At 40.0% G+C, this 115343-nt stretch carries 119 protein-coding genes and 1 riboswitch; of the genes, 78 read left to right on the forward strand and 41 right to left on the reverse strand.

The window, feature by feature from the left end; genetic code table 11:
* From tuf to HII17_RS08635, 3 genes are all read left to right on the forward strand, one after another.
* Positions 1-1149: elongation factor Tu (gene tuf / locus HII17_RS08625; protein WP_169074975.1), on the forward strand; the 1149-nt coding region annotated here is incomplete at its 5' end.
* Positions 1150-1269: 120 nt separating this feature from the next.
* On the forward strand, positions 1270-2274 hold the full coding sequence (locus HII17_RS08630; protein WP_169074976.1) for an energy transducer TonB: 1005 nt from the start codon (positions 1270-1272) through the stop codon (positions 2272-2274).
* Positions 2275-2347: 73 nt separating this feature from the next.
* Complete coding sequence (locus HII17_RS08635; RefSeq protein WP_169074977.1) at positions 2348-2821, forward strand: Crp/Fnr family transcriptional regulator; 474 nt, start codon at positions 2348-2350, stop codon at positions 2819-2821.
* Between the two features lie 62 nt (positions 2822-2883).
* Here HII17_RS08635 and HII17_RS08640 read toward each other — a convergent pair whose 3' ends face one another.
* Complete coding sequence (locus HII17_RS08640) at positions 2884-4695, reverse strand: acyl-CoA dehydrogenase C-terminal domain-containing protein (RefSeq protein ID WP_169074978.1); 1812 nt, start codon at positions 4693-4695, stop codon at positions 2884-2886.
* Between the two features lie 320 nt (positions 4696-5015).
* Positions 5016-7103: an elongation factor G gene (fusA, locus tag HII17_RS08645; RefSeq protein ID WP_169074979.1), complete on the reverse strand. Its 2088-nt coding sequence runs from the start codon at positions 7101-7103 to the stop codon at positions 5016-5018.
* A 434-nt stretch (positions 7104-7537) separates the two neighbouring features.
* On the opposite strand from fusA, the gene rpsJ reads away from it, so the two are divergent.
* Genes rpsJ through rpsQ form a run of 11 tightly spaced genes read left to right on the forward strand, consistent with a single transcriptional unit; the run spans position 7538 to position 12481 of the window.
* A complete protein-coding gene (gene rpsJ / locus HII17_RS08650; protein WP_057179762.1) occupies positions 7538-7849 on the forward strand; it encodes a 30S ribosomal protein S10 in 312 nt (103 codons plus the stop codon).
* 14 nt (positions 7850-7863) lie between these two features.
* Positions 7864-8502, forward strand: a complete 639-nt coding sequence (gene rplC / locus HII17_RS08655) for a 50S ribosomal protein L3 (RefSeq protein WP_169074980.1) — start codon at positions 7864-7866, stop codon at positions 8500-8502.
* Between the two features lie 18 nt (positions 8503-8520).
* Positions 8521-9126 (forward strand): 50S ribosomal protein L4, encoded by a 606-nt coding sequence (rplD, locus tag HII17_RS08660; protein WP_169074981.1) that lies wholly within the window; start codon positions 8521-8523, stop codon positions 9124-9126.
* Positions 9123-9425, forward strand: a complete 303-nt coding sequence (gene rplW / locus HII17_RS08665) for a 50S ribosomal protein L23 (RefSeq protein WP_169074982.1) — start codon at positions 9123-9125, stop codon at positions 9423-9425. Before rplD ends, rplW begins: the two co-directional genes overlap by 4 nt.
* 11 nt (positions 9426-9436) lie before the next feature.
* Entirely contained in the window at positions 9437-10261 is an 825-nt protein-coding gene (rplB, locus tag HII17_RS08670; RefSeq protein ID WP_169074983.1) for a 50S ribosomal protein L2, read from the forward strand.
* A gap of 30 nt (positions 10262-10291) precedes the next feature.
* Positions 10292-10567, forward strand: coding sequence for a 30S ribosomal protein S19 (rpsS, locus tag HII17_RS08675; protein ID WP_068545009.1), 276 nt, complete (start codon positions 10292-10294; stop codon positions 10565-10567).
* Between the two features lie 11 nt (positions 10568-10578).
* Positions 10579-10911 carry a 50S ribosomal protein L22 gene (rplV, locus tag HII17_RS08680; RefSeq protein ID WP_169074984.1) on the forward strand — a complete coding sequence of 111 codons (333 nt, stop codon included), beginning with the start codon at positions 10579-10581 and terminating at the stop codon, positions 10909-10911.
* Positions 10912-10922: 11 nt separating this feature from the next.
* On the forward strand, positions 10923-11618 hold the full coding sequence (gene rpsC, locus HII17_RS08685) for a 30S ribosomal protein S3 (RefSeq protein WP_169074985.1): 696 nt from the start codon (positions 10923-10925) through the stop codon (positions 11616-11618).
* 10 nt (positions 11619-11628) lie between these two features.
* On the forward strand, positions 11629-12042 hold the full coding sequence (rplP, locus tag HII17_RS08690; RefSeq protein ID WP_169074986.1) for a 50S ribosomal protein L16: 414 nt from the start codon (positions 11629-11631) through the stop codon (positions 12040-12042).
* Positions 12042-12233: a 50S ribosomal protein L29 gene (gene rpmC / locus HII17_RS08695; protein WP_169074987.1), complete on the forward strand. Its 192-nt coding sequence runs from the start codon at positions 12042-12044 to the stop codon at positions 12231-12233. The genes rplP and rpmC overlap by 1 nt, the downstream gene beginning before the upstream one ends.
* Positions 12233-12481 carry a 30S ribosomal protein S17 gene (rpsQ, locus tag HII17_RS08700; protein WP_169074988.1) on the forward strand — a complete coding sequence of 83 codons (249 nt, stop codon included), beginning with the start codon at positions 12233-12235 and terminating at the stop codon, positions 12479-12481. Before rpmC ends, rpsQ begins: the two co-directional genes overlap by 1 nt.
* Here the strand turns inward: rpsQ and HII17_RS08705 are convergent.
* On the reverse strand, positions 12478-12639 hold the full coding sequence (locus HII17_RS08705; protein WP_169074989.1) for a hypothetical protein: 162 nt from the start codon (positions 12637-12639) through the stop codon (positions 12478-12480). The genes rpsQ and HII17_RS08705 overlap by 4 nt on opposite strands.
* A gap of 121 nt (positions 12640-12760) precedes the next feature.
* On the opposite strand from HII17_RS08705, the gene HII17_RS08710 reads away from it, so the two are divergent.
* Together HII17_RS08710 and HII17_RS08715 are read left to right on the forward strand one after the other, a co-directional pair.
* The gene (locus HII17_RS08710; protein WP_169074990.1) at positions 12761-13111 is read left to right on the forward strand and encodes a DUF3302 domain-containing protein; all 351 of its coding nucleotides are present in this window, start codon (positions 12761-12763) and stop codon (positions 13109-13111) included.
* Positions 13112-13113: 2 nt separating this feature from the next.
* Positions 13114-14262 carry an HlyD family secretion protein gene (locus HII17_RS08715; protein WP_169074991.1) on the forward strand — a complete coding sequence of 383 codons (1149 nt, stop codon included), beginning with the start codon at positions 13114-13116 and terminating at the stop codon, positions 14260-14262.
* A gap of 67 nt (positions 14263-14329) precedes the next feature.
* Here HII17_RS08715 and HII17_RS08720 read toward each other — a convergent pair whose 3' ends face one another.
* Positions 14330-16525, reverse strand: a complete 2196-nt coding sequence (locus HII17_RS08720) for an OsmC domain/YcaO domain-containing protein (RefSeq protein WP_169074992.1) — start codon at positions 16523-16525, stop codon at positions 14330-14332.
* Positions 16526-16981: 456 nt separating this feature from the next.
* Between HII17_RS08720 and nosR the strand changes: the two genes are divergently transcribed.
* The 25 genes from nosR to HII17_RS08845 all read left to right on the forward strand — a co-directional run bounded on the left by nosR (position 16982) and on the right by HII17_RS08845 (position 35836).
* Positions 16982-19078 (forward strand): transcriptional regulator NosR, encoded by a 2097-nt coding sequence (gene nosR, locus HII17_RS08725; protein WP_169074993.1) that lies wholly within the window; start codon positions 16982-16984, stop codon positions 19076-19078.
* 65 nt (positions 19079-19143) lie between these two features.
* On the forward strand, positions 19144-21027 hold the full coding sequence (nosZ, locus tag HII17_RS08730) for a TAT-dependent nitrous-oxide reductase (RefSeq protein ID WP_169074994.1): 1884 nt from the start codon (positions 19144-19146) through the stop codon (positions 21025-21027).
* A 97-nt stretch (positions 21028-21124) separates the two neighbouring features.
* The gene (locus HII17_RS08735; RefSeq protein ID WP_169074995.1) at positions 21125-22471 is read left to right on the forward strand and encodes a nitrous oxide reductase family maturation protein NosD; all 1347 of its coding nucleotides are present in this window, start codon (positions 21125-21127) and stop codon (positions 22469-22471) included.
* 6 nt (positions 22472-22477) lie between these two features.
* Positions 22478-23422, forward strand: coding sequence for an ABC transporter ATP-binding protein (locus HII17_RS08740; RefSeq protein WP_169074996.1), 945 nt, complete (start codon positions 22478-22480; stop codon positions 23420-23422).
* Complete coding sequence (locus HII17_RS08745) at positions 23415-24233, forward strand: ABC transporter permease (protein ID WP_169074997.1); 819 nt, start codon at positions 23415-23417, stop codon at positions 24231-24233. The genes HII17_RS08740 and HII17_RS08745 overlap by 8 nt, the downstream gene beginning before the upstream one ends.
* Complete coding sequence (locus HII17_RS08750) at positions 24233-24739, forward strand: nitrous oxide reductase accessory protein NosL (RefSeq protein ID WP_169074998.1); 507 nt, start codon at positions 24233-24235, stop codon at positions 24737-24739. The genes HII17_RS08745 and HII17_RS08750 overlap by 1 nt, the downstream gene beginning before the upstream one ends.
* A 275-nt stretch (positions 24740-25014) precedes the next feature.
* The gene (gene rplN / locus HII17_RS08755; RefSeq protein ID WP_169074999.1) at positions 25015-25383 is read left to right on the forward strand and encodes a 50S ribosomal protein L14; all 369 of its coding nucleotides are present in this window, start codon (positions 25015-25017) and stop codon (positions 25381-25383) included.
* A 12-nt stretch (positions 25384-25395) separates the two neighbouring features.
* Complete coding sequence (gene rplX, locus HII17_RS08760; RefSeq protein ID WP_169075000.1) at positions 25396-25710, forward strand: 50S ribosomal protein L24; 315 nt, start codon at positions 25396-25398, stop codon at positions 25708-25710.
* Positions 25711-25725: 15 nt separating this feature from the next.
* Positions 25726-26265 (forward strand): 50S ribosomal protein L5, encoded by a 540-nt coding sequence (gene rplE, locus HII17_RS08765; protein ID WP_169075001.1) that lies wholly within the window; start codon positions 25726-25728, stop codon positions 26263-26265.
* Positions 26266-26276: 11 nt separating this feature from the next.
* A complete protein-coding gene (gene rpsN / locus HII17_RS08770) occupies positions 26277-26582 on the forward strand; it encodes a 30S ribosomal protein S14 (RefSeq protein WP_169075002.1) in 306 nt (101 codons plus the stop codon).
* 13 nt (positions 26583-26595) lie between these two features.
* Complete coding sequence (gene rpsH, locus HII17_RS08775) at positions 26596-26988, forward strand: 30S ribosomal protein S8 (RefSeq protein WP_169075582.1); 393 nt, start codon at positions 26596-26598, stop codon at positions 26986-26988.
* 11 nt (positions 26989-26999) lie between these two features.
* A complete protein-coding gene (rplF, locus tag HII17_RS08780) occupies positions 27000-27533 on the forward strand; it encodes a 50S ribosomal protein L6 (RefSeq protein ID WP_169075003.1) in 534 nt (177 codons plus the stop codon).
* 9 nt (positions 27534-27542) lie between these two features.
* Positions 27543-27896, forward strand: coding sequence for a 50S ribosomal protein L18 (gene rplR, locus HII17_RS08785; RefSeq protein WP_169075004.1), 354 nt, complete (start codon positions 27543-27545; stop codon positions 27894-27896).
* Positions 27897-27905: 9 nt separating this feature from the next.
* On the forward strand, positions 27906-28412 hold the full coding sequence (rpsE, locus tag HII17_RS08790; protein WP_169075005.1) for a 30S ribosomal protein S5: 507 nt from the start codon (positions 27906-27908) through the stop codon (positions 28410-28412).
* Positions 28413-28418: 6 nt separating this feature from the next.
* Positions 28419-28598 (forward strand): 50S ribosomal protein L30, encoded by a 180-nt coding sequence (gene rpmD, locus HII17_RS08795; protein WP_169075006.1) that lies wholly within the window; start codon positions 28419-28421, stop codon positions 28596-28598.
* A gap of 2 nt (positions 28599-28600) precedes the next feature.
* Complete coding sequence (rplO, locus tag HII17_RS08800; RefSeq protein WP_169075007.1) at positions 28601-29035, forward strand: 50S ribosomal protein L15; 435 nt, start codon at positions 28601-28603, stop codon at positions 29033-29035.
* A gap of 8 nt (positions 29036-29043) precedes the next feature.
* Positions 29044-30366, forward strand: coding sequence for a preprotein translocase subunit SecY (gene secY / locus HII17_RS08805; RefSeq protein ID WP_169075008.1), 1323 nt, complete (start codon positions 29044-29046; stop codon positions 30364-30366).
* 19 nt (positions 30367-30385) lie between these two features.
* Positions 30386-30502 carry a 50S ribosomal protein L36 gene (gene rpmJ, locus HII17_RS08810; RefSeq protein WP_074496180.1) on the forward strand — a complete coding sequence of 39 codons (117 nt, stop codon included), beginning with the start codon at positions 30386-30388 and terminating at the stop codon, positions 30500-30502.
* Positions 30503-30654: 152 nt separating this feature from the next.
* The gene (rpsM, locus tag HII17_RS08815; protein WP_169075009.1) at positions 30655-31011 is read left to right on the forward strand and encodes a 30S ribosomal protein S13; all 357 of its coding nucleotides are present in this window, start codon (positions 30655-30657) and stop codon (positions 31009-31011) included.
* Between the two features lie 14 nt (positions 31012-31025).
* Positions 31026-31415, forward strand: a complete 390-nt coding sequence (rpsK, locus tag HII17_RS08820) for a 30S ribosomal protein S11 (protein ID WP_076420861.1) — start codon at positions 31026-31028, stop codon at positions 31413-31415.
* A gap of 21 nt (positions 31416-31436) precedes the next feature.
* Complete coding sequence (gene rpsD / locus HII17_RS08825) at positions 31437-32057, forward strand: 30S ribosomal protein S4 (protein WP_169075010.1); 621 nt, start codon at positions 31437-31439, stop codon at positions 32055-32057.
* A gap of 24 nt (positions 32058-32081) precedes the next feature.
* Entirely contained in the window at positions 32082-33071 is a 990-nt protein-coding gene (locus HII17_RS08830) for a DNA-directed RNA polymerase subunit alpha (protein ID WP_169075011.1), read from the forward strand.
* 38 nt (positions 33072-33109) lie between these two features.
* Complete coding sequence (gene rplQ, locus HII17_RS08835; protein ID WP_169075012.1) at positions 33110-33517, forward strand: 50S ribosomal protein L17; 408 nt, start codon at positions 33110-33112, stop codon at positions 33515-33517.
* Positions 33518-33682: 165 nt separating this feature from the next.
* Complete coding sequence (locus tag HII17_RS08840) at positions 33683-34582, forward strand: phosphoribulokinase (RefSeq protein ID WP_169075013.1); 900 nt, start codon at positions 33683-33685, stop codon at positions 34580-34582.
* Positions 34583-35836: a hypothetical protein gene (locus HII17_RS08845; RefSeq protein ID WP_169075014.1), complete on the forward strand. Its 1254-nt coding sequence runs from the start codon at positions 34583-34585 to the stop codon at positions 35834-35836.
* Between the two features lie 26 nt (positions 35837-35862).
* On the opposite strand, the gene HII17_RS08850 is transcribed toward HII17_RS08845, so the two are convergent.
* The 17 genes from HII17_RS08850 to HII17_RS08930 form a co-directional block, all read right to left on the reverse strand.
* The gene (locus HII17_RS08850; RefSeq protein WP_169075015.1) at positions 35863-36267 is read right to left on the reverse strand and encodes an OsmC family protein; all 405 of its coding nucleotides are present in this window, start codon (positions 36265-36267) and stop codon (positions 35863-35865) included.
* Positions 36268-36356: 89 nt separating this feature from the next.
* Positions 36357-36704, reverse strand: a complete 348-nt coding sequence (locus tag HII17_RS08855) for a DUF3802 family protein (protein ID WP_169075016.1) — start codon at positions 36702-36704, stop codon at positions 36357-36359.
* 128 nt (positions 36705-36832) lie between these two features.
* Positions 36833-37633: a DUF1338 domain-containing protein gene (locus HII17_RS08860; RefSeq protein ID WP_169075017.1), complete on the reverse strand. Its 801-nt coding sequence runs from the start codon at positions 37631-37633 to the stop codon at positions 36833-36835.
* A 265-nt stretch (positions 37634-37898) separates the two neighbouring features.
* Positions 37899-39368: a succinylglutamate-semialdehyde dehydrogenase gene (gene astD, locus HII17_RS08865; protein ID WP_169075018.1), complete on the reverse strand. Its 1470-nt coding sequence runs from the start codon at positions 39366-39368 to the stop codon at positions 37899-37901.
* Between the two features lie 18 nt (positions 39369-39386).
* Entirely contained in the window at positions 39387-40403 is a 1017-nt protein-coding gene (astA, locus tag HII17_RS08870; protein ID WP_169075019.1) for an arginine N-succinyltransferase, read from the reverse strand.
* Positions 40404-40472: 69 nt separating this feature from the next.
* The gene (locus HII17_RS08875) at positions 40473-41687 is read right to left on the reverse strand and encodes an aspartate aminotransferase family protein (protein WP_169075020.1); all 1215 of its coding nucleotides are present in this window, start codon (positions 41685-41687) and stop codon (positions 40473-40475) included.
* Between the two features lie 304 nt (positions 41688-41991).
* Positions 41992-43137 (reverse strand): HDOD domain-containing protein, encoded by a 1146-nt coding sequence (locus HII17_RS08880; RefSeq protein WP_169075021.1) that lies wholly within the window; start codon positions 43135-43137, stop codon positions 41992-41994.
* Positions 43138-43211: 74 nt separating this feature from the next.
* Positions 43212-43799: an anthranilate synthase component II gene (locus tag HII17_RS08885; RefSeq protein ID WP_169075022.1), complete on the reverse strand. Its 588-nt coding sequence runs from the start codon at positions 43797-43799 to the stop codon at positions 43212-43214.
* A gap of 90 nt (positions 43800-43889) precedes the next feature.
* A complete protein-coding gene (locus HII17_RS08890; RefSeq protein ID WP_169075023.1) occupies positions 43890-44891 on the reverse strand; it encodes a 5-oxoprolinase subunit C family protein in 1002 nt (333 codons plus the stop codon).
* Entirely contained in the window at positions 44878-45603 is a 726-nt protein-coding gene (gene pxpB / locus HII17_RS08895) for a 5-oxoprolinase subunit PxpB (RefSeq protein WP_169075024.1), read from the reverse strand. The genes HII17_RS08890 and pxpB overlap by 14 nt, the downstream gene beginning before the upstream one ends.
* Positions 45603-46325: a 5-oxoprolinase subunit PxpA gene (locus tag HII17_RS08900; protein WP_169075025.1), complete on the reverse strand. Its 723-nt coding sequence runs from the start codon at positions 46323-46325 to the stop codon at positions 45603-45605. The genes pxpB and HII17_RS08900 overlap by 1 nt, the downstream gene beginning before the upstream one ends.
* 51 nt (positions 46326-46376) lie before the next feature.
* Positions 46377-46841, reverse strand: coding sequence for a Cys-tRNA(Pro) deacylase (gene ybaK, locus HII17_RS08905; protein ID WP_169075026.1), 465 nt, complete (start codon positions 46839-46841; stop codon positions 46377-46379).
* A gap of 127 nt (positions 46842-46968) precedes the next feature.
* On the reverse strand, positions 46969-47298 hold the full coding sequence (locus tag HII17_RS08910; protein ID WP_169075027.1) for a DUF5056 domain-containing protein: 330 nt from the start codon (positions 47296-47298) through the stop codon (positions 46969-46971).
* A gap of 12 nt (positions 47299-47310) precedes the next feature.
* Entirely contained in the window at positions 47311-47874 is a 564-nt protein-coding gene (locus HII17_RS08915) for an RNA polymerase sigma factor (protein ID WP_169075028.1), read from the reverse strand.
* Between the two features lie 8 nt (positions 47875-47882).
* On the reverse strand, positions 47883-48245 hold the full coding sequence (locus HII17_RS08920) for a DUF6249 domain-containing protein (protein WP_169075029.1): 363 nt from the start codon (positions 48243-48245) through the stop codon (positions 47883-47885).
* A 93-nt stretch (positions 48246-48338) separates the two neighbouring features.
* Positions 48339-50201 carry a hybrid-cluster NAD(P)-dependent oxidoreductase gene (locus HII17_RS08925; RefSeq protein ID WP_169075030.1) on the reverse strand — a complete coding sequence of 621 codons (1863 nt, stop codon included), beginning with the start codon at positions 50199-50201 and terminating at the stop codon, positions 48339-48341.
* 94 nt (positions 50202-50295) lie between these two features.
* Positions 50296-50709 (reverse strand): hypothetical protein, encoded by a 414-nt coding sequence (locus tag HII17_RS08930; protein WP_169075031.1) that lies wholly within the window; start codon positions 50707-50709, stop codon positions 50296-50298.
* Positions 50710-50835: 126 nt separating this feature from the next.
* Here HII17_RS08930 and mpl point away from each other — a divergent pair, with 126 nt between their 5' ends.
* The 3 genes from mpl (at position 50836) to HII17_RS08945 (ending at position 56236) form a co-directional block, all read left to right on the forward strand.
* A complete protein-coding gene (gene mpl, locus HII17_RS08935; RefSeq protein ID WP_169075032.1) occupies positions 50836-52227 on the forward strand; it encodes a UDP-N-acetylmuramate:L-alanyl-gamma-D-glutamyl-meso-diaminopimelate ligase in 1392 nt (463 codons plus the stop codon).
* Positions 52228-52230: 3 nt separating this feature from the next.
* On the forward strand, positions 52231-52875 hold the full coding sequence (locus tag HII17_RS08940; RefSeq protein WP_169075033.1) for a flavin prenyltransferase UbiX: 645 nt from the start codon (positions 52231-52233) through the stop codon (positions 52873-52875).
* Positions 52876-53038: 163 nt separating this feature from the next.
* The gene (locus HII17_RS08945) at positions 53039-56236 is read left to right on the forward strand and encodes an amidohydrolase family protein (protein ID WP_169075034.1); all 3198 of its coding nucleotides are present in this window, start codon (positions 53039-53041) and stop codon (positions 56234-56236) included.
* A 49-nt stretch (positions 56237-56285) separates the two neighbouring features.
* On the opposite strand, the gene HII17_RS08950 is transcribed toward HII17_RS08945, so the two are convergent.
* Both HII17_RS08950 and HII17_RS08955 read right to left on the reverse strand, forming a co-directional pair.
* On the reverse strand, positions 56286-56594 hold the full coding sequence (locus HII17_RS08950; RefSeq protein WP_169075035.1) for a hypothetical protein: 309 nt from the start codon (positions 56592-56594) through the stop codon (positions 56286-56288).
* A gap of 153 nt (positions 56595-56747) precedes the next feature.
* The gene (locus HII17_RS08955; RefSeq protein ID WP_169075036.1) at positions 56748-56960 is read right to left on the reverse strand and encodes a hypothetical protein; all 213 of its coding nucleotides are present in this window, start codon (positions 56958-56960) and stop codon (positions 56748-56750) included.
* Positions 56961-57259: 299 nt separating this feature from the next.
* On the opposite strand from HII17_RS08955, the gene HII17_RS08960 reads away from it, so the two are divergent.
* From HII17_RS08960 to HII17_RS08970, 3 genes are read left to right on the forward strand one after another with little or no spacing between them, the layout of a single operon-like run.
* Positions 57260-59092 carry a metallophosphoesterase family protein gene (locus tag HII17_RS08960; RefSeq protein WP_328824506.1) on the forward strand — a complete coding sequence of 611 codons (1833 nt, stop codon included), beginning with the start codon at positions 57260-57262 and terminating at the stop codon, positions 59090-59092.
* Positions 59092-59523, forward strand: coding sequence for a PaaI family thioesterase (locus HII17_RS08965; RefSeq protein ID WP_169075038.1), 432 nt, complete (start codon positions 59092-59094; stop codon positions 59521-59523). The genes HII17_RS08960 and HII17_RS08965 overlap by 1 nt, the downstream gene beginning before the upstream one ends.
* Entirely contained in the window at positions 59520-60500 is a 981-nt protein-coding gene (locus HII17_RS08970) for an MBL fold metallo-hydrolase (protein WP_169075039.1), read from the forward strand. Before HII17_RS08965 ends, HII17_RS08970 begins: the two co-directional genes overlap by 4 nt.
* A 65-nt stretch (positions 60501-60565) precedes the next feature.
* Here HII17_RS08970 and HII17_RS08975 read toward each other — a convergent pair whose 3' ends face one another.
* From HII17_RS08975 to HII17_RS08985, 3 genes are all read right to left on the reverse strand, one after another.
* Positions 60566-60775, reverse strand: coding sequence for a hypothetical protein (locus tag HII17_RS08975; RefSeq protein WP_169075040.1), 210 nt, complete (start codon positions 60773-60775; stop codon positions 60566-60568).
* Between the two features lie 84 nt (positions 60776-60859).
* Positions 60860-61297, reverse strand: a complete 438-nt coding sequence (locus HII17_RS08980; protein WP_169075041.1) for a hypothetical protein — start codon at positions 61295-61297, stop codon at positions 60860-60862.
* A 135-nt stretch (positions 61298-61432) separates the two neighbouring features.
* The gene (locus HII17_RS08985) at positions 61433-63364 is read right to left on the reverse strand and encodes a fused MFS/spermidine synthase (protein ID WP_211185319.1); all 1932 of its coding nucleotides are present in this window, start codon (positions 63362-63364) and stop codon (positions 61433-61435) included.
* A 399-nt stretch (positions 63365-63763) separates the two neighbouring features.
* Between HII17_RS08985 and HII17_RS08990 the strand changes: the two genes are divergently transcribed.
* Complete coding sequence (locus HII17_RS08990; protein WP_169075043.1) at positions 63764-64450, forward strand: substrate-binding periplasmic protein; 687 nt, start codon at positions 63764-63766, stop codon at positions 64448-64450.
* A 199-nt stretch (positions 64451-64649) separates the two neighbouring features.
* On the opposite strand, the gene HII17_RS08995 is transcribed toward HII17_RS08990, so the two are convergent.
* The 4 genes from HII17_RS08995 to HII17_RS09010 form a co-directional block, all read right to left on the reverse strand.
* Positions 64650-66641, reverse strand: a complete 1992-nt coding sequence (locus tag HII17_RS08995; RefSeq protein WP_169075044.1) for a flavohemoglobin expression-modulating QEGLA motif protein — start codon at positions 66639-66641, stop codon at positions 64650-64652.
* The gene (gene gshB, locus HII17_RS09000) at positions 66625-67671 is read right to left on the reverse strand and encodes a glutathione synthase (protein WP_169075045.1); all 1047 of its coding nucleotides are present in this window, start codon (positions 67669-67671) and stop codon (positions 66625-66627) included. Before gshB ends, HII17_RS08995 begins: the two co-directional genes overlap by 17 nt.
* Positions 67672-67828: 157 nt before the next feature.
* A complete protein-coding gene (gene maoP, locus HII17_RS09005; protein WP_169075046.1) occupies positions 67829-68170 on the reverse strand; it encodes a DUF413 domain-containing protein in 342 nt (113 codons plus the stop codon).
* A gap of 2 nt (positions 68171-68172) precedes the next feature.
* A complete protein-coding gene (locus tag HII17_RS09010) occupies positions 68173-68442 on the reverse strand; it encodes a hypothetical protein (RefSeq protein ID WP_169075047.1) in 270 nt (89 codons plus the stop codon).
* A gap of 127 nt (positions 68443-68569) precedes the next feature.
* Here HII17_RS09010 and HII17_RS09015 point away from each other — a divergent pair, with 127 nt between their 5' ends.
* Positions 68570-69400: a LysR family transcriptional regulator gene (locus HII17_RS09015; RefSeq protein WP_169075048.1), complete on the forward strand. Its 831-nt coding sequence runs from the start codon at positions 68570-68572 to the stop codon at positions 69398-69400.
* Positions 69401-69492: 92 nt separating this feature from the next.
* Here HII17_RS09015 and HII17_RS09020 read toward each other — a convergent pair whose 3' ends face one another.
* Positions 69493-69741 (reverse strand): hypothetical protein, encoded by a 249-nt coding sequence (locus HII17_RS09020; RefSeq protein ID WP_169075049.1) that lies wholly within the window; start codon positions 69739-69741, stop codon positions 69493-69495.
* A gap of 798 nt (positions 69742-70539) precedes the next feature.
* Here HII17_RS09020 and HII17_RS09025 point away from each other — a divergent pair.
* From HII17_RS09025 to HII17_RS09040, 4 genes are all read left to right on the forward strand, one after another.
* Positions 70540-72369 carry an assimilatory sulfite reductase (NADPH) flavoprotein subunit gene (locus HII17_RS09025; RefSeq protein WP_169075050.1) on the forward strand — a complete coding sequence of 610 codons (1830 nt, stop codon included), beginning with the start codon at positions 70540-70542 and terminating at the stop codon, positions 72367-72369.
* Positions 72369-74135, forward strand: coding sequence for an assimilatory sulfite reductase (NADPH) hemoprotein subunit (gene cysI, locus HII17_RS09030; protein WP_169075051.1), 1767 nt, complete (start codon positions 72369-72371; stop codon positions 74133-74135). The genes HII17_RS09025 and cysI overlap by 1 nt, the downstream gene beginning before the upstream one ends.
* Positions 74128-74889, forward strand: coding sequence for a phosphoadenylyl-sulfate reductase (locus tag HII17_RS09035; protein WP_169075052.1), 762 nt, complete (start codon positions 74128-74130; stop codon positions 74887-74889). Before cysI ends, HII17_RS09035 begins: the two co-directional genes overlap by 8 nt.
* Positions 74890-74992: 103 nt before the next feature.
* A complete protein-coding gene (locus HII17_RS09040) occupies positions 74993-75415 on the forward strand; it encodes an SRPBCC family protein (RefSeq protein ID WP_169075053.1) in 423 nt (140 codons plus the stop codon).
* A 2-nt stretch (positions 75416-75417) separates the two neighbouring features.
* Here the strand turns inward: HII17_RS09040 and HII17_RS09045 are convergent, their stop codons facing one another.
* The gene (locus HII17_RS09045; RefSeq protein ID WP_169075054.1) at positions 75418-76323 is read right to left on the reverse strand and encodes a TIGR03899 family protein; all 906 of its coding nucleotides are present in this window, start codon (positions 76321-76323) and stop codon (positions 75418-75420) included.
* 295 nt (positions 76324-76618) lie between these two features.
* On the opposite strand from HII17_RS09045, the gene HII17_RS09050 reads away from it, so the two are divergent.
* On the forward strand, positions 76619-78841 hold the full coding sequence (locus tag HII17_RS09050) for a bifunctional diguanylate cyclase/phosphodiesterase (protein ID WP_169075055.1): 2223 nt from the start codon (positions 76619-76621) through the stop codon (positions 78839-78841).
* 32 nt (positions 78842-78873) lie between these two features.
* Here the strand turns inward: HII17_RS09050 and HII17_RS09055 are convergent, their stop codons facing one another.
* Positions 78874-80064 carry an MFS transporter gene (locus HII17_RS09055; RefSeq protein WP_169075056.1) on the reverse strand — a complete coding sequence of 397 codons (1191 nt, stop codon included), beginning with the start codon at positions 80062-80064 and terminating at the stop codon, positions 78874-78876.
* Between the two features lie 217 nt (positions 80065-80281).
* On the reverse strand, positions 80282-81661 hold the full coding sequence (locus HII17_RS09060; protein ID WP_169075057.1) for an FG-GAP repeat domain-containing protein: 1380 nt from the start codon (positions 81659-81661) through the stop codon (positions 80282-80284).
* Between the two features lie 130 nt (positions 81662-81791).
* Here HII17_RS09060 and HII17_RS09065 point away from each other — a divergent pair, with 130 nt between their 5' ends.
* The 3 genes from HII17_RS09065 to fadA all read left to right on the forward strand — a co-directional run bounded on the left by HII17_RS09065 (position 81792) and on the right by fadA (position 87325).
* Complete coding sequence (locus tag HII17_RS09065) at positions 81792-83828, forward strand: winged helix-turn-helix domain-containing protein (RefSeq protein WP_169075058.1); 2037 nt, start codon at positions 81792-81794, stop codon at positions 83826-83828.
* A gap of 155 nt (positions 83829-83983) precedes the next feature.
* On the forward strand, positions 83984-86146 hold the full coding sequence (fadB, locus tag HII17_RS09070) for a fatty acid oxidation complex subunit alpha FadB (protein ID WP_169075059.1): 2163 nt from the start codon (positions 83984-83986) through the stop codon (positions 86144-86146).
* Between the two features lie 15 nt (positions 86147-86161).
* Positions 86162-87325: an acetyl-CoA C-acyltransferase FadA gene (fadA, locus tag HII17_RS09075; protein WP_169075060.1), complete on the forward strand. Its 1164-nt coding sequence runs from the start codon at positions 86162-86164 to the stop codon at positions 87323-87325.
* A 154-nt stretch (positions 87326-87479) separates the two neighbouring features.
* Here the strand turns inward: fadA and HII17_RS09080 are convergent, their stop codons facing one another.
* Complete coding sequence (locus HII17_RS09080; RefSeq protein ID WP_169075061.1) at positions 87480-88460, reverse strand: YeiH family protein; 981 nt, start codon at positions 88458-88460, stop codon at positions 87480-87482.
* A 69-nt stretch (positions 88461-88529) separates the two neighbouring features.
* A complete protein-coding gene (locus HII17_RS09085; protein WP_169075062.1) occupies positions 88530-89375 on the reverse strand; it encodes an enoyl-CoA hydratase/isomerase family protein in 846 nt (281 codons plus the stop codon).
* 760 nt (positions 89376-90135) lie between these two features.
* Here HII17_RS09085 and HII17_RS09095 point away from each other — a divergent pair.
* From HII17_RS09095 to HII17_RS09115, 5 genes are all read left to right on the forward strand, one after another.
* Positions 90136-90477 carry a hypothetical protein gene (locus HII17_RS09095; protein WP_169075064.1) on the forward strand — a complete coding sequence of 114 codons (342 nt, stop codon included), beginning with the start codon at positions 90136-90138 and terminating at the stop codon, positions 90475-90477.
* 121 nt (positions 90478-90598) lie between these two features.
* A complete protein-coding gene (locus tag HII17_RS09100) occupies positions 90599-90985 on the forward strand; it encodes a VOC family protein (RefSeq protein ID WP_169075065.1) in 387 nt (128 codons plus the stop codon).
* 137 nt (positions 90986-91122) lie between these two features.
* The gene (locus tag HII17_RS09105) at positions 91123-91428 is read left to right on the forward strand and encodes a contact-dependent growth inhibition system immunity protein (protein WP_169075066.1); all 306 of its coding nucleotides are present in this window, start codon (positions 91123-91125) and stop codon (positions 91426-91428) included.
* 102 nt (positions 91429-91530) lie between these two features.
* Positions 91531-91824, forward strand: coding sequence for a hypothetical protein (locus tag HII17_RS09110; protein ID WP_169075067.1), 294 nt, complete (start codon positions 91531-91533; stop codon positions 91822-91824).
* Between the two features lie 216 nt (positions 91825-92040).
* Positions 92041-92688 (forward strand): hypothetical protein, encoded by a 648-nt coding sequence (locus HII17_RS09115; protein WP_169075068.1) that lies wholly within the window; start codon positions 92041-92043, stop codon positions 92686-92688.
* 313 nt (positions 92689-93001) lie between these two features.
* On the opposite strand, the gene HII17_RS09120 is transcribed toward HII17_RS09115, so the two are convergent.
* Together HII17_RS09120 and cysK are read right to left on the reverse strand one after the other, a co-directional pair.
* On the reverse strand, positions 93002-93895 hold the full coding sequence (locus HII17_RS09120) for a hypothetical protein (RefSeq protein WP_169075069.1): 894 nt from the start codon (positions 93893-93895) through the stop codon (positions 93002-93004).
* A 393-nt stretch (positions 93896-94288) separates the two neighbouring features.
* Positions 94289-95275 (reverse strand): cysteine synthase A, encoded by a 987-nt coding sequence (gene cysK, locus HII17_RS09125; protein ID WP_169075070.1) that lies wholly within the window; start codon positions 95273-95275, stop codon positions 94289-94291.
* A gap of 130 nt (positions 95276-95405) precedes the next feature.
* Here cysK and HII17_RS09130 point away from each other — a divergent pair, with 130 nt between their 5' ends.
* Complete coding sequence (locus HII17_RS09130) at positions 95406-95858, forward strand: Lrp/AsnC family transcriptional regulator (protein ID WP_169075071.1); 453 nt, start codon at positions 95406-95408, stop codon at positions 95856-95858.
* A 6-nt stretch (positions 95859-95864) separates the two neighbouring features.
* On the opposite strand, the gene HII17_RS09135 is transcribed toward HII17_RS09130, so the two are convergent.
* Positions 95865-96533, reverse strand: a complete 669-nt coding sequence (locus HII17_RS09135) for a substrate-binding periplasmic protein (RefSeq protein ID WP_169075072.1) — start codon at positions 96531-96533, stop codon at positions 95865-95867.
* Between the two features lie 273 nt (positions 96534-96806).
* Between HII17_RS09135 and acuI the strand changes: the two genes are divergently transcribed.
* Positions 96807-97790, forward strand: a complete 984-nt coding sequence (gene acuI / locus HII17_RS09140; RefSeq protein WP_169075073.1) for an acrylyl-CoA reductase (NADPH) — start codon at positions 96807-96809, stop codon at positions 97788-97790.
* On the opposite strand, the gene HII17_RS09145 is transcribed toward acuI, so the two are convergent.
* Together HII17_RS09145 and HII17_RS09150 are read right to left on the reverse strand one after the other, a co-directional pair.
* The gene (locus tag HII17_RS09145) at positions 97787-98725 is read right to left on the reverse strand and encodes an SdiA-regulated/phytase-like domain-containing protein (RefSeq protein ID WP_211185320.1); all 939 of its coding nucleotides are present in this window, start codon (positions 98723-98725) and stop codon (positions 97787-97789) included. The two genes, acuI and HII17_RS09145, sit on opposite strands and share 4 nt — an antisense overlap.
* Before the next feature lie 58 nt (positions 98726-98783).
* Positions 98784-100697, reverse strand: coding sequence for a DNA topoisomerase III (locus HII17_RS09150; RefSeq protein WP_169075074.1), 1914 nt, complete (start codon positions 100695-100697; stop codon positions 98784-98786).
* A 146-nt stretch (positions 100698-100843) separates the two neighbouring features.
* Here HII17_RS09150 and HII17_RS09155 point away from each other — a divergent pair, with 146 nt between their 5' ends.
* From HII17_RS09155 to folM, 14 genes are all read left to right on the forward strand, one after another.
* The gene (locus tag HII17_RS09155) at positions 100844-101515 is read left to right on the forward strand and encodes a substrate-binding periplasmic protein (protein ID WP_169075075.1); all 672 of its coding nucleotides are present in this window, start codon (positions 100844-100846) and stop codon (positions 101513-101515) included.
* Positions 101516-101609: 94 nt separating this feature from the next.
* Positions 101610-102623 carry a hypothetical protein gene (locus tag HII17_RS09160; RefSeq protein WP_235938698.1) on the forward strand — a complete coding sequence of 338 codons (1014 nt, stop codon included), beginning with the start codon at positions 101610-101612 and terminating at the stop codon, positions 102621-102623.
* A gap of 83 nt (positions 102624-102706) precedes the next feature.
* Positions 102707-103681, forward strand: coding sequence for a hypothetical protein (locus HII17_RS09165; RefSeq protein WP_169075077.1), 975 nt, complete (start codon positions 102707-102709; stop codon positions 103679-103681).
* Positions 103678-105507, forward strand: coding sequence for a M14 family zinc carboxypeptidase (locus HII17_RS09170; protein WP_169075078.1), 1830 nt, complete (start codon positions 103678-103680; stop codon positions 105505-105507). The genes HII17_RS09165 and HII17_RS09170 overlap by 4 nt, the downstream gene beginning before the upstream one ends.
* Before the next feature lie 57 nt (positions 105508-105564).
* Positions 105565-105756: riboswitch (cobalamin riboswitch) on the forward strand.
* Positions 105757-105867: 111 nt separating this feature from the next.
* Positions 105868-106716 carry an ABC transporter ATP-binding protein gene (locus HII17_RS09175; RefSeq protein ID WP_169075079.1) on the forward strand — a complete coding sequence of 283 codons (849 nt, stop codon included), beginning with the start codon at positions 105868-105870 and terminating at the stop codon, positions 106714-106716.
* Complete coding sequence (locus HII17_RS09180) at positions 106709-107725, forward strand: FecCD family ABC transporter permease (RefSeq protein ID WP_169075080.1); 1017 nt, start codon at positions 106709-106711, stop codon at positions 107723-107725. Before HII17_RS09175 ends, HII17_RS09180 begins: the two co-directional genes overlap by 8 nt.
* 9 nt (positions 107726-107734) lie before the next feature.
* Positions 107735-109231, forward strand: coding sequence for a cobyric acid synthase (locus HII17_RS09185; RefSeq protein WP_169075081.1), 1497 nt, complete (start codon positions 107735-107737; stop codon positions 109229-109231).
* Positions 109221-109820, forward strand: coding sequence for a cob(I)yrinic acid a,c-diamide adenosyltransferase (cobO, locus tag HII17_RS09190; protein ID WP_169075082.1), 600 nt, complete (start codon positions 109221-109223; stop codon positions 109818-109820). The genes HII17_RS09185 and cobO overlap by 11 nt, the downstream gene beginning before the upstream one ends.
* Positions 109820-110665, forward strand: a complete 846-nt coding sequence (locus tag HII17_RS09195) for a cobalamin-binding protein (protein ID WP_235938699.1) — start codon at positions 109820-109822, stop codon at positions 110663-110665. The genes cobO and HII17_RS09195 overlap by 1 nt, the downstream gene beginning before the upstream one ends.
* Positions 110666-110885: 220 nt before the next feature.
* Positions 110886-112769: a TonB-dependent receptor domain-containing protein gene (locus HII17_RS09200; RefSeq protein ID WP_169075084.1), complete on the forward strand. Its 1884-nt coding sequence runs from the start codon at positions 110886-110888 to the stop codon at positions 112767-112769.
* 145 nt (positions 112770-112914) lie between these two features.
* Entirely contained in the window at positions 112915-113403 is a 489-nt protein-coding gene (folK, locus tag HII17_RS09205) for a 2-amino-4-hydroxy-6-hydroxymethyldihydropteridine diphosphokinase (RefSeq protein ID WP_169075085.1), read from the forward strand.
* Positions 113404-113527: 124 nt separating this feature from the next.
* On the forward strand, positions 113528-113905 hold the full coding sequence (folX, locus tag HII17_RS09210) for a dihydroneopterin triphosphate 2'-epimerase (RefSeq protein ID WP_169075086.1): 378 nt from the start codon (positions 113528-113530) through the stop codon (positions 113903-113905).
* Positions 113902-114540 carry a GTP cyclohydrolase I FolE gene (gene folE / locus HII17_RS09215; protein WP_169075087.1) on the forward strand — a complete coding sequence of 213 codons (639 nt, stop codon included), beginning with the start codon at positions 113902-113904 and terminating at the stop codon, positions 114538-114540. Before folX ends, folE begins: the two co-directional genes overlap by 4 nt.
* On the forward strand, positions 114537-115265 hold the full coding sequence (gene folM / locus HII17_RS09220) for a dihydromonapterin reductase (protein WP_169075088.1): 729 nt from the start codon (positions 114537-114539) through the stop codon (positions 115263-115265). The genes folE and folM overlap by 4 nt, the downstream gene beginning before the upstream one ends.
* Positions 115266-115343: the final 78 nt, after the last annotated feature.

The raw sequence follows: 115343 nt of genomic DNA on the forward strand, positions 1-115343 counted from the left end.
GTTAACGTTGGTACTATCGGACACGTTGACCACGGTAAAACTACTTTAACAGCTGCTATCTCTGCAGTATTAACGAAAGCTTTCGGTGGTGATGTTCGTGACTTCGCACAAATCGATAATGCTCCAGAAGAGCGTGAGCGTGGTATTACAATCAATACATCTCACATCGAATACGATACAGAGACTCGTCACTACGCACACGTAGACTGTCCAGGTCACGCGGATTATGTTAAAAACATGATCACAGGTGCTGCACAAATGGACGGCGCGATCTTAGTAGTAGCTGCTACAGATGGCCCAATGCCACAAACACGTGAGCACATCTTATTATCACGTCAGGTTGGTGTACCTTACATCATCGTATTCATGAACAAATGTGACATGGTAGATGACGAAGAGTTATTAGAATTAGTAGAGATGGAAGTACGTGAACTTCTTTCAGAATACGATTTCCCAGGTGATGACTTACCAGTAATCCAAGGTTCAGCATTAGGCGCACTTAACGGTGAAGCACAATGGGAAGAGAAAGTATTAGAACTTGCTAAAGAGTTAGATACTTACATTCCAGAGCCAGAGCGTGCAATCGATGGTGACTTCATCTTACCAATCGAAGATGTATTCTCAATCCAAGGTCGTGGTACGGTTGTAACTGGTCGTGTAGAGCGCGGTATCATCACAGTAGGTGACGAAGTAGAAATCGTAGGTATCAAAGAAACTACAACAACTACTTGTACTGGTGTAGAGATGTTCCGTAAGCTTCTTGACGAAGGTCGTGCAGGTGAGAACTGTGGTGTATTATTACGTGGTACTAAGCGTGAAGAAGTTCAACGTGGTCAAGTATTATGTAAGCCTGGTTCAATCAACCCACACACTAAGTTCGAGTCAGAAGTATACGTACTAACGAAAGATGAAGGTGGTCGTCATACACCATTCTTCAAAGGTTACCGTCCACAGTTCTACTTCCGTACAACTGACATCACAGGTGCAGTAGAGCTTCCTGAAGGTGTAGAAATGGTAATGCCAGGCGACAACTTAAAGTTTGTTGTTGAGCTAATCAACCCAATCGCGATGGACGAAGGTTTACGCTTCGCAATCCGTGAAGGTGGCCGCACAGTAGGTGCTGGTGTTGTATCTAAAGTTATCGACTAATATCGATAAACACTAGAATACACAGAAAAAGGTCGCGTAAGCGGCCTTTTTTGTGCTTACCTTTTAGTTTGTTATCATCAACCACCATATGCTTGGTGTGCTAATTTTCAAGGAAGAGTTATGCAAAATATTTATCTCATTTTTTTATTATTGCCTTTTTTAACGTTTGCCAACGAGTTCACTCAGCCTGCGGTAATAGAGAATTTAAACCAGAAATACCAACAAACACCTGCCAAAACTCGAACAGAGTCTTTTGCATACATGAGCTATATTATCGACAAACAGGGCTTAGCTAAGGATATTGTTATTGTAAATGATAGCGAATTCTCAAATATGTCTGTTAAAGCAAGGCAATATGTTGAAGGATTACGATACCAACCAGCGAAGAATGGTAATAACATTGTAGAGGTCGAAGAAACACTGTTTTGGCGTTACGATAAAAGCTTTTATCGCAATAGTAACGATGGGATTTCTCCGTCTTATCAGAAGATTTACTCTCAAATTCAAAAATTATTGGCGAGTGATAAGACAGCAGCAAAGGAGAAATTAATTGTTTTGCGTAACAAAACAAAGAATTTAACTGAACAAGCTTACTACGCTTGGATTAGCTCAGTTTATTTCGCGCAGACTGGTGAATGGGGTGAATATAATAAGCAAGTGTTTAATGCATGGGTACTAAGGCAGCATTTAGATAATAACTCAGCACATATAGCGACAGAGAACCTCTTCGAAAGTGCAATGTATTTAAAGGACTTTCGCTTAGCGCTAGAGGTAGCTTCTTCACTTAGACGTTTAAGAGGTAAAAAACTGACAGACAAAGCTTATGAAGGCTATATTACTGCCATCAAAAAGGCACTTGATGAATCTACAATATTATCTAAACAATACTTATTAGATTCAGCAAATCATGTTTATCATAAGTTAGCTAGACAAGAGATTGAGATTACAACAACATCTCAGGCAGCTTTAGATACGCAATTGCGTTGTGCTAACCACATAGCCTACTTAAAAAATACCCGGGAGTTAATGTTATCTGATACATGGAAGAATTGTCGACTATTGATAAAAAGTGATTCAGATTCGGGGGTTTCGATAACGGAAACTGGTAATCAACATTTGCTTTAGGACAATTTATAAGACTTCTCTGTAATGTTAAATAGTGATAAAAATAAGCTCTCTCTTTATTATGTGATTAATTATGCTTCCACTTAACAACATATCTAAACTTAAGTTGCTGGAAATAATCGGGCGCATTACCTTCTTCAAAGCGTTTACGATAAATGAACGAGAAAAGTTGCTTAACAGCACCAAAGTCTATAAATGTATAAAAGACCAAAACGTACAGTCAGAATTAGATCACAATAGTCATTTTTATATTGTTCTTACGGGTGAGGTTGAAATCACACGACAAGGGGGCAAACAACCGCTTGGCAAAATATCTGCGGGTCAATTTATAGGTGAAGGCAGCTTCATTAAAAAGAGGCCAAAAAGCGCTAGCGCTAAGGCGGTTTCTGATTCTCTTGTCCTATGTATGGATCAAGATACATTACATGGACTGCCATCGACACTGAAAGATAAATTTAAAGATGCAGTAATTGAAGGTATGGCACAACGAATACATTATTTAAGTGACGAAATTCAACAATTTCATGATAAATTTTCACCCAAATAATGATAGATAAAAATGGACACCCCATAACGTTGCATTAGTTGGGGCATCCATATAAAAGTTAGTTAAAACTGATCGATTTCAATCTTCATTAATGAATTAGCATCGCTCATCATAGTATTTGTTAACGTTTTAACTCGAGGGAAAATACGGTCAAAATAAAACTCTGCTGTTCTTACTTTAGCCTTATTAAAGTTTTTGTCACCTTTGCCAGCCGTCAAATTTTCATTCGCTGATTGAGCCATCATTGCCCACATGTAAGCCATAAATATATAGCCAGAATACATCAAGTAGTCTACCGAACACGATCCAACAAAGTCTCGGTCTTTACGTGCTTTCAACATCAGAGATACTGTGTGTCGTTGCCAATTAGCAACTTCTTTACTTAGTTGCCAAATAAACTTATGCATGCGTTTTTTCTGTGGGTTACCTGAAATCATGCTGTGATCTTTACAAAAAGCGAGTATTTCAATACTGAATGCTTTGAATAGCTGAGCGCGGTCTAACAATATTTTACGACCAACTAAATCTAACGCTTGAATACCTGTTGTGCCTTCGTAAAGACTAGAGATTCTCACATCACGAGCGTTTTGCTCTAAGCCCCACTCTTTAATGTATCCGTGACCACCAAATACTTGAATTGCATGACTTGCAGATTCATTACCTAATTCTGTTAAAAAGGCTTTAAGAATTGGTGTTAAAAACCCTAACTTGTTATCTGCTGCTTCTTTTTGCTCAGGGCAGGATGCTTGATCCATTTCATCGGCTATTTTCGCAGCGTAATAGGTCATTGCTCTTCCACCTTCGACAATCGCTTTTTGCGTTAGCAACATGCGGCGAACATCTGGGTGATGGATAATAGGGTCTGCTATTTGGTCAGGTGCCTTCTTACCGCTAAGTGAGCGCATCGACATGCGGTCTTTGGCATATGCTAAACTTGTTTGATAACCAAGCTCTGAAGCAGCAACACCTTGAATAGCCGTACCTATACGTGCGGTATTCATAAAAGTGAACATACACTCAAGCCCTTTGTTTTCTGGGCCAATTAAGTAACCTTTAGCACCATCAAAATTTAGTACTGCTGTTGCAGAAGCTTTTATACCCATTTTGTCTTCTATCGAACCACAAACAACAGGGTTACGCTCACCAATACTGTTATCTTCATTAATTAAAAACTTTGGTACGATAAAAAGTGAAATACCACGTGTACCTTTTGGAGCATTAGGTAATCTAGCAAGTACAATATGGATGATATTTTCTGTTAAATCATGCTCACCCGCTGAAATGAAGATTTTACTTCCTGTTATAGAGTAGCTTCCATCATCGTTTGGCTCAGCTTTGGTTCGTATTTGACCTAAATCAGTACCACACTGTGCTTCTGTTAAACACATGGTGCCACTCCATGTGCCCTCGGTTAGTTTAGGCATGTAAATGTTTTTCTGTTCATCACTACCATGCTCTAAAATAGTATTCATTGCGCCAAGGCTTAGACCTGGGTACATGCCGAACGACCAGTTTGCTGTACCAACAAGTTCACTTTTAATTAAACCTAGAGAAACAGGAAGGCCTTGTCCGCCGTATTCTGTAGGATGTGCCAACCCTTGCCATCCGGCCTCTATATATTGTTGGTAGGCATCTTTAAAGCCGCTAGGTGTCGTTACTTCACCGTTATCAAAACTACATCCTTCCTTGTCGCCAGAATGATTAAGCGGTGCAAGCTCATTTTCACAAAATTTTGCACACTCTTCGACAATCGCGTCGACTAAGTCAGGGGTAGCTTCTTCATAAGCTGGAAAAGTTTTGTAATGCTGTTCGAATTTGAATACATCATTAACCAAAAAATTAATGTCTGATACTGGGGCTTTAAAGTCTGTCATGATTAGCTCTCTATAATTCCTATTATTGAGATGTAGAGGGAAATCATCTCAACTGGTCTGATGAGTTTAGTCCGAAATGACGAAAGGATCAATAGCGCACACCTGTAAGTTGAAAATTACCTACTAGTAAACAAGTGTAGCCTGAATTTTAGGAATTAGTGGAGTGTGGCTGTCAATGATTGCGAGAATGAAACAATTACCATCTAGTAAATTTTTAGATAACCGACATCGTTGACCGTAGGGCATTGTAGCAATGTAAATTAGAAGCAATAAAAAAGGCCGCAAAAGCGACCTTTTAAATCAATTACGTAAAAAGTAAATTACTTCTTCTCGTTACGCTCTTTAACTTCAGCGATAACTTCTTCAGCAACATTTTGAGGTGCTGCAGCGTAGTGGCTGAATTCCATAGAGAATTGTCCACGACCTGAAGTGATAGTACGTAAGTGACCGATGTATCCAAACATCTCTGAAAGAGGTACGTCAGCTTTGATACGAACACCCGTAGTACCAGCTTCTTGGTCTTTGATCATGCCACGACGACGGTTAAGGTCACCAATTACATCACCAACGTGATCTTCTGGAGTGAATACATCAACTTTCATGATTGGTTCAAGAAGTTGTGCACCTGCTTTTGGAATTGATTGACGGAATGCGCCTTTAGCAGCGATTTCGAAAGCAACAGCAGATGAATCAACTGCGTGGAAGCCACCATCGAATAATTCAATCTCAACGTCAAGTACAGGGAATCCAGCTAGAACACCTTCGTCCATCATGCCTTTGAAGCCTTTCTCGATTGCTGGGAAGAATTCCTTAGGAACGTTACCACCAACAACTGTAGACTTAAATGTGAAACCAGAGTTTGGTTCACCTGGCTTGATGCGGTAATCGATCTTACCGAATTGACCAGAACCACCAGATTGTTTCTTATGCGTGTAAGAATCTTCAATTTCTTGAGTGATAGTTTCACGGTAAGCAACTTGTGGTTTACCTACTTGAAGTTCAACACCGTAAGTACGCTTAAGGATGTCTACTTTGATATCTAAGTGAAGCTCACCCATACCTTTAAGGATGGTTTCACCTGAATCTTCGTCAGTTTCAACTTGGAAAGTTGGATCTTCAGCAACCATTTTACCGATCGCGATACCCATCTTCTCAGCACCGCCTTTCTCTTTAGGAGATACAGCAATTGAGATTACAGGTTCTGGGAATACCATCGCTTCAAGAGTACAAGGCTGTTTAACGTCACATAGTGTGTGACCAGTTTGAACATTCTTCATACCTACGATAGCTAAGATGTCACCAGCTTGTGCTTCTGTAAGCTCAGTACGGTCTTCAGCTTGCATTTCTACCATACGGCCAACGCGTTCTGTTTTACCAGTAAACGAGTTAAGGATGGTGTCACCTTTCTTAATCTTACCTGAGTAGATACGTACGAAAGTAAGTGCACCGAAACGGTCATCCATAATTTTGAATGCTAGGGCACGGAACGGCTCTTCTGCATCAACGATTGCGAATTCACCAGTTGGTTCACCTTCTTCGTCAGTTAACGGTTGAGGTGGAACTTCTGTTGGAGACGGTAAATAGTCAACAACAGCATCAAGAAGAAGCTGCATACCTTTGTTCTTGAATGCTGAACCACAGTATGTTGGGAAGAACATTAATTCGTTAGTACCTTTACGGATACATGCTTTGATTTGCTCTTCAGTAGGTGTCATTTCACCTTCTAAATATTCCATTAGCATGTCTTCGTCTGCTTCTAAAGCAGTTTCGATCATTTCTTCACGGTAAGCTGCAGCATCATCAACCATATCAGCTGGAATGTCTTCAACTTTGTAGTTTTCTGGTTGACCTGAATCATCCCAGATGTATGCTTTTTGAGATAAAACGTCTACAACACCAACGAAGTTATCTTCTTCACCAATTGGTAAAGTCATAACTAATGGACGTGCACCAAGTACGTTTTGTACTTGATCTTTAACACGGTAGAAGTTTGCACCTAAACGGTCTAACTTGTTAACGAAGATTAGACGTGCAACTTTAGATTCGTTAGCGTAGCGCCAGTTAGTTTCTGATTGTGGCTCAACACCACCAGAACCACAGAATACACCGATACCACCATCAAGAACTTTTAATGAACGGTAAACTTCTACAGTGAAGTCAACGTGACCCGGAGTATCGATTACGTTAAAACGGTGCTTTTTCCACTCACAAGTTACAGCAGCAGACTGGATAGTAATACCACGCTCAGCTTCCTGTTCCATGAAGTCAGTTGTTGATTCACCATCGTGAACCTCACCAATCTTATGGATCATACCTGTAAGTTTCAAAATTCGTTCAGTTGTGGTGGTTTTACCAGCATCAACGTGAGCGAAAATACCAATATTTCTGTATTTGCTTAAATCTGCCATTGTATTGCTCTATTAATCTAAAATTAGGTTAGTGAATAAAAACCGCGCGAGTATACCAGAACTAAACAGAAACAAACACCAAAAAGTAAAATAATTCGCATATACGAATGACTAATTATTGTTCTATTTAAAACTAAGCTTGCTTTTTAATTGTGCAACTCGCTCTGCTTTATATATAGGTAGAATTATTTTGGCTTAAAATCCCAGAAACGCAAATAACTGTTGCACTTTTGGTCAGTTTGAGTATAATGCGCGTCCACGTTGAGCTATGCTCTCGTGAGTAAAGCAGGTTTGGACGGTTATTTACCTATAAATTTGCTTAATTACAGCAGCTCCGATTTGGAGTTGAATGATTTAATCGGTACACCCCCCTTTATCTAAAATAAAGGAGATGGGTCGTACTTTGTTCGTTCTTTTTAAAGGGGATTTGATTCATGTCAAATCAAAGAATTCGCATTCGTTTGAAAGCGTTTGATCATCGTTTGATTGATCAATCTACAGCAGAAATCGTTGACACTGCAAAGCGTACTGGCGCACAGGTTCGTGGTCCAATTCCACTTCCTACTCGCAAAGAGCGTTTTACAATTTTGATTTCTCCACACGTTAACAAAGATGCGCGTGACCAGTACGAAATTCGTACACACAAGCGTTTAATTGATATCGTAGAACCAACTGAGAAGACTGTTGATGCATTAATGCGTTTAGACTTAGCAGCTGGCGTCGACGTTCAAATTAGCTTGGGTTAATAGGGGGTTTTAACATGACTATAGGTCTAGTTGGACGTAAAGTTGGTATGACTCGTATCTTCTCTGAAGATGGCGTTTCTACTCCAGTAACAGTCCTAGAAGTTGAAGCGAACCGTGTTGCTCAGGTAAAAACTGTAGACAACGATGGTTACTCAGCGATTCAAGTTACTACTGGCTCTAAGAAAGCTAACCGCGTAAACAAGCCGACAGCAGGTCACTTTGCGAAAGCAGGTATCGAAGCAGGTCGTGGTTTATGGGAATTCCGTTTGAATAACGGTGAAGGTGCTGATTTAGCAACTGGTAGCGAAATCACTGTTGAATTATTCAACGAAACAAAATTAGTAGACGTAACCGGTACATCGAAAGGTAAAGGTTTCCAAGGTGGTATTAAGCGTTGGAACTTCCGTATGCAAGATGCTACTCACGGTAACTCTATTTCTCACCGTTCAAACGGTTCGATCGGCCAGTGTCAAACACCAGGTCGTGTATTTAAAGGCAAAAAAATGTCTGGTCATATGGGTGCTGTGAAGACTACTACACAAAACCTTGAATTAGTTCGCGTAGATGCTGAACGTAACTTGCTTCTTATTAAAGGTGCAGTTCCGGGTCACGTAAACGCTGACGTAATCATCAAACCAGCTGTTAAAGCCTAACGTCTGAGGAGAATTTTGATGGAATTAGCATTAAAAGACGCATCAGGCGCTGTTGAAGTTTCTGAAGCAACGTTCGGACTTGAGTTCAACGAAGCACTAGTACACCAAGTAGTTGTTGCATACGCAGCAGGTGCTCGCCAAGGTACAGTGAAGCAAAAGAACCGTTCAGAAGTTAGCGGCGGTGGCAAGAAGCCATGGCGTCAAAAAGGTACTGGCCGTGCACGTGCTGGTACAACTCGTGGTCCAATCTGGAGAACTGGTGGCGTAACATTCGCTGCACGTCCTCAAGACCACAGCCAAAAAGTAAACCGTAAAATGTATCGTGGTGCGATCAAAAGCATCTTATCTGAATTAGTTCGTCAAGACCGTTTAGTGGTTGTAAACGACTTCGCAGTAGATACACCTAAAACTAAAGACTTAGTTTCTAAGTTAAAAGGTTTAGAGCTTAAAGATGTATTAATCGTTACACCAGAAGTAGATGAGAACTTATTCTTATCAGCTCGTAACTTATACAAAGTTGACGTTGTTGACGTACAAGCTATTGACCCAGTTTCTTTAGTTGGTTTCGAAAAAGTTTTAGTAACTGCTGAAGCGGTTAAGCAAATTGAGGAGATGTTAGCATGATGAACGAAGAACGTTTATTGAAGGTGCTTTTAGCGCCAAACATTTCTGAAAAAGCAACGTTAGCTGCTGAAGCAAACAACACTGTTGTTTTCAAAGTTGCTACTACTGCTACAAAAGCTGAAATCAAAGCTGCTGTTGAACAACTTTTCGAAGTTAAAGTTGACGGTGTTCGTACTTTGAATGTTAAGGGTAAAACAAAGCGTACAGGTGCTCGTTTTGGTCGTCGTAGCGACTGGAAAAAAGCGTACGTTACTCTTGCTGAAGGTAGCGACATCGACTTCGTTGGCGCAGAAGCATAGGAGAAGTACAAATGGCTGTTGTTAAATGTAAACCAACTTCTCCGGGTCGTCGCCACGTAGTTAAAGTGGTTAACCCGGACTTATACAAAGGTAAGCCTTACGCACCATTATTAGAGAAAAACTCTAAGTCTGGTGGTCGTAACAATACTGGTCGTATTACAGTTCGTCACGTTGGTGGTGGTCACAAGCATCACTATCGCGTAATTGACTTTAAACGTACTAAAGACGGTATCCCTGCGAAAGTAGAGCGTTTGGAATATGATCCAAACCGTAGCGCAAACATCGCTTTAGTTTTATATGCAGACGGTGAACGTCGTTACATCCTAGCACCTAAAGGTGTTAGTGCTGGCGATTCAATCCAGTCTGGTGTTGATGCACCAATCAAAGCAGGTAACACGTTGCCACTTCGCAACATGCCTCTTGGTAGTGTAATTCACGCAATCGAATTGAAGCCTGGTAAAGGTGCTCAAATCGCGCGTGCTGCTGGTACTTATGCACAATTAGTTGCTAAAGACGGCGCTTATGTAACTCTACGTCTTCGCTCAGGCGAAATGCGTAAGGTTGAAGCGGATTGTCGTGCAACTTTAGGTGAAATCGGTAACGCAGAACACATGTTACGTTCTCTTGGTAAAGCTGGTGCTTCGCGCTGGCGTGGTGTTCGTCCTACCGTACGTGGTGTGGCGATGAACCCGGTTGATCACCCACACGGTGGTGGTGAAGGTAAAACATCTGGTGGTCGTCACCCTGTTTCACCTTGGGGTGTACCTACGAAGGGTTACAAGACTCGTAAGAACAAGCGTACTGATAAGTTTATCGTACGTCGTCGTACTAAATAATAGTACTAGTTAATTTAAAGAGGAAATACCATGCCACGTTCTCTCAAGAAAGGTCCTTTTATTGACCTACACTTGTTGACGAAGGTAGAGAAAGCTTTGGAAAGCGGGAACAAGAAACCTATTAAGACTTGGTCTCGTCGCTCAATGATCATCCCTAACATGATCGGATTGACCATCGCTGTCCATAATGGCCGTCAACACGTACCTGTGTTTGTAACTGATGAAATGATCGGACACAAACTAGGTGAATTTGCACCAACTCGCACTTACCGTGGTCACGCTGCGGATAAGAAAGCGAAAAGATAAGGGGAAGTTAAATGGAAGCTATTGCTAAACATAAATTTGCCCGTGGTTCTGCTCAAAAAGCACGTTTAGTTGTAGACCAGATTCGTGGTTTACACGTTGAAAAAGCGTTAGAAATCTTAGAGTACAGCAACAAATCAGCTGCTGACTTAGTTAAGAAAGTTCTAAACTCAGCGATTGCTAATGCGGAGCACAACGAAGGTGCAGACATCGATGAATTATTCGTTAAAACTATTATGGTTGACGATGGTCCAACGATGAAACGTATTAAGCCTCGTGCGAAAGGTCGCGCGGATCGTATCCTGAAGCGCACAAGTCACATTACTGTGATTGTGGCAGATAGCTAGGAGATATTAGTATGGGTCAAAAAGTTCATCCTACCGGTATTCGCTTAGGTATCACAAAGCCTTTCGCGTCTACATGGTTCGCAAGCACAAAAGAGTTTGCAGATAACATTCACGGCGATCACTTAGTTCGTCAATACTTATCTGAAAAATTGAAGCGTGCTTCATTATCAAAAATCGTAATTGAGCGTCCAGCTAAATCAATCCGCGTAACAATTCACACGGCTCGTCCAGGTGTTGTTATCGGTAAGAAAGGCGAAGATGTAGAAAAATTACGTTTACATGTATCTAAACTTGCTGGTGTACCTGCGCAAATTAATATTGCTGAAGTACGTAAGCCTGAAATGGATGCACAGCTAGTTGCTGATAGCATTGGTAGCCAATTAGAGCGTCGTGTAATGTTCCGTCGTGCTATGAAGCGTGCTGTACAAAACGCTATGCGTTTAGGTGCTAAAGGTATCAAAGTTGAAGTTAGCGGTCGTTTAGGCGGCGCGGACATCGCTCGTTCAGAATGGTATCGTGAAGGTCGTGTACCTTTACATACGTTACGTGCTGACATCGATTACGCGACTGCACGTGGTGAAACGACGTACGGTACTATCGGTATCAAAGTGTGGATTTTCAAAGGTGAAGTAATTGGTGGCATGCCTGCACAGGTAGAAGCTCCAGCTCCTAAGCCTAAGAAAAGAAACAACCGCAAGAGCAAGTAGGAGTTAAGTAATGTTACAACCAAAACGTACTAAATTCCGTAAGCAAATGAAACTGCGTAACCGTGGTCTTGCACACACTGGTAGCTCAGTTAGCTTCGGTACTTACGGTTTGAAATCTGTTGAGCGTGGTCGTATGACTGCTCGTCAAATCGAAGCAGCTCGTCGTGCGATGACACGTCACGTTAAGCGTCAAGGTAAAATTTGGATCCGTGTATTCCCAGACAAGCCAATTACCAAGAAACCTCTTGAGGTTCGTATGGGTAAAGGTAAAGGTTCTGTAGAATATTGGGTATGTCAAATTCTGCCAGGTCGTGTTCTTTATGAAATGGAAGGTGTATCTGAAGAATTAGCACGCGAAGCTTTCGAGCTTGCAGCAGCTAAACTTCCGTTCAAAACAACCTTCGTAACTAGAACGGTGATGTAATGAAAGCTAGCGAACTTAAAGAAAAAAGCATTGAAGAGTTAAATGCTGAACTACTTAACTTATTACGTGAGCAATTTAACTTACGTATGCAAGCAAGTACTGGTCAGTTAGCTCAAACACACATGCTACGTACAGTGCGTCGCAACATTGCGCGCGTTAAGACAATCATCACTGAGAAGGCAGGTGCGTAATGACTGATAAAATCCGTACATTACAAGGTCGCGTAGTTAGCGACAAAATGGACAAGTCGATCACAGTTATGATTGAGCGTCGTGTTAAGCACCCTATCTACGGTAAATTCATTACGCGTTCAACTAAGTTGAAAGCACATGATGAAGAAAACGTATGTAACATGGGCGACTTAGTAACTATTCGTGAATGTGCACCAATTTCTAAGTCTAAAGCTTGGACATTGGTAGACGTATTAGAGAAAGCTTAATTAGCATTTTCTAACTCACAATAGATACTGTCAGAAAGCTCTGCTGCTTTACCAATTAGGTACAAGTTAGCAGGGCTTTTTTTATGGGTAATATAATACCAAAGCCTGTTTATTTTAATCGTTTCTCTATCTTTACCCTTACCCTTATCTCGTGCCATTTGTTGACGCAATAAATAAAACCTAATCAATAATACTAATTAAAATAAGCTTAATAAAACTGACAATTAGTCGTTCTTTACTATATTAAGTAGGTACAATTTAATTTGTTGAGGTTTATAAATGCTGGATTATTTAGCTCTTTTTTTAGTCTTCTTTGTCCCAATTGTTATTTTTTATGGAGTAATTGTCATACATGACATTCCTTATGAAATAGCTGTACATAGAAATCACCCACATCAAGATGCAATTCACGTAGCAGGTTGGATAAGTCTACTTTTTCTTGGAATTATTTGGCCATTTTTATGGATATGGGCAACTCTATATAAACCAGGAGTTGGTTGGGGTATGCAAAGCCATATTTCAAAGGGAGAAGTAAGCGACACAGAGCTTTCAAATTTGAAAATAGCTGTGGCTGACATGAAGTCACGTATTACTCAGTTAGAAAAAATGCAAGCGAATATGGAGGAGTAACTATGGATTTGCTTATTATTCTAACTTACACGGCATTTTGTATCTCCATATTTAAAATATTTAAAATTCCTTTAAATAAGTGGTCAATACCAACAGCTGTATTGGGTGGGGTGGTGCTTCTTTCATCCATCATGATAATGATGAACTACCTTCATCCATATGCTAAATATGGCAAGGAAGTTTTTGCTTCTATTCCTATAACTCCACTAATTGGGGGTAACATCCAAACTATCGATGTTGAACCAAATCAAGAAGTAGCTCAAGGCGACGTACTCTTTACCTTATACAATGATGAACAGAAATTAAACCTAACTAAAGCAGAGGCTGCGTTAGAGCAGGCTAAGAACCAGGTTTTACAAGAAGATGAATCACTCAATACGGCTATTGGTCAAGTTGCCCAAGCTGAAGCAGATAGGGATAGGACGAGAACAACTTATTTACGTTATAAAAAAGGACACGAAAAGGGGGGAGACAGCTCTCCATTTACCCAACAAGAGCTAGATAATCGGAAGAAACTTTATGAAGCCGCTGAAGCTAAAGTAGATACAGCGCAAGCAAATGAAAGGAAAATAAGGCTTGCAACAGAGTCGAACATCTTTGGGGAAAATACTAATGTAGCCCAACTAAAAGCGGCAAGAGATAAAGCGGCATTAGAATTAGAGCGAACCATTGTCCGAGCTCCTGTTAGAGGAACTGCAACTCAGGTTTCTATGAGACCTGGAATGAGAGCCGGTATTTTGGCTATGCGCCCTGTACTTACTTTTGTGCCTAAAGAGAAAAGAAGGTTTGCGGCACGGATGTGGCAAAACTCACTTCTCAGGTTGAAAAAGGGGCTAGATGCAGAAGTTTTATTGGATGCAGTGCCAGGGCATATTTTTAAAGGTAAAGTTGTTGATGTTTTGCCTGCGATGGCAGAAGGCGAAATACAAGGAAGCGGAAGCTTAATAGGTGCTCAGCGATTAGCCGTTCATGGCTTTGCAATAGCGATTATAGAATTAGACGAAGACTTAAATGATTATAATTTACCTAAAGGAGTACAAGGACAAGCTGTAGCTTACAACCATGAAGGAGATTTTTTACATACTAGTATGGTTCGGCAAATACTACTTAGAATGATGAGTTGGATTAAATACGTATACCCCATTAAATAAATTACATAGCTGATAGAAAGTAATGTGGTAAAGATGCCTAAGCCTTTACAGCTCAGGCATCTTTTCATTATTCAGCTAACTTAGCTCTTGCTGAATGCAGTTTTTTATAACTTTCTATTAAGCGAAGATGGGGCTCAATGCCTTCCAACGCCATGCTAGTTTCAGTAAGGCCATGGAAGTTAGCTTCTCCATTAATTAGGCTAATCACCTCGCTCATACGCTCTTCGCCATACATTCGGGTCAGGGCGGTTTGATAATCCTCAAATTCAAGTTCATCACTTAACGCAATTTCTAACGTATTGTGGACAGCGTGGAAGAACATCGTACGTTCAACGGTATTGTCGTTGTATTGCAAAAAATCCCCGATTAATTCATAGGCTTGCTCTAAACCGCCAACCGCTAGATAAATAAGTACCTTAAGTTCGATAATAGTTAATTGCCCCCAAGCGGTATTTTCATCAAATTCAATTCCGATTAGGGTGCGAATATCGATATAGTTGTCTAGTTGACTGTCTTCTAATCGCTCTACTAAATCAATTAGTTCATCTTCTGATAAGCGATGAAGGTTTAGAATATCTTCTCGATAATCGAGCGCTTTATTGGTGTTATCCCAGATTAGATCTTCAACCGGGTACACTTCAGAATAATCTGGTACTAATATTCGACAAGCGGCAGCACTGCCATCTGGTGTTAAACCATCAAAGCTGGCGATATATACTTCTTTGCCCATCGTTTCTAAAATCCCCAATAATTGGCTGTTTTCTTCTTCATTCGTGCCAGAAAAATCCCATTCAACAAACTCATAGTCATGCTTTGTGCTAAAAAAGCGCCAAGAGATTACACCGGTCGAGTCGATAAAATGTTCAACAAAATTTTCTGGTTCAGAAACTGCCATGCTATTAAACGTAGGTTTTGGTACATCGTTTAATCCTTCAAAGCTTCTACCTTGTAAAAGCTCTGTTAAACTGCGCTCTAGTGCTACTTCAAAACTTGGATGTGCACCAAACGACGCAAATACACCGCCATTTCTTGGGTTCATTAAAGTGACGCACATTACTGGGAATTGACCGCCAAGCGATGCATCTTTAACTACGATTGGGAAACCTTGCTCTTCGAGCCCTTGAATACCTGCCAAGATACTGGGGTATTTTTCTAAAACCGATTGTGGCACATCTGGCAGTACAATTTCTTGCTCGATAATTTGGCGTTTAACAGCACGCTCGAAGATTTCCGATAGGCACTGCACTTGCGCTTCAAATACGTTATTGCCGGCACTCATGCCGTTGCTAAGGAATAAATTCTCAATTAGGTTTGAAGGGAAATAAACGGTTTTACCGTCTGAATTTCGTTTATAAGGAATAGAAACAATACCGCGCTCAATATTACCTGAGTTGGTATCAATTAAGTGTGAACCACATAATTCGTCATCTGGGTTATAAATATCAAGAGTGTATTCGTCTAAAAGGCCCCTAGGCAAGGAATCGTCATCTTCTAACGGGAACCATTTTTCATTTGGGTAGTGAACAAAGTCAGCATTAGCAATTTCTTCACCGAAGAATTGGTCATTGTAGAAAAAGTTACAGTTCAAACGCTCGATAAATTCACCTAAAGCAGAGCAAAGGGCACTTTCTTTACTAGCGCCTTTACCGTTGGTGAAACACATAGGTGAAGCAGCGTCGCGAATATTTAACGACCATACATTGGGTACGATATTTCGCCATGAGGTTACTTCTATTTTCATGCCTAAACCTTCCAAAATACTAGTCATATTTTCGATGGTTTTTTCTAATGGTAGATCCTTGCCTAAAATAAAGGTGTTAGCGTCGTCTTCAGGCGAAACCATGATCATGGCTTGCGAGTCAGCATCGATATTTTCTACAGGTTCAATTTTAAATTCTGGGCCTGTTTGTACGACTTTTTTTACTGTGCAGCGCTCTATCGAACGTAAAATCCCTTGGCGGTCTTTGTCGGAAATACTATCTGGCAATTCAACGTTTATTTGAAAAACCTGATTATAACGATCTTCAGGGTCGACAATATTATTTTGAGAAATGCGAATATTGTCGGTGGATATATCTCGTGATTTACAATAAACCTTAACGAAATAAGCAGCACATAAAGCTGAAGATGCTAAAAAATAATCAAAAGGACTCGGCGCAGAACCGTCACCCTTGTAACGAATGGGTTGATCGGCAATTACGGTAAAATCATCAAATTTTGCTTCAAGTCTTAAGTTATCAAGAAAATTAACTTTAATTTCCATACAAGATTCCAGTGTTGTACATCAGCCCTAACTTAATACAGCGTAGTGAGAAAATTAGTTGAGCACATTAAATTTGTAAATGTTGGCTTAATTATCGGTGTTTTGTTGGCAATAGTCTTGAATAAAATGAAAGAAAGGGAAAATTACATTTAGCTGGGCGATATTGGTGGATTGGTGGCCAATGACTTAAATTAGAAGATAACCGAGGTTTTTTCATTTTTGTAGCAGTTGTAGCGAACTTTGATGAAAGAGCAGTATTCGACTACTAACAATGCCTAATCGTCAAAGGATAAAAACCTTAATTAATATAGGGTTTTGGACAAGGAAGGTTAAATTTGATGCAGATCAACTCTAGGCTTGTTATACCTTCAAATCAACAATTATGCGTAACAAGTTTGCTGCAACACTGCTATTTTGTACACACCAAAAAGATAGTGTCAGTAGGAGTGGAATCTAATGCGTTTAGCTGTTGTTGCGTTTGTTATAGCTATACTAGGCTTTATTTCGCCTAGCCACGCATTATTTGTTAGTCCTCCAAAAGATCCTATTCCATTGATCAAAGAAATATTTCCGGAACTGACGGAAATTGTCGATAAACAAGGTACTCCTGCCTATTGGGCGATCAAAAAAGGCGACAAAATTATTGGCTACGCCTTTGAAACCAACGATATTGCTAGGATACCGGCCTATTCTGGTGAGCCGGTCAATATGTTAGTAGCGATTGACCCACAAGGAAATTATTTATCAGCTAAAGTGCTTGAGCACCATGAACCTATCATTTTGGCAGGCATACCTGAAAGTAAACTTGATGACTTTTCCACTCAATATGCTGGCTTATCTGTCGCACAAAAAATTAAAGTTGGTGGCAATGCAACGCAAGGCACAGTAAATATCGATGGCCTTTCTGGTGCGACAGTTACCGTACGAGTGATGAATGTCGCGATTACCCGTGCTGCGCAGGAAGTAGCGAAATCGCATGGCATTATTGAAGAAAGTGCGCTAAACGCAGTTCCTATGGCTACCGTTAAGCAAGAGGTCTATAGAGCTACAGACTGGCAAACATTAGTCGGAGACGGCTCGATTAGACGTTTGTTGCTTAAACGTGGTGCTATTGATGAAGCATTTAAAGGTACTGAAGCAGAAGAGATAGATAAAGCATCACCTGAGCAAAAGCAGGATATGTTTGCAGATATTTATTATGCACAGGCTAATTTACCTAATGTCGGCAAAAACCTGCTCGGCGAAGTTGAGTATCAGTGGTTAACTGAAACCTTACAACCTGGTGAACATGCCATTATTGTCATGGGTAACGGCTATTCATTTAAAGGTTCAGGTTATGTTCGCGGGGCAATTTTTGATCGCATACAAGTAGTGCAAAACGATATTAATATCGCTTTTCGCGATTTAGACCACCATCGTATCACAGATTTACAAATTGACGGTGTACCGACATTCAAAGAAATGTCGTTGTTTATTATTCGTGAACATGAAGGCTTTAATCCTGGTGTGGATTGGCAGTTCGAATTATTAGTTCGCCGACAAACCGGCCCATTAGATAGTATTTTCACGACATTTAAAGGTGAATATTCAGCACTCGATAGTTATGTAGACCGCCCAGTTGTCGAGCCAGAATTAACCTTGGCACAACAAGTTTGGCAAGAAAAGCAGGCTGAAGTTGTTATCTTGATTATAGCGATGAGTATTTTGGTCTTTATGCTGTTTTTCCAAGACGTCTTCGTTCGCCACCCGAGTTTCATGCATAATTTTAGGCATATCTTCCTGATCTTCACCGTTGTTTTTATTGGCTGGAGCTGGGGCGGTCAGTTATCTGTGGTTAATGTCTTTACCTTCTTACAAGCATTTATGGATGACTTTAGTTGGGATCTATTCTTACTTGACCCAGTTATCTTCGTACTTTGGATAGCGGCAGCGGTTACTATCATTATTTGGGGACGAGCTGTTTATTGTGGTTGGTTATGTCCTTTTGGTGCGTTGCAAGAATTGATGAATGTGTTTGCTCGCTACATCAATATTAAGCAATTTGAACCACCATTTGCCATTCACGAAAGGTTATGGGCAATTAAGTATTTAATTTTACTTGGCTTATTTGGTCTTTCTTTAGACTCTCTAGCGATGGCTGAGCAATTTGCTGAAGTAGAGCCATTTAAAACAACTTTCTTACTAAAATTTGATCGTAGCTGGCCATTTGTAACCTATGTGGCTGTCTTGTTGTTCATCAATATATTTAATCGAAAATTCTTTTGCCGTTATTTATGCCCTCTAGGGGCTGCATTGTCGGTACCTCATGGCGCGCGTTTATTTAGCTGGTTGAAGCGTCGTCCAGAGTGCGGTACGCCGTGTAAAACATGTGCAAAGGAATGTGAAATTCAGGCAATCGAGCCTGATGGCACCATCAATATGCGCGAATGTCATTATTGTTTGGATTGTCAAATGACCTATTTCAATGACGAGAAGTGTCCACCATTGAAAAAAATGGCTCGAAAAAAACAACAATATAAAAAGCAGGCGATACCTGTCGACGTTGTTAACTAACGATAAGGCATCAACAACAACAATAAATAGATGCTTAAATTTTGCGGAAAAATTGGAGAAAATCCATGAAAAAAGAAAATCAAGAAATTGAAAAAGTCGGCCTTGAAAGTGAAGAGCGTCGTAAGTTTTTTGGCAAATCGGCATTAATTGGCGCTGGCGCAGTAGCGGCTCCAATGACTGCGGCAATGTTTGCAGCGACAGCCAAAGCTAAAGCAACTGAAGCGGCCGGTAGCCCTCACGTAGGTCCAGGCGATTTAGACGAATACTACGGCTTTTGGAGTGGTGGTCACTCTGGCGAAGTTCGTATTTTAGGTATTCCTTCAATGCGTGAATTAATGCGTATTCCAGTATTTAATACTGATAGCGCAACAGGTTGGGGTTTAACCAACGAATCTAAGCGTATCAAAGGTGATAGCGCTCATATTCATGCAGGTGATTCTCACCACCCTCATATGTCAATGACTGACGGTAGCTATAACGGTAAGTATGTATTTATCAATGATAAAGCAAACACTCGTGTAGCACGTATTCGTTGTGACGTAATGAAGTGTGACAAAATGCTAACGGTACCAAACGTTCAAGCAATTCACGGTTTGCGTGTTCAAAAAGTCCCTTACACTAAATACGTTATTTGTAATGGTGAGTTTGAAGTGCCATTAGTAAATGATGGCACTGACATGAACAACCCGAAAGCTTACCGTTCAATGTTCAACGTAATCGACGCTGAAAAATGGGAAGTAGCTTTCCAAGTTATTGTTTCTGGTAATTTAGATAACACAGATGCAGATTACGATGGTAAGTACTTCGCATCTACTTGTTATAACTCTGAAAACGGCGTTAACTTAGGTGAAATGATCACAGCAGAACGTGATCACGTTGTTGTATTTAGCTTGGCGCGTTGTGAAGCAGCAATTAAAGCTGGTAAATACAAAATGATGAACGGTGTTAAAGTTTTAGACGGTCAAAAAGGCTCTGAACTTACTCGTTACATCCCTGTGCCTAAATCACCTCACGGTATGAATACTTCACCTAATGGTAAGTACTTTGCTGCTAATGGTAAGTTATCACCGACAGTTTCATTAATTGAAATTGCTAAATTGGATGCATTATTTGATAACAAAATTAAGCCACGGGACACTATTGCCGCGGAAGTTGAGTTAGGCTTAGGTCCACTTCACACGGCTTTCGATAATAAAGGTAACGCATATACTACGTTATTCTTAGATAGCCAAATTGCGAAATGGAATGTTGAAGACGCAATCAAGGCGTATAACGGTGAAAAAGTTAACTATATTCGCCAAAAATTAGATGTTCATTATCAACCAGGTCATAACCATACATCTGCTGGTGAAACAAGAGATGCTGACGGCAAGTGGTTAATTTCACTTTGTAAGTTCTCCAAAGACCGTTTCTTGCCGGTAGGTCCATTGCGTCCTGAGAATGATCAGTTAATCGATATTTCAGGTGACGAGATGAAATTAGTTCATGATGGTCCGACTTACGCTGAACCACATGACTGTATGATTGTACATCGCAGTAAAATGAAGCCAAATAAACTTTGGACTCGTGATGACGCTATTTTCGCTGAAACTATTGCGATGGCGAAAAAAGATGGCGTTAATGTTGAAATGGATAACAAGGTTATTCGTGACGGCAAAAAAGTGCGCGTTTATATGACTTCTGTCGCGCCAAACTTTGGTATGAACGAGTTTACGGTTAATCAAGGTGATGAAGTGACTGTTGTCGTTACTAACCTTGACCAAGTAGAAGATGTAACTCATGGTTTCTGTATGACTAACCATGGTGCTCAAATGGAGGTTGGTCCTCAAGCAACAGCATCGATTACCTTTATCGCTGATAAACCTGGCGTACAATGGTACTACTGTAACTGGTTCTGTCATGCGCTACACATGGAAATGCGTGGCCGTATGTTGGTTAAACCAGCGTAATAGATATAAGAATTTAATTTTTATATCGAATATACCCTAGTAAAGATAACGTACATTGCTTAGCATTGTGCGTTATCTTGCGTGCGGTGAGTAATTCATGCATTTATACATCCAATCTCTTTTTATTTGCCTGTTATTGCTGGCTTTTGATGCCCATGCAGCAAAGATTGTCCTTGATAAAAATCTTTCTCTGCAGGTTCAAATCACACAGGCCAGTGCTGGCGATCATCTAATTATCCCTGATGGTCAATACTCAGGTAACCTGCTCATTGATAAGCCCCTGACCCTTTCTGGTAGCAAGCAAGTAACACTTGACGCTCAAGGTAAAGGTAATGGTATTTTAATTACCGCATCCAATGTCACCCTTGATGGTTTTCGTGTTGTGAATTGGGGAGATGACTTAACTGAACAAAACGCTGGTATCTACACCGAAGGTCAGTTAACACACCTTACCCTTAAAAATATGTTTTTAGCAGGTGATGGCTTTGGTATGTGGCTGCAAAATGTTCAGCATAGCCAAATACTAGCCAACACAGTAGAAGGTAATACTCAATTGCGCTCCGCAGATAGAGGCAATGGTATTCAACTAACCAACGTAAAACATAATTTAGTCGCTAACAATGACATAAGCAAAGTAAGGGATGGTCTTTATGTGATTAATAGCCAAGATAATGTTCTTGAAAATAATACCTTACATGAATTGCGATACGGCATTCATTATATGTATTCATATGACAATCAAATTATTAATAACCACGCTTACAGCACTCGCGCTGGCTATGCGATGATGAACTCTCGTAATTTGGAAATCACTGGAAATACGACAAAAAATAGCGAAGATTATGGTTTTTTACTGAACTATATTATTCAAAGCAATATTAGTAATAACATTATCAAAGATGTTTGGACTAAACCTGAGAATAAAGTATTAGGACGAGACGGCAAAGGCTTCTTTGTCTATAACTCAGGATACAACACTATCAGTCATAATATTGTCGAACGGGCAGAAATTGGTATTCACTTAACCGCCGGTTCAGAAAAAACTCAGGTTTATGGAAATAGCTTTATTGATAACCCTGTTCAAGTGAAGTATGTCTCAAATAAGAAGCAAGAATGGAGTAGAGAAGGAAGTGGTAATTATTGGAGTAATTATCTAGGTTGGGATATGGATAATGACTTAAAAGGTGATGTACCTTTTGAGCCAAACGATGGCATTGATCAGTTGCTATGGCAATACCCTGAAATGAAGATATTAATGTCGAGTCCAGCTATTCTTGTCTTACGATGGGTTCAGCGTCAATTTCCAGTGTTAAAAGCACCAGGTGTAAAAGACAGTTTTCCACTGATGCAAGCTCCCGAAATTTTAGACGGCGAATCAAACAACAATACAGTGAGTAAATTAGAGGGTAATGATAAGTTGAATGTTATCGTTATGAATAAGTAATAATTTATGAAAGAAAATGTAGTTACCTTAAAAGGTGCAGGTAAAAGTTATGACAATGTTGATGCTTTAAAAAGCATCGACCTTGTACTACCTGAAGGCGAAGTTTTGGGACTCTTTGGTCATAACGGCGCTGGCAAAACCACTATGATGAAACTTATTCTCGGTGTAATTTCGGCAAGCGAAGGGGACGTTTCAGTATTTGGCGTAACACCTACGAGCCAAGAAGCTTGGCATATGCGTAGTCAAATAGGTTATTTGCCAGAAAATGTTAGCTTCTATGAACACCTTACAGGTTTGGAGGTGCTTACTTACTTTACAAGGCTAAAAGGGTATAACAAGCAAGATGCCTTAGCTTTACTAGAGCAAGTAGGGTTATCTCACGCCCACAATCGACAAGTTAAAACATACTCGAAAGGGATGCGTCAGCGTTTAGGTTTGGCGCAAGCATTTATTGGTAATCCGAAATTGCTACTACTGGATGAGCCAACAGTTGGACTTGACCCTATAGCCACTAATGAGTTTTATCAAACTGTTGATCAACTGAAAACACATGGTGCGAGTATTATTTTATGTTCACACGTATTACCAGGAGTCGAGCAGCATATCGATAGAGCAATGATACTTTCTCAAGGTAAGCAACTAGCCATCGGTTCATTAGCTGATCTGAGAGCACAAGCGGAACTGCAAGTGAGTATCAAACCTCAAGGCGTTAATGGTGCAGTAGTTGAGGATAGCATACTCAGTAAATACTGGAGTGAAGAGCAGAAAATGTTGCTAGTGCCAGAATCGGCAAAAGTCACAGTGTTAAGAAAGCTTCTTGAGCACGAAGCGTTAAATGATGTGAGTATTTCTCCTGCCACGCTTACTCAGCTCTATCAACACTATATTGGACAAGAGCAACCAAACCATATATTGCGTGAAAGCAAATCAACAGGGGGCTCAAATGAATAAGGTCTTTATTGTCGCTAATAAAGAGTTTCATGACGGCCTAAGAAATAGGTGGTTTGTATCAATTACCTTAATCTTTGCCGTGTTATCACTTGGACTAAGTTATTACGGTACGGTAGTTTCAGGTAGCATAGGTGTGGCGTCATTGTCATCTACGATAGCGAGTTTAGCGAGTCTAGCGGTTTTCTTAATCCCATTAATTGCTTTGCTCGTAAGTTATGACAGTTTTGTTGGCGAACAAGAATCGGGTACTTTACTTTTACTCTTAACTTATCCCATAAGTAAAACCCAGCTATTGATTGGAAAGTTTGTCGGACAAGGCGGGATAATTGCGTTAGCGACGTTACTTGGTTTTGGCACGTCAGCAGCATTGCTGTCTTACCAGCAAGGCATTGAAAACGTAGCACCAGCTTTTACGTTGTTTATTTCTTCTGCAATATTGTTAGGTTTAAGCTTCACTGCATTGGCCTATTTAATTAGCTTGCTAGTAAATGAGAAGTCTAAAGCTGCAGGCTTAGCTTTAGTTTTGTGGTTTTTCTTCGCATTAGTGTTTGACTTGGCGCTGTTAGCCGTTCTTGTCGGCACGGAAGATGTGATATCACAACACGGGTTAACTTATATTATGTTACTTAATCCAGCAGATGTTTTTAGATTGGTTAATTTTGCTGCGCTTGATGCAACAGACGTAAATGGTGTGTTAGCGATGACCATTCAAACAAGTGCCTCACCTGCCCAGTTATTTGTCACACTATTATTATGGGTAATTATGCCGTTAACGATCGCCAATTTCATATTTAAGAAGAGTAAAATTTAATGTCTATGTTTAGAGCCGTATTAATAACCTTAATCACCTGCTTATCGATAAGTTGTGGTGGAGAAAGTAAAGAAGAAACTGTGCTGAAAGCAGTGGCATTTGAAAGTGCGGACGAGTGTCATTTATGCGGCATGATTATCGAAGGCTTTGCTGGACCCAAAGGTGCCGCCACCAGTAAAACAGATACGCACGTGCGAAAGTTTTGCTCTACTCGTGACTTATTTAGTTACTACTTAGATCCTGAAAATAAACGGAATGTAAAAACATTATTGGTTCATGATATGGGTACTGTACCGTGGGAAACTCCAGACGACGAGCTGATGATTAATGCTGAAGCTGCTTGGTATGTCGTTGGCTCGAGTCAGAAAGGAGCAATGGGCTCAACATTAGCTACATTTGGTGATAAAGGTATAGCTCAAACGTTCGCGGAGCAATTCGGCGGAGAAGTACTAAGTTTTGAGCAAATAACCTTTGACCATATAGCAGCGAGTCACGACCATCATTAGGGTCACTAATATTTACACCCCTTGAATTATTCAAAGCTAGCCCTTACATCATTTTTTACGTAACGCTTTAGTGGTGAAAAGCATTAAACATTGTCACTAAAGCACCACCTATTTCGCCTGTTAAATAAATTGTACAAATAAAGTACCATTTTAAAAATGGTGGTGTTATAATCTCGCGCCCGCCGAATTCCGGTTGGGTTTTAAAGGCAGTGACGGGTCAAATTTCTGGCCTTGAATTTCTATCTAAATTAGATAAATAGCGGAGCACATAAAAAATGATCCAAATGCAATCACAGCTTGATGTTGCTGATAACAGTGGCGCTAAGCGTGTACAGTGTATAAAGGTCCTTGGTGGCTCGCACCGTCGCTACGCACGCATTGGCGATATCATCAAAGTTGCAGTTAAGGAAGCAATTCCTCGCGGCAAAGTTAAAAAAGGTGATGTTTTAAACGCGGTAGTGGTGCGCACTAAAAAGGGCGTACGTCGTTCAGATGGTTCAACCATTCGTTTCGACGTCAACTCGGCAGTAATGTTAAATGCTAACTTACAGCCAATTGGTACTCGTATTTTCGGTCCAGTAACACGTGAATTAAGAACTGAAAAGTTCATGAAAATCGTGTCACTAGCACCAGAAGTACTATAAGGAGTCACGATAATGGCATCTAAGATTCGTCGTGATGATGAAGTAATCATACTTGCAGGTAAAGACAAGGGCAAAACTGGTAAAGTTACTAAAGTTCTTGTTGAAGACAGCAAAGTATTTGTGGAAGGCGTTAACTTAGTTAAGAAGCACCAGAAGCCTGTACCTCAGTTACAGCAAGCTGGCGGCATCATTGAAAAAGAAGCACCTATCCACGTTTCAAACGTAGCGATTGTTAACCCAGCAACGGGTAAAGCAGATCGTATAGGTTTTAGAGTTGAAGACGGCAAAAAAGTTCGTTTCTTCAAATCTAATAACGAATTAGTTTAATTATTGGAGTAAACGATGGCGAAACTGCATGATTTTTACAAAGATACAGTTGTTGCAGATCTTCAAAAGAAGTTCGAATACAAAAGTGTCATGCAAGTCCCTCGGATTGAAAAGATCACCCTTAACATGGGTGTTGGTGAAGCGATATCTGATAAGAAGGTATTGGAACACGCCACGAATGATCTTACTGCAATCTCAGGTCAAAAGCCTTTAATCACGAAAGCACGCAAATCAGTTGCTGGCTTCAAGATTCGTGATGGCTACCCTATTGGCGCAAAAGTAACTCTACGCGGTGAGCGTATGTGGGAATTCTTAGAGCGTTTAATCTCTATTTCGGTTCCTCGTATCCGTGACTTCCGTGGCTTGAACCCTAAATCGTTCGATGGCCGTGGTAATTACAGCATGGGCGTACGTGAGCAAATTATTTTCCCTGAAATCGACTATGATAAAGTCGACAAGATCCGTGGTATGGATATTACTATCACTACTACTGCGGCATCTGACGAGGAAGGTCGTGCTTTGCTGACTGCCTTTAACTTCCCGTTTAAGAAATAAGGTGTAGAGTTATGGCTAAATCATCTATGAAAGCACGCGAAGCTAAGCGCACTAAATTAGTGGCTCAGTACGCAGAAAAGCGCCGTGCACTTAAAGAAATCATCTCAAACGTAAATTCTTCTGAAGAAGAGCGTTGGGATGCTGTATTAAAACTTCAATCTTTACCTAGAGATTCAAGTTCTTCACGTCAACGTAACCGTTGTAACGTTACAGGTCGTCCACATGGCTACCTACGTAAATTCGGTTTAAGTCGTATCAAGTTGCGTGAGCACATGATGCGTGGTGAAGTACCTGGTCTTAAGAAAGCTAGTTGGTAATAAGGAGAAAGCAATTATGATGACTGATCCTATCGCGGACATGTTTACACGCATCCGTAACGGTCAATCTGCAGCTAAAACTGTAGTAACTATGCCTTCTTCAAAGCTTAAAGTAGCTATTGCTAACTTGCTTAAAGAAGAAGGTTATATTTCTGATTTTAACGTTGAAGCAGGTGTTAAACCTGAGTTGAACGTAGAATTGAAATACTTCGAAGGTAAAGAAGTTATCGAAACAATCAAACGTGTTTCACGTCCTGGTCTTCGCGTATACAAGGGTTCTCAAGAGATTCCTCAAGTATTAGCAGGCATGGGTATTGCTATTGTTTCTACTTCTAAAGGTTTAATGACTGATCGCGCTGCTCGCTCTGCGGGCCTTGGTGGCGAGATCATTGGTTTCGTAGCGTAAGGAGCAAGAATATGTCTCGTGTTGCAAAAGCACCTGTGTCAATTCCAGCTGGCGTTACTGTTACGTTATCAGGTCAAGACATTACTGTTAAAGGTCCTCAAGGCGAATTAACTCGTACAATCAACGGTTTAGTAAGCGTTTCTCAAGAAGAAAACGCAATTGTTACTACTGTTGCTGAAGAGTCAAAAGCTGCGTGGATGCAAGCTGGTACAGCTCGCGCAAACATCAATAACATGGTGGAAGGCGTAAGCAAAGGCTTCACTAAGAAATTAATCCTTAACGGTGTTGGTTACCGTGCAAAAGCTGCTGGCAAGAGCTTAAACCTTTCTCTAGGTTTCTCTCACCCAGTTGATCACGCTATCCCTGAAGGGGTTAAGTGTGAGACTCCAACTCAAACTGAAGTTGTGCTTACAGGCGCTGACAAGCAGTTAGTTGGTCAAGTTGCTGCAAACATTCGTTCATACCGTGAGCCAGAGCCTTATAAAGGTAAAGGTATCCGTTACGATGACGAACACGTTCGCCGTAAAGAAGCTAAGAAGAAGTAGGGTAATACGATGGATAAGAAAACATCTCGTTTACGCCGTGCAAAGCGTGCACGTGCAAAAATCAGCGAGTTGGGTGCGAATCGTTTAGTCGTTTTCCGTACTCCTCGTCACATTTACGCTCAACTTATCGCTCCAACTGGTTCTGAAGTAATTGCTACAGCATCTACTTTAGATAAAGAAGTAAAAGCACAAGTTGAAAAAACTGGTAACATTGCTGCAGCTACTGCTGTAGGTAAAGCAATTGCAGAACGTGCAAAAGCAAAAGGCGTTGAGTCTGTTGCATTTGACCGTGCTGGTTTCCGTTACCACGGTCGCGTAAAAGCGTTAGCAGAAGCAGCTCGTGAAGCTGGCCTTCAGTTCTAGGAGTTGATCATGGCTAATGTAGAAAACACACAACAACAAACAGATATGGCTGAAAAGCTAATCGCTGTTAACCGCGTTTCAAAAGTGGTTAAAGGTGGTCGTATTTTCAGCTTTACAGCATTGACTGTAGTTGGTGACGGTAATGGCCGCGTTGGTTTTGGTTACGGTAAGGCACGTGAAGTACCTGCTGCAATCCAAAAAGCAATGGAAAAGGCTCGTCGTAACTTAGTAACTGTTGACTTGAAGGGTACTACTCTTCAACACCCTATCAAGGGTCGTCATTCAGGTTCTAAAGTTTACATGCAACCTGCTTCTGAAGGTACAGGTATCATCGCCGGTGGCGCGATGCGTGCAGTACTTGAAGTAGCTGGCGTACAGAACGTATTGTCAAAAGCATACGGTTCTACTAACCCAATCAACGTTGTACGCGCAACAATCGGTGCTCTAGCGAACATGAAATCGCCAGAAGCCGTTGCTGCTAAGCGTGGTAAAAACGTTGCAGACATCTTGGGGTAATTAAGCATGGCTAAAACAGTTAAAGTAACTCAAGTTAAAAGCTCTATCGGTCGTATACCGAAGCACAGAGCTACATTACGTGGCCTTGGTTTACGTCGTATCAATCATACAGTTGAGTTAGAAGATACTCCTTCTGTACGTGGTATGATTAATCAAGTACATTACATGATAAAGGTGGAGGACTAATTATGCGTTTAAATACATTATCTCCTGCACCAGGCGCTAAATCAGCCAAGAAACGTGTAGGTCGTGGTATCGGTTCTGGTTTAGGTAAAACTGGTGGTCGTGGTCACAAAGGTCAGAAGTCTCGTTCTGGCGGCAGTGTACGTCCAGGTTTCGAAGGCGGTCAAATGCCTTTAAAACAACGTTTACCTAAATTTGGTTTTACTTCTCGTAAGTCTTTAGTTCACGCTGAAGTTCGTTTACACGAGTTAAATAAAATCGAAGGCGATGTTGTTGACATTCACACGCTAAAAGACGCTAACCTTATCACGCGTAACATTGAAACAGTTAAGATCATGCTATCTGGCGAGATCACTAAACCGTTAACAATTCGTGGTATTGGTATTACTAAAGGCGCACGTGCAGCCGTTGAAGCTGCTGGCGGTAAAATCGAGGAATAATACAGAATATGGCTACACCAGGTATGGATAAAGCTCAAGGTGGTTTAACCGAGCTGAAACAAAGATTATGGTTCGTGTTTCTAGCACTTATCGTGTTTAGATTAGGATCATTTGTGCCAATTCCTGGTATTGACGCCGCTGTATTAGCTCAGTTGTTTGAACAACAAAAGGGCACCATTGTAGAAATGTTTAACATGTTCTCTGGTGGTGCACTTGAGCGTGCCTCTGTATTGGCACTTGGTATTATGCCGTACATTTCAGCTTCGATTATTATGCAGTTATTAACTGTAGTTCATCCAACTATGGCTGAACTTAAGAAAGAAGGTGAAGCTGGACGTCGTAAGATCAGCCAATACACTCGCTACGGTACTTTAGTACTAGCAACTGTACAATCAATCGCGATTGCACGTGGATTACCAGCAATGATGCCTGGCCTCGTTATTAACGAAGGTATGGGTTTCTACTTTGCGGCAGTAGTGTCGTTAGTAACTGGTACCATGTTCTTAATGTGGTTAGGTGAACAGATTACAGAAAGAGGTATCGGTAATGGTATCTCTATCTTGATTTTCGCTGGTATTGTTGCTGGTATGCCATCAGCTGTTGGTCAAACGGCAGAGATGGCGCGTCAAGGTGAATTGCACTTATTAGTATTATTGCTAATTGCAGTAATTGTATTTGCGGTGACATTCTTTGTGGTTTTTGTTGAACGTGGTCAACGACGTATCGTTGTTAACTATGCAAAGCGTCAACAAGGTCGTAAAGTGTTTGCTGCGCAAAGTACTCATTTACCGCTCAAAGTGAATATGGCCGGTGTTATACCGCCAATCTTCGCTTCAAGTATTATTTTGTTCCCTGGTACGCTTGCGAACTGGTTTGGACAAGGTGATGGTGCGGTTGCTGATTTCTTCCAGAATATGTCTATGGCAATTTCTCCGGGTCAGCCTTTGTACGTAATGCTATTAGCTGCTGCAATAATCTTTTTCTGCTTCTTCTACACGGCGTTGGTTTTCAACCCGCGTGAAACAGCAGATAACCTGAAAAAGTCTGGTGCGTTTATTCCGGGTATTCGTCCGGGTGAGCAGACTTCGAAATATATCGATAAAGTAATGACGCGTTTAACCTTAGCAGGTGCGTTATATATTACTTTTATTTGTTTGGTTCCTGAGTTTATGATGATTGCTTGGGATGTTCAGTTCTATTTTGGCGGTACGTCATTACTGATCATCGTGGTAGTAATCATGGACTTTATGGCACAAGTACAAACTCATTTGATGTCTCATCAATATGACAGCGTGCTTAAAAAAGCTAATCTTAAAGGCTACGGTCGATAAGGTTTAACGGAGTAGTAAGATGAAAGTTCGTGCATCCGTAAAAAAGATTTGTCGCAACTGTAAAGTTGTAAAACGTGCTGGTGTGGTTCGTGTTATTTGTAAAACCGACCCTAAGCACAAGCAACGCCAAGGTTAATTTAAACCTTTAGCAAGCTAAATCTTTTAGAAGTGGCATTATGTAGATATTTCTGTATAATGCCGCTTCGCTTTGCAAAAAAGAGTCAGGTTGAGTATCCTAACGGGCTTTTCAACCTGTTGTTATTAATATTTAATATAGGAGATGTGTTAGTGGCCCGTATCGCTGGCATTAACATCCCTGATCGTAAACATGCAGTAATTGCCCTTACTGCGATTTACGGTATCGGTTTAACTCGCTCAAAAGCAATTTTGGCGGCAACCGGTATCGCAGAATCTACAAAGATCAGCGAATTAGACGAAGCTAAAATCGATTTGCTTCGTGCAGAAGTGGATAAGTACACTGTAGAAGGTGACTTACGCCGTGAAGTTTCAATGAACATCAAGCGTCTGATGGACCTTGGCTGTTTCCGTGGTATTCGCCATCGTCGCAGTCTACCTCTACGTGGTCAACGCACTAAAACAAATGCGCGTACCCGTAAAGGTCCTCGTAAGCCTATTAAAAAGTAACGAGGTAATTAGACATGGCTAAAACTCCAGTTCGTACGCGTAAACGCGTAAAAAAACAAGTTGCTGATGGCATGGCTCATATCCATGCTTCTTTCAACAACACAATCGTGACTCTTACAGACCGTCAAGGTAATGCATTATCTTGGGCGACTGCAGGTGGTTCAGGTTTCCGTGGTTCACGTAAATCTACCCCTTTTGCTGCTCAGGTAGCTGCAGATCGTGCCGGTAAAGCTGCACAAGAGTTTGGTTTGAAGAATATTGAAGTGTTCGTTAAAGGTCCAGGTCCAGGTCGTGAATCTGCTATCCGTGCCTTAAATGCTGCTGGTTTTAAAATCACCAACATTACTGACGTTACACCTATTCCTCATAATGGTTGTCGTCCTCCTAAGAAACGTCGCGTTTAATAGGATAGTTGGAGAAAGAAAATGGCAAGATATTTAGGTCCTAAGCTAAAACTTAGCCGTCGTGAAGGTACCGACTTATTCCTTAAGTCTGGTGTTCGCGCGATCGATACTAAATGTAAAATCGAAACTATTCCAGGTCAGCACGGCGCTCGTCGCGGTCGTTTATCTGACTATGGTGTACAACTTCGTGAAAAACAAAAAGTACGTCGTATTTACGGTGTATTAGAGAAGCAATTCCGTAACTACTATAAAGAAGCGGCACGTCTAAAAGGTAACACAGGTGAAAACTTGTTAGCTCTTTTAGAAACTCGTTTAGACAATGTAGTTTACCGTATGGGTTACGCAAGTACTCGTGCAGAAGCTCGTCAACTAGTTAGCCACAAAGCTATCGTAGTAAACGGTGTTGTTGTAAATATTCCATCTTTCACTGTTAAAGCTGAAGATGTGGTTTCTATTCGTGAAAAATCTAAGACTCAAGCACGTATTGTTGCTGCTTTAGAGTTAGCCGAGCAACGCGAGAAGCCAGTCTGGGTTGAAGTAGACAATAAGAAAATGGAAGGCGTTTTCAAACGTATTCCAGAGCGTTCAGACTTGTCTGCTGAAATTAATGAACAGTTGATTGTCGAGCTTTACTCTAAGTAAAGCTGAACTTTAAGAGAGGACATAATGCAGGGTTCTGTAACCGAATTCTTAAGACCACGTTTAGTAGATGTTGAAACTGTCAGCCCTACACGTTCTAAAGTTACTTTAGAGCCATTAGAGCGTGGTTTTGGTCACACTTTAGGTAACGCCTTACGTCGCATTTTATTATCTTCAATGCCAGGTTGTGCTGTAACTGAAGTTGAAATTGATGGCGTATTACACGAGTACAGTAGTAAAGAAGGTGTTCAAGAAGACATCATCGAAATACTACTTAACCTTAAAGGACTTGCTGTTCGTTTAGAAGGCAAAAATGAAGCTGTTCTAACGATTACTAAGTCTGGTGAAGGCCCTGTTACGGCTGCTGATATTCAGCATGATGGTGATGTAGAAATTGCAAATCCAGAGCACGTAATTTGTCACCTAACTGGTGACGGCTCTATCAGCATGCGTATCAAGGTAGAAATGGGTCGTGGTTACGTTCCAGCTTCTGCTCGTCGCGAAGCCGAAGAAGAAGAAAGAGCAATTGGCCGTTTATTGGTTGATGCTTCATTCAGTCCTGTAGCAAGAATTGCTTATGACGTTGACTCTGCGCGTGTAGAACAACGTACAGACTTAGATAAGCTAATTATCGACATGGAAACTAACGGTACGTTAGATCCTGAAGAAGCAATCCGTCGCGCTTCAACAATTTTAGCTGAACAGCTAGATGCGTTTGTAGAGTTACGTGATGTGACAGAAGTGGAACAAAAAGAAGAGAAACCTCTATTTGATCCAATTTTACTTCGTCCTGTTGATGACCTTGAGCTTACTGTTCGTTCAGCGAACTGTCTAAAAGCAGAAGCAATTCAGTATATCGGTGATTTAGTACAACGTGCAGAAGTTGAACTTCTTAAAACGCCTAATTTAGGTAAGAAGTCACTTACTGAGATCAAAGATGTCTTAGCATCTCGTGGTTTATCTTTAGGCATGCGCCTAGAGAACTGGCCACCAGAAAGCATCGCTGATAACGACTAAATCGATATCGTAAACTAATAGTAGAGAAGGATTAACTTATGCGCCATCGTAAAAGCGGTCGCCAGTTAAACCGTAATAGCAGTCATCGTCAAGCGATGTTCCGCAATATGGCAAGCTCTTTAGTTAAGCACGGTGTTATTAAAACTACTGTTGCTAAAGCTAAAGAATTACGTCGCGTGGTTGAGCCATTAATTACATTGGCAAAAACTGACAGCGTAGCAAACCGTCGTTTAGCTTTCGCTCGTACACGTGATCAAGAAGTTGTAGGTCTTTTATTTAGCGAACTTGGTCCTCGTTACCAAGAACGCCCAGGTGGTTACACTCGCATTTTAAAATGTGGTTACCGTACTGGTGATAAAGCACCAATGGCTTATGTTGAGCTAGTTGACCGCCCAGCTGTTGAAGAAGCAGTTGAAGCGGCTGAAGAAGCTAACGCAGAAGCTTAAATCGAAAGATTGAAGAAGTAAAAACGGAGCCCTTGGCTCCGTTTTTTTTGCCTAAAATAAAATGGATTTTACCTCGTGATAGCAAATATCAGATGTGTTTTCTTGCTATCCTAATTAAATCACCGTATAACAATCTCAGCTTAATTTCTAACTGATACTCTATAGATGTCTTCAAGAAATCCAATAATTGCAGTAACGGGCTCTTCTGGAGCTGGTACGTCTACGACCACAGAGTCGTTTGAACATATATTTCGAACCTTAGGGATTTCCTCTGCGAAAGTGGAAGGGGATAGCTTTCATCGTTTTTCTCGCCAAGAAATGGACCTAGAGAAACGTAAAGCGAGAGATGAAGGACGCAACATTAGTTATTTCGGCGATCAGGCCAATGACTTTGATGCCTTAGAGAAATTATTCAAGGACTACTCAGAAACCGGCAAAGGCAGTATGCGTCGCTACTTGCACACGTTTGACGAGGCAGTCCCTTATAACCAAATGCCTGGAACATTTACTCCTTGGGAAGAACTTGGCGAAGGAACTGATTTGCTGTTTTATGAAGGTTTACACGGAGGCGTTGTAACCGAAAAAAATGATGTTGCTCAGCATGTAGATTTACTTATTGGAATGGTACCTATTGTTAACTTGGAGTGGATTCAAAAAATCATTCGAGATACCAACCAGCGTGGCCATAGTCGAGAAGCAGTTACTCATAGCATTGTGCGCTCTATGGATGATTACATTAATTTCATTACGCCACAGTTCTCTCGTACCCACGTAAATTTCCAGCGAGTACCGACAGTAGATACCTCTAATCCCTTTAGTGCAAAGGCAATACCTACACTTGATGAAAGCTTTGTGGTTATTCGATTTAGAGATTCGACAAATGTAGATTTTCCATTTTACCTGTCGATGATTGATGGTGCTTTTATGTCCCGTGTAAATACCTTAGTGGTGCCAGGTGGTAAAATGGGCTTAGCGATGGAGTTGATCCTTACTCCGCTAATTAGAGATTTAATGGATAAAAAAGCTGAAGCAAATAAGCAACTCGACTGGATGTCAGATTTGTAAATGAAAGCTTTTGTCGCATGGATAGCTATTACTTTAACGACAATATTTTCGACTATCACTTGTGCCAAAAATATATTGATTACTGACATTTCAAAGGATAGTGCAAACAATTGGAAAGTTACCTACCGAAGTAAAGCACCTATTAGTAGCTTGCAACTGGCAATAACCAAAGATGATTCAAGACTGGAAAGGTGGCGGATCGTCGATAAAGGTTTTGAGTTCAGGCAATCAAACGGTTTAGATACGTTATTTAGGCGTGATGGCGGTCAATTTACACAGGTTAGTTTTAGTTTAACGCCAACTTATATTCATTTACCAAAGTATTACGCGCCATTTTCACCTTTTTCAGACGGCTCAATGTTATTTCATAGTGCAAGGTTCTTTGCATGTCCAGAGCTCTGTTCTGGCATTGAAAACTTATGGTATATCAGGCTGACGGCACCAAAAAATGAAACAATTATCATTGATGGAATGGTGACAAATGGTAGCGCAAGTTGGTATGACTACAACGATGGTAAAAAAGTCTATGTAGGCGGGTTAGCGCCGAGTGAGTTCGCTAATTTATTAGCAGTTGTTGACCCCTCTTTGCCGGATAAGGTGACAACTACGCTCAACCAATTTCTACCTAAAGCTTTCGCTCTATTATCAAATAAAATTAGGCCATTGGAACAAAAACCAACGTTGTTTGCGTCATTAGGTGAAAACTCAGATGACAAATATGGAAGGCAGGGCGGTGTATTGCCTAATCAGATTTTTATGCACTGGTACGGTAAGCTCGGAAAGTTAGACTACTTCGATTTGCTCTGGTTTTATGCTCATGAAGCCGTTCATATATTTCAGGGCATTGAACAAATGAATATTGACAACGCAAATGCTTGGATTCACGAAGGGCATGCCGATTATCTAGCGAGCGTATTACTGTTAAACTTTTATCCAGAAGCTAAGTCTTATGTTGAAGAACGCATCAACCGCGCAGCTAAGTCGTGTGTCACATCACTAGAAACATTGGCGTTAGAAGAATTTTCCAATAATGGAAAGTATAAAGAGCTGTACGATTGTGGACTCTATTATTATAGTTCGTTGGCAGCAGCTAGTAATGACAAAGAAAACATGCCCTATAGTTTTTGGCGCTTAGTGGTTAACGAATCGCTTGCTACTAGTAAAATAGATATGTCGTCCGTTGAGCGTGTATCTAAACAGCTAGTTGATGAAGATAAAGTAAGGCAAATCGTCGTTAACTTAAAGGGCAAGTAATATCTACCAACCCTTTTACAACATTATTACTGTTCGACGATAGAGAAATCGTGAGTAATTTCAACCGCTTTATTGAGCATTAACGCAACAGAACAATATTTATCTGCCGACAAATCGACTGCGCGCGCTACATGCTTTTCAGCTACTCCTTTGCCTGTGACGACAAAATGTAGATGAATTTTAGTGAATAGTGCTGGTACAGCGTCAGCGCGGGTTCCATCTAACTCTACACGCACCGCTGAAACATTCTGACGCGCTTTCTCAAGTATGCTTACAACGTCTACCGAGGAACACCCGCCTAATGAGATCAGTACATTTTCCATAGGGCTTGGTGCTGTTTCACCACCATTTGCATCTAATACGATGGAGTGACCACTTTCTGACTGACCTAGGAAAAGTTCTTCACCAATCCATTTCACTGTTGCTTTCATTTTTGCCTCTGTATTCAATTTTTTGGTTACCAGAAGGATTCTATCGGCTTAATGAAAATGAATAAATTGCTTTTTTTTATTTATGGTAATTAATGAGGAAGGTTATGAATTTCTGTATCGAATAAATTTTTAATTAGTGTCGCGAATTCTTTAATAAATTCGCGTTGATTAGCTGAGACTGGGTTATTCACTACTGCGGAGAGAATTTCTTGAAGATCATAAAGCATGGAATCAACTTCTCGAATAATCATATTACGCTGATTAAACGTTAAATCTTCATTTTGGCTACAAACAAGAATTATCTGTTCGCTTAATTCCTGCTCGATTACTTCCATAACCGTTTCATCCGAACTGGCATTAGTTGCATTCTCAAACAGGCTTAAATGCTCGGTGAGATATTCAATTATATGAACGTAACCTTCGGTATCGGTAACCATGATTAGATTTACTGCTTATTAGTTAATGTTTTACTTTACTCTTTTTAACTAAGTTATAGCAAGTTAGTTCATTACGTACAAATAAAAAAGCCCACTTTATAGTGGGCTCTTTGATTACTTGATTCTCATTACGCCGCAGCGTTAGTACTTTCAAATATTTTGTCAGCAGATGCAGCGACAAAGCCAGTGTATAGTTCGCCGCTGGCTAAAGGATAACGTTTAGCAAACTCATAGAAACAGCTTGGAATTGCTACTTTTGTATCACTAAATTGTACATCAGCGTGATCTGCCATTGTTGAAGATTGTTCAAGCTTTACAGTTTCATCACCTTTTATTTCACCACCGGTGGCATTTAGCTTAAAGCCGCCTGCTTTTAATGTACTGTTAACCGCGTCAATGGTTTCAAAATCTTCTAAGTGATTAATGCTTACCGTGAAGTGGTTTGCACGATAACCCCATGCAGCTAACCATGCGGCATATTCACTTTCTGCTAATAGCGTTTGATAGTCGCTAAAGCTTACATTCCATTGTTTACCTGAATATAAAAAGTCTTCTGCAGCAACTGCTTCTTCTGGCAGTTGTTCAACCAGCTTGTGAATAATTGCTTGAGCTTCTTCTGAAAACTCTTCTACAAGCAACTGACTAATAAATACTTTTGGTTGTGTAGTATCTGGATGCTCAAAATGTTTAGCGTAAAGTTTTTTTGCTTCGAAGTGATATTCACCACATTCTTCATAACCTAGCTTAATTAAGTGTGCAGCTAGCTTGTCTAAGCTCACTTTATCAATGTTGAACGTGCGATAAGCGACATGATCATTAATCACGTCGTTACCAGAGCCTAGTAATTGATGTACTTGCTTGGCAGAAGGGGTAACTTCTAGGTAATTTTTCCAAATGTTATTAAATAATTGTGTAACTTGCGCAGTCATAGCGTTTCCTAATAAAACTAAAAATAAGGATTGAACAGAGTCGGCGTAAGCAATTCGTTGAACGGTTTTTTGATGACGAAAGCAAACGCTAACTTTACGTCAGAAATCTAGATTTGGTCGATACTTTTGAAAAACGAGGGGCGTCTTGCCGCTGTTTGAATTTGATATTGAATCGTCATAGTCGATATTTTAAACGATTTTAAAGCAATTACTCAAATAAATTTTAAATAAAAAAACGCCCATCGATAGACAGGCGCTAATTAAACTATATGGACAAGCCTGGGCTAAGTGTTGCAGGTAGAGCAACTTTGTCAGTTTCTACTGAAGCCACTGGGTAAGCACAATAGTCTGCGGCGTAATAAGCACTAGCTCTGTGGTTGCCACTGTCACCAATACCACCAAATGGAGCAGCTCCGCTTGCACCAGTGATTTGCTTGTTCCAGTTAACAATTCCGGCACGGATACGAGTGAAAAAGTAATCGTAGTCTTCTCTGCTATCAGCTAATAAACCGGCAGATAAACCAAAGCTGGTGTTGTTCGCTTCTTTGATCGCTGCATCAAAATCATCATAACGGAAAACTTTTAGTAGCGGGCCGAAGTGCTCTTCGTCTGGCATAGCATCAATTGACGTAACATCAATAATACCTGGTGATACAAATCCTGTATTCGCTTCTAAATGTTTTAGTTCTACAAGGCTGTTTCCGCCAAGCTCTACTAATTGTGCTTGTGCAGCTACTAAGCCTAACGCCGCTCTTTCTGAAATCATCGAACCGATAAATGGCTGAGTTTCATCATCGAAGTGACCAATTTTAATCGCCTTTGTCACTTCAATAAGCTTGGCAATAATAGCATCACCTTGAGCGTCATTTTTGATAAATAAGCGACGCGCACAAGTACAGCGTTGACCTGTGGTAATAAATGCTGATTGAATGATTTCGTGAACAGCAGCGTCAACATCGGTAATGTCCTTAACGATAAGCGGATTATTACCACCCATTTCTAACGCTAGAATTTTGCCCGGTTGGCCACCAAATTGTTCGTGTAATAATTTACCTGTTGTCGATGAACCCGTGAAAAATAAGCCGTCAATTTGCGGATGACTTGCTAATGCTTTACCAGTTTCTAATTCACCTTGAACTAAGTTAACTACACCTGCTGGCAAGCCAGCTTTTTCCCATAGCTTCAATGTAAAGTCAGCTACTTTAGGCGTTAATTCACTCGGTTTAAAGACCAAAGTATTACCGGCAATTAGCGCAGGTACTATGTGACCGTTTGGCAAGTGGCCAGGGAAATTGTAAGGGCCAAAAACAGCTACAACACCGTGAGGCTTGTGACGAATAAATGCTTTTGCGCCAGGCATTGGGTTTTCCACTGTGCCTGTGCGCTCATGGTAAGATTTTAATGAAAGGCCAATTTTACCTATCATCGCACCTGCTTCTGTGCGGGTTTCCCATAATGGCTTACCCGTTTCTTCGGCTATAGTGCGAGCCATTGCTTCTTTATTTTCTTCTAACTGCTTACCAAATGCTTCGATCACAGCAATGCGATCTTCTAAGCTTCGCATTGACCAACTTGGAAAAGCTGCACGAGCTGCATTGATTGCTTCGTCAACTTGCGCCGGCGTTGCTGTATTACCCTGCCAAATAACTTCGTTTTTTGCCGGGTTTAATGATGAAACTTCATGTCCAAGGCCAGCTAGCCATTGTCCATTAATATATTGAATAGGTTGAGTCATTTTACTTCCTCTTAACCGTTAATTAGCAACAATGCGAACCCAATCGCCTTCTTTTACAAGTATTGCATCGGCCGCTTCTTGGCTGATAACGACTTGATTGGCTGTTTCGCGAAGCGAAACTGCGGCTTGAGTTGCTCTGAATTCTTTAACCTTGCTATTGCAAATAATAAATTTATTTTGCTCTGACACTTCGCCAATGATGACTTGGCATTTCTGGCTGTCAGCAGCAGCCCTAATACTATTTCTATTTGCTTCTACTGTTGGGCCACCATCGAAAATATCGACATAACCGCGACGAGCAAACCCTTCTGCTTCTAGTAATCTTAGTGCAGGTACCGTTTTTTCATGTACCTTATTGATCACTAGTTGCGCTTCTTTACTTAATAGATTGACGTAAATTGGATATTTAGGCATTAATTCAGCAATAAATACTTTTTTACCAATACCAGTTAAGTAATCTGCTGTTGGAAAATCAATTGAGAAGAAGTGCTCTTCTAGCCAAGCCCAAAAAGGTGAACGGCCATCATCGTCTGAAACACCACGCATTTCGGCAATTACGGTATCAGCAAAGCGTTCAGCGTGTTCAGCCATAAACAAAAACCTAAAACGTGATAAAAAACGACCGTTATTATTCTTACGGTGTCCTTCGCCTAAGAATAGCGTACAGATTTCAGATGCACCTGTGTAATCATTACACAAGGATAAGGTCTCAACAGTATTGTAGATACCTAGTTCACGTGAATTGTGAACCACTTTGCCTAAATGGTAGTGGTAAAAAGCATCTTCTAAACCAACCGCAGCTTCAATACCGCTAGTACCTACAACGGCACCTGTTTTAGTGTCTTCCATGACAAAAAGATAACCTTCGTTACCTGGTTGCGTAACTTCTACATTGAAAGACTTTTCTGAATGCTCGATGCGCTTTTTCAGTAGTTCTTCGTTGACCGGTAGTGATGTAAAACCGTGTCCTGATTCGACAGCAATTCGATGTAAATCATCATAATCGCTAGCTTGAATAGGGCGTATAATAATCATAAGATTTTCTCGGTGAATAAAGGGCTCTTGCCAGCGCTAGCTAGCAAGAGTAGGTAATATCGCTAACGATTACTTAGCTAGTTTAGCAACGGCTTTTTCAAAGCGAGCTAAACCTTCGGCAATGTCTGCATCTGGAATCACAAGAGATGGAGCGAAACGTACGATGTTTGCACCAGCTACTAAGGTCATTACACCTTCTTCCATTGCGGCAACTAAGAAGTCTTTTGCGCGGCCTTTATATTCTTCGGTTAATACAGCACCGATAAGCAAACCTTTGCCACGAATTTCTGAGAATACATTGTATTTTTCATTAATCGCATTTAACCCATCACGATAAAGCGCTTCTTTCGCATTTACACCAGCTAAAACTTCAGGAGTGTTCACTGTATCAAATGCTGCTTCTGCAACTGCACATGCTAATGGGTTACCACCGTATGTACTACCGTGAGTTCCAATTTTAAGGTGCTTAGCTATTTCTGTTGTCGTTAACATTGCGCCAATAGGGAAGCCGCCGCCTAATGCTTTCGCAGTCGTTAGAATGTCAGGGGTAACACCTAAACCTTCATATGCATATAAAGTACCTAAACGGCCAACACCTGTTTGTACTTCATCAAAAATAAGTAATGCATTGTGTTGGTCACATAATTCGCGAACACCTTCAGCAAACTCTTTTGTTGGTGAAACGATACCGCCTTCACCTTGTAATGGTTCCATCATTACTGCACAAGTATTGTCAGACATTATTTCTTTCAGTGAATCTAGGTCGTTGTATTCAGCGTGAACAACATCGCCAGGCTTAGGACCAAAACCGTCAGAGTATGCCGCTTGACCACCAACCGTTACGGTAAAGAAAGTACGCCCGTGGAAACCTTGTTTGAAAGAAATGATTTGTGACTTTTGCTCACCAAAGTTATCTAGTGCCCAACGACGAGCTAGCTTTAATGCTGCTTCGTTAGATTCTGCACCAGAATTAGCGAAATACACTTTTTCGCCAAAAGTATTGTCGACTAATTTTTTAGCTAAACGTAATGCTGGTTCGTTAGTCATTACATTTGATAAATGCCAAATTTTTTCACCTTGCTCTTTTAATGCACTTACTAGTGCAGGGTGACAGTGACCTAAACAGTTAACTGCAATACCGCCGGCGAAATCAATAAACTCTTTGTCTTGTTGATCCCAAACTCGAGAGCCTTCACCGCGAACTGGAATAACAGCTGAAGGTGCGTAGTTAGGCACCATTACATCATCAAATAACGCGCGGTCGACAGGAAAATGGTTCGACATTTGTATCTCCTCTACTTATGGGCTTGTAGTAATTTTTACTAGATTTATCTTAAAATTTAGACGCACAGTATGGCAGATTTTTAACCGTTTGTCTCGTTTGTGGTGTGCTGTAGCCCAATAAATACGGGAGCTTCAAAGATTTATGCACCTAAGCTGCATAACTATTATAACGTCAATTTATCCTGTAATTAGGCTGTAGGTAGGGCTAGCAAGTAGGATTGCAAATATCTACCTTATGATTAGTTTTCATAACTAATCAAAAAAAAATCTGATGAATTTTTATGGAATGGCTGCTTATTTGGTGTTATTTGAAGCTCAACTTGATGTGATCGATATCACTTTTCTTCAATAATGCGATGTCAGCAGCGGTTATTTTGGCGGCAGATAAAAACGCTTTGGCTTCATCGTTATCGATTAAATCTTCTTTAGCTAACGTTCGAAAAACTACGTAAGCTTTTGCTTTAGTAACTATTTTAGCAATGTCACTCATTTGAGATAAGTTTTGTGAAAACGCTAAATCGAAAAGTGGCTCTGTGATTGGTAATCGATCGAAGTTCATTAATTCAATCAAATCTGCCCCTACTTTATAGCTGCGAGTACATAACTGCTCTAGCAGTAATTCTGGAGAGTCTTCTAAACTGACTAACGCGTCGTGTAATCGTTTATCACGGTTGTCATATGCTTCTTTAATGTCAATATTATACAATTCGTTATATTTATTTAGAAAACAACGGGTTACGGCTAGCGGGCCAACATTAGACAACATGCCTGCGCAAAACGCTCTGTACCAATCAACACCTTGTGCTTCAGCTAGTACTCGGGAAGCCAATGCTACAGATAAGCTATCATTCCATAGCTTTCTTTTCATTAGCGGATAGGGGGCGGTACTTATTGGCAACCAATGTTTTAGGATAAAGGTTGGCATGATCAATTTTAAATTTTCTAAGCCAACGTAACTAATTGCTAAATTTGCATCGGTAACTTTTACATCAGCACGCTTTCGATATTGTGGCTTATTGACTAAATTGATGACGTCATCACATAACCAATTTAAGCTGCTCACTAACGGAGTGATTCGGTTAATCGAAGCAGCCCTTAATGAAAGTAACTCTAAAATGGCTGGAGCTGCGTCTTCAATACACAGAAACTTTTGATAGAAGTGTTCTTTATTTTCAAACTCAGTATTTATTTCGACGCCAACTTTGGTGAAAAACTTGGTCATCACCTGATTACGAAAGTGCTGTTCACCGTGCGCTTTGATGATTTTATTCTTATTAGCTTCTTCTTCTACATCTAATAACTCACGTCGACGGTTGGCTTGCTCGCTATCTTGTTGTGCGGAAACAACCACGGCACCATTTTTTTTCTGTGCAAAGTCTTTATTAATCATCAAGCTAATATAGCGTTGATAAATGGTCCAAGTTTTTTCGTGTTGTTCAAAAAGCTGCATGAATGTGAATTATTATTTTAAAACTAACTAAATATATATCGACAAAGTAAATTAATACATTAATTTACCGGAGATTAACTTGGGTATTGTGCCAAGAAGTTTTTCAAAAGCGCAAGCCCTTGTTCAGTTAAAATCGATTCAGGATGAAACTGTACGCTGGCAATGGGCAAATGTCTGTGTTCTAACGCCATGATTTCCTCAAATTCATCAGTTTCATTTGTCGTCCATGCCGTTATTTTTAATTCTTTGGGCAAGGACTGTTTATTGACAATGAGTGAATGGTAGCGAGTGACCTCTAATGGCAGATTAAGGGACGAAAACAACCCTGCTTGGCAGTGTTGAATGTGGCTAGTTTTACCGTGCATCACTTTTTTTGCTTTTTCCACGGTCGCCCCAAAGTGCTGTGCGATAGCCTGATGCCCTAAACAAACGCCCAAAATAGGTATTTTGCCAGCAAAGTGTCCAATAGCTGCTAAAGAAATTCCCGCTTTATCAGGGTTACATGGCCCAGGAGAAACAACTAAATAGTCTGGCGCCAGCAGAGCTATCTCCTCTACGGTCATTTCATCGTTACGAATAACTTTTACTTCTTGGCCAAGTGATTGGAAATAATGGACAAGATTGAAAGTAAATGAATCGTAATTATCGATCATTAAAAGCACGAAATAACCTCAGAAATTTAAAGCCGCAGTATTTTATAGTGGTCAATGATGAAAAGCTACGACTTACAATCACTCAATTAACTATAGAGTTCATTTTAAAGGTGTTTTAATCAAATTTAGTTTTTGATAAAACATTGAAAGTTGCATTTGCGCCTGTTCAACACTAATTGGGATAAATGAAATTTGTTGACCAGGGCGCATCTGACTTAAGCGAAATAAATCTGTTTTCATTATCGTGCCTATCGTTGGATAACCACCCATGGTTTGGCGATCTTTCATTAATACAATCCATTGCTTATCACTGGGTAACTGTATTTGGCCAAAGTTTACTGGTTTCGATAAGTCGCCCGTTAACTGTGTTATATGATCAAATATTCGATTTGCATGTGCGATTTCCTCGCTTTCTCTGTTTAAACGATATCCCATCTTGTTGGATTGGTTATCAATAACAAAAGTGAGTGATTGAATATCGTTTTTTATCGCATCATCCAAGTGCTCATATAGTGTGTTAGGAATAAATCGAGTAATAAGCTTTTCCTGAGAATAAAAGTTTCGGCTAGCTTGTATTAATTGCTTGTTTTTCTTAGTCGCGAATGACTCATCACTTTTTGTTAAGCCTGTTTTTATTTGTGAATTTTCAACTTGATAACTCGTTTGGTGTTCACATTGCCCTGCGACACTTTCAAACCATGTAGAGCTAAAGAAGCCACCTGTTATTGCAAGGTAGCAATAAATTCCTTGCTTGAGCGGTGAAATCGACACTTGGTCACCTGACTTTAGCTGAAGCGCTTGACAATGCGGTACTGCTTTGTCGTTGACATTAATTTCGGGAGCAATGCCAAAGATCGCAATGAAGCAGTCGACCTGTGCGGTAAATTGAATACCACCTAACATTATCTCTAATGCAGGCGCATTGGCTTTATTGCCGAGCAATTGATTTGCTCTTAGGTAACCGTGTTCATCGGCAACCCCAGAGCTAGGTACGCCTATCGATAGATTTTGTTGACGGCCTAAATCCTGTAGAGAGATGCGCTCTTGGCCTTTAGTTACGATTAGGGCGGTTGAAGTTGTTGGCATATTAAGCTTGCTCACTTATTAGCTGTCCACCTTGATCTTCAAATTCTTGTTTGGTGATTGGATAAAATTGCACAAGATCACCCACCTTAATCGTCGTTATAAGCCCAGAGCCTGTTTTTTGAAACATGGGTAATGGTGTTTGCCCTAGAATATGCCAGCCGCCGGGCGTTGCTTCTGGGTATACCGCAGATTGTTGGCCTGCTATTGCTACTGCACCTGCAGGTACTTTTGTTCGAGGTACTTTCTTGCGAGGCAGTGTTAATTGGTTCGCTAGCTTTGCAAGGTAGCAAAATCCAGGCGTGAACCCTTGGGCATATGCTCGGTAAATATCATTGCTATGCAGGTTAATTACTTGTTCTTTGGTTAGCTTGGTGCTCTTTGCTACTTGTGCCAAATCCCAGCCAGATTCGGTGCTGTAATAAACGGGAATCTTGATCGTATTGCCAATTGTTGCCTCGAAGCGTTCAGGAGTTTTTGATATTAGCTGTGTGATTACGGTTTTTAATTTTAGCAATGAAATTAATTGAGGTTGGTAGACAATCATTATGCTATTGAAACCAATAACACTGTCTAACACAATTTCCGCCAAAACCTTGCTAAGTTGTGCATCTAGCCAAAGAATTTTCTGATGTTGTTGATTATCAATTATTTCAGGCCAAGTCAGTAAAACAGTATCTTCACTGGTAAATTCAATGGTTACTTGAGTTGGAGTAATAAGACAGCTCATTAGGATTCAGCGAGCTTTTTTACTATCTCAATCGCATTATTAGTATCACCATGTACACATAACGTATCAACTTGAAGAGTTAATGGTTTTCCATTGATACTTAAAAGATTGCCGGTTGAACTTAATTGCTTAACGCGCTGACTGATTTGGTCGGGATCGGTCAGCACAGCGTTAGACTCAGTTCGAGGAACTAATAAGCCATTGTCTTGGTAGTTACGATCAGCAAATGCTTCAAACCTTAGGGTTATTCCGTACTGCTGAGCAATTGCGATAAATAACTCATTATTTGGAATTGCTTGAATAACTAACGGTAATTGATCGTTGAATTGGCTGAGTGCCTTACAGAGCGTTTGGAATATCGCCTTTTCTCGCATCATGTCGTTATATAAAGCGCCATGAGGTTTTACATAATCTAGCGTTGCACCTTGTACCTGGCACATACCCGCTAATGCAGAGAGTTGAAAATGAAAGCAGGCAATTAGCTCTTGTTCGCTTAGGGCCATAGATCGTCGGCCGAAACCTTGGATATCGGGATAACTCGGATGTGCACCAATTGACACGTTATGCGTAACCGCCAGTATAATAGTGTGTTGAATAATAAGCGGGTCGCCGGCGTGAAATCCACAAGCAATATTAGCTTGGTCTATTAATGGCATGATTTGAGCGTCATTACCCATTTGCCATGCACCGTAGCTTTCACCTAAATCACAATTGAGCTTCATAGATTATCCGTAAACATAGTTTGAGCCTTAAAAGTAACGTAGTTTTAGGGCTTAGGTCAAAGTGGCAAACAACCCATTAGTCGCGGTAAGTAAATCTTTTGGCTTAAGTTCAATTTCTAAGCCTCGACGACCTGCACTGACATACATTTTCTCTAATGAAGCAGCACTTTCATCGATAATAGTAATTAGCCGTTTTTTCTGACCAAGAGGGCTGACGCCTCCTAATACATAGCCGGTTGAACGCATCACTTCATTTGGCTCAGCCATTTGTGCTTTTTTAACTTTTGCCGCCTTGGCAAGTTGCTTGAAATTTAATTTCATTGCAACAGGTACAATTGCGACTGCCAATTGATTGGTGTCGAGTTTAGCAACTAAGGTTTTAAATACTTGCGTATGATTTAAATTAAGTTTTTCTACCGCTTCCATGCCAAAAGAACCTGCATTGGCATCATGTTGATATTCATGCAGAGTAAAAGGGATATTAAGTTTTTGGGCGAAAGTTACTGCTGGCGTCATGCTGGCTACAATCGAAATTGGTCAGTGATTTTTTATACATTGATAATATGACTAAGACGACAAGTTAAGCAAGCGCTATCACTTCAGCCTTCAATTCCAATTAACGCGTTATCCTTGTAAAAATGAGTTACTGCTCCATTCGCACAAAAGCGTATGCAATAAGCAATAACGGAATTGATAGCGCATAATTTATATAATTCGAAATGGCTGTTGATTTTTGAGTTGTTGTAACAGACTCGGCAAACGAATTGACCAACAGACTTATTTGTTCAAGCCATTCAACAACCGGATAAAAACTGACAAAAACAAGACCTAATACAACAGATATTATGGTTAAAATTACTTTTCGCGTTTTCTCATAAGATGCCAGTTGCTGAGTGAATTGCCTGCTAAACCCATCGTCTTGTATTTCGGCCAAAGGGCTCGACAGCATTTGGTCTAATTCATCTTTCATCATTTGTCTTATCCTTCAAGCGGCGCCATCTATTGCTTTAGTGTTACTGGTATCTGTTGCTACAGCTAACATGATGCTAAGTCTTTCTTTGCCTCGGCGGCAATGAGATTTAACCGTACCAAGTGGTAAATGGAGTATTTGACTTACCTCTTCCTGACTATAGCCAAAACTATACTGCAAAGTCAGGCAAGCTCGCTCATTGGTTTTTAGCTTCGTCATAGCAACCTCTAGATCTTTCCTGATAAGCACAGCGTCGACATGTGCTTCTTCAGAGAGCGATTCATCTAACTCGTCATAGTTTTTCTTTGCTCTAAGGTGTTGAAGAAACTGAAAGTAAGCGATGCTAAACAACCAACTTTGAAACTTTCCTCTACCTTCAAATTTCGCAATTTTGCGAAAGGCTTGCCAAAATGTTTCCTGTGCTAAATCATCAGCCAGTGAAAAATCATTCACAGATAAACGTCGGCAATATTGCCTAACTGATTGTTGATAATATTTTACCAACTGCTCAAATGCTTGCCCGTCTTGATTGACAATCACTTGAGCGATAATGGCACTTTCGTTAGCTAACGGTTGCAAACTAATACCTAAGCGCTTTTAGGCTTGAGTTTATAAAGGGTTAAAAATGCAATGCCCAAGAAAAATGGGAAAACTGCCAGCCAGGTAAAGGCTTCCTCATCAACTAAGCCATAGTGGCCATAGCAAAAGACAGCAATACTTAAAAATATCGCAATGATACCGCGGGATAAATCTCTATCGTCATTAGCATCTATATACCGAGAGCGAGTGATATTGTTGATGATTTCTGCAGTCAATGGTTGTTCGCTCGCGATCATTCTTTGCAATGTTTCTTGCTGATCTTTTTTAATGTTCGCAGCACGGTTAATAAAATTCCAAACCACCGCCGCAATACAAATAAATAAAACGATTGGTACGAATAAACCTTCCATAATAAATTCCTGTTTTTTTGTTTGTTATCTCTATAGATGCAGTAAATTATTATTTTGGATGCAAAAAATTAAAAAAAATTATATTTCGCAGCTTTAAACCTTAGTGATCACGATATCTGACTCTGGAATACAACTGCAGGCGAGCACATAACCTTGCTCTTTTTCGCTCGGCATTAACCCGTCGCTAGCCAATTGATTAACTTGACCGCTTTCCAGTTTCACTTTACAGCTTCCACACATGCCGCCTCGACAAGAATAAGGGAGAATAAGACCAGCAGCTTCTCCTTGTTCCAATATGGTTTCTTTACAATTGCCTTGAACAGGTTTATCCCAAGAGTCGAACAAAATGTTTACCTTTTCGGATAATTGTTTAACAGGAACTTCTTTAATGTTTTTTCTTTTCCCGAAGCTTTCAAAATGAAATTGTGACTCAGGTAGGCCAAGGGAAAATAGTAGTTGTTTTGCTTGTTCACGGAACGCTTCAGGGCCACACACCATAACGTCGTGCTCAATTAAGTTTGGAATATTACCTAGCATGTTAGTAGATAAGTGCCCTTGGTAATCTTGCCATTGCGGGCTAGCTTGTTGTGTTAACGTATAATTGACCTGACAATTACCGTGCTGGCGCGCAAGGGCATTTACTTCATCTGCAGCGATCAGGTCTTTTTCACTGCGAGCGCTATGTAAAAAGGTAATGGCTTTTTTAGCTGTGGTATCAGTTAATGCTTTAAGGAGAGAAAGCATTGGTGTAATGCCTGAGCCAGCGCTTAGTAGTAATACTTTTTCTTTCGTTATAGTTCTTGCGTTAAAATTTCCTGCAGGTAATTTAGCCGTAATTTCGTTGCCGACAGTGAAGTGGTCGTGAAGAAAGTTCGACACCTTGCCATCTTTAACCCGTTTAACTGTAATAGCGAAGGATGCGTTGCGGCTAGGGCTAGAACTTAACGTATATACGGCGTTAACTTTCTTACCATTAATAGTTAATGTGAAGGGCAAATGCTGACCCGCTAGATAATCTGGTAGCTCGCCATTTTTTGCAGTAAAAATAAAAGTTTTTACATCATGTGTTTCGTCATATATGTGTCGACAAACTAGCGGATAACTGTCTAAAGTTGTACTCGATTTCTTTTTACTTGTAATAAACGTAGGCGGTGTTTGTTGATCTAATACCGTTATTTTATCGCCAATTTTTATTTGGCCTTTATTTAATGGGATTAAATTCTGGCCGAACATCACATCGCCTTTTTCTACTTTTCGATAACTTTTCAATGTGGCTAATGGTTCTTGCTGATGGTGCTTTTCCGCTGTTATTGGGTCGACAGTAGTAAAAATACAACGAGAACATGGTTTTGTTAGCTCAAATTCAACTTCCCCAATGCGAATATGTCGCCAACTATCTTCGGCAAATGGCTCGCAACCGGAAACAACCATGTTGGGACGGAATTGCTTCATCGAAACAGCGTGCTTTAGTTTACTATTTAAATCATCAAGGGAAGCTTGTGAAATTAGTAGCAAGGGGTAACCATCAGCAAATGCAACAGGGGTGCTTGTGTTTTTGACTTGTCGGCTAGATTGCTCACCAAAGAATAATAAGTGACATGAATGACCGACAAACTGGCTAATCCAGTTATCTACAGATTCATGACATCGCTGCCCTAGAATACTATCTCCCCAAACACTTACATGCTGATATTGGTCTAAACACTGGTGATATTTCACGTTGAGCAGTGGCATGTCTGGTGCAGTGATCATCAAGCCGTCAGGCGTTAAGTTGGCCTGTATTAAACATAGCTTAGGTAAAGTACGTGCCGTAATAAATTGCCCATTGCTATCGCAAACAACGAAGCGGCGATCGTAAGGAAGGCCAATATTATCAACCCAGCTTGAAGAAATATCGATGCCAGCGCTAGATTTTATAGGGTATACACTAATTTGTCGTAATTGAACAGAACTCAAAACCTATTCCTTGTAAGTAAAATATGCCTTTTTCATTAATAAAGCTTGGTCAATATCTGCCTAATTATCAATGACAAAATGATGAAATTATTAGCTACTTGAGCAATATATGCGTAAAAAAATTCATACCAATTAACACAATATACGGGAACGCAACTGTTGGCCTAATTGCTTGGCGAATATATTCCATTATTAATGTCGTGCCGGTAAATGCAGACCGTTGATAAGCAGTGTTAAATTGAAAGGCGATATCGGACTCTGATTTCAACATCTCGCTTTCAAGGTATAACAGCCTTGTTTCGATACGAGATTGAAAGGTTTTCCAGATGCCATCTTGTAGCCATAGGGTCATGAGTACGACACCTATAAGGATGTTATTCTGCTCAGCGAAAATTGCCATAGCCAATATAAGGGTGCTGACAAGTTTGATGTAAAGCGAATGCTTCTCGTAACTATCATATTGATTTTGTAGTAAACACCATTCGGCATTAAGTGCGCTTGTTTTCATTTGTTCCCTTTAATTGAGCAAAGCGTAATTGATATACCAAGTATAAATCCCAGCAGATAAGTAGGAAAGCACATAAATGTCGGGTATATTGTCGAGCAATCTAAAAGTCGTATTTTAATTGTATTTATGCATGTTCATATATTAGGTATTTGTGGCACTTTCATGGGCGGTATCGCTGCTATTGCCAAACAATTGGGATATCGCGTGTCGGGTTGCGATGCCAATGTTTATCCACCAATGAGTACTCAACTTGAAGCGCTAGGAATAGAGTTAATGCAAGGTTATCACACCGAGCACTTAGCTGATGAGCCTGATATTGTCATTGTCGGCAATGCGATGGCTCGTGGTAACCCTATGGTGGAGTATGTGCTTGATCGCAATATTCCTTATACATCTGGCCCGCAATGGTTATTAGAACATGTCCTTAAAGACCGTTGGGTACTAGCGGTTTCCGGTACACATGGTAAAACAACTACTAGCAGTATGCTGACTTGGATATTAGAATATGCCCATATGAAACCAGGCTATCTAATCGGTGGTGTTCCTCAAAATTTTGATGTGTCGGCTCGCCTAGGTGAGTCACCATTTTTCGTTATAGAAGCGGACGAATATGACACTGCCTTTTTTGATAAGCGCTCAAAGTTTGTGCATTATCGCCCGCGCACGTTAGTGATTAACAATATGGAATTTGATCACGCTGATATTTTTGATGATATCAGTGATATCCAACGACAGTTTCATCATTTGATTCGCATGGTGCCAAGCAATGGTTTAGTGCTGTCTCCAGAAAATGACGAATATATCCAGCAAACATTAGCTAAAGGCTGCTGGACGCCTACCGAAAATTGGTCGCCATCAGGTGACAACGCACAAACGTGGCGAGCCAATAAATTAAAAGCTGATGGCAGTGAGTTTGAAGTCTATTTCGCAGGGGCGTTGCAAGGCACTGTGAATTGGTCACTCATTGGCGATTTTAATATAGAAAATGCCATCATGGCGATTGGCGCGGCACGCCATGCTGGCGTACCTAGCAAAGTGGCAATTGAAGCGCTGGCGGAATATGTCAATACCAAGAGACGATTAGAGCTACGCGGTACGGTGAATAATATAAAGGTGTATGATGATTTTGCTCATCACCCAACAGCTATTAGTAAAACATTAGATGCTATGCGTGCTCATGTAGAACAGGATACGGCGTGTGAGCAGCGAGTATTTGCTGTATTAGAGCCTCGTTCGAATACCATGAAAAGTGGTGTGCATAAAAATACACTAGCAGGATCGCTGGCTAAGGCTGATCAGGTATTTATTTTCCAAGGGGAAAATGTAAAGTGGTCAGTTGCTGATTTAGAAGCGCAGTGTGGGCAGCCATTCATTGCTAAAGATGACGTTGAGCAACTGGTACAATCGGTGGTTGAACGTGCACAGCCTAATGACAGCGTCGTAGTAATGAGTAACGGTGGTTTTGGTGGATTCCATACTAAACTGTTGACAGCGTTAAAAGAAAAATTTGAAGGCTAATTAATGACTGAGTTAATAATAAAGGCTAATGAACAGGGTTTTGAAGAAGCTATCACGGTAGCGATTACCGGCGCATCAGGAGCACCTTATGCTTTGCGCTTAATCGAGTGTTTAGTAGCTGCAAACAAACAAGTTTACTTATTAATGTCCAGTGCAGCTCGGGTGGTGTTTGATACCGAAGTGAACATTAGGGTGCCAGGTAATCCTGACGCGATTAGTCAGTTTTTTATCGAGCGTTACAACGCTAAACCGAATCAAATTATCGCCTTTGGCAAAGAACAATGGTTTTCTCCAGTGGCTTCTGGCTCTGCAGCACCTAAAAAAATGATTGTTTGTCCATGTTCTACTGGTACGTTAGCGGCCATTAGCCAAGGGATGAGCGATAACTTAATTGAGCGAGCTGCTGATGTTGTCATCAAAGAAAAAGGGCAATTAATTTTAGTGCCTCGCGAAACACCATTTTCGACAATTCATTTACGCAATATGCTTAGCCTATCTGAACTCGGTGCAACGGTTATGCCCGCTGCGCCGGGCTTTTATCACAACCCTCAATCGATTGAGGACCTAGTAGATTTTATGGTAGGACGAGTGTTGGATCATTTAGCAATCAACCAGTCGATTATGCCGCGTTGGGGCTATAGAAAATAATCTGATGATAAATTGGGTGCGTTTGAGAATTTAAATTCACAATTATCGATAAAAAACGTGAATTCACCGTAAAACTCTTACCTTTTGTTTAGCAATGTGCTTTATTTGATTAGTTTACTAATAATCAGGCCAAAGGCTGCTTCTAAAATAGGTTATAAAGCACATGTCTAAACGACTTACAAAATTATCAACAATCGCGTTAGCGCTAGGTGTAGCGTTTTCTACGTCAACGTTTGCAGACGACACAAAAAAAGAAGAAAAGTGGTCAGTTAACGATCCACAAGGTCAATTTACTACTGCCAAAATTAATGTTGAGCAGGGTACTTGGATGAATATTGATGTTAGCCCTGATGGCAAAACTATCGTATTCGATCTACTAGGTGATTTGTACACCATGCCAATTACTGGTGGTAAAGCGACCCCGTTAATGACTGATATCGCATGGCAAATGCAGCCACGCTTTAGCCCTGATGGTAAGCATATCGCTTATACGTCTGATGAAGAGGGAGGCGATAATTTGTGGCTAATGAATGCAGACGGTTCAAATGCTAAATCGCTTACCTCAGAAACTTTTCGTTTATTAAATAGCCCTGCATGGTCGCCAGACGGTAATTATATTGTTGGTCGTAAGCACTTTACGGGCTCTCGTTCATTAGGTGCTGGCGAGGTATGGCTTTACCATAAAACGGGTGGTCAAGGGGTCATGCTAACCAAACGCCCTAACCAGCAAAAAGATTTAGGTGAACCTGCATTTTCTCATGACGGCAAATACGTTTATTTCTCCCAAGATGCAACGCCAGGTAAAACATTCCACTACAGTAAAGACTCTGAAAAAGGCATTTATAAGATTAAGCGCCTTGAATTAGAAACTGGTGAAATGAATGTGATCGTTTCAGGTAAAGGTGGTGCAATTCGCCCAACTCCGTCACCAGATGGTCGATTCCTGGCTTACATTAGCCGTGATGACTTTCAGTCGAAACTGTATCTGTATGATTTAAAGAGTGGTAAAGAAACGTTAATTTATGACGATCTTGAACGTGATATGCAAGAAACATGGGCAATTCATGGTGTTTATCCAACGATGGCTTGGACACCCGACAACAAAAGCATCGTGTTTTGGGCAAATGGTAAAATTAATAAGTTAGATGTAAAAAGCGGTAAGGCCAAGGTTATTCCTTTTAAAGTGGAAACCGAAAAGAAATTGCAAACCGCGGTACGTTTTCAGCAACAAGTTCACCAAGATGAATTTGACGTAAAAATGCTGCGCGATGTAGAAATTTCACCTGATGGCAAGCGTGTAGTGTTTGAAGCCATGGGCCATATTTACACACGTAATTTACCAAACGGTAAGCTAAAACGTTTGACTAAGCAAAACGATCATTTTGAATTTAATCCTAGCTTTTCTCGTGACGGTAAAAAAATCGTTTACGTAACTTGGGATGACAAAGATTTAGGCCAAATTCGCGTAGCGTCTAGTCGTGGTGGAAAAGGTAAGGTTATCAGCAAAGAGCCGGGCAAATATATTGAGCCGAGCTTTTCGCCAAATGGTAAAACGGTTGTTTATCGTAAAATATCTGGTGGCTACATTACCGATCCTGTTTGGGGTTTAAACCCCGGAATATATTCAGTTTCTGCAAAAGGTGGTGAGCCGACATTAGTAACTGAGAGTGGCTTACAGCCACACTTTGGTGATCGTAATGACCGCATTTATGTTGTGCGTAACGGCAAGAAAACCCAGTTAGCGCGTATCGACTTAGATGGCCAAAATGATACGACCATTTACCAAGGTAAATTTGCGACTGAATATAAAGTCTCACCAGACGGTAAACATGTTGCTTTTGCAGAGCGCTTTAAAGTATTCGTTACGCCCTATATTGAACGTGGCGATACAATTGATACTGGTCCCAAAGCAAGCAACTTACCAGTGAAAAAGCTTTCAACACGTGCTGGCGAAGGCATTAGTTGGAGCGCAAATTCAAAAGAACTTTATTGGAGCTTAGGTCCAGATTTATATCAAGCTTCAGTAAAAGGCTTGTTTGATATTACTGAAAAAGATGCTGAAGCTAAAGATGTAGAGCCAAAGCAAACTTACTTAGGTTTTAAGAAGAAAGCAGATAAACCATCAGGTGTGATTGCTTTTGTCGGCGGCACCGTCGTTACAATGGAAGGCGATCAAGTCATTGAAAACGGTGTCGTTGTTGTTCAAGGTAACCAAATCGTGAGCGTTGGTAGTAAATCTCAAGTTGAAGTGCCAAGTAGTGCTAAAGTGATTGATATTACCGGTAAGTCAATTATGCCTGGCTTGATTGATGCGCATGCGCATGGACCGCAAGGCTCAAATGAAATCATTCCTCAGCAAAACTGGAAAAACTACGCAGGCCTAGCGTTAGGTGTAACAACAATTCACGACCCTTCAAATGATACGACTGAGTTCTTTGCTGCCAGTGAAATGCAAAAAGCTGGTGACATAGTCGCTGCCCGTTTATATTCAACAGGGACTATTTTATACGGTGCAACGGTTGCAGGTTACACCTCGCATGTCGATAGTTTAGATGATGCAAAATTTCACGTTGAACGCCTGAAAAAAGCGGGTGCGATTAGTGTAAAAAGCTATAATCAGCCACGTCGTAATCAACGTCAGCAGTTTATACAAGCTGCACGTGACTTAGAGGTGATGGTAGTGCCAGAAGGTGGTTCGTTATTGCAACATAACCTTACAATGGTTGTTGATGGTCATACTACGCTTGAGCACTCAATTCCTACGGAAAATATATATGATGATATTAAACAACTATGGTCTGCATCGGAAATGGCTTATACGCCAACAATGGGTGTGGCTTATGGCGGTATCCAAGGTGAACTGTTCTGGTATGACACTACTGATGTGTGGAAACACCCGCGTTTAAGCAAATATGTACCCGCTGAGTTTTTAGACCCAGCGTCTATGCGTCGCCAAAAAGCACCACACCACCACTATAATCACTTGAACGTTGCTCGTGTTGCTAAAGAAATGCAAGACTTAGGCGTTGAGGTGAATTCGGGTGGCCATGGTCAGCGTGAAGGTTTAGCGATGCACTGGGAAATGTGGATGATGGCCCAAGGTGGTATGTCGCCACTTCAAGCACTACGTACGGCAACTATTTCTCCGGCTAAATCACTAGGCCTCGACAAAGAACTAGGTTCGCTTAAGGCTGGAAAATTAGCAGATATTATTGTAGTTGATGGCGATATCACCAAAGATATCCGAATTAGTGACAAAGTCACTCATACCATGGTCAATGGACGTTTATATGATGCGGATACTATGAATGAAATAGGCCATTACGATAATAAACGTGAAAAGTTCTACTTTGAAAAATAAATGCTAATCGCAGTGATTAAGAAGTAAATTTACTTATTAGAAAGCCCGATTATTTCGGGCTTTCTTTATAGATGTCAGTTAAAGCATTTTCTATTGCCGAAAACTCTTCTACAGGCATTGATAATTTATGTTGAACAACTATCTCTTCAAAATATTCAGAGCGTCTCATTGTTTGATCAAATAAGGCGATAACAGCTGCTCCTATTTGTGATTTCGAACAAACTAGGTGTCCAAAAATGAAGTTCTGGGCTTCACTAAGCTCATGTCGCTTAAAGTTGTTTAATTGCTCAGGTTGATATGCCGATATCATAGTTGGCCAATACTCTAATATGCCATCAATACGGCCCTTACTGAGCATTTCTCTACTTCGCTCTAAAGAATTAGTTCCTTCTATTTGAACAAAGTTAGAGTGTCCAGCGGAAATAACTTCATCTGCATATTGACCATAACTCCTGCTCCCAACAATACCAATTTTTAACTGGTAATGATTAATGGCTTCGACTAGCGATAATTATTTGGGAACAGTAACGTTTTCGCGAGTAATAAGCCTATTCGGTGGGAAAGCCATCACAGGGTAGCGGCTAAATATTGTTGTTTCTGCTCGTTGTGGGTTATATGTTTTGTTGTAAAGGCAAACATTCTCAGCGTTAGTCACTTCATGCCATTCTCGTTGCGCATCCACTGTCGAACTTATGATCCAAATTAGGATTAAAACAGCTTTCATATTGCGTTTTTAATGTAAGTGATTATTTGATTCTAGAGTTTTGTCTTAATTTAGCTAGACTGGCTTTGAACCTATTAATTAAAAACAAAGAGTTTTAAATAACTTTATACAAATTAATTCATCTGCTGCTAGACAATAATTTGTAAAAGCCATTACATTAACGCTAGGAAAGTCAAAATATTAGAGAATTGCTCATCAACGCTGCATGCTCATTACCGTCGCTTCTGGCAGGTCCAATTTTACGTGATTGTCACGCCAATCAGTTTACCTTGTGGTTCGTTACAAAGCAGGCTTACCAGGTGAACCTGTGTCTTTTTCAGCACGAATCAGAACATAAGCAAGTGCTGCTAGAACAAATATTAACGGCAGAACATTTACATCAAGTGCAAGTCGGGCGACATGCATTTATTAATTTGATTACGTTACCGATGGAGCAGCCGCTACCTATCGATACACTGATTTATTACGACTTGGATTTTTTGTCTGCAGAAAATGACGTTGAGTTTAGCTTGTCAAAGGATATGCCTACGCTTTGTTACAAACAGGAAAGCGCGCCAAGTTTTGCCATTAAACCGAACATTAGTCAGCTTTATCATGGATCGTGTCGCAAGCCGCACTTTGCCGGTGGTGATGGCTTAGTGCAGGTAGATGAACAAATTGCCGGTGAGCAATTTTCAGCATCGCAAAGGGCGTCATTGCTTATGATGAGTGGCGATCAAGTTTATGTTGATGATGTGGCGGGCCCCACGCTATCGGCAATTCACCAAGTGATAAAACTTTTAGGGTTGTTTGATGAGCAATGGAAAAATGAAGTACCTGGTGGTCTCACTACCAGCCAGCAGCTCTACCAACATCCGCAAAACTATTATCATCGAGAGCAACTGTTACCACATGACAGTGTTAACCCTACGATATGGAGCAAGGTGTTTGGCGCGAGTAAAAGGCCCATATTTACTTCAGTTAATGCAAAAAATCATTTAGTCACGCTTTCTGAAGTTATCGCAATGTACTTGCTAACTTGGTCGCCGATATTGTGGCAGCAAGTAGCACTTGAACCGGAAAAACAACTGTTACTGCCAGAAGATTGGCTGACGCGTTACCAGCAGGAATTATCGGCAATTAACCAATTTGTTGAAGGTTTGGCTCAAGTTCAGCGCGTGATGGCCCATATTCCGGTCTATATGATATTTGATGACCATGATATTACTGATGATTGGAATTTAACACGGGGCTGGGAAGAAGCGGCCTATACACATCCTTTTTCTAAACGAATTATTGGCAATGCATTGGCAGGCTATTATTTGTGCCAAGGCTGGGGCAATCAAGCTGAAAAATTTAGTGACATAGTGGCTAAACATGAGCAAATATTTACCGAATGTGGTATAGCCGCACATGATGACTTCGTTGATGAATTATTGGCATTTGACCAATGGCATTATCAACTAAATACTACTCCTAAGATGCTAGTACTTGATACGCGAACGCAACGTTGGCGCAGTGAAAGCAATCCGGGAAAACCATCGGGTTTGATGGACTGGGAGTCGTTAACTGAATTACAAACGCAACTGATCAATGAGCCTTGCGTGATTATGGTCTCGGCTGCACCAATATATGGTGTGAAATTAATCGAAGCGGTACAGCGAGTATTTACATTTTTTGGCAACCCGCTGGCGGTAGATGCAGAGAACTGGATGGCTCACAAAGGCACAGCCAATGTGATTTTAAACATCTTTCGAAACCGCAAAACACCGCCGCAATTTATTATATTGTCAGGTGATGTTCATTACTCATTTGTATATGACGTCTCTCATCGTTTTATTCGTTCTAGTTCTCGTATTGTGCAAATCACGTGTAGCGGCATTAAAAATGAGTTTCCTGAAAAGCTAATTCATATTTTAGAGCGACTTAACTACTACTTGTACGGTACTTATTCACCGTTGAATTGGTTTACGAAACGGCGACGCATGAAAATAAAAGTGCGTAAACCTAGCAGTGATTTTAATAAAACGGTTTATAACGGTAGCGGAATTGGAGTGATGAATCTTAGTGATGATTTTGAGCATGTCGAAGCAAAAATTCTCAATACCAAAGGGCAAGTCGTTATCTTTGAACAGTCAGAAGAAACCACCTAATGAAACACTATACCCAGCTTGAAAGCATGTATTTAGCCGCACCTATAAACGAAATTTATAAACCCGAAATTTCTGTTAGCGAAGGTCAAAGTGAAATAGTCATAGCACTTTCAGAACAATACTTTCATTCGGCAGGCGGCGTTCATGGTTCAGTTTATTTTAAAATGCTAGATGATGCGGCATTTTTTGCAGCCAATTCATTAGAGCTAGAGTACTTTGTACTAACCACATCTTTTACTACTTATCTAACACGACCGGTATCGACAGGCATCATGAGAGCTATTGGCAAAGTGGTCAATCACAATAAATCGCAGTTTATTGTTGAGTCTGTTGCTTATGATGAGAAAAACCGAGAAATTGCACGAGGCAATGGTATTTTCGTTCGTGGTAAACTGCCACTAGTTGAAGCCAAAGGATATTTAACAACGTGAAATTAACACAACTTCTGGCAGTTACATTTTGTTTAGCTGCCTTCACCGCTAGCGCTTTTACTAACAAGGCTATTAATGACAATACAAATTTAAAAAGTGCATGGCTTGAACGTGTCAGCCAACATAAGTGGTTTGCTGGGAGTAACGAATGTGACTTAAGTACTCAAGCGGCAATAGAGATACTCAAGGTTAATGAGCAAACTTATATTTTTCGTCAAAGTAAATGTCAGCACTATGAAGCGCCATTTATCTATTTGTTATTAGGTGAAAATAAAGCTTTTCTTCAAGATACGGGAGCAACAGAAAATGCAGCGCAGTTTCCGTTATATCAAACAGTTAATAATATTATTCAAGATTATAAGAAGAAAAATAAGATAACTCGTTACCCGTTAATTGTTAGCCACTCACATTCTCATAGCGATCATTATGCTGCTGATAAGCAATTTAAAGGGCAACCAGATGTTACACTAATTGAGCCGAGTTCTGAGGCGGTTAATGATTTCTTCAAATTTAACCGCGAGGTTTTTAAGAGTCATGTCCAGCTAGGTAATCGAAAACTTACCGTTATTCATATACCGGGTCACCAAACTGACAGTGTTGCAATTTACGACCCTTACACCGGTTGGTTGTTGACCGGTGATAGTGCCTACCCTGGGCGCTTATATATTCGAGACTGGGCAGCGTTTAAAACGAGTATTAAACGTTTGAAAAATTTTAGCCAAAACAACCCGGTTACCGCGCTCATGGGAACACATATCGAAATGTCTCAAACGCCGGGGCAAGACTATGAAATGGGTAGCCAATATCAACCTAACGAGCTTGCATTACCCCTGAAGGTGTCATTATTGACTGAGTTAGATAGCAATCTTGAGGATTTAGGTGATACGCCAAAACTTAAGGTCATGGATAGCGTGATTATTTACCCGTTGTCTGAACCAAGCTGGTGGCAGAAAATACTTGTATGGATAGCGCGTTAATTCATGCGTGGATACGAGCGATGAGATAGACCGAAGCACAGCAAAATGTGCTTGGCTTGTTTGGGTTAATTGTTCTTTTTTTCTAGAGCTAAGTTGTGCACGATTGCTTTTTCTAGTTGTGGGAAAATGCCTTCATGTCTACTGTTTACATAGTGATAGGTGCCTAGTAAATAAAGAAAACTTGTCTGCGTATATTGCGCAATTTCGTCAGGTATTTCACCCGATTCTAAACCAAAAATAATGTAATCAATACGGCCTAGCTTTAGTAATTCCAAGAGGTTAGCGGTGTTATTTAATACTTTCAATTCTGATTGAATATCAAATTTAACTAATTCACGAAGAGAATAGGTGAGCGAAGACTAGGTTAAAACGAGTTTAGTAGAATCTTTTAATACGCTGCTGTCACAAACAATTTCCTTTCGGCAAATAAGGAATATATTGGCTGTTGTTAAAGAAGGCCCTACCGCAGTCATATTATCGAACGACTTTGCTACATAAGGGTCATTGATAACGTCTGCATCGACCAAACCATTTTGAACACTTAGCGATGCTCGTTCTCCTTCTATTTGTACAAATGTAACTTTTATGCCGATATCGCGATAACTTTTTTCAATAAGTGATTTATATTTTTCGATTTGAGGATGCTCAAAGTAACTAATTACAAAAGGTGAGATGCTCGTAGAAAAAGAGTGATTATCTGATAAATTTTCCTTAGCCAACGTAGGCAGGCTTTGAAATAACAAAACCGCAAAAAGAAAATGCAGCGTTTGAATACTTTTTCTCAAATATGTTTTCAATAACTCACTCCATCCATCAAGAAGTTACTTGTTCTTGAATAAGTATCTTGTCTATTTATTGCCGTTAAATAGCTTAGTATAGTTGAGAATTAGCTGGTTCAATTTGCTAGCCAATTTATAATGCTAATATCGGTATTACTTTAAGACTGATAATAAGTTGCTGTAATCATCGGTCCAAAATACGTCTTTATTTTTGCTGGCTGGCCAGTCGCTAATAAAACGTTTTACTTGGTAACGCTCAATAAACGCTTGGTTGTTAGTCATTAACATCCACTGCGCTTCATTAGGTTCATCGTCAGTGGCTTTACTAAAAAAGTAATGTGCTTCTAATCCAATACTTGCCGCTAAGTTCTTGGTTAACGTTGTTAAATCTAAATGACTATTCGAAATATGTACCGCTAAAATGCCATTTTTTGTTAAGTGTGCGTGGTATAACTCAAACGCTTCTTTTGTTAGTAAATGTGCAGGGATTGCATCACCAGAAAACGCGTCTAATACAATAACGTCATATTGACCACTACCTTGACGGTTTAGTTGCTCTTGAAGTAATAGTCGGCCGTCGCCTTCAGAAATACTAATATTGGCGAAGCTATCATTTAAGTAAGTAAAATGTTGCTGGGCAAAACTAATTACTGCAGGATTTATTTCAAAAAAGTGGAAGTCATCTTTTGGTTTTCCATACGTTGCTAGCGTGCCAGCACCTAAGCCAATTAACCCCACCTTCATTGGTGCTAAGCCGTTTTCGATTCCTTGATAATACGTAAGTGCCAATGCAGCCCCAGTATCTTTACGATAATAACTTTTTGCTTGGCGTTTTAGGTTCTCATCTAACGATTGTGTGCCGTGCGACGTTGTGCCATCAATGAGTCTGCGCTCGGGCGTGCCATTTATTTTCGTATCAACAACAGCCAGTAAACCGTAAAAGTTACGGTGACTGGCGATTTGATGCTGATAAAGTTGTTTATCTAACAATGCATGTAGGAAAACCATGCCCAGTAATAAAAGGTATAAAGCAGGCATGGCTAATTTAGTGGGAATAATTCCGATGTGCGATTTACTTTGAAGCTGTATGTTTATGCTGACAATAAATATCGCTAGCGTTAATAAAATGGACAATGGATATTCAGTAAATTGACTAAATACTTGCGGCGCAACAAGTGATACAAAGGCGCTTCCCAATACGCCACCCAAAGCAATAATGAGATAAAACAATGTTAAGCGATTTGTCGCTGGCGCGAGCTTAATTAACTCGCCGTGACACACCATACAACCGGCAAAAAGTATAAAGCTATACATAAGGACTTGCGAAACAAAGTCAAATTGCGAAGCGACAGCAGGCAACAATATAGCGATAAATGCGCACAAGCTAAAAAAGGCAAACCAATACCAGCGCACGTACCAATGTGGGCTGTGAAAGACAATAATAAAGCTAATTAAGTACAGTGCTAACGGCAATATCCAGAGAAACGGCATAGGTGCAACGTTTTGTGTCATGGCATTGGTAGTCGATACTAATAACATGACGCCCAGAGCCGACAGCATTAGCCAAAGTGATAGTTGAATGCGATTAACTGACGTTGTCTCTTGCTGTGCTTGGTCAAGCGCATGAATACCTTGTTGCTTAATATGGCGAACAAGAAAGCCCATCGACAGTACAAATATAATAAAGCCGAACGACCAACTTAAGGTTTGATTATTTAAACTTAAAACTGGCTCAAATATAAATGGGTAACTGATTAAAGCTAAAAGTGAGCCTGTATTGGAAAGGGAATAAAGCTTGTAGGGGACTTTTTCTTTGTTAGTAATACTTAACCAATGTTGGGCAAGTGGACCCGTACTTGAAAGAGCAAAATACGGAAGGCCAATAGCCATTGTTAAGGTTAATAATATACTTAGTGTAGGGTTATTAAGTTCAGTACTGACAATTGCTGGCGTCGTAAACGGTAAGGTAATAGCTGCAATAATTAATACAACTAAATGCACTTGCCACTGACGATTAAACGGTAGTTTTTGTAATCCGTGTGCGTAAGCATATCCGGCTAATAACACACCTTGGAAAAACAGCATGCAGCTGGTCCAAACGGCCGCGCTACCGCCATAATAAGGCAGAATTACTTTAGCGATAAACGGCTGCACCTGAAACAAAAGAAAGGCGCTAAGGAAAACAGTGATCAGAAAATGCATATAATTAGAGTGTCTATTTGGATTAAAGTGATTATCCCGAGTTCTTAAAATAAAAGCTAGAAACAAGTGTTACTTAGAATATTTTACAAGACTAATGACATCGTTTTTCATCATTGTAATTGGCATTCATTGTTTGACTACTTTGTGCATTTACCAAAAACTAGGTTAAACCATTAATTGTATACTGCTTTGTGCTTGGCTACGTATTCACTTTGTACTTTAATAGTAAGGCACTATACTGTGAAAAGAGTTCCTTATGGCTTTGAAAAATGGACTTCCTAATTGTTTAAAATATTCAGTTTGCTTATAGCAATAAGTGTACTTTCCCTTCCCGCAATAGCTAAGCCAAAGAAATTAATCTTTGCTGCAATCCCTCAATACATAGATAGATTTGAGTCTGGTCAGTTAGAAGACAATATTGTTGTGCGATTAGCAAAAGAATTGGGTGTTCCTATTGAACTATATCCTTGTCCCTGGGTGAGGTGCTTAAAGCTTATTGAAACAGGGCAGGCGGATATTATTGACGACCTTTTCAAAACTCGTGACAGAGAAGAGTTTATTCAATATCTCTCACCACATTTTACCGTTCAAAAGGCTGGCTTTCGCTTTTATTCGCTGAGCAAGAAGATTAAATCCTTTGCCGATCTCGACGGTTTGATTATTGCGCACTTAAGAGGTTATAAACATTTTGAAAAGTTCGACCAAGCCACTAACTTTACCAAAGTTCCCGTTTTAGATTTAGAGATCATGGTAAATCTCATGATGAGCAATCGTATTGACGTATTTATCGCGCCACCTTCTTTCGATATTAAACATATTGAACCTTTTGACCCTGATGAAAAAATAAAAAAACAAGAGTTTGATTACATAGTTGATATGCCGCTTTATCTTGGCATATCCAAAAAAAGTGATTGGATGAATGAACAAAACTTTTTGGAGCACTCTTTAAATAAAGTGCTATCAAAATAATTCGACTATTGCTTGTTCACATATCCTTGATAGGGGTTAACTTCTGAACTCAATGGCTGTTCGGTGCTAAAAGCGTAAGTTACTGCTCACCTATAAACCTCTGAAATATTGTATGGTGTAGAACTCTTTATTAAGAGAGTGCTCATAAGGCGAATAGTTATTGCCAAACAATATTCTTTAATAGCGGCGGTGATATACCTTATTTGATCGAATTAACAATGAAGTCCAAAACCTTATCTCCTGATGTTGTATATGATGTGTTGAATAACGGTACGGGTTTTTCAATCATTCCCCGCTCTACCATTTCAGACACAACACTAAAATCTAATAAACCAGTTTTACCGACGAGTAAGTTATCTATTGATTGTTCTTTAGCAACATTAAGTACATCTCTAAAGCCTGTCAGGTAAAGGTAGTCTTTAGTAAAACCACCGCCACGATAGACACGAGTTGTCAGGGTAAACGCAAATTCTTTATCTAAAGAAAATTCGTTCATTAGCGCGTGATAAGTTTTTACAAAATCACCATGTTCTAGCATGTATTGAACAGCGATAACCCTAAGAGCAATTATTTTCAGGCGTTGTATTGTTAAGCTACCAGAGCAATATTCACTATAAAGCGCAATGCCCTCTTGAGTATGTGTATTGCCAGTTAAACCTAGGCTAAATACTTTTAATGGGTGCTTTTTCGCATTAATAGTTGTCAGCATATGAATACCTAGTTCATGATAAGCAAAAGCATGTAGCTCTTTTTCCGTAAACTTAGCTTCTTTGTTAATGAGTAATAATGCTTTCTCATTATTTACCATAGCTTTAGCTACTATTTTGGTAGATTTTTCAATTTTACATTTAAGCCCCCACTCTTGAGCTTGAAAACGAAAATAGTCGATAGCTTCGTCTGCATTGAGGTACACATCACTTTCATGCAACTCGTCATCATTTAAATGCAAGATAAAACGAGCATTAGCAATATCAGTATGATTTGGCTCACCATAATACTTAAGAGAGTTGTATACAAAATCATCTGTACCTATAGACGTTAGTAGATCAATCTTGCTGGCAAGGTTGTCGATAACATGGCGATATAGCTGTGCAATACCAGCATCGTAAATATCGTCAACAGGTAACTTGTATAAGCTTTCTCTAAATTTATAGGGGTTTAGGTTTAATTGTTTATAATTAAAACTAGGTGCAATGTAGCTATTTCTTTTAAGAAAACGACTTTTTTGAGCGGGCAAATTTACAGGGTTAATAAAATTAAGTGTTTCAACACTCTTACACAGTGAATACAGCTTTTTGTCTAACTCAATAACCTCTGGGCTAATATTTGAAGACAAAATATCAGCTTTTTGGGTACGTGTTTTTTTAGTGTAACGGCGCATAAAGAACGCCGCAGTCTCGCTAATGGCATCTTTAAACCCTGCTTTGAGATCTTCAAGTACAAGAGGGTAAACCTCTCCTGAGGTTTCATCCATAAAAACTTTTTTGACTTCAATGGGAAGTACAAGCGTGTTATCAAAATGCGCATTAATATGCGAAATTAAATAGCCTCGACCATGAAATACTTCATCTGTTGCCGCTCTAACATCAATATTCGGCAATTCTATTCTATTCAGGTGACGTTCAAATTGATTTATCACTTTTCCCCAGCGCTCAACATCAATTTGCCCTGCACCGATATTAAACGTAGGGGTATCTTTTTCTATACGCTTGTAGTTATAGGAATGAATATCAAACACAATAGCATTGCTAAACTGCTTTTCAATTACCGAGACTATTGCCTCTAGCACATTATAAAACGACTCATGTTTCGCGTGGCTTATAGCACGCTGTTTTTGTGTTAAAGGCTTTTGCCATACTTGTTTATCCCATGCTGTTTTAAAATAAGTAGAAAGCGTTTTCGCACGGTTTAGGTCGTACTCAAAACGAGAGTCATTGCCGATTAACTGAATGGGAAAAGAAGAGATTAACTCATCTGTGTAAGGGTCTTCCTCATAAAATCGCTCTCGCTTTGTTAGTAAGAACGATTTATCTAACTCTGCACGTAAACCATGGCCATTATGAATTGCTGCACAAATTAATGGCGTATATTCATCAATTTTAATAATGAATGAGCCGTTATTGACGTCGGCGTGGAAGCACTCACGCTTTTTAATGAGTTGAATACACTCTTTCTCAGACAGCGTTAGCATCTTCGATGACCTTTCTAAACTCAGTTTTACGATTCATGACAAACTCTTTTGCTTGTACAACGCTTTCAACAAAATCAACAACTTGAGACTGCAATTTAACTCTATTTAATTTGTTGATTCTGACAATACCGCCGGGACTTAACACGTTCACTTCTATCAGCTTACCGCCAATAACATCTATTCCTGTAAAGTAGAGGCCATCCCGTACCAATTTAGGGCCAATATATTTACACAGTTTCTTCTCTTGAGCAGTCAGCTTGTGTTTTACCACATTACCTCCCGCATGCACGTTAGAGCGTACATCGTTCGAAGCAGGAATACGTTTCATTGCGCCAATTGGCTCGCCATTAAGCATCAAAATTCGCACATCGCCTTCTTCAGCACCATGCACATAGTCTTGTAAAATTACGTAGTTACTACCTTTGCCATGCTCATCACCACCTATGTAAAAATCGAGTAATGATCTAAAGCTTTGACGAGCGCTTTTCTCTAATACGATAACCCCACGACCACCATAGCCATCGAGTGGCTTTAAAATCATTTTGTCACTATCAGACTCGTCAAAAATTCGCTCTAAATAATCGCGATTTTTCGACACATGCGTCGCTGGAATAAATTCACTTTCGGTGTCTTGAAATGAGGCTGTGTATATTTTGTTATTCGCAATACGTAACCCATCAAGGTCGTTCATGATGAATGTATCACCACGCACGGAATCCAAGAAGTTAAGTGCTAAAGTATCAAGAGGCGGATTAGCTCGCATAATAACGGCGTCAAACCCGGCTAAAGGTAGTTGAGCACGTTTGAAATCGGCGGTTTTATAAAAGCTTGGAATATTATCTGAATATTTGGTTTTCTTTGTGAATACATCACAAAATGCACTAGCAACACTATCGCGAATCGTTAAATTATTGACTGTTGAAAGTGCTACAGTATGACCGCGCTTTACACATTCGTGAATCAAACGAAGAGTCGAGTCTGACTCTGGCTCAATGCGATCCCAAGGGTACATGATAAAACAAATTTTCATTGGTCTATTCCAAGTAAATGATACATCATCTAAGTATCGTTAATTTTGGCGGAGCATACAGAAAACTTGTTGTTTTGACTGTTAAAAAATAATTGTCGTTACGTTAAAAAATATTTATAAATAGCTCTTTCTAAAGCAGTCGAGTATTTAATGCATATTAAGCAAAAGAAAGATCATTACCACTAGGGTCTCTGGTCTTACCGTTGCTCATAGAGAACCCATGATGAATACGACTTTTCTCAACAGCAGCAAGGTACTTTCTCCACAGATTCACCGGATAAAGGTCACTCTCGCCATTGCTATTTACGGCCTTGATAAACTTTACTTCCTCATCATTAATAGGCGCTAGGCTACCATTGCATAACCCTTCAAAGGTCTTTCCATATATCATTAACTCGTCGGATTCTCGTTTATTGAAATGACCACTACGTGAAATGCCATGAGGAAACGAGTTATCACCGTAAAACATATTGTTACCAATTCTAATAGAAGTTTTCATGTTTACTCTCCTTTTTCTTGAGAAATAAATGAAGTTAGTTCGCTATAAGTTTTAAAGGTTTTATACGTGGATATTTCTAGATCTGAGTTGACACATTGCAAGGTTTCGCTGTCTTTATTAACTTCGTCATGTCCAGAGGTCTGTTCAATACAAAACTCAAGAATTGTTGTTACAAGTTCTAATGACGGAGCAGACAACTCGTCAGTGATGACTTCATTAGACATGGCACTATTAGTTGCCAATAGGGATAACACCAGTGCTACTTTTCTCACGTACACATTCCAAGTTTTTCTTTTCCCTGAATTTAAGAGAAAAGTCACTGATTGCAAAACAAATAATATTTGTCGAACCGATAACTTTTATTTACATTAGCAGAAGTGAAATGATTGAGGTGCCGATGTGGATATTAGAGTTTTTAAAACATTTATAGCTGTCGCTGAGAATAAACACTTTGGCAGAGCGGCTGAAACTCTGTATATCACACAAGCAGCAGTAAGCGCTCGTATTAAGCAACTCGAAGAGTTCTATGCAACTAAGTTAATTATTCGAGAAAAGAACAATTTAAGGTTAACCCCATCTGGTGATGCTTTACTGTCTCATGCTCATCTAATGGTAAGCCAAATGGACCAATCTAAAATTGCTTTATCTATAGCTAACCAGCAAAAAATATCGTTCAATATCGCTGCAACACCAAACGTATGGGACGCTTTTTTTAGCAATAGAATTCATGATGCAATTGAACTACTTGACAATGTTGCTTTAAGCACTGAAATATCGGTAAGAGAAGCTATTCAGCGAAAACTAGATGACCGAACCCTTGATGTTGGATTGCTAATGGATCCTATTAAAGATGATGAATTTACTAATGAGTTAATAGGTCATTTTGATTTGTCACTAGTCGGTTCTCGGTCAACATTTGATAAAAATGTTGAAGATTACATCCTTGTCGATTGGGGGATAACCTTTCAAAAAGAGCATGCTCTTCATCATAAAGTAACACCAAACTTTAAGACCTCTACAGCAATGATTGCACTAGAGGTAATTTTATCAAAAGGAGGCTTTGCTTATCTGCCTACAGAATTGATAACTCAGAGCCTTGAGTCGCAAGAATTATTCGAAATAGAAGCTCCTTTACAAATAAAAAGGCCCATATTCATGGTTTATAGAAAAAATAATACCAATGACGAACTTATCAGCCAATTCAAAAACCTGCTAATGATAATCCAATAGTCGTTTTTAAACGCCACTTATTGCTTTAAGCGGCCTACTGTTTACTGACTAGACGAATTTTTTTGAGAAATTAGAAAATGCTCATTACCTAATTAACTTCTTCTGGTTTTTGATTTTTTGTTAGGCTGAGCCTTCCCTGATTTTTCTTTCTTCTCAGCGATAAATTCAATCGTGTGTTGTATTTTGGGATCAGGCAAAAACATCTGAAAAAGCAAGCCTGCTGCTAATGCAACGCCTTTCTGTTTTTTTGCTAATCTACATAAAACTCGAAAAAACCAAATTAGACATAAAAAGCCTAACCAAATTAGTATTTGCGTAAAAGTGTAAAATGAAAGTTCCATTATTTTCCTTCCAATAAATGTGGCCAGCTAAAGCGCTGGAGTAAACAATTAATTGATAGAGAAAATAGGGCGAAGCGAGGCTATATAGTGTTGATAGGAGATGATTTTAAAAAATGTATTAATCTGGCTTTGTTCTGTCCAAGGTAGAATTTGATAGTCCGTATCATCAAAGGTGTTGTCTACTAACAAAGAAAGCCATAATACGTGGCTAGCAATATTATACTGGACTGTTTTTTGTATGATTTCAAAATGACTGAAATCGGTCGATTTCGAAATATCTACGTATGAAACGGAATGGGAAGGAGGTGATGAACTACCAATAGAAGGAATTGCACCCGTTAGCCAAAAGACTGATAGAATGACTAGCCACAGATATTTCAAATTTGTTTTAGACATAGCATCTATCTAGTGTCAATTATCCCTATTTACAAGGGGCGAAAGTAAAAAAATGCTAATGGAGCAAACGACAATCCAAATTCTTGTATATTCAAATAGCTACCAATGCTGAGTGTAGGTTGGTTTGTCGCGTAACGAGAGCAAACTCTCAAAATTTCTTTTCCGCACAGGGTAGTCCTAAATGCTTCGCCATAAACATTGTTCATTGACTATATAATAGAAACAGTTGGTACTTTAATTTTACAAAGTACTTTCATCCCCAACTTGATCACCAACCTTTGATTAAACAAAGAATAAGAAGTGTTTATTCATTTTTGGAATAAAAAAGCGTTATCTATTCTTTTTCTTTTTAGTTGAGCTTGTCTATCCTTTGGCCATTATTTGTAATGGGCGAAGTATCTCATGCTTTCTAATCAGCAAAATGTCAATCAAGTTCAAGGTAGCAGTGCGCTTGATGCTAATCAACTTGCACAGCTGCAACAGTTAACACAAGGCTATTCGCCACTACAGCTAGCATGGGCTAGTGGTTATTTGGCAGCAAAGAGCGAGCTATCACCGGTAGCTAATGCCGTCGCCACTGCAACACAAGTAGCGGCAAGTGCAACATTAACTATTTTATTTGCCTCACAAACGGGCAATGCTAAAGGTGTCGCGAGTCAAGTCGCAGAATCAGCTAAAGCTGCTGGTATTAGTGTAAATCTTAAAAATGTTGCTGATTACAAAGCAAAATCGCTTAAATCTGAAACTCATTTACTTATTGTTGCCAGTACCAATGGTGAGGGTGAGCCGCCTGATGATGCCATTGAATTCCATGAGTTTTTAAACAGCAAAAAAGCGCCTAAATTAGCTAACTTAAAATACAGTGTGTTAGCGCTTGGTGATTCAAGTTACGAGTTTTTCTGCCAAACAGGTAAAGACTTTGATTTACGTTTAGCAGAGCTTGGTGCCACGCGTGTTGCGGAGCGTGTTGATTGTGACGTTGATTATGATGAAGAAGCTCAGAGCTGGAATACCAGTATTGTCGAGTCATTGAAAGATGAATTAACCGCCGATGCTGGTGGTTTAGCACCAGTGGTGCAATTACCTGGTACCGCAAGTGCTATATCTGCGTTTAATAAACAAAACCCTTATGAAGCTGAACTTTTAGTTAGCCAAAAAATAACGGGCCGTGATTCAGCCAAAGACGTACGCCATGTTGAAATCGATTTAGGTGAGTCTGGATTGACTTACCAAGCGGGCGATGCATTGGGGGTTTACTTTAACAATGATGACGCTTTAGTTAGCGAGTTACTTGCTGCAGTATCACTTTCAGGCGATGAAACGATAACTTTGAAAAAGTCAGGTGAAGAAGTAACTTTTTCAATTAAGCAGGCGTTAGCAGAAGAGTTGGAAATTACACAAACGCCGTTAAGCTTTGTTGAGTTTTGGATACAACACAGTGGTAGCGAAACCCTTGCTTCTGAAATCACAGACAAGGATTCGTTGCGTGAATATGCAGCAAATCATCAAGTAGTAGATGTGATTAATGCAGCGCCTTCTGCGATAGACGCGCAGCTACTTGCAGACAACCTACGTAAAATTACTCCGCGTTTGTACTCAATTGCTTCAAGCCAAGCGGAAGTTGAAGAAGAAGTGCATTTAACTGTGGGTGTGGTGAATTATAAAAGTAATGAAAAAGTGCGCTTAGGTGGTGCTTCTGGTTTCTTAGGGCAACGTCTTGAAGAAGGTGGCAAAGTACGTGTGTTTGTTGAACACAATGATAATTTCCGTTTACCTGAAAACCCTGATACGCCAGTGATTATGATTGGTCCAGGTACTGGTGTCGCCCCGTTTAGAGCTTTTATGCAGCAACGCGAAGCGCTTGATGCAACGGGTGATAACTGGATGTTTTTTGGCGATCAAACATTTACTCAAGATTTCCTATATCAAGTGGAATGGCAGAACTATTTAAAGTCAGGGCTGTTAACCAAAATGGATGTTGCTTTTTCTCGCGACCAAGCTGAAAAAGTATATGTGCAACATCGCTTACAAGAAAACGCAGCCGAAGTTTTTGCGTGGTTAGAACGTGGAGCTCACCTATATATTTGTGGCGATATGAGCCGAATGGCGAAAGATGTTGAAACAGCATTACTAGAGATTATTGCTGAACAAGGTGGCAAATCACTTGAACAGTCAGAGCAATATTTAAAAGATTTACGAAACGCTAAGCGTTACCAGAAGGATGTTTACTAATGAGTGCAGTAAAAACATATCAACCTTTACCAGCACAAGGCCCGCTAAAAGGTGAAGGCCCAATAAATGTCGAAGGTAAATTAGCAGATAACGAACGTTTAAAACGTGAGAGTAATTTCTTACGCGGTACGATTGAGCAAGACCTTGGTGATCGTATGACCGGTGGCTTTAGTGCCGATAATTTTCAATTAATCCGCTTCCATGGTATGTACCAACAAGATGACCGAGACATTCGAGCTGAACGCCAAAAGCAAAAGCTAGAGCCTATGCATAACGTGATGCTACGTGCCCGTATGCCTGGTGGAATTATCAAACCTGAACAGTGGTTAGCGATTGATAAATTCGCAGAAGAAAGTACAACCTATGGCAGCATTCGTTTAACGACCCGTCAAACGTTTCAATTTCATGGTGTATTGAAGCCGAATATAAAACTTATGCATCAAACCCTGAATAGCATTGGAATAGACTCAATAGCTACCGCGGGCGATGTAAACCGAAATGTACTGTGTACTTCTAACCCTGTTGAGTCTGAATTGCATCAAGAGGCGTATGAGTGGGCAACGAAAATTAGTGAGCACTTGCTACCAAAAACGAAGGCTTATGCTGAAATTTGGTTAAATGGCGAAAAACAAGAAACAACTGAAGAGCCTATTTTAGGTAGTAATTATTTACCTCGCAAATTCAAAACTACGGTTGTTATTCCGCCACAAAATGACGTTGATGTACACGCCAATGACTTGAACTTTGTTGCGATAGCTGAAGCTGGAAAATTAGTAGGGTTCAACGTGCTTGTTGGTGGTGGCTTGGCTATGACCCACGGTGACAAATCAACTTATCCGCGTAGAGCTGACGATTTTGGTTTTGTAGCATTGGATAAAGTGCTCGATGTAGCTGCAGCCGTTGTTACTACACAACGTGATTGGGGTAACCGCGTTAATCGTAAAAATGCCAAAACCAAATATACGCTTGATCGTGTCGGTGTTGATGTATTCAAAGCTGAAGTTGAAAAACGGGCTGGCGTTGAGTTTTCAGATAGCCGTCCTTATGAGTTTACCGGCCGCGGTGACCGTTTTGGTTGGGTAAAAGGTATAGATGGTAAACACCACTTAACTTTGTTCATTGAAAACGGTCGTATACTTGATTTTGCTGGTAAACCACTAAAAACAGGTGTTCGTGAAATTGCTAAAGTACATAAAGGTGACTTTAGAATGACCGCGAATCAAAACCTTGTTGTTGCTGGTGTAGAAGTTGCTGATAAAGCACAAATTGAAGCGTTGGCAGTTGAGCATGGCTTGCTTGAAGCATCAACCAGTGCTCAGCGTCAAAACTCAATGGCATGTGTAGCGTTTCCTACTTGCCCATTAGCGATGGCAGAAGCAGAACGATATTTACCTGGGCTAGTTGATGACGTTGAAGGTTTATTAGCTAAACATAATGTGGCTGACGAGCATATTATTCTTCGAGTCACTGGTTGTCCTAATGGTTGTGGTAGAGCGATGCTAGCTGAAGTTGGTCTCGTGGGTAAAGGGCCGGGTAAATATAATGTTTATCTGGGTGGCAATACCGGCGGCACTCGCATTCCTAAGCTCTATAAAGAAAATATTGACGAAAAAACCATAATTAGTGAACTCGATGGTTTGATTGGTCGATGGGCGTCAGAACGTAATAGCGATGAAAATGACCAACAGGAAAGTTTTGGTGACTTCGTTATTCGTGCTGGCATTGTCGAAGAAGTGATTATCAGTGTGCGAGACTTTCATGACTAATACGCAAACGGCCGACTTATCGCCAAATATTGTCAATAAATTTCCAGCGTCGTTGCCAGAGCCTTGGTTGAACCAGTGGAATGAATTGTTAGAGCAACAACAGCCAATTGAGCGAGTTGAATGGGCAATGGAAAACTTGCCTGGAAACTTTGTGCTTTCATCAAGCTTTGGTATTCAATCGGCAGTTATGCTTCATATGATGACGCAAATTGATCCTAATTTACCGGTATTAATTACTGATACAGGTCATTTATTTCCTGAAACGTATCGTTTTATCGATGAGTTGACGCAAAGGCTAAACCTTAACCTTAAGGTTTATAGTGCCAAGCAGAGTGCATCATGGCAATTAGCGCGCTATGGCGAGCAATGGTGTCAGGGGGAAGAAGCGTTAAAGCGTTATAATACGATGAACAAAGTTGAGCCGTTAGAAAGAGGTTTGTCAGAACTAAACGCAGGTACTTGGTTTTCTGGTATTCGCAGGCAGCAGTCAGCACATAGAGCTGGTTTGTCAGTAGTCAGTATATTGCGTGGTCGATTTAAAGTGCACCCAATTATTGATTGGAGCAATAAAGATGTTCATCAGTATTTAACTAAGCATAATTTGCCTTATCATCCGTTGTGGGATGAAGGGTACGTTTCTGTTGGTGATACCCATAGTTCCCAACCGCTATCTGCTGGAATGGATGAGCAGGATACGCGCTTTAATGGCATGCAAAGAGAATGTGGCCTACATACTGATGGTGCTGGTATTTGATTTGAATTAAGTAATTTACTTTGATCAGATTTAGCACTTGCAAAAAACCAATATCTGTTTGATATTGGTTTTTTTGTATTCAAAAGGGTCGTTGATTGTGGTCGTGGTTAATTTGGTTCAGCAAGTAAAAGCTGAGCCTGAGCAGCTATTAAACTTGCTGATAGATCATGAAAACTTGTCTAGATTTTTTAATGCGAGTTTTAATATCGTCAGAGCAAGTCAAGAAGGTGAAATAATAGGTGGTAAAGGCACACAACGACGCGTAACCACAATGGGGCAGTGTTTTATTGAAGAAATTACTAAGGCAGATGTCGAAGGTATTGAATACCATATTGTTGGTAGTCGGCCTTTAAAGCATCACCGAGGCAATATTACTTTTTCGCCGAATAGCCAAGGTACTTTGATGAGTTACTATATCGAGGGTATTGCGCCGAGCTATTTGCCAAGTTTCTTAGTGCAGTATTTGTTAAACCGAGATATTCAAAAAACGATGAAGGCCATCGCCAAGCATTTCGATACGAAATAGCATTAACTTGTACAAGTGAAATGATAAGAAAGCTGAGCTTTTAAGTGCTGCAAAAATTGTTCGTCAGGTTTATCACTAATCAATTGCGCAAGCTCAGCACCTATTGGCGTGAATTTATAAAATTTCACAACACAATTATTTTTCCTAGCAGTTAATACCAGTGGTTGGCCGTTATACTTTAATGCTACTTCCTCGCCTTTATTTAGAGAATATAGCTCGGTTTCTTGTGCAAAAAGTAAATGATGATCTGCAAGTGTTAATACTTCGCCATAGCTAAATCCGAATTGGCTCAAACCAACATGTAATTCTCTTTGTTTATCTAAAATGTTGAATAAGCCTGGCTGTTGGTAACAACCTGAAATAATACGTATGTTTTTCTTGCTAACGTCTTTTACTGCCAGACTACAAGCTTTGCCAAATAATTTAGCATCATGCAAACTTAAGTTTTTAAATGCCTGTAGCGCCTTCAACGAATAAGAACCCGGTCGTGTAATTTCACCAGCTAAGATCTTTGCCCAAAGCTCTTGCATTGTAGGGTTACTCACTCGTTCAGCAAGTTCAACAAAGGAGTCAAACCAGTCAGGATCTGCGCGATCGCCAACATCTGAGCTTGAACAATAGTGGAGAGACTTTTCCACTATTTTTTCCATATTCTGCTGACGGCGTAAATGATTGAAACGTTCTCGTCGTTCGCTTCTATCCTCAATAGGCATTTGCTTATCTGCAGGTCGTAAACCGCCATCAAGGCCAAAGTTTTTGGCTAAATTGAGTAATTGAATCTGAGCCGTTGGGTGGTTTGACTTGGTCTGTTGGCTGCTAGGTGCGGGCTTAGATTCCACCACATCGGTTTTGTCAGAAACATCATCAATGACGACCGGCGTTTGGGCTGAGGTTTTTTCAATTTTCATTTTGACACTTGCTATAGGCAAAATTGCCTGGGAATCTTTATCTATTTGTAGCAAATTTAACCTAAGTTTCAAATGGTTATTTGGGGAATCTTTGTCTAATATTCAGATTATAAAGTTATAAAAGTGTAACTAATTAATTGATAGATAGAACTTTCTTCAATGATTTGTTGAATAATCTGAAAGTGACTTTTATTATGTACTAGAATGTAATCAATAAGATTCAAGTTATTGTCAACAATAATTTTTCCAAATAAATAGCTAACTCATTGAATTAAAAGGGTTAGATGAGGGCAGTATGCAGGCTTCAGAAAATACCAATGATGATTTTTTGTTTATTGATGACAGTGATGAAGATGAAATTTTAGACGAGAGCAGTGGTGAGGTTTGGAAAGTACTAATTGTAGATGACGATCCAGAAATTCATTCTGTTACCCAATTAGCATTATCTGACCTTATCGTATTAGGTCGTCGTTTAGAATATCTTCACGCTTACTCGGGCGAAGAAGCTAACACTATGATTGAGCAAGAACAGGATATTGTTCTAGTATTGCTCGATGTGGTGATGGAAACTGATGATGCCGGCCTTAAAGTTGTCAAGCATATTCGTGAAGCATTAGGCCGCGATGATATTCGTATAGTCCTGCGTACTGGCCAACCTGGCTATGCCCCTGAAGAAAGTGTCATTAAAGATTATGACATCAACGATTATAAAACGAAGACAGAATTAACGCGACGTAAGCTTGTGACAACGGTTTATGCTGCAATCCGTTCTTATCAACAAATTACTACTGTTACTCAAAGCAGCGAAGGTCTAGAAAAGATTATCGACGGTGCTGCTAACCTACTGGAATTACATTCAGTTCAAGAGTTTGGTAAAGGTGTTTTATCTCAAATTAAGCCCTTATTACACGGTTATTCCAAAGGTGTGTTTTGTGCTAGAGGGCACGGCATAATTGATGGTGCTGACGACTTAGGTTTATATGTTTTGGCCCAAGATGGTTGGGAAAATACTTATGTAAACCGTAAGCTGGAGCAAATAGGTCAAAAAATAATAAGTGAAAATGTTCACGCTTGTTTTCAGCAAAAAGAACATATCCGCTCAGATGAAAACTTAACTCTGTATTTAACTCGTGGTGGTTACAGGGCAGTGATCTTCATTGAGTTAGAAGCACCAATGTCGGAATTGGATAAGCAGCTTATTGAAGTGTTTTTATCTAATGTGTCTATTGGTTATGAAAACGTTCATTTATTCCAAAAGTTACGTAACGCCGCTTATAAAGATTGGTTAACAGACTTACCTAATCGCCTTCAGTTTTTAAACTTACTTGATGATTTCTCCACAAGCGGCAGTGATGACCTTGTAGCGTCTTTGGTTGATATTAATCACTTTAGTGATATCAATGATGGCTTAGGACAAGATGTTGGCAATAACTTGCTAACGTCTGTTTCTCATAGATTAATGGGGCTTGGTGGAAAGGTCACTGTTGCTCGTGTTGGTGCGGATGTCTTTGGTTTAATTGGTCCTGATAGTGTTTTGTGCCCAGAAAAGCTGGCAGAAGTCTTCTCTCAGCCATTTGAAGCAGGCGAGCAGTTGTTACCGATTAACGTTTGTCTTGGTTTCTGCAGAAAAACAGATGCTGGGCAAGGTGGTGTAAAAGTATTAAACCAAATTAATATTGCGTTAAATTTAGCGAAGAAAAATCGTGATAAACATGTACAGTATTATAAGCAGGAAATGGAAGATCAAACGCTATGGCGTTTAGGTATGATCCGTCAGCTTAGAACTGACTTCGCTGACAACCGCTTAGAGCTTTGGTATCAACCTCAACTTGCATTAAAGTCAGGAAAAGTGATTGGTGCAGAAGCGTTATTACGTTGGCGTACAGCCGATGGTAATTTTGTCTCTCCAGCGGTCTTTATTCCATTAGCTGAGTATTCAGGTTTAATTATTGATATCGGTGAGTGGGTGGTTAATCAGGCTTGTAAGAATATCAAAGCAATTGAAGCGGAAGGCTTTAACGATGTTGGTATTTCAGTGAATGTTTCTATTCCGCAATTTAGACAAGATAATTTTGTTGATACGATAATTGATGCAACTAAAAAGTATCATGTAGAAACATCTAAACTTGAATTAGAAATCACTGAAAATATCTTAATGGATGACCCTCAGTTAGTAATTGATGCCTTGGCAAAGTTAAAAGAGCAGGGCATTAGTATTGCTTTGGATGATTTTGGTACCGGTTATTCTTCGTTAAGTTATTTACAAAAATTACCAATTGACCGATTAAAAGTGGATCGTTCATTTATCAACGATATAACGGAAGATGGTCAATCATTGTTAGCTGATACTATTATTGGTTTGGGTAAACAACTAGGCTTAAATGTTATCGCTGAAGGGATTGAAGATGAGTTGCAAGAAGCTCACTTAATTTCCCAAGGTTGTGATGAAGTGCAAGGTTTCTTTTACGCTAAACCTATGCCGGCGAATGAATTTTTGGAATTCTTAAAAAAGAATTAGTGACTTACAGAGATATAAATAAAAAACGCATCTTAAGATGCGTTTTTTATTGGCTGTTTAAAACGCCATTCCACACCTTGAGCCGGAGCATGAGGAATCAAGGTTGAAAGTACGAGCGAGCATAACGCAAAGCCAGCACCTATAAAAAACACCCAGCTTGGATTTGTAAGCCAAACAAGCCCTAACATTGCTGGAATCACTACGGCGGCGATGTGATTGATTGAAAAGCTTACCCCTGCACTTGCCGCGATATCTTCTGGGTCAGCAATTTTTTGAAAATAGGTTTTTATTGCAATAGCCAATGCAAATAGCAAATGGTCAATGACATAAAGGATCGCCGCTATATAGCCCGTTTCAACTAGGCCGTATGTAATAAATAATAAAAATAAGCCAGCGTATTCAACGAGCAACGTTCTGCGTTCACCAATTTTGCCAATAAACTTACCAATGGCAGGAGCAAACAGCCAATTGAAAACATAGTTGATTAAGAAAAGTGCACTAATATTGGCCACCGAGTAACCAAATTTTTCTACCATTAAGAAGCCAGCAAATACGACAAAAATCTGCCTTCTTGCACCTGAAAAGAAAGTGAGTAGGTAAAACAACCAGTACTTCTTTCTTAGTACTAACTTTTTATGTTGGTCAGTAGGTGATTTGAATTCATCAAAGTAGAACGCTAGTAACAAGGTCAGGATTAACGCCAAGCACCCAAACAATGTGTAGGTAGCTTGGTAAGACCAAGTAAAATATTCCATTAAAAGCCAAACACTAGAAAAGGCAAGTAGTGAAGCTGCTGACTTTGCTGATAACAGTCGCCCCATAAAGTGCGCGGTGTGATCTTTCTTTATCCACTGTAACGTGAGCGATTGGTTCACTGTTTCAAAATAGTGAAAGCCGATGCTCATTATTATTGTCGTAATATAAAGTCCGATAACTGAAGGGAAATACCCCGTTCCCGCGACCCCAATTGCTGTTAAGCCTAAAGATAACAAGGCCATTCGTTGTTCTTTGATAAATAACAGCACATAAACGGCGGTAAATGCGAGAAAACCGGGTACTTCTCTAAGGCTTTGTAAAATGCCAATTTCTTTACCGGTAAATGCAGCTTTTTCAACAACAAAGTTATTTAAAAGTACCATCCAAATTGAAAATACCAGCGGCATAATAAATGCCATCGCAAGCAATAAGTGTTCTGGGGAGTTATTAAGTCTTTTTAATTTCATGAGTAATGTTGTTGCAGTTATCCATAACAGCAAAGAATAGTGGCGATTGGCTTATTGTAGCGCTTTTTAACCCTTCTCCCTAATGAGTTTAATGTTCTTTATTATGTGGTCGTTATTAGTGAATATAATTCGTCAGCGTTGATAATGGCAGAGGCATTTTGGTGGAAAAGAAAAAGTGCTCATTTGCCTCAAGCAACCAAGCACTCAACACCATTGTTTAGCGGTATTTAAGTTTGACCTTGCGAATCACTACTATGGTTAGTGCAATAAGCAGCGAAATAAAACTCGTACTACCACCGCCTCCGCTTTCGCTTTTACTACTTTGGCTAGTATTCGAATTATTCGGTGTGCTACTTGATGATTGTTGTTCAAAATTTGCTGTTATGGCGATTTTACTGTCGGACTTTACTAGACAGTCTCGATAGCCAAGTGTCTTTACATAAAGAAACTTGTTGTTGTTGAATTCTCCGGTGAGCAAATCTTTGTAACCATTGTTATCGATATCCAAAAAGGCTGTTGCAGTCGTTCCTTGTGCAAAACCACCAATGATCGTTGGTGCATCAAAGCTACCATCCGCTTTTCGATAACTTAACTGAATATTTTTAGGTTGGTAGTGACTTGTTAGCACGTCAATTGTGCCATTATTGTCAATATCTTCGAAGGCGGCACCGTACACTGAGCTTCCGTTACCGACTAAGCTTCGTTTCACTTGCGCAGCGTCTATATCATAGGCATATAAGGCTATATCGCCTGTTTCTATTTCTGCTGCAACTAACTCGACTAAGTTAGTTTGACTATCTATGTAAGTATCTATGGTTATTGCAGCGGTGTTAGATACAGTCGTCGCTAATTCAAATTCATCTTGTCCATTATTAATGAACCAAGCAGTTTCAGCGTTATTTATGCTTTCAACCAATACCGATAAATTACCGCCAGTATTTGCCGTAAATGAAGATAAAGCTAAATCCGGAATATTGTCTTGGTTAATATCATTTACGCTAATGGCATATGGCCTATAACCACTAACTCGCATGTCCTTGGTAAAAGTAAAGTCTCCCTGGCCATTATTACTATATAGCTTAATGTTATTCGCGCCATACTCTGTAACCAGCAAATCCGCATCATTGTCGTTATCCCAGTCGTAGAAAGCTAATGCTGCAGGGTAGTTCAGGTTTACCGCCAATGTTCGTCTATCAAAATTACCATTTCCTTCATTAACAAAAAAACCGACTTGCCCATCAAAAAGGCTAATGTAAGCTAGGTCTTCAGAGTTATCTTGGTTAATATCTGCCGAGACGAGTGTTTTAGCGCCACTTGGGATAAAGCCAAGCGTTTCTATTGCAGTGTCCAGCATTACACCGCTTCCTGCGTCACATTGCTGGCCGCTCCAACCGGAAAATTGACCGCTTGTTGCAACTGCTTGCAAAGTATTGGTTGCCAAATCGTTAATAATGGTACAATTTTCATTACATTCTGTATTAGCTTCAATTGCTTTGACGGTACCAGAGCCATTAAAGCTAATTTCTATTTCAGCGGCATTTGACAATGTACTTATCAGCAATGGCAGCGATAGGAAAATAGATGTTAGTTTTTTCATAGTTTTTGTACTTGTTGTTTTTCAATGAGAAGCTTGTATTTAGGTTTATTGGCACAAAGCTTCAATGATGTGTTGATAATGGAATGCTGATGGATTTATTTTTACTTAATTATCAAGGGTTTATTTTTAAGTGGTAAAGGAAGAAAAATTTTTTGTTGGTGACTTTATTGTGTTGCCCGCACACAACAAAATTGTGCATGGCGAACAAAGTTTCCAACTTGAACCTAAGATAATGGATGTTCTTTGTTATCTGATTACCCATAAAAACCAGGTAATTAGCAAGCAAACATTGTTAGATGCTCTTTGGCCGGGACAAATGTTAGGGCAAGATGTAATCACTCGGGCCATTTTTGAATTAAGAAAAACGTTCGGTGACGATGCAAAGCAGCCGATTTTCATTAGCACGATTCCTCGAAAAGGCTACTGTTTTATCCATGACGTTACTAGCGATGATCCCATACCTATTCGAGTCAATTCAAATGTCGTGTCAACTAAAACTCAATATATTGTTTCCTTATTTGTGGTAATTGCCTTGCTAATTGCTTATTGGTTATGGCTAGGCGTTAGCGAACCAAAAATCAGTAAACCTCAACTATCGTTAGTTAGTCATCAATTTGATAAAGCGAATAATCCAAATATTTCACCCAATGGCGTAAATTTACTGTATGTAGCCGAACAAAATGACGAATATTTTGTTGTTAAAACGGATATCGGCTCTGAAAAACAAACTGTGTTGATACGAACGGCAGAAAGAATCGTTGCACCCAAATGGTTGAACAATAATGAGATTATTTATGGTAAGTGCGAAGATGGTAAATGCGGTTTACATCAATTTAATATTGCAGAGCGCGCAAATTCCCATTTGCCCTATCAGACGCGAGAAATTTTTAGCATAGAAGTTGCACCTAAGAATCAGCAAGTGTTAATCGCCAATTTACAAGGTGGTTTTCGTTCCTTTGATATAGTCGACTTAGCCAATCACCGGCTATTGGAACTGCCTGAAGCGATTAACGCTAGGAGGCCTGTATGGGGAAATAACGATCGGCAGGTGTTTTTTTTAGCGAACACTCCAAACGGCAATCAAACGTTTAATTCATTTGACGTAACTTCTTTTAAACAAACTGAGATAGAACTGGCGGTTGATCAAATATTTACACTTGCCACAATGAATAACGACAAAATCTTAATATCAGCAAGAAAAGATGGACTAACAGGGGTTTGGACTTACGCGACCAATTCAGCGCAATTTGCCAAACTTATTGATGCCACGCCAGGAGAGGTCATTAGCGATTTAGCCTTTCATAACGAAAGTCAGCGACTAATATTTAAAAATGTAAAACGCAATATAGATATAAATATTGAGGGTTTGGATGTTCACTTACCGAATGTTAATAGCGAACTTATTGATTTAAATGCGGTGTATTTAACTAAACGAGAACAGCTGTTATTTGTGTCTAATCGTTCCGGTGCATATGAGCTATGGAGTGCACAACAAGAAGAACTAAAGAGACTAACTAACCTTAAGCTAAACGTTATTGATAGACCTATCGTTAACATTCAACAAAATCAATTGGCATTTGTTTCAACTAAGCAAAATATCAGTAAACTGAGCGTGATTAATTTAGATACTCAACAAATAACCTTTACACATCAATTTGATAAAAAAGTATTTCTTCTTGGTTGGGCAAATGATGAAACAGGGCTCTATTTTAGTACCGGCACTCGCGAAAATTATGCTATCTACAACTTCTCATTGTTAGATAAAGCGACAAAGCCTGTTATGGTGAATGCTGGCGTAATGTTTCATGAAGATAAACAAGGAAATCATTACTTTGTAAACATGGCGAGAAATTTCTTAATGCAGCAACAACCCAATGGTGAAGTAAGCGCATTGTTTCAGCTGCCTGAAAGCATGTTATTAACGCCCCACCAAACCGCCATTGTTGACCAAGAATTATATTTCGTAGAGCGATTTAATAATAGATTAGAAGTGAAAGTTGTCTCGTTAATTGATGAACAACATAAAGAACATTCTGTAATGAAATTGCCTCGAAATGCTTATATTACTCAGCTTGGTGGTCAGAAGAATCCGTTTGTTATTTATGATCTGCTAATCGAAGACAAACACCAATTGGTTATTGCGCAATTTGACAAGGCTATCCGCTAAATTAACGTTATTTTTAATTTCAGCGTACAAGTAAACACTCAATTTAAACGCCTGTTTAAAATATTTGCTTTTAATTTTTTTTCAAGGCAAACTCAGTCAGCTATTATTAATAATTAAACTACAACAAGCACCCGTTCGGGTGGAGGAGATCAGGCATGTTATTTCAAGGCAACAGCCTTTCTGCCGAGTTACTCGCCGATGGTATTGTCGAATTTAAATTCGATGCACAAGGCTCAGTAAACAAGTTCGATCAGGCAACATTTGAAGAATATCGTGCAGCTGTTGCAGCTATCAACAGCTGTGGCGAAGCAAAAGGTGTCATCGTTACATCTGGTAAGTCAGCATTTATCGTTGGTGCAGACATTACAGAGTTCCTAGAAACATTCAAACAACCAGAAGAAGCGCTAGTGCCTTGGGTAAAAGCGGCGTCAGATGTATTCGATTCTTTTGAAGATTTACAAATTCCAACAGTTGCTGCCGTTAATGGTTTTGCATTAGGTGGCGGTTGTGAAATGACTTTAGCTTGTGACTACCGTGTTGCAGATACAACTGCTTCTATTGGTCTTCCAGAAGTAAAGTTAGGCTTAATGCCTGGTTTTGGTGGCACAGTTCGTCTACCTCGTATTATTGGCGCAGATAACGCTATTGAGTGGATGTCCACTGGTAAAGCGCATAAAGCGGCAGCTGCAATGGCTGTTGGTGCAGTAGATGCAGTTGTTGCACCTGAGCATTTACGTGAAGCAGCTATTTCAATGGTAAAACAAGCTATTGAAGGTAAGTTAGATTGGAAAGCAAAGCGTCAACCTAAATTAGAAGCATTGAAACTTAGCCCAACAGAAACAGTAATGACCTTTAATACGTGTAAAGGCATGATTGCGGCGAAAGCTGGTAAGCACTACCCTGCACCAATGGTGACGGTAAATACTATTGAAGCTGCTGCTGGTTTAGACAGAGCAGGGGCGATGCACCTAGAGAATGTTGGATTTGCTAAGCTTGCTAAAACAGATGCTGCGATTGCCCAAATTGGCATCTTTATGTCTGACCAAGTGATCAAAGGTAAAGCGAAGAAAGCGGCGAAAGCAGTTGCTAAACCGGTAGAAAAAGCAGCCGTATTAGGTGCGGGTATTATGGGTGGCGGTATTGCATATCAGTCAGCTTATAAAGGTACGCCAATTGTCATGAAAGACATCGCTGATGAAGCGCTTGATCTAGGTTTGACAACAGCTGCTGGTATTTTAACTAAGCAAGTTGAGCGCGGCCGTATGAACGCCAAGAAAATGGCTGGCGTGCTAAACAACATCACCCCAACACTTAGTTACGACAACGTAAAAGGTGTTGATGTAGTTGTTGAAGCGGTTGTTGAAAACCCAAAAGTTAAAGGCATGGTGTTAGCTGAAGTTGAAGAAATTGCCGGCGAAAATGCCATTATTACTTCAAATACTTCAACTATTTCTATCGATTTACTTGCCGAAAGCGTTAAACGAAAAGATAAATTCTGTGGCATGCATTTCTTTAATCCTGTGCATAAAATGCCACTAGTTGAAGTTATTCGTGGTAAAGAAACCTCAGATGAAACCGTAGCAGCTGTAGTTGCATACGCTGCGAAAATGGGTAAATCACCTATTGTTGTGAATGACTGCCCTGGTTTCTATGTAAACCGTGTTTTATTCCCTTACTTTGCTGGCTTTAGCCACCTAGTTAAAGAAGGTGCTGACTTTACGGCCGTAGATAAAGTGATGGAAAAAGTCTTTGGCTGGCCGATGGGTCCTGCATACTTACTAGACGTAGTTGGTATCGATACCGCTGATCACTGTACAGGTGTGATGTCGGCTGGCTTCCCAACTCGCATGACTAAGATTGATAACGACCCAGTAAGCAAGCTATATGCTGATGAACGTTACGGTCAGAAGAACGGCAAAGGTTTCTACGACTACGGCAAAGACAAGCGTGGTCGTCCAACTAAAGTAGCAAGCGAGACTGCATATCAATTAATTGGTAATGCACAAAGCAAAGACTTTGATAAAGATGAAATTATTGCTCGCCTAATGATCCCAATGGTGAACGAAGTGGTTCGCTGTTTAGAAGAAGGCATTGTTGATACAGCATCTGAAGCCGATATGGGCTTAATTTATGGCTTAGGTTTCCCTCCGTTCCGTGGTGGTCCAATTCGCTACTTAGAAACAGTAGGTATCGCAAACTTCATTGAAATGGCCGACAAGTTTGCGCATTTAGGTGAAATTTACCAAGTTACAGACGGTATGCGTGAAATGGCTGCATCAGGCAAGTCATATTACACAACTGACGTGAAAACAGCTTAAGCCGAGGAAAGAAAAATGAAAGAAGTCGTAATTGTCGATACTATTCGTACCCCGATGGGACGCTCTAAGGCTGGTGTTTTCCGTAACGTACGTGCCGAAGCCTTATCAGCACATTTAATGCAGCAACTATTAGTACGTAACCCGAACTTAGACCCTGCACTAATTGAAGACATTATCTGGGGTAACGTAAAGCAAACTAAAGAGCAAGGTTTTAACATTGCTCGTAATGCACAGTTATTAACAGACATTCCAAAGTCTACAGCTGCTGTAACGGTTAACCGTTTATGTGGCTCTTCAATGCAAGCGCTACATGATGCCACAACAAACATTATGGCCGGTCAAGGTGACGTGTTTATGGTGGGTGGTGTAGAGCACATGGGCCATGTACCTATGATGTATGATGTAGATTTTGACCCAGCACTAAGCAAATATATCTCACGCGCTGCAGGTAACATGGGCTTAACTGCTGAGCTTTTAGGTATGCAACACGGTGTTACTCGTGAGCAGCAAGACGCATTTGGCGCTCGTTCTCACCAACGTGCACATCAAGCAACTGTTGAAGGTCGTTGGTCAAATGAGATCGTAGCAACAGCAGGTCATGACGCAAATGGCGTATTAACCATGATTGAGCACGATGAAGTAATCCGTCCAGAAACTACGGTTGAATCACTATCTGGCCTACGCCCAGTATTTGACCCAGTAAATGGTACAGTAACTGCTGGTACTTCATCAGCACTTTCTGACGGCGCTTCAGCAATGCTAGTGATGTCTGCTGACAAAGCAAAAGAGCTCGGCTTAACTCCTCGTGCAAAAATCCGTGGTATTGGCGTTGCAGGTTGTGATCCATCAACTATGGGTTACGGACCTGTTCCAGCAACGAAGAAAGCACTTAAGCGTGCTGGTCTTACATTAGACGATATCGAAATGGCAGAGTTTAACGAAGCTTTTGCCGCGCAAGCACTTTCTTGTGTACGTGCATTAGGCATCGAAGACAAAATGGATGATATGATTAACCTTAACGGTGGTGCTATTGCTTTAGGCCATCCACTAGGTTGTTCAGGTACCCGTATTACAGGTACGCTATTAAACGTAATGGAAAACAAAGACGTTTCTATTGGTTTAGCGACTATGTGTATTGGTTTAGGCCAAGGTATTGCTACCGTAATCGAAAGAGTATAACTCTCGGCTAAAAAGCGCTTCTTCTTTATCGGAAGTACTCATGTGTAGTTACACATTGTGTGCTTCCTCTTCAAGCAAGCGCTTTTTATCTATCGACTTTTTAATCTCTACACGCGTTTAATAATCTGAAAGGACTACATTTGTAGTCCTTTTTTTATAAATACATTAATGCAACTAAGATAAAGCCTGCAATCCACACTGTTTCCGCAATCATTAAAAGTATCGGTTTGATGCCAACACAAGCCAATTTATTCAAGTTTGATTTCATCCCTATGGCTGCAATCGAAATAACAAGTGCAAAGCGACTGACTTCCGTTGCTGTAGTGGTAATTAATTCTGGCAACTCAACAAAAGAGTTAAGTGACATTAGAACAACAAAAGCTATTAAGAAGGGCGGAAAGCTAGTAGAGCCTCCTTCAGACTTGCTTGATTTATATTGAGCGTTGATCGCCAATAACATCATGAGTACCACAGGCATTAAAAAGCTTACGCGTACTAATTTAACTAGGGTTGATAAGTCACCTGTTTGCTCTGACACCGAGTAACCAGCACCAACCACTTGTGCAACATCATGAATGGTGCCACCAAGAAAAATGCTGGTATGGTACTCGCTAAGCCCCAAATAATTAGCAATGATTGGGTAAGCCACCATGGCCACAGTTGATAACGATGTCACCCCAATAATCGTTAATAATGTATCCCTTTCTTTGTGCTCGCTATTAGGTAGCACTGCGGAAATGGCCATTGCTGCTGATGCGCCGCATATCGCGACAGAGCCACCAGTTAATGCACCAAAGGTTTTAGTTAGGCCCATGGTACGGCTTAATACAAGACCAAAGGCGATAGTGGTGAGTATCGCCATTAACAGCAGTAACGCGGTTGACCAGCCAAGTGAGACTAAGTCGTCAAATGCAATTCTAAAACCAAGTAGTGCTACGCCAACACGTAATACGGTGGAGGCGGTAAACTCGATACCCGCTTGAAATGCACCTTCTTGGTGTAAAAATGACAAAGCGATACCGAGCAATAGCGCAAACAGCATGGCTGGCGCGGCATAGTGTGAAGAAAGAAATAGTGCAGCCATCCCTGTGATTGCTGCAATACTGGTACCCGGAAATAGCGCTTTAATATTCATTAATGTCTTGAAATTGAAATACTCGATAGGAGTATTAGCTTTTAAGTTGGCTAATGCAACTACTGTCGATTACAGCAGTCTTGCCCATAGTGGACGTAATCCCGTCACAATAAAGAATGCCGCTGCTAGGCCATATTTCTTCTTACTCCATAAAAACTTAGCTTGATTCAGTAAAAATTTACGGCTTAAAAAAGCGTTCGCTAATGCTTTAGATTCGATGTAATTAGTACGTTTTAATTCGTCTTTATTTGAACCTGCTAAGAATGCTCTTTGCTGTCCTGTTTCAACCCAGCTTTTTGCGATATTGAATGCTGCTGATTGAAGTTCAGTCTGGGGGACAACTTTTTGTACTAAACCAATAGATAGTCCTTGCTGTGCAGTTGGTCGCCAGCCAACATCTCCTAGCATTAGCTGAGCGTTTTTACTCCCCATTAACCTTGGAAAATGCACACTTGAACAACCTTCTGGTGGAACGCCTAAAGCAGCAAATGGTGTCGAAAAAGTCGCTTCTTCTGCAGCGATAATGTAGTTACATAACGTGGCAGTAGTAACGCTTGCTCCAATAGCAGGGCCGTTAACAGCTACTAAAATAGGTTTTTCCACATTAATAAAAGTATCAAACAAATTCAGGTTATGTTCAAAAATAGCAGCTTGAAGTTTTTTTGGATGCATTAGTTGAACGGCAGAGCTTAAGTTAACACCGGCTGAATAATAACGTCCGGTTCCAGTAAAAACTATCGCTTTAACGTTGTCACTTTTATTAGCCAAATCGAGTGCTGTTTTGAATGCTTCCATCATCGGTATTGTCCAGCCATTGAGTTTATTTGGCTGGTTCATGGTAATGGTTAATACACCCTCTTTAAGCGATGTTTCAATGCACTTTGCAAGGTTGTCTGCTAAGTTAAGGTCGTTCACTGTATTGTTCAGTTTATTGATTGAGTTTAACTATTTATAAACTAATCTGGTACGACCAGCAAATGGTGTTGTCAATTATTGGCTTGAATTTGGCTGAACCTAAATCTCTGTTGTGAGCGACAAGCAGACATTGAAATACTTTTATTTGATACTGTTTTTATATCCAGAATTTACAACTTTCCCCCATATTCAAGAAAATGACCCATTTGCGCATTTTAGTCCTTAGACCACAGTATTAGTCTTGAAGTATTTTCTTATCTAGCAAAAGCTTAGTAAGTTTGTTAATAATGTAGTAATCAGAAAAGTGCGCGATTGCAAATCAGAAATATGCGCTATTTGCGCACTATTAAATTGTTAGGTTTCTACATGACGACACTTATGTACTTTGCTCTAGCTTCATATTTTGTTGTTCTAGGAAATTACGAATTAAAGCTTCGAAGCACTTTTAGAAATAATCAGCAAATGATTGGTGAGTTGTCATTTTTTCGTAATCATATAAAACACGTTGCTGTTAGTATGTTTTCGATATTCTCATTTGCATTTTGGGGATATTCAAGGGAGTTAAATAAAGCTGGAGTACTTACTTTTTTAATGCAAGTTATATTGTGTTTTGTGACAATTTATAGTGGTTTATCAAGTCAAGGAGGATAAACCTAACAAGCCATTGCAGTGCAGGACTTTTAACAGTTGGCTTTCCTCACTGCGTTCGTTATTTTAACCAACTATTAAAAGCCCCTGAATGGGGCGTTAGGCGTACTCGATGGTTCAGTTCAATAAAAATAGAATCGAGATAAATGGAAACACTGTTGAGTTGCCATACTCAATTTTGGAAGCTAAGGAATTCGGGCAGAACATTTTAGTTATTTTTGACTACATAGAGTTCAACCAAAACTCTGTAGCTCGCAATTTTCATTGTATAAATCAAGACGGTTCTGCTTTATGGGTTGCAGAAAACCCTACAACTAATAGTACAGATGCTTTTACTAATTTCTCTAGCCTCGATTTAAAACTTAATCAGGTTGTTGTTCATAATTTTGCAGGCTTTACATGCACTATTAGTCTAACTGATGGTAAGTTATTAAAAGGTGAGTTTACAAAGTAGCGCCTAACAAGCGCATTAAGTGAAGGGACTGCTAACGCTTGGCTCGGTTCCGCTTCGCTGCACAAGTATAGCCAAGCATTATTAGCCCCTTATGCGGGCGTTAAGTTGCAATGGAGTTAGTATGCCACTTAAGGTTGATCACATGACTTTGTTGGTTTCATCTTTAGTAAAAAGTATGCCGTATTACGACAAACTATTGAATTTAATTGGGTTCAAAAAAATACGGGATTATGTATGGACAGACGAAGATGGTTTTTTCATACAATTTAATCAAGCTAAAGATGGCACTAGTGAGTACGAACGTTATGGAGCAGGAATGAACCATATCGGCTTTTGCGCTCCTACACCTGAATTTGTCACTGATGTACAAAAGCAAATGAAAGAAGCTGGTTTTTTGGTTCCAGAAACCCAGCATAGAGATGGAGGAGTTGCTTTGTTCATGAAAGATCCAGATGGTATTCGTTTTGAAATAACATATTACCCACCTGGAATGGCTGTAGTTGATTAAGTATCGTTAGGTATAGCAACTTAACAAGCGCATTAAGCAACGGGACACATAACAGTTGGTTGGGTTCCGCTTCGCTGCACATTTTAACCAACTATTATTTAGCCCCTTATGCGGGCGTTAGGTACACAGACATAGTCATGGATGATATTTCAAAATTTGGTAACTTATCTCAGTTCTTTGGTGGTTACTTTCATCAAGATTTTATGGAAGAATTCGGTTCTCCTGAAAATGCGTTCAATGCATTTCTTTCAAACTCAAGTAAGGATTTAATTAAGCACACTCATAAAGAGTTGGACTCATTTCTAGCTTTAGAGCTAAGTGAATCTGAACTTGCTGAGTCACTTGGTTCTTTGTACTGTGATTACCTTCCAAGCTCTGATAATTTAACTATTAATGAGTGGCTTACAAAGTTAAGCAAATCTATGGTGCATAAGTGTACCTAACAAGGCAATAAAGCAGGAAAATTTACAGTTGGCTGTTTTCACTGCGTTCAACAATTTTAGCCAACAATAAATTTCCCCATATTGGTGCGTTATACGTAATCTATGAATCAGTTAAGCACCAAACAAAAAAGCTTTTATAAAGAAATTGCCAGAATACTATGGGAAGAATGGGATCCTATTGGTGTAAACGACGGAGATAATCAGTGGAATGACGAATATGATAGTTATGTGCCACACACGTTTAAGCTTGCTTTAGATAATGCAGACGCATCTAAAATAGCTAAACATTTATCAACTGCGATTATCCAAAATATGGGATTGTCTTCTAACCCAAATCATGATTTAAGAGTTGCGCAGCTAATTACAGAAACCAAGATTAAGATGCTTGGGAGCTAATCACGTATAACAAGCTGTTTAAGTGCGGGACTGCTAACGTTTGGCTCAGTTTCGCTTCGCTACACATTTTAGCCAAACATTAATCAGCCCCTTAACAGGGCGTTATGGTTACTGATAGAGAGTGGCCTGTATTTTTGACTTTGACCTTCCGGACGGTATTACGCTGCCGTTAGTCGAAATCTTATCGCTGTTCCAGTAAAGGATATATACGTACAAATGCCAAAAATAGTGAAAGACAACAACGATGGTACCTTTACCGTTTATAGCGAAAAAGAGTGGCTTCAACGCAGAACAGGTACTGGGATATCAATCCTATTGATCGTGCTTTGTGCCTTTATTTATTTTTTTGTGAGTAACCTCCTTAATACCCAAGTAATTAAGGACTTTGGATTTCGCCAGTACCTTAGTAACTTCACCCATTTTTACAGAGGTGATCGCTGTGTTTGGATAGCAGGCGACACTGATGGCAATACAGGCACGCTTTTTAATCTGTATGCAACCCCAGACATAAATAGCCGCGTTGTGAAAGAACTGTCTTATCCAATCATGGTTCAATATCGTGGTAAAGAGTCGTCAGAGTATATAGAGGTAACAGAGCACTCTACGTATACGCGGCCCGTTCGCTGGAGCGCGGTAACAATCTACAATGACGAAGATATAATGCTAAATGGTTATATGGATCGCGGTCTCGATGATAGCGTTCACGAGTCACATCATTTCGCTATAAAAGAAAATTTAGTTAACGTATATTCCTCTGACTTTGCTCGCCACTATAACTTTGACAATAAGAAGTTAAGAGGCAATCGATATGCACTGTACTTAGATGTACTTTGCAATCCAAGTCTTGTTGAAAACTTAAACTGAGTATAACAGGCAACTCTCTAGTTATTTGTGCTAGCTAGCGTTAATGAGGGAAATATGAATTAGGACCTTATTCAATTGGATGGAGCTATTGGAGATAAAGAAAAACCAAAACAAGTGCATCAAATGGACAAATACTGGTTGGCTCCTACGCTGCGCTTCGGATTATAGCCAACCAGCATTTGCCCGTTATGCGGGCGTTACAATCGTCCGCTATTGGCACATATGCGAAGTTCGATAGGGAACGAACTACAGACGTCGAAAGAAGGGCGTTTCTTATCAATTGCTTGCTGCTTCCAAAGCTTATAGATTTTATTTAGGGATTTATCTCTATTATTCTGCCCTCTCCCGAGTCGTGGTTTATGATTTCTAAATTCAAGGTGTTATCTCCGTGATTGACTGCGATGTAATGCTTATCGTCAATATAAATATGAGAGGAGCGTAGTACTGGCTTGAATTTATTAATACTTTTGTCATCGTTGTTATATCGAACATACATGCCGTATGATTTTAAAAAGACTAAACCATCTTCCTGTTCCCTAACTCTAACTACCTCATGATTCGGAAATCCCTCTAAAATAACGTGTTGGAACGTATCGCAATTTTTAGAAACGATATAGCCAGGGTAATGAACACTCCCATTTGAACGGCCAAAAGCTCTTACAAAGGAATACAGGTAAATTGATTTTCCATCTTCTGATATATTTGAATTTAATGAAGAGTTTTCAAATAGCTTATTTTCTTTCCCGAAAATAGCTTTTGCATCTAATGTCATTTTACAGGAAATAGATTGCGAACTTTTATCAATGACTACGTAATAACGTTCACTATTATCAAAACAAATTTGCGCAATAAAATTCTGATTCTCATATCGCGTAGAGCAATTTTGGAGTTTGTCATTAGAAAGCATCTTTGATACAAAAAATGCGTTAGGGGGTATCCGCTTTTTAGTCGCCTTTCCTGAGGTTAATGAAACTTTATTTTGATAGACGTTGCCAGCCGTCGTGCTAGATGCCGTCGCTCCATGGTGACCAATTGCCTCTGCCATATGATTGGTTTTATGTTGATGAGTAAAATCCTGATGATAAAAAATAACTTCCTCTTTGTTTTTAAAGGGGTTGAATCTAATGACCGAGCTTTTATCCACATCCGTAGTTACGCACCCAGTTAATAAAAATACTATTAAACAACCTAGAAAATTTTTAATCATTTTATTTCTTATTTAGTTAGCTGTGATCGATAGTACATTATTTCCTGAATAGTTCACCAACCAAGCGTTATCAATAATAATTTTTGACAGAACATTGCAAAGACCAAACACGACAGAAGTATTAGTTAAACTGGGATGGTAGGTATTGGTATTTCAAAAATTATAGGTAATTGATGTGCCTAGAATGAATCAGTATAGACACTATTTATACCTGAAGTTATTAAAGTCAGTTATATGTGAGGGTAGCTTTAATAGGTCGGTGGTTGATGGTTATTTGATATTGGTTATATTAGGGGATTATTTCACTAAAGTGAATTTGAACATGGTGCCGATAAAGGTAATTGGAACGTCGGCACCTTATTCAATTTTATTGCGTTGACATTACGCCATTCGTTACGCTTCAAATAATTCTGTACTAAAATAACGTTCGGCAGTGTCAGCCAATATGGTGACAATTTTCTTACCTGAATTTTCGGGGCGTTGGCCAACCTGTATTGACGCGCAAGCAGCTGCACCTGACGAAATACCAACAGGCAATGCTTCTTTAATTGCTAATTCTCGCGCATAGTTAATCGCGTCTTCATCAGTTATCGCGATGACTTCATCTAAAATGTCAGTGTCTAATACATCAGGAATGTGACCAGAGCTCAACCCTTGTATCTTATGAACACCGCTACGACCTTCTGTAAGTACGGGGCAAGAAGCTGGCTCAACAGCAATAATTTGAATATCTGGATTCTTTGCTTTTAATGCTTGGGCAATACCTGTGATAGTGCCGCCAGTGCCTATGCCAGCGACAACAATATCAACATCACCGTTGGTGTCTCGCCAAATTTCTTGTGCAGTGCTATTAAAGTGCATGATAGGGTTTGCTTCATTGCCAAATTGATCCAGCATTACAGCATTTGGTCGCTCGGCAATCATAGCTTTTGCTTTATCAATCGCTCCTTTCGTTCCTAATTCTTTTGGCGTTGTAACTACTGTAGCACCATAATGTTTAATTAGACGGCGGCGCTCTATCGACATATGTTCAGGGATCACTATGGTTAATGGAATGCCACGTATGGCACAAATCCATGCACAGGCTACGCCATTATTCCCTGATGTCGCCTCTATAATTTCTGTACTTTCTGTAAACTGCTCTGAACGCATAAGCGCATCAATCATAGCTTTTGCTGGACGATCTTTAATTGAGCCAGCAGGATTAAAGTATTCAACTTTGGCCAAGATGTCTGCTTGTACGTTAAAAGCTTTTTGTAATCGACTTAGGCGGATAATCGGTGTATTACCAATGGTTTGGGTAATATCGTCATAAATTTTATTTTGTTGAAAGTACTCATGCTCGCTATTAAGCAGGGTGTTTGATACGGCAGCGTTCATTCGGCATCTCCTAATTAGTCTGAAAACATTATCACCGAACTTTGAGGAAAATAATTTTCAAATAATGCTTTAAAATGATACTGAGTGAGAATATATTTCTATAAAATAGGTGATTGGTAGGAATTTAATTTTGGATAGGCTTGATAAAGAGATTGTAAGACTGCTTCAGCAGGATGCGACACTGTCAGTTTCTGAAATTGCGGAACGCATAGGCTTAAGTACGACACCTTGTTGGAAAAGAATTCAACGGCTTGAGCAACAAGGGGTGATCATTAAACGAGTTGCCTTAGCTGATGCCGAGTCTTTAGGATTGCATATGACTGCCTTTGTCTTGGTGAAGACGACAAGCCATGAATCAAATTGGTTAAATGCTTTTGCAGAGCATGCGAGTTCACTTGACGAGGTAACTGAATTTTATCGTATGAGCGGTGAATACGACTATATGCTTAAAGTGTTAGTTAAAGATATGAAGGCTTATGATTTGTTTTATAAAAAGTTGGTGTCAAATGTAGATATTGCTAACGTCACCACCAATTTTGCGATGGAGCAAATTAAATACACCACGGAATTACCTGTTAATTAAGCATGACTAGTTCTTTTGCCAATCATTAAGTCCGTAATTTTGCAGTATTTGCTGTAGTTCGCCAGAACGTCTTAACGTTTTAGTGCCTTCGTCGACAATTTTAATCAGATTAAGTGACTTTTTATTTGCTGGTGAGCATGCAATATACATATTGGAAGGCTGGCCTACATAGCCTGCGAGCTTTATTTTTCCGCTAAGGTTCAGTTCATGCATGGTCACCGACATTACGGCTGGGTTTTCAATAATGGTATCAATACGGCCATGCAGTAACTTTTGAATGTTTGCAGACAGCGGCTCTGCGCCCGTTACAGCTGAAAATTTATATTCATTTAATTCAATTGCTTTATTGATATCTTCGGCACTGTAAGCATACCCTTCAATTATGCCAATGGTTCGATTTGTTAAAGAATCGATATCTGTATAAATAAACTCGTCTTCGTCACGCACATATATGGCAGTAGTTACTCGGCCCCAGCTCTCTTTAGGAAACACAAAGCTAGGTGCATCGTCATGGTAGGCACCAACGACACAGTCAAACTTACCGGCTTCTGTTTCTGTCACGGCTCGTTGCCAAGGCATAAGTTGATAGTCAATGTCATATCCATGACGGCCAAATATTAAACGAGCAAACTCAATCATGTAGCCCGGATTTTCACTCCCAGGCTTGCCGTTCATTGGGTACCAATAATCCGCGCGAATGGAAACCGTATTCGCGTAGCTACTTATTGAAAGCAGGAAACAGAAAAGTGAAATTAATTGCTTTCTCATTATTGGATTAGTTTAAAAGGCGATAGTTAAACTATGATTTATTGCGTTAGTTAAAGCAATATGGATTTACGTTAGTTTATTGATCGAACTCATGAATTTGCTTTTGTTTTACTTTGGTCGAATAGGCAGGTTGTAGCGAAGTTGTTAGGGTGATGACTTATTTCTCAATAAGGCCAAGCTATGTTTAACGCAATTGTTATTAACAAAGAGTCCGAGCAGTATCATTCAATATTATCTGAATTGGACGTCATCGACTTACCTGAAGGCGATGTGCTGGTAAATGTTGAATACAGTACGATTAACTATAAAGATGCCCTAGCTATAACTGGTCAAGCACCAGTTGTTAGACAATTCCCTATGATACCGGGCATCGATTTAGTAGGTAAAGTTGAACAAAGTAGCAATGGTAATTTCAAGGCCGGGGACTTGGTACTTTTAAACGGTTTTGGCGTTGGTGAAAGTCATATGGGAGGACTAGCGCAAAAAGCGCGGTTAAAAGGGGAATGGCTGATTAAGCTACCAAACAATATATCTCCATACACGGCAATGGCTATTGGTACAGCAGGATATACGGCAATGCTTTGTGTTTTAGCACTAGAGCAAAATGGGGTTTCACCACAAAATGGAGATGTTTTAGTCACTGGTGCTACTGGTGGCGTAGGAAGTTTCGCGATAGGGCTGTTAAATAAACTTGGATACCGAGTAGTAGCCAGTACAGGTGACGAGGCTCAATTTGCGTATTTAACCTCGTTAGGTGCGAGTGAAATTATTGCCCGAAGCGAGCTGTCTGAGCCCGGAAAACCGCTAATGAAAGAACGTTGGGCCGGCGCAATAGATTCAGTGGGTAGCCACACCTTGGCAAATGTCTGTGCTAGCACAAAATACGGTGGTACTGTTGCAGCGTGTGGTTTAGCGCAAGGAATGGATTTTCCTGCTACGGTTGCACCATTTATTTTACGTGGCATTACTTTGGCTGGTATCGATAGTGTGATGCGACCAATTGCAGACCGAGAAGAGGCGTGGCAGCGCCTTTCTGACTTAATAGCGCCATCAATGATCGAGCAAATATCTACAAAAATTGGCTTAAAAGAGTGTTTAGACATCGCCGAACCATTGCTGAACGGAGAGGTTACTGGCCGAATTGTGGTAGATGTTAATGCTTAGTCTTGCTTAACAGCGTCAATCTTATCGGTGGCTGATTGTTCATCTAAAGAAATTAGGTAAGCATTACCGCCGATACCTTTAAATGCTTCATCGGTAAAGACTAAGGTATTGTTGTCGACAAAAGTCAGAGATTCTTTTTGGGTAATAACGCCTAAATCTATTTTTCTGACTTTTCCGGAGAAAAAGTCATTTCCTTGCCATTGTTCAAATAGCCATATAGTTCGATGATCCAATAAAGCCAGTTTTTTACGATCAGGGCTTAAAGCAGCTGAGGTAATCCAGCAAAGTTCTTTAATATAAGTGCATGTAACGAAAGAGCTAATATACTTGGCTTCATAATTATCGGCATGATCGCCTATTCTAAAGAGATGTGTTTTGCCATCAAATGGCTTAGTTCTATTTTTGGTGAATAAATATAGTGAGTTTTGGTAATAAACAAAGGCTTCTACATCATGGTTACCATTTGACTCTGGATGAATGGCGTCAGGTAAAATTGGGTATTTAAATTTGATTATTTCTGCGGTTGTTGTCGCTGTTTTTATATCGATAGGGTTTTCAATTTTGTAAACGGTAAGCCAAGTTCTTTGGCGACTGTTATTGCCAAAGTCACCTATGAAAAAGTGACCGAAGCTATTTTGCGTCATATCTTCCCAGTCTTTATTTAGGGCATTGGTTATTTCTATGGTTCGTACAATTTCGCCTTGTCTGTTTAGATGGTAAAGCAATGGTCCATCACCACCATCATTAATTGCCCAAAAATTGCCATGTTTATCAAATTCAGCACCTGATATTTCATTAACTTCTGGAGCAATAGAGGTGATTTTGTTGTGGTAAAGTTTATATACTCTAAAGCCAATAAAACAAAAAACGATTACCAGTAGAAGCGCAAATGTTGTCGCTATTTTTGTTTTTATTTTGTTTAGCGGCGCTACCATAGTTAAATGTGGTTAATTCATAAATAGATGCAATTAGCTTAACTTATTTTTTATTAGACTAGGCTGCTTTTTTTGTTCGACGTTTTCGTTTTTTGAAACTGGGTTTCTTCATGGATTTTAAGCCGCGAATTGATTCTGGCAATGTTGCACCCGCTTGCAGGATTAATTCGTGCAAAGTTTGATTGAGTGGTTGCATAAAGCTTTGGTAATTGGCTTTTTGTTCGGCAATATTATTTAATGTTAGCTCCCAGTGTGCAGTCATATCTGGTAGTGAACATTGCACAGGCAGTGCATCAATCAACCCTTTACCGATATCAGTAGCGTGTATTTGTTTACCTTGTCTAACTAAAAAGCCGCGTTTGAATAACAAATCAATAATGCCTGCTCGTGTCGCTTCTGTGCCTAATCCGTCAGTTTCTTTAAGTACGGCTTTTAATTGTTTGTCATGAACAAATCGAGCAATACCTGTCATTGCTGCCAATAATGTTGCGTCGGTAAAGTATTTAGGTGGTTGCGTTTCTTTTTCGAGCAAGTGACCATGTAAGCAGTGCAGTTGTTCACCTTGATCAACCTTGGGTAAGCTTTTGTTTTCTCGCTCTTCATCTCCAGTTCGTTGAAACAGCACTTTCCACCCTATTTGGCTAGGAACGTTAGCACTTGCAGTAAATAACCCACCGGCAATGTTTAATAAAATTTTAGTGTGTTCATAACGATATGCAGGATAAAACTGTGCGATATATTGCCTGCAAATAAGTTGATAAATGTTCTTTTCAAAGTTGTTCAAGGAGATATTGTTCGCCGGTTTTTCCGTTGGCACTATTGCGTGATGTGCTGAGATTTTTTTGTCATTCCAAGCTTTGCTTTTTATCGAAATATCTGCATCCTTTGCTGCTTTTGCTATGGGCGAATTACCGGCTGCGATATGGCTGATTATCGTATTGGCTTGCGACCAATGTTCTTTAGGTAAATACCGACAGTCGGAGCGAGGGTAGGTGATCAGCTTGTGTTTTTCATACAGCGCCTGACAGACATCTAACACGAGTTTTGCATTCATTGCATATTGCTTGGCAGCATCAATTTGCAGAGCTGATAAGTTGTAGGGCAGTGGTGAATTTTGTGATTTTTGCTCTTTATTTACTTGCGTGACTTTTGCCGTTTGCTGCGAAATTCTACTAACAACATTTTCTGCTAACGATTTAACTATAATTCTACCTTCTTCATCCATGTATGGCTCACATGCTTTACTTGGTTGCCACTTGGCGATAAAAGTTTGCTGGTCGCTGGTTTGAACTTCAGCATCAACTTCAAAATAAGGTTTGGCAATAAAGTGCTCTATTTCTCGGTTACGGTTAACCACCAAACCTAATATTGGGGTTTGTACACGACCGACAGATAACACACCTTGATAGCCCACTTTGCTACCCTGAATGGTATAAGCACGGGTTAAATTGATGCCGTATAGCCAGTCGGCCCTGCTTCGAGCTAATGCAGAAATAGACAGTGGCATAAAAGTTTGGTTGTCTTTTAGCTGGCTTAGTGCCTTTTTGACAGCAGTTAAGTTTAAATCGCTGATCAGTAATCGCTTTATGCATTTGCGCTTACTGTCGCTAATATTTAAATAATCGATCACTTCATCGACCAGCAATTGTCCTTCGCGATCAGGATCGCCGGCATGAATAATTTCATCGGCTTGTTTAACCATTCTTCGAATAACGGCAAGTTGGTTTTTGGTTTTATATTTAGGTTTTAGGTGCCAGCGGTCAGGAATAATAGGTAGAGTTTCTAGTTGCCATTTTTTGTATTGTTCACCGTAAGCTTCTGGCTCTGCTTGCTCCAAAATATGGCCAATGCACCAAGTCACGATATCACCATTACCTACCTCTATGTAACCTTGCTGCTTCTTGTGCGGTTTTGGAAGTGCGTCAACAATGGCTCTGGCTAAACTGGGCTTTTCGGCGATATACAGTTTCATTCTTTTCATTTAAATTTGTGCTGGTAATGACAGTGTATAGCGATACTGTTTAAATATCCAGTACCTGTTAGGGCAGTTAATAGCTTGTCTAATTAGGGAAAACATCGCTATGATGTTTGAGCGTACAGATAGGCAAGGGATTGTAGGTGTTTCATTTTATTCGGCTAATATTGCTCTTTGGTTACTTATCGCTTTCTAGTTATTCCGTTGCTTATGCGAAAGGGCAGCATATCGATGTTATTGCTATTGAGTACCCGCCATTTGTGACAAGCGCGCAAGATAACTATGGATTTACTTTTCAGTTATTGTCAGATTATGCGCAAAAGCATTTTATTCAAGAAGTGAAACCACTATTTCTCCCTCCTGCAAGGGCGCAGATGGTGATTCAATCAGGTAAATGGTGTTTGTCGTTTTATCCGCCAGTAGATATTGAAAAACGATTCTTTATTCCGCTTTCAGAACAAAAAGTTAAACTGAGTTTATATAGGCTTAGAGAGCCTACAGAGTTTAGATGGAATTCACTAGAAGAGCTCAAAGGAAAGAAAGTTGCAATTTTACGATCTAATCAACATGGTAGAGTGGCGAAAAAATATCTTGAAGCCGGTATGAAGCTTGTGCCAGTTGAAAGCATTTCACAAGGCTTGAATATGCTTTTATATAAGCGTGTAGATTATTGGGCAGCAGCTGAATTTGTGCTCGATAGTTTAATTGTAGAGGAAACTATTCGTGATAAACTGCAGTTTGCACAAACGGCGATTCATGAATTTCCGATTGGTATTTTTTACAATCCAGACTGCGCTGCTACTTTATTTAAATAGTGGTGTGGATATGTCGAAATAATTCAAAAAATTTTGTAATAAATTGGCGCATTGTTTGACTATAAGGCTATCAAACCATTTCATGGAAGAGCCAATGCGTACTTCAGCTAAAAAACGACTCCACTTTTTTATAATTGCCATTGTAGTTTTTACTCTTGGTTTCCAGTTATTGCCTGAATCATTACCACTTAATGAAGGCTTAATTGCAACTTGGCCGTTAGCATTAGCCGTTGGTGGTTATTTTGTTTTATTGCCTGTTTTGTATTGGTTATGGGTTATTAAATCGGGGAAGCAAAAGCCGTGGAAAATATTAATTGTATTTTCCTTGGCGTGCTTGTGTGCGCGCTATAGCTTTCCAAGTAATATCGCTGAGTATTTTGAATTCATTACTTATGTTCGTTACCCAATAATTGCCATATTGTTGATTGTTGAGTTGTATCTGATGGTGACAATTATCAAAGGGCTTTGGCAAGCGCGCAGTCTATCGGGTGATCCTAGAGTACATACCTTTGATAAATATAAAAATGATGATAAAAAGCTGACCGCAGCATTGCCTCTTTCTTGGGAGCCTGCCAGCTGGTATTACACTTTCCCACGATTTAGTCGTAATCACCCTGAAGCATTAACTGCATTAAAACTCATGTCTTCTAATCGCTGGCACTGGCTCAGTATGATTGCCGTATTTTTTATTGCCGGTGTTATTAGTTATCAAGCTTTAGTCGGATGGAGTGAAATTGCTGCAGTTATTGTTGCCAGTCTATTTTTCTATTCCATCATACTAATTACCGCTAACCATCGTGTGTCTAAGCATTATTCTATTTATCAAAATGAAGAAAAGTTGATGATTAATGGTGCATTTTTGAACTTTTTAAGTGTAAATACATCAGATATTGCAGCGGTTAATATTGGCCAATTCAATAAAAAAGATAATAAAGAGCAGTTGATGATGGGGAAAGGGGATAAAGCCAATATAGAGCTTGTTTTTACTCAACCTCAAATCTATGTGGCTATGATGGGGTCGCTTAACGAACCTGTTGACAAAGTTTGGCTCAATGTAGCTAACCCGCAAAACATAGCCGATGCTTTAGATAAAACGGATAGCCAATAGAGTGTAACAAAACTTTGCAAACGACAAAGGTTAAGGTTTATTGATGTAAAGTTAAATAAGCCTGTTAAAAAATAGGATTTTTAATGCAATTTACATTAGTAAAACGAATTAACATTATCAGTGTGTTTGTAGTGGCATTGGTAAGCTCAAACATACATGCTACGCCATTTGGTGGTTATTCTGGTGCCATAGAGCAGCAGTTAATCGAACGGCTTCCTTTACTCATCAACGACCCTGTTCAGCTTGACCATCAAATAAAGCTATTACCGCAACAGCAACAAGTTATGATTCGGGCTAAAGCGCTTAAGTTGCTGGCGAACAAAACGCCAACTAAACAACAACAGGTTTGGGTAGAACAACAATTAAATTCTAAGTTGGTATTAACTGGTACAAACCCTGACCACCCAGAGCAGGTAATGACGCTAGTTAATATCGCAAGTTTAGCTAAAGCAACGCGTTTTCAATGGCAAATTCGACAACATTCGAGTCTACAGATTACTAAAATATTAGCGAATCAATGGCAGTGGCAAGACTTCGAACAACACAATAAACTAGCGCAACAAGCATTCAGTTATACATTAAGCCAGCTTTCAGAAAGTGGTATAGAGCAGTTACAGCAATCCGTATTCAATCAACAGTTTCTGTCACAGCTAACAAACCGTACCCTAGCTGGCTTGATTTTAGCTAAGCCAAGCCTGCAAATGTCTAAGCAGTTATTCGGTAATAAGACAGATGAGTTTAGTTATCAGCAACTAGGGCAGGTTCAGGATCTCTATGCGTCAGAGCAGGCGGTGGAATTACTAACATTAGCCAGCACCAATGAAAAATTGTTGTCGATGTCATTGATGAGGTTAAGTCGCACATATGCCAGTGAAGAAAAAGCGCGCTCGGTATTACTTACTTATCTTAAAAATAAAGAATCTGCATGGCTAGCAGCCAGCGCAATTAGCCAAAGTAATAATATCGAACTTAAACGATTAGTTAGGCAATTGAATGAGAAGTCAGAAAACAAAGCAGCAGCTTTTGCTTATCAACAGTTGCAGGAGGCAGAGCTATGAAAACGTTTAAGCTAGGCCTAGCTTTATTGGTGACTAGTTTCACTATACAGGCGGTTGAATTTACTTACACAGAAAATGACAACTCTGGCAATAATATTGCGCTTGGTTTTCCTGTACCGTTGCCAATGGAGTCACTCACTCCTGTTGATGGTTTTAGAACTTTTAACAGCCTAAATTTACGTCATCAACAACTAGCGGCAGAGTCGCCCTATATATTAGGGCAGCAAATCGGTGAAACGTTTAACAACCGTGCAATTATGGCTTATCAGTTGTCAGATCAAAATGATACTACTCATAATGGTGAACCAGAAGGAAGCGCATTAATTAATGGCGGTATTCATGCGCGAGAATGGCAAACACCTGAAGCTGTAACCGGCTATATGGAAACGTTGTTTGCTGGGCAAGACGATCAACATATCAACCAATACCTTTTGGAAAACTTGAATCTAGTCGTAATTCCCGTGCTCAATATTGACGGTTTTATACAGACTCAACGTTTTCCTGAAACGGTTACGCAATCAGAAGCTCAGCCACGTGATGGCCGAATGCGTCGCAAAAATATGCGTAATGTTGATGAATCTCTATCGACCACGGGTGACAATTTAGGTGGTATAGATTTAAACCGCAACAACGCTCCATATTGGGCAACAAACCCTGATAGAAGTTCTGATGATGTTAATTCGATCGTTCATCATGGTTCGGGTCCAGCATCAGAACCAGAAACCCAAGCGTTACAACAGGCTGCTGTTTTTGCAGGTGAAGATAGGTTACGTTTTTATACTGATACACATTCATTTACCCAAGTTTATTTTGCGCCATCTACCACTAATGATCGCCGGAATACAATTACAGGTCGGGTAGCGAATACGATGCGAGCGGTCAATGGTCATAAATACCGCTATAGCCCGTCTTCTGCAGGCGGAGGTATAGGCGCCACGGATGAGTATTTCGCCAATACCTATCAAATACCTTCTTATACGTTAGAAATTGAACCCGCAGATTCAACTGTTGAATATGGTGGTTTTGGTGTTTCTCATGATGGCTTTATTTTGCCAAATGCTGAAGTTGATAGGATGCGTAAAGAAACGGCCGCAGCTGCTGTCGCTGGCCTTTATATGATCAGTGCTCAGCCATTTTTACAAACGATAAAGCTTAGTGATGATAGTGGTACTGTTATTGAACAAGGCTGGCAGCTAAATGGCGATGGTACTCGAACGTTAGAAGTCATTACTAGTGGCGAATTGCAAGCTGGCTCAGCTTATCAGTTGTCTCTGGTTTTTAATAAACCGATGCGGGCAATTGAAGGCGATAACACAGTTGATTTCAATAGTTCATCTCAAGCCAATGGAATGGGGTTGGCTTGGCTGTTAGATACAGGAAGTGGTGAAAGTGATATTGCGATTGATACTAGTGAAGGCCAGTGGTTAACGTCAGGCTTTAATCATTATAAAACTGATACATATCAGGTAACTATTACTATGCCAAGTGACTTTGATTGGTCTACAAGTCAGTTGCTAAGCCTAAAAGTTAACGTTGTCGATATGGTAGGGCAACAATTAGATACCAACCCCGCAACGGTTGTTGATTGGCAAAATGGTCACTGGATAAATTTAGAAGATACCGCTGGTGAGTCGACAAGTGATTTAGGAGGTGTCGACCAGTCAATGCGCTTAATTGATGACGGTCGTCAATTGTATGCGCCAATCGATCCGGGTCCGGCACCTGAACCAGAGCCGCCTACAGAAAATGGTGGAGGCTCCTCTGGTGGCGGTAGTTTATTTTGGTTATTAGGTCTGCTGGCTGTAGGTTTGATAAAGCGTAAATAATACACGCACTAAAATAAGTGATAAAAGCAGGCATAACTTATTACCTTGTTGTGCTTGCTTTTTTTTTGCCAACCTTGATAATTGCTCTACACGATTAACGCTTGGGAATGAGGTGAGAATCCTCAACTGTACCCGCAACTGTAAACAGAGCAACGTATTTTCGTAAGGAAGTCCACTGGCTTTTAAAAGGCTGGGAAGGAATACGTCGAGATGCTGTAAGTCAGGATACCAAAGGTTAATTACCAGTTTTAACAAGTCGAGCGGGAATACTCGAGCATTGTCTTATCGATTATTAAATTAGTCGAGCTTTGCTATGCGTTTTTCCGCCTTTCTGTGATGCTTTAGCTTCACTGTAGAGCAATGGTAGTAGCATTGGCCAGTCAAAAAAGTATATATAACAGCACCAATGAAACGGTTAGTTTGCCGCAATTGTCGGTAACGAATTTGTGGTGGTTGGCGAATCGACAAAATATTCTTGAGAACATCTCTTTTTCAATTGAACCCGGTGAATTTGTTGGTTTACTCGGACCTAATGGTGCGGGTAAATCGAGTTTGTTAAGGTGTATTTACCGTTATATTGAACCGTCAAAAGGGCAAATAGAATACTCTGGTAAAAGCATTTGGCAGATAAGTCAGCAGGAATATGCAAAGCAGCTAGCGGTTGTATTGCAAGAAACACCTAGTCACTTTAATTTGTCGGTAAGTGACGTAGTCAGTTTAGGTTTACTACCCAACACGTCTATTTGGCACCGAACCAGCGAAAAAGAAAAGTACCTTGTTGAGCAAGCCATAGAAAAAGTCTCTATGTCTGAGAAAAAATGTCAAGCATTTGAGCAGCTGTCAGGAGGTGAAAAGCAACGGGTACTAATTGCTCGCGCCATAGTGCAACAGCCGCAATTATTGATTATGGATGAGCCAACAAGCCATTTGGACATAAAGTATCAAATTCAAATTATTGAATTGGCAAAATCTTTAGGCATAACAGTGCTCGCTTCATTTCATGATTTGAATTTAGCTAGCGTGTTTTGTGATCGATTACTCGTGCTTAATCAAGGCCGTTTAGTGGCAAATGGAACCCCCAATGATGTGATTGATTGCGCATTGCTTCATGAAGTTTTTGGTGTAAACAGTGATATCAAACCGCACCCGCAAAATAAGGCACCTCATATAACTTATTTCTATAGCGAAAAGGAGCAAGGTGATGAATAAACTTTCTCCTGTTATCGCACTAGTGTCCTTAATACTATTGAGCGGTCTATCGATTCTATCTGCCTTAGCGTTTGGCGCTGCGGATATCAATTTATTACAAACGCTTGGTGCACTTCGCTTGTCAGGTAGTGAGCCATTTGTTGAGCAAATTATTTGGCAGCTCAGAATGCCTCGAACCTTATTGGCCTTTATTGCTGGTGGCGGCTTAGCTGTCGCAGGATTGATGTTACAAACCGTGACACGAAACCCTTTGGCGGATCCTTATTTGTTTGGTATTTCTTCTGGCGCTGCGGTAGGTGTGGTGTTGTTTGTTGCTTTCTCTGGTGCCGGTATTTTTCATGTCGCTCAGTTATCGTTATCTGTGGCGGCATTCATTGGTAGCCTAGTAGCAATGGCATTGCTTTTAGCAGTATCAGGTACCGCCGTTGCTAAGCAAGTAGAGTCAATGCTGCTGGCCGGTGTAGCCCTATCCTTTCTATTTAGTGCGATAACGAGCGTTACTCTATATTGGAGCGACCCCCAAGCCATCAGCGCCGTATTATTTTGGACTATGGGCAGTTTTTCTCGAGCCCAATGGCCGCACTTAGTGCTACCCGGCATTTTGTTGGTGACAGTATTGTTGAGTATTTTATGCTTAAGACGACAATTTACTGCGTTATTACTTGGCGATGAAAGCGCGATAACGCTTGGCGTGAATGTACGTCGATTTCGTTTGTTAATGTTATTACTTAGTTCATTGCTGACGGCAAGTTTAGTTTCGGTGTGCGGAGGGATTGGTTTTGTCGGCTTAATGATTCCTCATGTCGTTAGATTTTTTATTTCACAAGCTCAACCATTAACGCCAGTGTTAGTCTGCTTGTTAGGTGGATTGTTTATGGTATGGGTTGATGTGCTTTCACGGCTATTACTTGCTAATCAAGAATTGCCCGTGGGTATAATTACCGGCCTTTTTGGTAGCCTGTTTTTTCTCGGTTTAATGTATATGCGTCAGCATCGTTATCAAGAGTAAGGTTGAATAATGAACACATTGATGATCCAAGGCACCACCTCTGATGCTGGCAAAAGTACACTCGTTACAGGATTATGCCGAGTATTGGCTAATCGAGGACTAAAAATAGCACCTTTTAAACCGCAAAATATGGCGCTAAATAGTGCGGTAACAGAAGATGGCGGTGAAATAGGTCGGGCTCAGGCATTGCAAGCTGTTGCTGCTAAAGTACCAGCACAAGTTGATTTTAATCCTATTCTTTTAAAGCCCAACTCAGATACCGGTGCACAAGTAATCGTTCATGGAAAGGCGCTTTCCAATATGGAAGCTGATAGTTATCACGACTATAAAAAAGTGGCGATGCAGGCGGTACTTGATTCTCACCAGCGATTAACCGAGCAATTTGACTACCTGATGGTCGAAGGAGCGGGAAGCCCTGCAGAGATAAACTTGCGTGAAAACGACATTGCCAATATGGGTTATGCAGAAGCAGTAGACTGTCCGGTAATTATTATCGCAGATATTGATAAAGGCGGAGTTTTTGCACATCTCGTTGGTACGCTGGCTTTACTTTCTGATAATGAACAAGCACGAGTTAAAGGCTTTGTTATCAACAGGTTTCGAGGGGACATTACGCTTTTGCAATCTGGATTGGACTGGCTTGAACAAAAAACAGGTAAGCCGGTATTAGGCGTTTTACCTTACTTACATGATTTAGCCCTCGATGCCGAAGATGCGCTATCAACAACCAATGTAGTTGCACAAAGTGCTATTAATATTTGCGTACTTTTACTGCCACATATTTCCAATCATACCGACTTTGATAGCCTGCGGTTAAACCCCGCAGTAAATTTGAACTATGTCAAAGTAGGACAGGCTATTCCAGCTGTAGATTTAATTATTATTCCAGGTTCAAAAAATGTTATTAGTGACCTTGAGTTTTTAATTGCCCAACAATGGGGCGAACAAATCAAACAACACCTGCGCTATGGCGGCAAACTGCTAGGTATTTGTGGTGGTTTGCAAATGTTAGGTAAGTCGATATTTGATCCTCTACATATTGAATCAAACATCAATGATATTAATGGATTAGGCATAGCAGACTTTGACACTGTGCTAACTGAGAAAAAAGCGTTAAACCAAGTAAGTGCAACTATTGTTGCCCAGCAGATGCTTGCAGCTGATAACGTGAAGCTTGAAGGCTATGAAATTCATTGCGGACAAAGTGATGGCAGTGCATTTGCTACACCGTTTGCAGAGTTTAATAATTCAAATGGCACCTTAGTCAGTGACGGCTTTATTTCTGAAGATGGCTTGGTGGTAGGTACTTACTTACATGGTTTGTTTGATAAACCGGAACCCACCCAGGCAATACTGAGTTGGGTGAAGCCTGAGCTCACCATCAAAGCACTGGACTTAAATGAACATCGTGAACAGCAATTGGAGCGACTAGCTAAAGTATGTGAGCAACATTTGGCTATCGATAACATCATTAATATTACGCAGGAGTTCGCCCGTGGCGATTGATAAAAGCCAAAATCATCAGAAGCGTCAGCAACGTTTAAAAGAAAAAGTGGACGAACGCATTGCTGCTGCGACCGAAGAACGTGGGATTGTGCAAGTAATTACTGGCAATGGAAAAGGCAAAACAACAGCTGGATTCGGCACAGTCATGCGTGCTGTAGGGCATGGAAAAAGTGCTGCGGTAGTGCAATTTATAAAAGGAGGTTGGGATTGCGGTGAACGCAACTTACTTGAAAAGTTCGATGTGCCTTTTGTGGTAATGGCTACAGGTTTTACGTGGGAAACACAAAACCGGGCGGAGGACATAAAAGCAGCTGAACAAGCATGGCAAGGCGCCAAAGCATTTTTGTCCGATCCGAAGGTCGATATCGTCTTACTGGATGAGCTGACTTATATGCTGAGTTATGATTATTTAAATGTTGATGACGTGATTAATTGCATTGCCAATCGACCCAAACATCAATTTGTAGTGGTTACCGGTCGTGCTGCCCATCGTAAACTGACCGAATTGGCAGATACCGTCAGTGAAGTGAAAAATATTAAGCATGCCTTTGATGCCGGTATTAAAGCACAACAAGGGTTTGATTATTGATGATTAAGTTAATAACCGGGTTAGCACTGTCTTTAACCATTAGTTTGTCAGCAGCCTACGCTAATGTTGAAGAGAATAGCCAAGCGCCGCTTAGAATTGTCGCACTAGCACCACATATAGTTGAAATGCTGTATGACATTGGCGCTGGCGATAACATTGTTGCCACTGTTGAATATGCGAACCACCCTGAAGCGGCCAAAGCGATACCTAGAATTGGCGGCCACCACGGTATTAGTATTGAACGCCTAGTCGCCTTAAAGCCTGACTTAGTGCTGTTTTGGCAAGGCGGTAATAAAGCACAAGACTTAGAAAAAATGCGACAGCTTGGTCTAAATGTGAAGTTAAGCCAGCCAAAAGCGTTAGAAGATGTTGCTAAAGAACTTAAGATGTTGGGTGAACTGACTGGCCATCAATTACAAGCGCTTAAGGTTGCCAATCAATTTACTAACAAGCTACAGAGTATTCGACAGTTATACCAAAACAAGCAGCAATATAGTGTTTTTTATCAATTGTGGTCAACGCCATTAATGACCGTCAATGAAGACAGCTGGATAAATCAGTTGATCACTAGTTGTAATGCGACAAATGTATTTTCACAAAGCCCAACGAAAACGCCACAAGTAAGTATCGAAAATGTCATTGTTGCTAACCCTGATGTAATTGTTATACCAGATGCACATTCAACGTCGCCTCAGCCGAAAGTTGGTTGGGAAAAGTGGCAGCAAGTTACTGCTGTTAAACGTCAGCGAATAATCCGAGTTAACGGTGATAATATGCACCGCTTTAGTCCCAAAATGCTTAGCGGGCTTGCTGATATGTGTCGTCAAATTGATAAGTTTCGGTAACGGCTCGCTGTTATCAATATCGATTGGTTAGCGTAACTAACCACTAGCGATCTAATAAGATCTAAGCGAGTAGCTTAGGGGAAGCTGATGAAAACTTAGCACTGCCCCCGCAACGGTGATTGAACAGTTCACTTTGAGTCTTGTTCATAAGTCCGACTACCTAAGCTGCTTATAAACAACATTTGTACTTGATGCGGCGGGCATCAAAAGCAGAGGAAATATGAAACATAAACTAAGTAACTCTCTCTTTAATAATAAAAAAGTATCTCAACATTCCATTATCGCAATAGCAATTGGTGCGTCGCTCGCAACTAGCCCAATGACATTTGCTAATAATTTAAGTGAAGAAGAGGTCATTACCGTAACGGCTAGTCGTACACCTGTAAATATAGATACAGCGCTTGCGTCAGTTGTTGTGATTACTCAGGCAGATATTGCGCGTATTCAACCAAAATCCTTAAACGATATCTTAGCGACAGTCGCAGGGATTGATATTACCAGTCAAGGCGGAAGAGGCCAGAACTCATCGTTATTTATGCGCGGTGCGAATTCAAATCATACCTTAGTGCTCGTTGACGGCATTCGAGTAAGTTCAGCAAGCCTTGGTTCTACTAACACCCAAATTATTGCTCCTGAACTTATCGAGCGTATTGAAGTGCTAAAAGGTCCACGTGCTGCGATTTGGGGATCTGATGCTATTGGTGGTGTAATTCAAATTTTTACTCGCAAACTACAAAGTAATGAATATTTTGCGGGTGCCACATTTGGTAGCGATAATTACCAACAATTGAAAGCCGGCGCTGGCTTTTCTCATGGCGACGGTCATACAAGTATTAGCGTTAACCGTGAAGAAAGCGATGGCTTTGATGTACTGGAAGCGGCTGAAGAAGATAATGACGGCTACGAGTTCGACTCTATAGCAGTAAAGGGTCAGCAGCAAGTAAGTGCTAACTTTACGCTTGATTGGTTGGCAAGAGCTGATCAAGGTGAAAATGAGTATGACAATGCCTGGGGTGGCAACAATGAAGCCGAAACTCGCAACCATGCGTGGTTAGTGCGCGGCACTTATAATGCTATCATCGGTCATGTGCAAAACAGTACAACGTTCTCGGTGGGTCAAAATCGTGATTTTGCAAGAAACTATGGCAAGCATTTAGCCGACAATACTGAAACAGAATTTGAGACTAAGCGTAATCAATTATCATTGCTTAATCACAGTCAAGTTTTTCCATTTTTGCAATTCAATTTAGGGGCTGATTTTTATCAGGAAAAATTAAACGGTACTACGACTTACGACACTGACGAGCGTGATGTTACCGGTATTTTTGCACATACGTTATACAATAAAAACAAGCTTACTTTTGAAGCTGCTGTGCGTTATGACGATGTCGAGCATATTGATTCGGAAACTAGCTACAACGTAGGTCTTGGTTACCAACTAGGTAGTGATACGCGAATTGCGTTAAATGCAGGTACCGGTTTTAAAGCCCCTACATTTAATGATTTATACTACCCAGCTAGCCCATATTCTGCAGGTAATGAAGATTTAGTCTCAGAGAACTCTGAAAATATTGAGTTGGTGCTAGAAACAAAGCTCGCAAATGTTGAGTTAGCGTTTAATGTTTATCAATCGGATATTGAAAACCTAATTGCTTGGCAGGCAGATGAAAACTTTTTCTACAAGCCAGAAAACATCAATGATGTTGAAATATCAGGTGTCGAATTCATCGCTAGCTATCAAGGTTTTGGCGGTGGCCACCAGCTAAATGCTAGCTATGTCGACGCTGAAGATAAAACAACAGGTAAGCAGCTTATTCGCCGTGCAAAAGAACAATTTAGTTATCAGTTTGATACAAAAGTAGGTGAATTGTCTTTATATGTTGAATATCAATATAAAGGAAAGCGAGATGATACGAGCTTTGCAACTGGTGATATTGAATTAGATAGTTATCAGTTAGTTAATTTGTCTGCCAGTTATCCGTTAACGGCAAATTTGACGGTTGAAGCACGCCTGACTAATGCTTTTGATGAAGAGTATCAAACAGCGCTAGGATATAATACGCAAGAAAGAGCCGGTTATTTAGGAATTAACTACGCGATGTAGTTAAACTTGCAAGACTGAAGAAGCCCACTTTAGTGGGCTTTTTTGTGTCAAACTTAAATGTTCAATTTATGCTACTCTGTAAGCCACTGAATAAGTAAGTTACGCGTGATTTTCACAAGTATTCAATTTAGAACGAGGAGTTTTCGTGCATCAAGTTTATGTCAGTATTGGTAGTAATATAGATCGCTATCAAAATACCAGAGTAGCACTTGACGCGATTGAACGAGAATTTAACGAAATAGTCTTATCAAAAGTATATGACTGTGTACCAATTGGCTTTGAAGGTGACAACTTTTTAAATCTTGTCGTAAGCTTTAAGTGTGAGCATACGGTAGCAGAGTTATCGCAAGTGCTGCGTCGCATCGAAACACAATGCGGCCGTGTTCGTACTGGACCAAAATTTAGTTCTCGCACGTTAGATATTGATATCCTTCTTTATGATGATTTAGTTGGTGAGTTTGATGGGGTTAGTTTGCCTAGAGGAGAGATTACCCAAAATGCTTTTGTGCTTTTACCATTGGTTGATATTGCAAGTGAAAAAGTTCACCCGCAGCACTTAAAGACTTATAAGCAGTTGTGGGATAGTTTTGATCACAAGAGTCAGAAGTTAGCGGTGATTGATTTTCAACGATAGTGTCAAAATCAAGCTGGTTTTTGTGGCTAAGTCAGGCAATAAGTGGTTAAAGCACTTTGGATTAAATGAACTAAATTGAAATACAAAACGTATTTAAATGAAAGAAATTGAGTAAGGTAAGATTATGAGCAGTAATGCTATTATTTCCATCACCAACCTTAGATTGAGAACTTACATCGGGTTTAATGAAGAAGAAAAGTGCAAGCAACAAGACATTATCATTAATGCTGAAATTCACTATCCGGCTAATAACTTATGTTTAGCTGACAATGTAGACAGCGCAGTCAATTATAAAGATATTTGTAAGAGCATTATCAATCATGTTGAAAATGGCAGATTTCTTCTTTTAGAAAAATTAACCAGCGATGTACTTGGCATATGTGCAGATCACCCTATGGTTTGTTTTGCGCAAGTAAAAATCGATAAACCTCACGCCTTACGTTTTGCAGATTCAGTTTCACTAACCTTGAGTTATAAGGCGGATGACGGAGCGAACCAATGATAGATAAAGATGCTCAACGTGTTCGGGATATATTGATTGAGAAAGGGCTTGAAACCCCTCTCATTCCCAATGATATGTCGGCTGAACAAAAGTATGATCGTATAAAAGCGTTGATGACGGAAGTTGTTGGAACATTAGGTCTAGATTTAAATGATGACAGTTTAGCGGAAACACCGCACCGAATAGCAAAAATGTACGTTCACGAGATTTTCGCAGGTTTGGATTATCAGAATTTTCCTAGCGTTAGCGTTATTGAAAATAAAATGGCGGTTGATGAGATGGTGAAGGTGTCTAACATTAACCTCACATCTACTTGTGAGCATCACTTTGTGACCATTGATGGGCTGGCTCAGGTTGCTTATATTCCTGATTCAAAAATTCTAGGTTTATCAAAAATTAATCGTATCGTCCGCTTTTTTGCACAAAGGCCTCAAGTGCAAGAACGTTTAACGCAACAAATATTAGTGGCAATCCAAACTTTAACAGAAACAGACAACGTTGCAGTATCGATAAACGCGACGCATTACTGTGTTAAGTCTCGAGGTGTGATGGATGTAAATTCGCAAACCTCAACCACCGCATTAGGCGGTATCTTTAAAACGAATCCGCAAACAAGAGCCGAGTTTTTACAGTGAAAGAAGTTGTATTAATCACAGGTATAGGAAAGCGCTTGGGATACGCGCTTGCATGTGATCTGCTTAACAAGGGCTTTGGAGTAATAGGGACGTATCGTTCTGTTTATCCTGCGTTGGATAAATTGCGTGATCGAGGTGCTGACTTATATCACGTTGATTTTTACCAACAAGAAAATGTAAACCAGTTTATTAGTCAAATTACACTAGCATACCCAAGTTTAAGAGCGATTATTCATAATGCTTCAGATTGGCTGCCTGATGCATCCAAGGGCGATAACAAAGAACATAGTCATGCAGAAATAATGCACAAAATGATGAATATTCATGTAGCGATTCCTTATCAATTGAATTTAGCATTTCAACAGCAACTAGAGCATTGTGAACCTGGGCCTGCTGATATTGTCCACATTAGCGACTATGTTGCCGAAAAAGGTAGTAAGAAGCATATTGCGTACGCGGCGAGTAAATCAGCAATGAATAATTTAACTTTGTCTTTTGCGTCATTATTGGCACCGAAAGTGAAGGTAAATTCCCTTTCACCGGCGTTACTTAAATTTAATGAATGGGATGATGAAGCATACAAGAAAAAAGCACTCGCTAAAGCCTTGCTTCCGATAGAGGCTGGCTTTGAAGAAGTTATTGATGCAATTCATTTGATTTTGAAAAGTAACTATATGACTGGAAGAAATTTACAGTTAGATGGCGGGCGTCATATTCGTAGCTGATCTTTAGTGTATTAGTAAGTAAAGCGTTTATTTGAGTCAGTGGAATTTATTAAGGGAATATGATTTAAAAGCATTCGG

The organism is Thalassotalea algicola (assembly GCF_012932965.1).
GTDB lineage: Bacteria > Pseudomonadota > Gammaproteobacteria > Enterobacterales > Alteromonadaceae > Thalassotalea_F > Thalassotalea_F algicola.

What these genes read in the sequence shown, in the direction of transcription:
- HII17_RS08630 (WP_169074976.1), top strand. Translation starts at nt 1,270, where the DNA reads ATGCAAAATATTTATCTCATTTTTTTATTATTGCCTTTTTTAACGTTT.
- HII17_RS08635 (WP_169074977.1), top strand. Translation starts at nt 2,348, where the DNA reads ATGCTTCCACTTAACAACATATCTAAACTTAAGTTGCTGGAAATAATC.
- HII17_RS08640 (WP_169074978.1), bottom strand. Translation starts at nt 4,695, where the DNA reads ATGACAGACTTTAAAGCCCCAGTATCAGACATTAATTTTTTGGTTAAT.
- fusA (WP_169074979.1), bottom strand. Translation starts at nt 7,103, where the DNA reads ATGGCAGATTTAAGCAAATACAGAAATATTGGTATTTTCGCTCACGTT.
- rpsJ (WP_057179762.1), top strand. Translation starts at nt 7,538, where the DNA reads ATGTCAAATCAAAGAATTCGCATTCGTTTGAAAGCGTTTGATCATCGT.
- rplC (WP_169074980.1), top strand. Translation starts at nt 7,864, where the DNA reads ATGACTATAGGTCTAGTTGGACGTAAAGTTGGTATGACTCGTATCTTC.
- rplD (WP_169074981.1), top strand. Translation starts at nt 8,521, where the DNA reads ATGGAATTAGCATTAAAAGACGCATCAGGCGCTGTTGAAGTTTCTGAA.
- rplW (WP_169074982.1), top strand. Translation starts at nt 9,123, where the DNA reads ATGATGAACGAAGAACGTTTATTGAAGGTGCTTTTAGCGCCAAACATT.
- rplB (WP_169074983.1), top strand. Translation starts at nt 9,437, where the DNA reads ATGGCTGTTGTTAAATGTAAACCAACTTCTCCGGGTCGTCGCCACGTA.
- rpsS (WP_068545009.1), top strand. Translation starts at nt 10,292, where the DNA reads ATGCCACGTTCTCTCAAGAAAGGTCCTTTTATTGACCTACACTTGTTG.
- rplV (WP_169074984.1), top strand. Translation starts at nt 10,579, where the DNA reads ATGGAAGCTATTGCTAAACATAAATTTGCCCGTGGTTCTGCTCAAAAA.
- rpsC (WP_169074985.1), top strand. Translation starts at nt 10,923, where the DNA reads ATGGGTCAAAAAGTTCATCCTACCGGTATTCGCTTAGGTATCACAAAG.
- rplP (WP_169074986.1), top strand. Translation starts at nt 11,629, where the DNA reads ATGTTACAACCAAAACGTACTAAATTCCGTAAGCAAATGAAACTGCGT.
- rpmC (WP_169074987.1), top strand. Translation starts at nt 12,042, where the DNA reads ATGAAAGCTAGCGAACTTAAAGAAAAAAGCATTGAAGAGTTAAATGCT.
- rpsQ (WP_169074988.1), top strand. Translation starts at nt 12,233, where the DNA reads ATGACTGATAAAATCCGTACATTACAAGGTCGCGTAGTTAGCGACAAA.
- HII17_RS08705 (WP_169074989.1), bottom strand. Translation starts at nt 12,639, where the DNA reads ATGGCACGAGATAAGGGTAAGGGTAAAGATAGAGAAACGATTAAAATA.
- HII17_RS08710 (WP_169074990.1), top strand. Translation starts at nt 12,761, where the DNA reads ATGCTGGATTATTTAGCTCTTTTTTTAGTCTTCTTTGTCCCAATTGTT.
- HII17_RS08715 (WP_169074991.1), top strand. Translation starts at nt 13,114, where the DNA reads ATGGATTTGCTTATTATTCTAACTTACACGGCATTTTGTATCTCCATA.
- HII17_RS08720 (WP_169074992.1), bottom strand. Translation starts at nt 16,525, where the DNA reads ATGGAAATTAAAGTTAATTTTCTTGATAACTTAAGACTTGAAGCAAAA.
- nosR (WP_169074993.1), top strand. Translation starts at nt 16,982, where the DNA reads ATGCGTTTAGCTGTTGTTGCGTTTGTTATAGCTATACTAGGCTTTATT.
- nosZ (WP_169074994.1), top strand. Translation starts at nt 19,144, where the DNA reads ATGAAAAAAGAAAATCAAGAAATTGAAAAAGTCGGCCTTGAAAGTGAA.
- HII17_RS08735 (WP_169074995.1), top strand. Translation starts at nt 21,125, where the DNA reads ATGCATTTATACATCCAATCTCTTTTTATTTGCCTGTTATTGCTGGCT.
- HII17_RS08740 (WP_169074996.1), top strand. Translation starts at nt 22,478, where the DNA reads ATGAAAGAAAATGTAGTTACCTTAAAAGGTGCAGGTAAAAGTTATGAC.
- HII17_RS08745 (WP_169074997.1), top strand. Translation starts at nt 23,415, where the DNA reads ATGAATAAGGTCTTTATTGTCGCTAATAAAGAGTTTCATGACGGCCTA.
- HII17_RS08750 (WP_169074998.1), top strand. Translation starts at nt 24,233, where the DNA reads ATGTCTATGTTTAGAGCCGTATTAATAACCTTAATCACCTGCTTATCG.
- rplN (WP_169074999.1), top strand. Translation starts at nt 25,015, where the DNA reads ATGATCCAAATGCAATCACAGCTTGATGTTGCTGATAACAGTGGCGCT.
- rplX (WP_169075000.1), top strand. Translation starts at nt 25,396, where the DNA reads ATGGCATCTAAGATTCGTCGTGATGATGAAGTAATCATACTTGCAGGT.
- rplE (WP_169075001.1), top strand. Translation starts at nt 25,726, where the DNA reads ATGGCGAAACTGCATGATTTTTACAAAGATACAGTTGTTGCAGATCTT.
- rpsN (WP_169075002.1), top strand. Translation starts at nt 26,277, where the DNA reads ATGGCTAAATCATCTATGAAAGCACGCGAAGCTAAGCGCACTAAATTA.
- rplF (WP_169075003.1), top strand. Translation starts at nt 27,000, where the DNA reads ATGTCTCGTGTTGCAAAAGCACCTGTGTCAATTCCAGCTGGCGTTACT.
- rplR (WP_169075004.1), top strand. Translation starts at nt 27,543, where the DNA reads ATGGATAAGAAAACATCTCGTTTACGCCGTGCAAAGCGTGCACGTGCA.
- rpsE (WP_169075005.1), top strand. Translation starts at nt 27,906, where the DNA reads ATGGCTAATGTAGAAAACACACAACAACAAACAGATATGGCTGAAAAG.
- rpmD (WP_169075006.1), top strand. Translation starts at nt 28,419, where the DNA reads ATGGCTAAAACAGTTAAAGTAACTCAAGTTAAAAGCTCTATCGGTCGT.
- rplO (WP_169075007.1), top strand. Translation starts at nt 28,601, where the DNA reads ATGCGTTTAAATACATTATCTCCTGCACCAGGCGCTAAATCAGCCAAG.
- secY (WP_169075008.1), top strand. Translation starts at nt 29,044, where the DNA reads ATGGCTACACCAGGTATGGATAAAGCTCAAGGTGGTTTAACCGAGCTG.
- rpmJ (WP_074496180.1), top strand. Translation starts at nt 30,386, where the DNA reads ATGAAAGTTCGTGCATCCGTAAAAAAGATTTGTCGCAACTGTAAAGTT.
- rpsK (WP_076420861.1), top strand. Translation starts at nt 31,026, where the DNA reads ATGGCTAAAACTCCAGTTCGTACGCGTAAACGCGTAAAAAAACAAGTT.
- rpsD (WP_169075010.1), top strand. Translation starts at nt 31,437, where the DNA reads ATGGCAAGATATTTAGGTCCTAAGCTAAAACTTAGCCGTCGTGAAGGT.
- HII17_RS08830 (WP_169075011.1), top strand. Translation starts at nt 32,082, where the DNA reads ATGCAGGGTTCTGTAACCGAATTCTTAAGACCACGTTTAGTAGATGTT.
- rplQ (WP_169075012.1), top strand. Translation starts at nt 33,110, where the DNA reads ATGCGCCATCGTAAAAGCGGTCGCCAGTTAAACCGTAATAGCAGTCAT.
- HII17_RS08840 (WP_169075013.1), top strand. Translation starts at nt 33,683, where the DNA reads ATGTCTTCAAGAAATCCAATAATTGCAGTAACGGGCTCTTCTGGAGCT.
- HII17_RS08845 (WP_169075014.1), top strand. Translation starts at nt 34,583, where the DNA reads ATGAAAGCTTTTGTCGCATGGATAGCTATTACTTTAACGACAATATTT.
- HII17_RS08850 (WP_169075015.1), bottom strand. Translation starts at nt 36,267, where the DNA reads ATGAAAGCAACAGTGAAATGGATTGGTGAAGAACTTTTCCTAGGTCAG.
- HII17_RS08855 (WP_169075016.1), bottom strand. Translation starts at nt 36,704, where the DNA reads ATGGTTACCGATACCGAAGGTTACGTTCATATAATTGAATATCTCACC.
- HII17_RS08860 (WP_169075017.1), bottom strand. Translation starts at nt 37,633, where the DNA reads ATGACTGCGCAAGTTACACAATTATTTAATAACATTTGGAAAAATTAC.
- astD (WP_169075018.1), bottom strand. Translation starts at nt 39,368, where the DNA reads ATGACTCAACCTATTCAATATATTAATGGACAATGGCTAGCTGGCCTT.
- astA (WP_169075019.1), bottom strand. Translation starts at nt 40,403, where the DNA reads ATGATTATTATACGCCCTATTCAAGCTAGCGATTATGATGATTTACAT.
- HII17_RS08875 (WP_169075020.1), bottom strand. Translation starts at nt 41,687, where the DNA reads ATGTCGAACCATTTTCCTGTCGACCGCGCGTTATTTGATGATGTAATG.
- HII17_RS08880 (WP_169075021.1), bottom strand. Translation starts at nt 43,137, where the DNA reads ATGCAGCTTTTTGAACAACACGAAAAAACTTGGACCATTTATCAACGC.
- pxpB (WP_169075024.1), bottom strand. Translation starts at nt 45,603, where the DNA reads ATGAGCTGTCTTATTACTCCAACTCAAGTAACCATTGAATTTACCAGT.
- HII17_RS08900 (WP_169075025.1), bottom strand. Translation starts at nt 46,325, where the DNA reads ATGAAGCTCAATTGTGATTTAGGTGAAAGCTACGGTGCATGGCAAATG.
- ybaK (WP_169075026.1), bottom strand. Translation starts at nt 46,841, where the DNA reads ATGACGCCAGCAGTAACTTTCGCCCAAAAACTTAATATCCCTTTTACT.
- HII17_RS08910 (WP_169075027.1), bottom strand. Translation starts at nt 47,298, where the DNA reads ATGATGAAAGATGAATTAGACCAAATGCTGTCGAGCCCTTTGGCCGAA.
- HII17_RS08920 (WP_169075029.1), bottom strand. Translation starts at nt 48,245, where the DNA reads ATGGAAGGTTTATTCGTACCAATCGTTTTATTTATTTGTATTGCGGCG.
- HII17_RS08930 (WP_169075031.1), bottom strand. Translation starts at nt 50,709, where the DNA reads ATGAAAACAAGCGCACTTAATGCCGAATGGTGTTTACTACAAAATCAA.
- mpl (WP_169075032.1), top strand. Translation starts at nt 50,836, where the DNA reads ATGCATGTTCATATATTAGGTATTTGTGGCACTTTCATGGGCGGTATC.
- HII17_RS08940 (WP_169075033.1), top strand. Translation starts at nt 52,231, where the DNA reads ATGACTGAGTTAATAATAAAGGCTAATGAACAGGGTTTTGAAGAAGCT.
- HII17_RS08945 (WP_169075034.1), top strand. Translation starts at nt 53,039, where the DNA reads ATGTCTAAACGACTTACAAAATTATCAACAATCGCGTTAGCGCTAGGT.
- HII17_RS08950 (WP_169075035.1), bottom strand. Translation starts at nt 56,594, where the DNA reads ATGCTCAGTAAGGGCCGTATTGATGGCATATTAGAGTATTGGCCAACT.
- HII17_RS08955 (WP_169075036.1), bottom strand. Translation starts at nt 56,960, where the DNA reads ATGAAAGCTGTTTTAATCCTAATTTGGATCATAAGTTCGACAGTGGAT.
- HII17_RS08965 (WP_169075038.1), top strand. Translation starts at nt 59,092, where the DNA reads ATGAAACACTATACCCAGCTTGAAAGCATGTATTTAGCCGCACCTATA.
- HII17_RS08985 (WP_211185319.1), bottom strand. Translation starts at nt 63,364, where the DNA reads ATGCTGTTTTTCCAAGGTGTGTTATTAGCCGGATATGCTTACGCACAC.
- HII17_RS08995 (WP_169075044.1), bottom strand. Translation starts at nt 66,641, where the DNA reads ATGCTAACGCTGTCTGAGAAAGAGTGTATTCAACTCATTAAAAAGCGT.
- gshB (WP_169075045.1), bottom strand. Translation starts at nt 67,671, where the DNA reads ATGAAAATTTGTTTTATCATGTACCCTTGGGATCGCATTGAGCCAGAG.
- maoP (WP_169075046.1), bottom strand. Translation starts at nt 68,170, where the DNA reads ATGAAAACTTCTATTAGAATTGGTAACAATATGTTTTACGGTGATAAC.
- HII17_RS09020 (WP_169075049.1), bottom strand. Translation starts at nt 69,741, where the DNA reads ATGGAACTTTCATTTTACACTTTTACGCAAATACTAATTTGGTTAGGC.
- HII17_RS09025 (WP_169075050.1), top strand. Translation starts at nt 70,540, where the DNA reads ATGCTTTCTAATCAGCAAAATGTCAATCAAGTTCAAGGTAGCAGTGCG.
- cysI (WP_169075051.1), top strand. Translation starts at nt 72,369, where the DNA reads ATGAGTGCAGTAAAAACATATCAACCTTTACCAGCACAAGGCCCGCTA.
- HII17_RS09035 (WP_169075052.1), top strand. Translation starts at nt 74,128, where the DNA reads ATGACTAATACGCAAACGGCCGACTTATCGCCAAATATTGTCAATAAA.
- HII17_RS09045 (WP_169075054.1), bottom strand. Translation starts at nt 76,323, where the DNA reads ATGAAAATTGAAAAAACCTCAGCCCAAACGCCGGTCGTCATTGATGAT.
- HII17_RS09050 (WP_169075055.1), top strand. Translation starts at nt 76,619, where the DNA reads ATGCAGGCTTCAGAAAATACCAATGATGATTTTTTGTTTATTGATGAC.
- HII17_RS09055 (WP_169075056.1), bottom strand. Translation starts at nt 80,064, where the DNA reads ATGAAATTAAAAAGACTTAATAACTCCCCAGAACACTTATTGCTTGCG.
- HII17_RS09060 (WP_169075057.1), bottom strand. Translation starts at nt 81,661, where the DNA reads ATGAAAAAACTAACATCTATTTTCCTATCGCTGCCATTGCTGATAAGT.
- fadB (WP_169075059.1), top strand. Translation starts at nt 83,984, where the DNA reads ATGTTATTTCAAGGCAACAGCCTTTCTGCCGAGTTACTCGCCGATGGT.
- fadA (WP_169075060.1), top strand. Translation starts at nt 86,162, where the DNA reads ATGAAAGAAGTCGTAATTGTCGATACTATTCGTACCCCGATGGGACGC.
- HII17_RS09080 (WP_169075061.1), bottom strand. Translation starts at nt 88,460, where the DNA reads ATGAATATTAAAGCGCTATTTCCGGGTACCAGTATTGCAGCAATCACA.
- HII17_RS09095 (WP_169075064.1), top strand. Translation starts at nt 90,136, where the DNA reads ATGGTTCAGTTCAATAAAAATAGAATCGAGATAAATGGAAACACTGTT.
- HII17_RS09100 (WP_169075065.1), top strand. Translation starts at nt 90,599, where the DNA reads ATGCCACTTAAGGTTGATCACATGACTTTGTTGGTTTCATCTTTAGTA.
- HII17_RS09105 (WP_169075066.1), top strand. Translation starts at nt 91,123, where the DNA reads ATGGATGATATTTCAAAATTTGGTAACTTATCTCAGTTCTTTGGTGGT.
- HII17_RS09110 (WP_169075067.1), top strand. Translation starts at nt 91,531, where the DNA reads ATGAATCAGTTAAGCACCAAACAAAAAAGCTTTTATAAAGAAATTGCC.
- HII17_RS09115 (WP_169075068.1), top strand. Translation starts at nt 92,041, where the DNA reads ATGCCAAAAATAGTGAAAGACAACAACGATGGTACCTTTACCGTTTAT.
- HII17_RS09120 (WP_169075069.1), bottom strand. Translation starts at nt 93,895, where the DNA reads ATGATTAAAAATTTTCTAGGTTGTTTAATAGTATTTTTATTAACTGGG.
- cysK (WP_169075070.1), bottom strand. Translation starts at nt 95,275, where the DNA reads ATGAACGCTGCCGTATCAAACACCCTGCTTAATAGCGAGCATGAGTAC.
- HII17_RS09135 (WP_169075072.1), bottom strand. Translation starts at nt 96,533, where the DNA reads ATGAACGGCAAGCCTGGGAGTGAAAATCCGGGCTACATGATTGAGTTT.
- acuI (WP_169075073.1), top strand. Translation starts at nt 96,807, where the DNA reads ATGTTTAACGCAATTGTTATTAACAAAGAGTCCGAGCAGTATCATTCA.
- HII17_RS09145 (WP_211185320.1), bottom strand. Translation starts at nt 98,725, where the DNA reads ATGGTAGCGCCGCTAAACAAAATAAAAACAAAAATAGCGACAACATTT.
- HII17_RS09150 (WP_169075074.1), bottom strand. Translation starts at nt 100,697, where the DNA reads ATGAAACTGTATATCGCCGAAAAGCCCAGTTTAGCCAGAGCCATTGTT.
- HII17_RS09160 (WP_235938698.1), top strand. Translation starts at nt 101,610, where the DNA reads ATGCGTACTTCAGCTAAAAAACGACTCCACTTTTTTATAATTGCCATT.
- HII17_RS09165 (WP_169075077.1), top strand. Translation starts at nt 102,707, where the DNA reads ATGCAATTTACATTAGTAAAACGAATTAACATTATCAGTGTGTTTGTA.
- HII17_RS09170 (WP_169075078.1), top strand. Translation starts at nt 103,678, where the DNA reads ATGAAAACGTTTAAGCTAGGCCTAGCTTTATTGGTGACTAGTTTCACT.
- HII17_RS09175 (WP_169075079.1), top strand. Translation starts at nt 105,868, where the DNA reads ATGGTAGTAGCATTGGCCAGTCAAAAAAGTATATATAACAGCACCAAT.
- HII17_RS09180 (WP_169075080.1), top strand. Translation starts at nt 106,709, where the DNA reads ATGAATAAACTTTCTCCTGTTATCGCACTAGTGTCCTTAATACTATTG.
- HII17_RS09185 (WP_169075081.1), top strand. Translation starts at nt 107,735, where the DNA reads ATGAACACATTGATGATCCAAGGCACCACCTCTGATGCTGGCAAAAGT.
- HII17_RS09195 (WP_235938699.1), top strand. Translation starts at nt 109,820, where the DNA reads ATGATTAAGTTAATAACCGGGTTAGCACTGTCTTTAACCATTAGTTTG.
- HII17_RS09200 (WP_169075084.1), top strand. Translation starts at nt 110,886, where the DNA reads ATGAAACATAAACTAAGTAACTCTCTCTTTAATAATAAAAAAGTATCT.
- folX (WP_169075086.1), top strand. Translation starts at nt 113,528, where the DNA reads ATGAGCAGTAATGCTATTATTTCCATCACCAACCTTAGATTGAGAACT.
- folE (WP_169075087.1), top strand. Translation starts at nt 113,902, where the DNA reads ATGATAGATAAAGATGCTCAACGTGTTCGGGATATATTGATTGAGAAA.